This is a genomic window from Bacillus cereus group sp. MYBK220-1 (assembly GCF_051916445.1).
Taxonomy (GTDB): Bacteria; Bacillota; Bacilli; order Bacillales; family Bacillaceae_G; genus Bacillus_A; species Bacillus_A cereus.
The window spans coordinates 1-115343 of the sequence record NZ_JBQAGQ010000007.1; the positions used below are offsets into that span (position 1 = coordinate 1).

Consider the following 115343-nt stretch of genomic DNA (forward strand, 5'->3'; position numbering starts at 1 on the left):
CTCTCTAACTGCTGCAAATATTGATCCACAGAAATTTACTTATCCGGAAACATTGAATATTTCACGAGAAGAGAATAATCATTTAGCCTTTGGGGCTGGTATACATCACTGCTTGGGAGCTCCATTAGCACGTTTAGAAGGACAAATTGCATTAGGTACTTTGCTACAGCGGCTTCCTAACCTTCGCCTAGCAATCAAACCGAATCAATTAAATTATAATCATAGTAAAATTCGTTCTCTTGTTAATCTGCCAGTTGTTTTTTGACCTATAATTACAATGGACTTAAGTTGTTTTTGGTTTTTTGTTGAAAAAATTGTTATATTGAAATTTTTTAGTACCTTCAGAACGAACTTTTTGTTAATTTGTAGCAAAAAGTTCTTTTTTTCATTTTGGGGTAATTCTGAATTCTTAAGTTGATGGGTATGTGGTGTCACCCCATCGCCATCAAGCTAAGAAAGGTAAATGCCCCCAGAACGAAATTTTGTGCTAACTTGTAGCAAAAAGCTCATTTTTTTGTTTTGGGGTAATTCTGAACTCTTAAGTTGATGGGCACGTATGGTGATCCCTGATAGCCTTTTTATCCAGATGTATTCGTTTCATGAGCAAAATTACTTTACAAAAATCCTCTACAGTTAAAGTTTAGTCCCTGACATACATCAACTCTCATAATCATAAAAAGGCTGCAGTTGTTATACTGCAGCCTTTCAAATGTTTAATCCGTTTTTTAATCTATCCTTTAATTAACCTAGATATGCTTTTTGCAATGCCTCTAGACCATCTTTATAAATTCCATGGAACAGATTAATTGCCTCTTCATCACTTACTTCTACAGGAGTGAAACTACCAGACCATTCAACTAATGATGTGTTAGCATCTTTCCCTTCTTTAACACGGATTGTAGATAAATAGTTCGTCACAGGGAATGGCGCTTGCATAATTGAATATGTGTAGTAGCGCTCTTTCTCATTAAATGCTTCTAAACGTTCTACAATCGCATCACCATCAGGGTTTGCTAAATGACGTACACGTCCGCCTTCCGTTACTTTACTGCTAGGAATATACGGTAACCAATCTGGAAGTGCATCAAAACCTCCAATTAATTGCCATACTTGTTCAGGTGAAGCTGGAATTTCAATAGATGTAATAGTATTTGCCATTTTCATTACTCTCCTTTTTATTTAACGTTAATTGGTAGTGGTGCATTAGCTGCAACTAATTTTTGTTCACGCATTTCTTCCCAGAATGCTGCCGGAATTACTGTTTTCAATGCAGCTTGGTCTTCTGCAATTCGTTCCGGTTTACTTGCACCAGGAATAACAGCAGCAACTGCTGGATTAGCCAATGCAAATTGTAAAGCAGCAGCTTTAATGCTGATTCCATGACGATCTGCAAGGTTTTTCATTTTATTAACTTTTGCAATGATTTCTGATGACGCTTTTTGGTATTCGAAGTGAGTACCTCCAGCAAGAACACCTGAGCTATATGGTCCACCAACAACAATGTCCATATTGTTTTTTACAGCCGCAGGCATTACGCGTTCTAAAGCGCGCTCGTGGTCTAATAATGAATAACGACCAGCTAGTAAAGAAACATTTGGTTTTGCTTCTTCTAAATCCAGCATAAGTTCAATTGATTCTACTTTATTTACTCCAAGGCCCCAGCCCTTGATTACACCTTCATCACGCAACTGAGTAAGTGCACAAAATGCTCCTGTTCGAGCAATTTCAAATTGTGAAATCCACTCATCTCCATAAAAATCTTGTGCTACATCATGAATATAAACAAAATCTAAACGATCTGTTTTTAAACGTTTTAAACTATCTTCAATAGAACGAAGAGTTGCATCTGCACTGTAGTCGTTGATAATTTTATTTTTACGACCAAATTCGAAAAGTCCGCCTTTTTCACCTAAATCACGTGTAGATGGATCTTCCAATTCATCTGAAATAATTCGACCTACTTTTGTACTTAAGAAGTACTCATCACGATTTCTTTTCGATAATGCTTCACCAAGACGAATCTCTGCTAAACCAGATCCATAAAGTGGAGCTGTATCAAAGTAACGAACACCATTATCCCAAGCAGCATCTACTGTTGCCATTGCTTCTTCTTCCGGAATATTACGATACATATTACCTAGTGGTGCCGTACCAAAACCAAGTGTACCTTTTAATAAATCTTTCATTTAAAATCTCCTCCTAAAATATATTAAAAAATGATTAATGAATATAAATTAATGTGAAAAGGCATGACCGATCAAATGCACTATAAAAGGTTTGGACAGTCACAGAAGCATATACTTCAAAGTACGATAGTTATAAAAAATAGAATAGATACTATTTAATACTGTATTTCTCAATTGCTCCTTACACATGCTATTATGATGTGTATTTAACATAATGAAAAGTACGCACTTTAAAGTGTTATAGACACTAAAAAGTACCATAGTTACTTTTTAGTATCATACTACTCGTTTTCCTCTTACATATGTTATTATGGAACATGTTTAAAACAATAAAAAGTACGTACTTTAAAGTGATATAGATACTAATAAGTAACAATTGTATATTTCAACTAGTTTAGCTCAAAAATAAAATTATGTAAGGAGATTTTATATGAAAAAATACAATATTCCTGTGGAGGCAACTTTAGAAGTTATCGGTGGGAAATGGAAAGTTGTTATACTTTGTCATTTAAAAAAAGACAAAAAAAGAACGAGTGAATTAAAACGTTTAATGCCTGATATTACACAAAAAATGCTCACGCAACAGTTACGTGAGCTAGAAGAAGATGGTGTAATTCAAAGAAAAGTATATGACCAAGTACCTCCTAAAGTAGAATATTCTTTAACTGAGTATGGCTGTTCTCTAAATACTATACTAGACTCTTTATGTACTTGGGGAGAATGTCATCTTGAAAAGCATGGGAACACGTCTATGCTCAATGCAAAAGGAGAATAGTAAAAAAGAAACAACCTTTACTATAATGGACGTTGTATGAGCTTAGCTTGATAGCGATGGGGTACCCCCAGCATTTCGGAAAAAAACCACGCTAAGCAAAGAATTATGTAAATAATTAAGCATTAATATTCTTTAACTGAGTAACAATTCCAAAACTGATTTTTAATAGAAAAAAAGGGTTACAGATTCGATTGTAACCCTTTTTCCAAATGTTTTTAGTTTTATACGATTCCTATAATGATTACAGGACTGAAGTATGATTCGAAATAGCGTTGATTATATTATCCCAATCATCACAATGAATCTCGTGACCTGATCCTTCTAGGGTTAATAACAAAGCATGCGGAATTTCATTAACAAGAGCAAGACCATGCTCGTATGGAAGTACTGTATCTTCTGTACCATGGATAACCAAAGTAGGTATATTGATTCCTTTTAACTTCCCCTCATAAGAATCATCGCCTTTAAGAAGGGAGTGATTAAACATACTGAGTAGGTTATTTGCTCGTTTTATTTCTTTTTCTACCTGTTTATAAGCCCTTTTCTCATCGAATTTATGATTTGAACCACAGAGTAAAGCTGATCCTGCAGCCAAGTAATTGGCAACAGATTCTTCATCTGACCAATTTAGTTTAGCCGCATTAGCATGGTAAGCGAGTATCTTCTCATCGATCGGAGGCAAATTCCGGTTGTTGTCTTCAGAACCAAAAATACCTGATGCAATCAAAGTTATACTTAGAACTCTCTGAGGGTTTCTTAAGGCTACAATTTGAGCAATCATTCCACCCAATGACATTCCAACAATATGTGCTTCATCAATATGATATGCATTGAGTACCCCAATCGCATCATCAGCCATATCTACCACAGTATAGTGGGAACTTCCCGGTTCATAAGTAGTTGACCGTCCAACATCTCTATTATCATAACGAATAACATATCGGCCCGTATCAGCTAATTGTTGACAAAATTCCTCATCCCAATAAACCATTGAACACATGGCTCCCATAATCAGTAAGACTGCTGGATCTGCTGAATTGCCAAAGCTCTCTGTACATATATCAATTTCATTAATTTTAATAATCTTTTCAGTCATGATTAACTCCTCATTTCATTCGTATTTAGTTAATAAAAAAAGACACAATCAAATAAACCCACACATATTGAAAAAAATAATCGGGCATAACGAATTGTGTTTAAAATTAACGTAAACGAATGAACTTGATAATCATGTTAAACACTCTCCTATAAAAAGGGAATAAGGGTAAAACCCTTATTTTGATTATAACATAGCTCTATCAGTAGTAATATAGGTTCATTTTCTCTTGTTTTTTGAATCTGCACTCTTAGTGGAAGAAAAGATGATGTATATAATATTCAAACCTAATTAACATAACGTCTCATTATAGGGATTCAATGTTATTTAGAAGACTATTAAAAGTCCCCCAGTTCGTTTAACTGAGGGACTTTTGTTTTCATATAATTTTTTTACGAGAAGTTCTATTATAGCCTTATTTTCTCAAATACATGAAAGTAGTACTCATATGGATTTTTATCATTTTGAATTCCTTTTTCAGTATATATCTCTTTCCACAAAGAGAAATCAATTTCTGGGAAGTAACGATCTCCTTCAAATCTAGCATGAATCTTGGTTATGTATAGTTTTTGAGTGTAAGGAAGAAATTGTTGATAGATTTCTTCTCCTCCAAGGATAAATACTTCTTCTCCTTCACATTTAGAAAGGGCATCTTCAATCGAATAAGCTATATGACAGCTCTCGGCCTTATAGTTTTTATTTTTTGTTAAGATAATATTTTTACGTCCATCTAAAGGTTTTCCTATCGATTCATAATTCTTTCTTCCTAGAATGATAGAGTGTCCCATAGTAATTCGTCTTAAGTATGCCCAATCATTAGGAAGTCTCCAGGGAATATCGTTATTTTTACCAATTATATTATTTTCTCCTACGGCAACCATTGCAGATATTATCATGTTCTCATCTCCTTCACTTTAATTTTATCAAAAAAAGGAGTTTATTTTTAATGTATATCCTATACATGATCAGTTAACATAACGTCTCATGATCGGTAGCAAGGAAAAAGGGGAATCCTTACTCTCAGAAGGAATCCCCTTTTTTATTTTCTATAAATCTATTCGTCTTTTTATGCATTTCTATTATGGCGCGGTTTTCGGGTTCTCGTTTTGTTACTGTATTAGCCCAAAAACTGTATAAAATCTTGCATACTCTTAGCGTGGTTTTTTTCCGAAATGCTGGCGATACCCCATCGCCAGCAAGCTAAAATTTTAGAGCACCCCCCAAAACGAAAATTTTTTAATCCTACTAGTACACACAAGGCTAGAAAATTCTTTACAAGAATTTAAACCATTAAAATAGGAATTAGTTTATATTAAAATTAGTTACATAGATTGAATATTGGAGGTATAGAATTAAGTTGGAAAAAGAATTTATGGTAATCAATAGCTTTTCTGGTGAAAATTTGACTGGAAATCCTGCAGCTGTTTTTTTTGAACCCAGTGGTTTAGATAATAATGCTTTGCAAAACATCGCTAAACAGATAAACCTTGTGGAGACAGTATTTGTATATCCCTCTAATAATGCGGATTTTCTATTTCGTTATTTTACTCCTAATAAAGAAGTATCGCTTGCTGGACATCCAACAATTGCAGCATTTATGGCACTAGTAAATTCCAAGAAGATTGATCTCAGTAAAAAAAGTATATATCAAATTGAAACTCAAAATGGAATACGTGAAGTTGTTATTAAAAATGTTAGAAATCAAGTGCTTGTAAAAATGAAGCAAAGCTCTCCTAAGTTCATTTCACCAATAATAAACAAAAAGACAATAGCCAATACTTTAGGAATTAATGAAGCAGATATTGCTTTCAATCTTCCAATTCAAACGATTGATTTAGGCGTGAAATATTTAGTGATAGCAGTAAATTCTTTAAATGCATTAATGTCAGTTAAACGCGATATTCAATTGTTACAAGAGTTGTGTGAGAACTTGGGTGTTCGCGAAGTACAAATATTCACATTTGATACTTATGGAGAGGATTTTGATTTCCACACTAGAAATCTATGCCCTAGGGAAGGCATGGAAGATCCTGCTTGTGGAATGGGAAACGCTGCTGTTGGAGCATATCTTGCCAATAATTATTATAATAAGCAAAAGTGTATTCACCTTCGAGCTGAGCAAGGTACGATTGTAAAAATGCCTTGTTTAATAGAATTGTTTATATCCAAAAAAGAAAAAGATATAGAACTTTATATAGGTGGTACTGGTAAAAAAGTGGTTGAGGGTAAGTTCTTTATTTAATTTATAGTAGGGACATCAATCTAAGATGAATTTATATCTATAATTCCCAAAAAACGCTATTCTTTTTGTAGAAATATATATAGAAAGGATGGTGTTTTTGTATGTCTATTTCTGTATCTGATGAATTAAAATTATTTGCTCGAGAAATTCAAAGCTTTTTATCCCCAAATATCTTACGAACTCTTGCTAGAGATGTTGGTTTTGTGCAACGAGCCAGTAAGTACCAAGCAAAAGATTTAGTCGCTTTATGTGTATGGATGAACCAAAATGTCGCTACGGCGTCTTTAAATCAGTTATCTAGCTATTTAGAAGTATCAACAGAAGTACTCATTAGTCCTGAAGGACTGAATCAACGATTTAATCAAGCAGCCGTCCGATTTTTACAACACCTATTAGCGGAACTACTAAACCAAAAATTGGCCTCATCTATGCCGATTTCTTCTCCATATACTTCTGTTTTCAAGCGTATCCGTATTTTAGATTCAACTGCATTTCAGCTTCCAGATATATTTTCATCCATTTATCCTGGGGCGGGAGGATGTAGCCATACTGCTGGGATGAAAATACAACTTGAATATGATCTATTAAGCGGACAATTCCTACATATCCATACAGGTCCAGGTAAACAACATGATCGAACCTATGGCTCTCTGTGTGTCCCAACTGTAACAGCGAATGATTTGTGTATCCGAGATTTAGGGTATTTTCACTTAAAGGATCTTCAACATATACAAGATAATAATGCTTATTATATCTCTCGTATTAAATCCAACACACGTATTTATCAAAAAAATCCCAACCCTGATTATTTTCAAGATGGAAGAATCAAAAAAGGTACGGAGTATATACAGATAGATATGGAGGTCTTAATGAATTCTCTTCAGCCAGGTCAAACATATGAAATATCTGACGCTTATGTAGGAATGACTGATAAAATCTCAACTCGTGTGATCGTTCATCGGCTAACAAAAGAACAACAACAAAAACGATTACAAGATCAAACTGTAAGAGAAAAAAAGAAAGGAATGAAGTATTCTGCTCGTAGTAAACGACTTAGCGGTATCAATGTATACATGACCAATACTTCTACAGATATTGTCCCGATGGGACAAGTACATGATTGGTACTCTTTACGTTGGCAAATCGAAATTTTATTTAAAACATGGAAATCATTCTTTCATATTCATCATTGTAAAAAGATAAAAAAAGAACGATTGGAATGCCATTTGTATGGGCAACTGATTGCCATTCTACTCTGTTCGTCTACTATGTTTCAAATGCGACAATTACTTCTTATGAAAAAGAAACGAGAACTGAGTGAATATAAGGCCATATATATGATTAAAGATTATTTTCTTCTTATTCATCAAGCTACACAAAAAGACAACCAAGAACTATCAAAGATTTTCATTCGCCTGTTCAACCTCCTACAGCAAAACGGGCGAAAATCCCATAGGTATGAGAAAAAAACCGTCTTTGATATATTAGGTGTTGTTTACAATTGTACTATGTCTGATGATCAAGCGGCCTAATTCAAAAATTGAAACCCGATAGGGTTTATTTCGCATGCAAATCTTTAAATTCTCTACACCTAGCTTTTAGAAAAAAGTAACAACTTCTATTATACTTGATGTTGTATGGGCTTAGCTTGATGGCGATGGGGTAGCACCACATTGCTATCAAACTAAGAAAATGCAACTCCCCCCAGAACAAAATTTTGTGCTAACTTGTAAAAAGATAACGCTTTCGTTTTTAAATTATTAATTTCTTAAATGGAATTATATCGCTTTTTCCATAAAATTCAATTTACACTTAAGGCATAAATGTAAGATAAAAAACAAAAAGATAAAATCTGTTGTCTATAATGACAATAACGAACGGAGAGGTATAAAATGTTGAAAAAAGCGGATTTGCGGATTATACGAACCAAAAAATTTATATATGATGCTTTTATCAAACTGATAGCGGAAAAGGGATACGATGCTATTACCATACAAGACATCGCGGATGAGGCACTCATCAATCGGGCAACATTTTACTCGCATTACAGGGATAAACAAGATTTGTTAACAAAGCTTAGCGATGGTGTACTAGAAGAGTTGACAAGTAAAATGTTCCTATATGCCCATGTGCAGGGACATCAAATAGATTTTTCAAAACTCGAGGAAGTTTTGCAATCAATATTTGAGTGTATGGTAAAACATGCAGACTTTTATAAAACCATGTTTGGGCCTCATGGCATTCATGATTTTAATCTACAAATGCAGCAGACTATTATGGATAACCTTGAACGAAATTACATTGAGCTTAAGATTGGGGAACATGAATCAGATATTCCAAAGGATATGGTATTACGTTTCTTCACTTCCTGTGTTGTTGGGATGGCAATTTGGTGGCTTCAAAATGACATGAAATATTCACCGAAATATACTGCACAACAATTAGTGAAGCTTATGACTAAAGGACCCTTTGGTGCGGTAGGTTTTACTTTTTTTAATGAGCACTAGAAAAAGGAACTGTACTGGGCATTGTAGAATCCCACTAATTGTGTCCGCAAACTCTTCTAAACTGTTAAAGTTGATTTTAGAGAAATCATTTTTCATATATGTCAAAACTCATCCATCCTATTTAAAATATAGTTTTTATCTACTGTAAAATGTAAAAAAGTATTCATTGTGTAAATTAACAAACCTATAACACTTTTTATTAATAGTAAGGAATCGTTGTAACTCAATACACGTTGAAAAACCAAAGTTTAGTCGCAAACTTTGGTTTCGTTTATATAGAGCATGAAGCGATTCAATTCCTTTAATCACACGAGAAGTATGACGCAGATTTTAAAAGTCTGTGGATTTCAAAAAACTTCGCTTTTTTCGAAGTTAAATATCTAATGTACGTCCATATTTATTGATTGCACGATATACATAACACCATTTTTTTGAACTTTATATAGTTTTTTTCATCTAGCTTCTAGGATAGATAAAGGCTTTTCATTTTCTTCTTCCATAATGGTCATACCAATTATAACTTTATTAAAACATTAAATTCCCAATGCGTAAATAGTAGGTTTTTGTCGAATGTATTCAGTGATTTAATTATTTTTTCATTAAATATGAATTTTTGATGAAATAAGGGAATTATGGATACCTTTTTAGAAGATATTGCATATGTTTGGTTATATATAATATTTATCTTCTAATTGATTAAGATGGCTTCTTGCCATCACTTGTCCGAAGCCAATTCATCTCCCGCCTATTCTCTTCGCGTTCCTTGAGGAAAGAGCCTTCTTGGTTAAAATGATAAAAAACACCCGTTCTGATTAAGGACGAGTGTTTTTCTTTTTAGGTTATCTAACAGGCATAAACTTCCATGAGCTAGGTTTTTGTTTTTTTTCACCTAGTACAATCCAATTTTTCTTAGCATTTATATTCTCATAATTTAATGGATAGTCATCTGTAAAAATATTATATTCTGTAGGATTATCCAGGTTAATTTTAATTTTAAAATCAGCTAAACTATCAGATTTTTGAGCAAGGTGAATCCAACTAGAATAATTAGACCAATTTAAATATTGAAATTGATCGTAATTTGAGTGCTTCATGCGAAGATATATACCCTCCCCATGGTGTAGCTTTGCATCATTTTCTTTGTAGAATTCAAATTCCATAGGTGTACCAGATAAACCATTGTTTTCTTTATTTGCAAGTGTGACATAATCGTAACGATTTGCTAAATACCATTCAAATGTTAAACCTTGATAAGGAGATTCACTTGGTACGATATAATAATTTTTCCCTGCTTCTATGACGTTTCCTTCTATATCATAGATTAATGCAGTCTCTATACTTGGAGCTTTCACATTTTCAGTAAAAGTTTTAAACCACAGATTTAAGAAGCCTGCTGTATTGCGCTGAGCTTCTTCTAAGCTTCGCTGCACAGCTGGGGTAACCATTTCTTGCCACAATTGTGCCTTACCACTATTATAATACTTAAATGTTTTATCATTAGTAATATTTTGGATTTCAGGTTTAGCTACTCGAGCTGCATAATCAATCCATTCTTCAGGTGTGGATAGAGAATTATTATAGTTCCCTCCAGTATTGACTGCAAATTGCTTTTGAATGGTTGTAACATAATTTTCAAAGTAGCTATGATATTTTATAGCTCTCGTATCAATTGCAGTAAAATTTGCTGCATGCATAGGTTGAGTAGCATCTGTAAAGTAGTGGGTAGCTACTCCTAAGTAATAGAAAGCTTTTTCATAGTCCTTATTTCGTAAATGTTCTCCAGATTCATAAAAGTATTTCTTACCTTGTGTAAGAGCCGTTGGATTTGTTTCTCCTCTATAATTTTCTTTAGTATCAGGATCATAAAAGTGCGATTTCCATCCGCCTTTAAAAACGCCACCTATTCCTGTACCACCATCGTTAAACTCTGCATTATAATCTGCATCATATAATCCTTTAGAAAATAAATCTTTATATTGTGGATAATTTAAAAAGTCCACAGCCTGCTTATTTGCTTCAATATTAGATTCTGTTTTCATAATTTCAATAGCTTGTTTTGCAATCCATAAATGTGTACTTTTATCAGAATGATACGGAGCTTCTGCAGACCATCTTGCAGTAATAGGATCATTCTCATTTAAATCAATTTGATCGAGATGAGCATAACTACTTTGAGGACATACTCCTAAAATAGTTAAAGTCACTCCAGCTATACATAGTGTTGATACGATTTTTTTCATTTTTTATCCCTTTCTAAATATAAAGATTCTTATGCGGATATTCATCTTATTCACGAAAGTTTAATAGCTCTAATAAAAGAGCGATTAACAAAGGCTAATTGCTTAATTTCTCTCTTAATGGAATACCAACACACATCGATTAAATTAAAAATTTTAAATTAACCCTAAACAATAGTTTTTCTTCTCTACCTCTAGTTATATATAAAAGCGCGTCTTATTTAAACATGTTTTTTTATGTAATTTTACATATCCAAAAATAGGGGATTGAATAACCTTCCATTTATTATATTAATGAAAGACCGTTGTCTCTAGATAATTGAAATTATGTTGTTTTAAGTTAATAATCTATATCCATCAACTAAAGAATTTAGAATTACTCCAAAATGAACTTTTTGAAGTGTTGTTTTGTTTGCTTTTCTATATTCCCAAAAAGTAATCTAGGTATTAAGGGAAAAGGTTTTAGATTTGGAAACGTAAGTGACATCTCATTTGGTACTAGTTCCTCTAAAGAACCATATTCTCTAATACAAAAATTTCCTGATAAGTTGGACAAGTCTTTAGCAAAGTTTGGAGAAAGAAATACTGACATAACTTTCATATTTTTTACTGCTTCTGGAACAAAAGTTATTTGAGTTAAATTAAGTATCATGGTTGCATACATTTTGTCTTGATAGCGGTCGATTGGGTAAGTTTCATTTGGTAATGAATAGGGGATCTTTCCAATCCAACTTTTATTTATAGATAAATCGGGTCTTTTTCCGCCTAAATATGTATTCTGTTTTCTCCTAATTTTAATTAGTAATTATATTGTATCAATAATGAAAAAATACGCTATTCTTTTTGTAAAATCATAGAAAAAGATAACGTATTTTAATCATTTTGAGGACCACATTATGAGTATAGGGTATCAGGTATCAGAAAAAACTTGTTAAGGTTAGTAATTCTATACTATTTCATTTCATACAAAAGGAATTTGCTCATTATTAACGAAAGTGTATATTAACTAGATGAATTCATTCATATACCGTATTACAAAAAACATGAGAACAATTTTATCCTACGATACATAATTATGATCCGTTTTAAAAATTAGTAAAATTAAGGAGCAACATTGTATGGGGAAAAAAGTACTGTTTTTTGGGGATTTCGGAATTGACGATACGATAGCTATCATATACGCGCATTTGACAGACAAAATTGATGTTATAGGCATTGTTGCAGACTATGGGAACGTACCTAAAGCTGAAGTTGTTAGAAATGTTCGCTTTTTACTTAAAAGTGTAGGTAAAGAATATGTAAAAGTTTTTGGTGGGGCGGAGCATTCCATGTCTTCAGAAGCTGAAACTTTTTATCCAGAAGTTCACGGTAAATTTGGGATAGGACCCATTTACACAGGACTAGAGATTCAGACATTTGAGAATTTTTTCGAGGTGCTCACACTTATTAAACAGCATAAAAATGAACTTATTATCGTGAATACCAGGCGGCTAACTTCACTTGCAACTTTATTTCTCCTTTATGGTGATGTGATGGAATATGTACATTCTTATTATATTATGGGAGGAGCTTTTCTATATCCAGGAAATGTTACTCCCATTGCTGAAGCTAATTTTTATGGCGATCCTGGATCAGCCAATATTGTAATGAGATACGCAAAGAATCTATCAATTTATCCTTTGAATGTTACACAATCGGCTATTGTGACACCGGAAATGGTCAATTATATCCACTCTAAAGGGAAAACTAAATTTTTAAAGCCTCTTTTAGACTATTACTATTATCAATTTTATCAAAAAAAAGTTCCTGGAATACAAGGTAGCCCGGTTCATGATGCACTTACTTTAATTGCGATTAATCGTGATGATATTTTTACGTACCATCAATCAGCAGTGACAGTTAATGTACTTGATACTGTAAGAGGACAAAGTATAGGAGATTTTAGGTCTACTTTTGAACCAGAAACATTCGGTAATCGTCCAAAACATAGGATTGCAATACAAATGAATTATGAAAAGTTTTTTAACGAGTTTATGACTGTAATGACTGGAGAACTATTTTAGGTAACCCCCTTATATATAAGTATATGTTTTGCTATCAAGCTAAGATTTTAAAGTACCCTCTAAATGGAAATTTGTTGTTTTTATAGACCTGGAATTTAATTATGTTTGGGGGTAACTTATTCCCCTAAGTTGATGGTGATGTTGTTGAGACTCCTAAAACATTTTATGATTCTGATATTGCGCATAATTATGGTAGATTTGTAACACCAATTACATCAGTTTATGACCCTGGATCATATGTAGCTGTTATGAGACTTGGAGAAAATTATTATTATGGTGGCAGCTTTAAAATTAAAAAATAATAGAAGTTAATTTCACTAATGATAATATTTTTGATATGATCAATGTATAATAAAAACATAACTCATGTAATAGTCTAAGGCGGTATACTTGACCAACGGCCGCTTAGCTAATGAGTTATACCCCTTAGAAAAGGCACCTTGCAGCAGGGGTGCCTTTTCTTTTATTTTTTTTAGTGGTACATCATTCTAAATTGAAGCTATATAGTTAAAAAGTATAATGATTAAATTGTAATTTAACACTCCTCCCCTCAAGTGGCTTCTGTATATAATACATTTAAAATATATTTTTTTTATAAATCAAAGATATCCTGACATACTCTTAAAATTTTTTGTGCACGAATAAAATCTCTCCGTAAACGTCCAATAGCTTTAAAATATACCAAAATTGAGAAATATGAAAAAGACACTCTTATAAGTACCCTTCTTAGCAACTAAGTCGGCTGCAGCTACTACCATAACCCATATGAATTCCTCCTGTAAGAGGATATTTTAAGTTCATATTTAATTATTAAAATAAACCGCACCAAAGTTTTCATTAAATCTTTTACACCAAACAGAAACCGAACCATATTCATTTACATCTATCCCTTCAGGAATTTCGTAGTTTTGATCTCCTTTATTTCCCTTTAATTTTCCCAATTCAATATACTTATAGTTTTTCACGTCTTCATTATTTTTCAAACGATTTGTAGGAACTAATACAACTCGAACATCTGGCCCATTAGATGTTGCAAAATTAGAAAGTCGTAAAACACGTTTTCCATCCGCTAATTGGTGAATTTTTGCCGTTCCGGTTGTTTCATGGACACCGTTTTGAAACTGACCTTCCCTTATTACTCGATCACTTTGCATCTTTACTTCAGTTGATTGTATCTCTGCTTGTGGCAATGATTCATTTACGTGCTTATCAATAAATAATTTCTCTGGTCGGAACAATGACCATAAAATCCCCAATACAATTATCAAACCACCTATAAGCCATACATATTTTCTTTTCATAAAGTAAAAAACCTCCTGTAACATACTGTGTAGTAGTATGTTAACAAGAAGGTCTTTCATTTTTCTAACATAAATGTTACAAAAGTCTTTCAGCCATCTTATTTTTTTACTGATGTGATGGGAAGAGTGAACCAAAATTCACTTCCCTGCTTACCATCTGCGCGATTCCTTACACCAATTTCCCCTTTGTGCATTTCAATTAATGATTTTGCAATAGCTAATCCAAGTCCAGAACCTCCAGATTGTGAACTTCTTGATCGATCTGTTCTAAAAAAACGTTCAAATACACGTAATTGATCATTTGGAGAAATTCCTATTCCTTCATCCCGCAAAGTGAATTGGACCTGTTGAGCTAGTTTATTTTCCACTACAGTCAATTCAATTGTTCCAGAGATAGGAGAATATCGAATTGCATTATGTAATAAATTACCTATGACCCTTTCTATTTTACAAGGCATAATCAAAAGTCGAGGTAATGTATCAGGGACATCCAATTGCACATGGATTTGTTTGTCTCCTAATAATACAGAATGTGACTCTAATACATCTAATAGAACTTTATCTAAATGTGTGAAACTTGGGTGAAAATCTACTTGCTCAAACTCTAACTTTGAAAGATCAAATAAGTCGTTAATTAATCCATTTAATCTTTCTATTTCTTTTAAAACCGTTGCTAAGTATTGCTTTTTCGTTTCAGGATCTTCAATCAGGTTATCTTGTAATGCTTCTATCATCATTTGCATGCTAGCCATAGGTGTTCGTAAGTCGTGTGAGATATTGGTAATTAGCTCCTTACGAGAGTTTTCCTGTTCCTCTAACTTAGTAAACCCTTCTTCTAATTTTTTTGCCATCTGTTGAAAGGCTGTTGCTAATTCTTTAAACTCACGTGGTTCTTGACCAATTATATACATTGTTTCAAAGTGTCTATCACTAAATTGTTTCGTCAATTTTATTAAATTTTGTATAGATCTCATGATAGGACGTGTCATTAACCAATAAATAAATGTTGAAATAATGAATGCTACAAATGCAATTACTGTTAATAACCGCGTTTGTTCCGGCTCAAGTAACATTTTGGTCTCACTATACCATATAGCAATTACCATAATACTGGTACTTAATAGATTCATGAGTAACAATTGAATACGTAATCTCATGTTTCATTTCCTCCATTTGGCTCAAAGCGATATCCTATACCCCAAACCGTATGAATCCAACGATTCTTTATCGTATGCTTCTCGAGCTTTTCACGTAAACGACTCACTAATACGGTAACTGTGTTTGATGCCCCTTCATGTCCAAAATCCCAAATTAATTCAAGAAGCTGCGAGCGAGAAAATACTTGTTTTGGATGCTTTGCCATGAGATAAAGTACCTCAAACTCTTTCACCGTTAACTCCACTTCCTTATCACAAACAAGTACATATCTTGTCTTTGGATATATTTTTAAATCTGGAAATTCTATCACTTCCAACAGGGATTCTTTCGCTTGTATTGGTACATGACTTCCTCTTCTTAGTATAATTTGAACCCTTAATACTAATTCACGAGGGGAAAATGGTTTTGTTAAATAATCATCTGCCCCCATTGTTAAGCCTAAAATTCGATCCCTTTCCTCTCCCTTAGCAGTTAACATAATAATAGGGACATTTGACTGTTGACGAATTTCCTCACATAATTCCCATCCATCTTTTTTTGGCATCATCAAATCTAATATAATTAAATCTGGTTGATGTGTAAGAAATAAATCCCAACCCTCTTTACCATTTACAGCTGTATAAACTTCATATTCTTCTCTTTCTAAATACCGTTTGCATACTTCTCTAATATTTTCTTCATCTTCTACAATTAAAATTCTTTTCTTCATATACTATCCTCACTTCTTTTTCACCAATAACACAATTTTTTTCTATTATTCACTAAAAATATCTTTATAGGTAAAGATATAGAAACTAATCATATAAATAAATTAGAATTCCACATTTCAGCCTTGAAACAAATGAAAATTCAGAAAATAAATTATGTAATATAGATAGTAATCTTAACATTTGATTACTTATATGACTAGATAAGTATTTAAAATAGTAGTTACTAAATCATATAAATTAAAAGAAATGAGTCCGATTCAACATCGAACTCATTCCTTATTAGTAGCCTAAATTATTGTATCTAACTTTTCGGATTCAATTCATTTCCGTTTCTCTTTCCAAACTTAGCAACAGAACTATTACCTATTACTGAACTCTTGATAGATTCCATGCTATAGTATCAGTCCCATTCTCTCCATTACCATATTTCATATAATCGATTAAATATCCTACCTTTAACTTGTTACCATTAGATAGTATGTTCCATTGCTTATGGTGTCCGGTGAAATTCTTTGGATATGCATGATTAAATTTAAAAGTACTTGCGTTCTGTTTTTGATCTAAGTGGATATAACTATCTTGAAGTTTTAAATATGCGTAATCTGAATAAATAGGATTTTGAAATTTAATTAATACCTCTTCATCTTTTTTAATTGGTTTTCCAGGTTTAGGTTGACCTACTCTTTCAATAATTATATTTACTTTTTCATCGCTAGATTTTTCAGACCAAAGATACTCCCATTTATTCCCGGCATGATGACTTCCCCAATAAGCTGTATTTCCATATGAAGCCACGGTATAAGGAACTCCTTCTGTAACAAATTCACCTGAATTATCTACTACATAATCTTCAAATTCTTTATTAGCTTTAATTTCAGTATCAATCTTTTGTGTAGGCGTTAAATTGTGTGCGTCATTGATTTCAAATGTAACTTTTCTGTGCGCAGCAATTTCAGATTTAATAGGGTGTATATTTTCTCTAGACTCATATGTAAATCCATTCTCACGTTTAACTAGTGTTACTGTTTGTGACGGAGCATTCCATTTCTTGTTATACGTAGTAGGAATCTCTTTACTCACTCCAAATAAGCCAGGTAAAATTGTTGCCCTAATCTTTTGCGTCACAGAATCATAACTACCTTCTACTAATGTTGGTTGCTGTAGTTTTGCAAAAGCACCGTGTACAGAGTTTTTATGTAAATAACCGCGATCTCCCTGTCCCGCTTTTAAATCGTTTAATGCATCAGTTCCATTATTAGCTGAAACCACTGATACGTTATTAGTACTTTTAGCCTTGTTTACAATATGATTTACTTTTTTCGTATCTATATTTACATGTTGAAAAACTTCGTTATAGGATAACACTGGCTTATCAGCAAGGGATTTGTCTTTAGGAGTATATACCCTAAACTTTGGTATATTTCCTATATCTGTTTCTAATTGCTCAGTAGCTGCATTCACTCTAGACTCATATCTCCCTGAATCCCCCAAATGCATAATTTCTTCACCTTTTTCAATAGATAAATCCATTGTACTTGTAGGTAAAACTTCAATCGAGAGAAGTTCCCCTTGTTCAACAGCTTTTAATTCATCCAAAGATAAGACAATATTTGCATCTGCTTGTCCTTCTAAACTGTCAATTACTACTTCTGTTTTATTCCGTCCACCTTTTTCTGTACTTAAATAGTTTGCTTTATAACGATCTTGTGTCGCCTTTACAGTATTAATAATTTTGTTTCCTAAACGAATATTAAAATGTGGCGAAACATTTTCAGCTGATGCAGTTCCTACATTCTTATATTCCAAATGTACCCGTAATTTTGCTGCGTTCGCTGTATCCACAGTTGTTGCAGTAGACCAATCAAAATTATTTGTATAACTCTCCGTTTCCGTAGTTGTTTTTGAATATCCATATCCCACATTTGCTGAAACACTTCCGGAAGGAACAGGGCCGGCTGCTGAGCCTTCAACACCACCTGAACCACTTAAACCTACATTAAATGAATGTTGTGTAGATACACTTTTTTCCCATCCTCTGCTAACTGATCCGCCATTATTATCCGTAATGGTTGCAATAGGAATTACTTCAATTCGTTTGACACCAATTTGCAAATTAGGTATATTGGCAACTATCGGATTGAAATTAGTATCAGAATCGTTGTTATAATTCTCAACCTCATACATATCAGTAAAAGGATCACCATCCGTATTTGCATTCATAGGATTCGATATAAATTTTGGTTTCCCTTTATCCTTCTCAGGATCCCATGCTTTTGCTTCATTTTTTCCGGTTTGTGAATTGAATTCAATTTTATATCCATTAATCTCTAAGTCGTTAGAAATACCATCTTTGTCCCAATCATTGTTTGCCATTTCAATGTTTTGTGTAATGAGCGAACCTATCTCCCCATCAGATCCAAGCGTGAAATTCTTATCTTCTTTTTTTGCATTTGTATTCTCTTTGAATATTTCAACTGTACCTCCTGGATTCGGTTGTTTTACATCTGCTAAAGCAGGAGATGCTAGAGTCAGTGCCATCGATACACTACCTAATACACTAATTGCTGGCTTTAATTGTTTCATTGTTATTTTCCTCCTTGGTTTCTAGGTCGATTAGAACACCTACTTGTAAGATTAATTTCATCATATATAACGAATCTTTCTTTTCTCTCTCATAACTGTTAAAAAAGTCTCTCGTAAATGTTACAAAACACTTACAAAGTTTTTAAAATCTATATATGAAACATCAAAAAGCCGTAATATGAAGAATCGATTACAATATATACAAAAAAGCAGCTAGCCAAAGCTAACTGCTTACTAACTTATAAAATTTCAGTAAAAGAATGTAATAATTTTGAAGTGTGCAAATTGGGAGAGTGACTTCAACTATAGTTCCCTTATTCACTTCACTCTCAATAAATACCTTCCCCTGGTGTGCTTCAATAATTTTATAACAGACCATTAATCCTAAGCTGATTCCCTCTTCCTTAATACTGTAAAAGGTTCCCCTAAATATGACGATTAAAACCGCTTTTATTTCGAAATATTCAGAAGTATTTCGGGTTTGTAAGACAAATGAAAGATAATTCAATATGAGAAATATTGTAGTTTGGATACACTCATTAACATAAACTACAAGAAAAGAGGTATACTCGTATGGGCATACTACAGGTTCGCGACTTAAGTAAACTCTACACAGGAAAAGTATCCTATAAAGCACTTTCAAATATTGATTTGACGATAAATAAGGGGGAATTTGTAGGGATTATGGGACCATCTGGAAGTGGGAAAACCACTTTCCTCAATATGATTTCTACTATTGATGCGCCAACATCAGGCGAAGTATTGATTAATGGCAAGAACCCTTTTCGTTTATCCTCTCATGACTTGGCACTATTTCGACGTCGTGAATTGGGATTTATCTTTCAATCATTTAACCTTTTGAATACTTTAACAGTAAAAGAAAATATTCTTCTTCCACTTACATTAGACAATGTAAATCTGAAAGAAATGCACAAACGAGTAGAATTCATTTCAAACCAATTAGGTATTGGGGAAATTTTAAATAAACGAACCTATGAAATTTCAGGTGGACAAGCTCAACGAACAGCGATTGCTCGTGCACTCATTCATTCTCCTCGATTAATTCTTGCAGATGAACCGACAGGGAACTTAGATTCAAAAGCTGCTGGTGATGTAATGGAACTATTAACGAAATTAAACAAGGAACAACAAGCAACCATGATGTTAGTGACACATGATCCAATGGCTGCGAGTTACTGCGACCGAGTGGTCTTTATTAAAGATGGTACATTTTATAATGAAATTTATTGTAGTGATAATCGTTCAATGTTTTATCAAAACATTATAGATGTATTATCCTTACTAGGAGGAAATCAACATGAATTTTCGTCAATTCGCATGTAATAACGTTATTCGCAATAAACGATTATATATCGGTCATTTTTTAAGTAGTACATTTGCTGTTATGATTTTTTTTGCTTTCGAGTTACTCGCATTTCACCCTTATTTCACTGGGAAACTTGCATCGACAAGTGCAACCATGAGTGCTTTGGGCACACAAGGATTTAAAATTGCTCAATATTTGATTGTATTTTTTTCCTTTTTCTTCATTTTATATTCTGTCACTGCATTTTTAAAAACAAGAAAGCGAGAATTTGGAATTTTAATGCTCCATGGTATGGCTAACTCCCAATTACACAAACTGATCTTTATTGAAAATATGTTCATTGGGTGTTGCTCTATTCTTGTTGGTATTGGACTTGGACTTGTCTTTGGAAAATTAGTTTTGTTACTGAGCGCTTCTCTTTTGACATTAAAAGGTGGTCTTCCATTTTATTTTCCATCCAAAGCAATTCTAATAACAGGTCTCTCGTTCCTCATCCTATTTATAGTTGTTTCTTTGTACACTACGCGAATGATGAAATTATCTCAGCTTATCGAACTCATGAAATCAGAAGAAAAACCAAAACCAGAACCAAAGTCATCTAAATGGTTAGGTTTACTCTCTATTCTTTTTATTGGTATAGGATATGCATCAGCATTTTATTTATATACTGCGTTATGGAAAGGAGATAGTTTTGTATATGTTATGTTAGCTTGCGTCTTTTTCACTGTAGTAGGAACATACTTTTTATTTACCCAACTCAGCTTTTATCTCATCCAAACATTGAAGAAGCGTCAACATACGTTCTTTAAAAAGACCAATCTGTTAACTCTTTCAGAGTTAGCGTATCGAATGACAGATAATGCGAAAACCCTATTTCTAGTGTGTATTCTTTCTACTGTTGCTTTTACTTCTATTGGTGTTTGTCTTGCAGTGGGAAGCAGTACATTCGTACAATCTCAGACTCCTTATGCATTTAGTTATACATCCTATAAGGAAAATGTGGAGGAAGCATCTCATATTGCTCAGATACAAAAACAATTGAATGATGCTGACTTTTCCTATAAATTGGTCTCTCCTACTGTTTTTACAACAGAAAATACGGCAGATATCATGAAGCTTACTGATTATAATGCATCCGCTAAAATACTAGGGTATCCTGTTGAGACTTTGCAGAATGAACATGACAGCCTTATTCTTCCATCAAAAAGTAGGCTTAGAAGAGAATCTCAAGATGAACTAAAAAAAGAAGTTTCATCTTATACACTGCAGCAAGGGAATATACGTATCAATGTTTCTGGTAAAAAATTATTAATGGATAATATATTGAGTCCTTCCTATGGTTATATTTCTGTTGTCTCAGATTCAGTTTACGAAAAAATAATCAATACGCCACCATTGCAAAAACAAGAGCATAATGAATATACACAATATGGTTTTTTAATTGAAAATTGGACAGAAACAGAAGATATCTCTAAACAATTCATAAAGATGTTCCCTTATGATAGCGAAAAAATGAATCCATCTTATAAATTTGAATCCTTATTTTTACAATGGTTAGAAGGAAAACAAGCGAATGGACTTCTTTCTATTATAAGTGTATTAGTAGGAATTGTATTTTTTGTGTTTGCGATCAGCTTTTTGTACTTCCGTCTATTTACAGATCTAGATCGAGACAAACAACAGTATGAAATGCTTTCTAAAGTAGGATTAACCCAAAAAGAGTTAAAAAAAATTGTAACTCAACAAATTAGTATATTATTTTTTGTACCAATTGTAATTGCGATAATTCATAGTAGCGTGGCGTTTGTAGCATTACAATATTTAGCGCAGCGTAAGTATATAGATTTATCTGTTACAGGAAATTCAATTCTTATCTTTACAAGTTTTATATGTGTGCAAATTATTTATTTCTTAATCATACGAAGAAATTATTTACGTCAGATACTTCAATTAATACGCTAATGTTTCAGGTAGTTTAAGCATATTTACAAACTAACTACATTAAATGGAACATTGTTTTTCAGCTCAATGTTACTCAGGAAAGTTACGCATTTTATTTCGTTATATTTGGGAATTTATTATCATTTTTTCTTTTAACTTATGCTGTTATTTTAGAATTTGTAGATAAATTCTTACAAATTACACCTTAAAACAATAAAAAATAAAGATTTTAGGCGAAACAACGTTTAATAGACTCCAGGTTGATTTTAAAGGGTTTAATGAGTTTCTATACTATGTGTATTGTCACAACAAATAAAAGCTCTTATAAATGAATCTGAGTGCCGTTTTTAAGTTTTAAAAACCTATTTTTAGATTTTATGTAAATAAAAGGTAGAAAATTCATCTTAGGGGATCCTTCTTCCTTTTATTTTTTATTCTTAGTGTAACCTGTATTGTCCTGTTAATTGCTCTTCAGCCATTCGAACTAAGCGCTTTGTAATTTCTCCACCAACAGAGCCATTTGCACGCGATGATGTATCAGGTCCTAGTGTGACTCCCAATTCACGGGAAATTTCATACTTCATTTGCTCAATAGCACTTGCTTGCAGTAGAAATAAGAATTTTATTTGTATTGCAAAGCTAAAGGAGCTATAACTACTGGGGATATTAATTGGGATTAGGAAAAAGCTAAGGAAGACTTTCTCATTTTGAAAGTCTTCCTTTTTATATAAGTTTCATCTAGCTTCCAAGATAATATTCTCTTTGAACTGTTTCTCTTTACTCCTTTTTTCAAGAATGTAAATTCATTTACACAACTTCGCAACAGAACCTAAGAAACCACGGATTTTTTAGAAAAAGCTTGGCAGTTTTCACAGCTCATTTACTACTCATATAAAAATCCATTTTGTACCAGATCCTTTTTAAGTATCTTTTAAAATAATTGAAGGTTAATTTTATTTAGAAGTGCTAACTTATTAGTTGTAAATAATAAGTAATCTAATTTCTTTGTTCTAATAAAGATATGTTCTGAATGCTGAATGCATTTTCCGATATTCACCACTTTGGTAGTGTCTGTAATATTATTATTATTTTTATAAACTTTAAGTATGTCCTCTAAGGGAATACTTATCATTGCACCTTGCCATATAATAGTCATTGTTTCTTTTGATTTTATAATTTCAATTTCTTTCATATTACTATTAACTCCCCAACATATTTAAGTTTGTCTATATAATATAAAATAAATATTAAGAGCATAAACCCTCCAATTTCATTTATATTTTCACAGCCATTTTGTAAATACAAGTATTTATGATAAAAGAGGATTAATTAATTTTGTACTCATTTATTTTGAGATAGGACGCTATAGGAATACGGCAACGATTCCTTCTTTTTGGGGCCATTCAAAAAGACAGATAGGATTCAAAAAATCTATTGGATCCCATCTGTTTCTAATCTTTGTTAATATATATATAATTTCGAAAGCTCTTCTTCTAACAAGCTTGAATTATAATTAGGTGCTAGTACAATGTTTGTGTATGTTCCTATACCTGAAAGGTACTTGTATTTATGTTTGAAACCGGATGGAATAAAAACAGATGCAGGGCTTTCAATGATTTGCACGTCTCCTTCGATTTCCACTTCACATATAAGCCCTGTACCATCTATGTTATTACCCCAAAAAATAAAAGCACTATCACAATGATGTGCATGATAATCCACATGACCTTCCAAGTTTTCGTCCATATGTTGATTACAGAATATACGTTGTATTACATAAAATGAAGCACGCTCATCTGTTCTATGATCGATTTGTACCCATCGTTCCCCTGGTCCATCCCTATGATACAAAAGTTCAGATGCCCCTTTTACAAATGGTTTACTAACACGTAAATTCTTTGAAAGACGAGGGCCTTTTCGTTCTACCTGTTTTTGTTGTATCTTCCTCACTCTTCCTATCATTTCAGGTTGAATTCCTTCATATGCTAAAACATTATGATTCACAGCTTTTACGTGATAAGGTGCTGTATGTGTAAAAACATTTTTTCCAATGATAGGTCTCCAATGATCAACTTTACAACCTGTAGCCAATTGAAGAGATTGTGTTAATTCAGGAATCATTTTTAATTGAAAGTATTGATTATATTTTTGTGATAACAGAACAGATAAATTTAGTAAATCAACAATCCCAGCCCGTTCACCTATCCCACATAAAGTTGCATCAATAACACAAGCCCCAGCATCAATAGCAGCAAGAGCGTTGGCTATTGCTAGTCCTAAATCATTATGAAGATGAACTTCAATTTCACAAGGAAATGTTTCTACCGCTTTCTTGACTATATTTGCACACTCATTAGGTTCCCAAATCCCCACAGTGTCTGCCAAACTAATCCGATTTGCTCCAGCTTCGTATGCAATTTGTCCAAGGTAAGCAATATCTTCCCAGGTAGTTCTGGACGCATCTTCAATTGTAAATCTTGTTTTCATTCCTAAAGTCCTAGCTTCTTCAATCGCTTGTTTCACTTGGTTTACCACATAATCTTTTGATCGATTGGTATACTTTGTTTGCAAAGAAATTGGATTAATAGACGCCCAAATTCCTACCCAATCGGCACCAGCTCGATAAGCAGCATGAACTTCTTCTTTTTTTGCTCGAGCATGCATTAAAATATCAGCATGTTCTGCAGAGGCAGCAACCTCTTGGCAGATCTCCTCTTCTTCACGAGAAACCCCAGGATGTCCAACCTCAATTAAGGTGATTCCAAAATCCTCCAACATATGAAGTAGGTTAATTTTATCTTCTTTTGAAAAACGGACTCCACATTGTTGTTCGCCTTCGCGTAAAGTGGCATCTAATATTGTTATATTCTGGCTCATTACTCTTTTCCTTCTTTCATTTCTATAAAGTTCAATACTTGTTCAAATAGTATAGGGTGATTTTTTTCATAAACAGCCCAGTGCGTGGCATCAGGAATCACAACTTCCTTTTTGTGTTTGGCACCTGTTAATTTTGACAACATATCTCTATCGGCAAATAAATCATCTTCTCCATAAATAACCAGCACAGGAGAAGTAATCTGAGATGCATCATATAAAGGACGGTTATTCCAAATAGAATATAAATCTTCAAGAGGACCCATCGGTCGACGAATTATGCCATTATTTTTCTCGCTAATTGGATCTGAGCGAAGAAATACTTCTTTTACAGAATCCAGAGCTTCATTTGTTACATTTTTTTTCTCGCCCATCATCATATGCCAGTGATGCATTCCTTTATCAAAGTCTACAGCTTGATAAGAGGGTGCATGTGGATTGAATTCCCCTCGCTTTAACGGATTGTCAAAGGGCTCTGTCATCATTGGAAGCGTAAATCCATGCATGTATCCATATAAAACAAGTGTATTAACATCATTAGAATGTGATATTGCATAATTTCCAGCTACCACTCCCCCATATGACCAGCCAACAAGATGAATTTTTTTTACATTTCTTTTACTTTTAATCCAATTTACAACCGTTTCTAAATCTTTTGTTGCATCGTCCAAATGAATGATTGGTTTATTTTGATTAGGCGGTTCTGACATTTCTTTCGGTCTTGAAGATTGCCCAAATCCTCTAAAATCCATTGCCCACGTGTCATATCCTTTTTTAGCATACGCATCCATCCATGAGTATTTTGATACATCAAAAGCTTCTGCAGTAGGAACACTAAACGGTTCTAAAAACAAAATGATTTCGTCAGATGTATACTGTTTTTTGGTATTTATACTTTTATGAAGTAAAAATAATGTTTCGTCTTCTTGTGAGATTTTATATTCTTCTTTTGCTATTTTAGATTCTTTGCTCTTCTTTGGAACCTCTTGGTGATTAGAACAGCTAGACAGTAAAAGAATAAAGAATACTCCTATTAAACTTATATATTTCCAATTTTTCTTCATTTTTAAATTCCCTTTCATTTCATAGAAATGATGGCTATAATTCCAGCTGCAATAATTAATCCAGCTGGTAACCCCTTTGTAAACAATACGGCAATCAAAGTACCAATTAAAACGCCTAATAATATGGTAGGATTCATAGGTAGAACCCCTACCCCTTTTCCTCCTATAAACGACACCATAAAACCCGCTAAAATTGACCCCAAACCAATAGGAGAGGTAATACATTTTATTATGTTTTCAATGGTAATCTTCCCAGATGTGATAGGCACTAAAAGAAATAACATGAGAAAGAAAATTCCAATCGGAAAGGCATATTGTTGAATATAATGCAATATCGCTTTTTGCCCAATAGCAAGCAACACACCTAGTAAACTTGCTGCACTAGCTAATGCATAATCTTTAACAACCAAAGCGAGTATAAAAATAATTCCTAGCAGTATAAAAGAAACCATATATTTTCCCTCTTCTATAAAGTTGTATAATTCCAACTGCCGTTTTCAGGTTCACATACCTGTACCATATTTGGATCTGAAAGGTTAATTTGTATAATATTTGGACTGGTTATAGGTTGTAAATCTTCTCGATTTACAATAAACTTGAATGCTTCAAAGCTTGCTAGAATCCCAACAATATTTGCAACAGGAGATAGTACAGCCCATGGGCGATCTTTTTTCACATAGCTATTCGCCCACTGTTTATCTGCACCATGTTTGATAGAATACAGAGCACGTCCATCTTTTAAACTATGAATTCTATTTTGCATTTCAGGCGTCAGTTCTTGTTGATAAGACGGATATCCTAATGCAATTTCATAAGGGACAGATTCAGGAGTTAATGACATTACTCCACCTCTAAAAGGAGGAGTAACAGCAATCCAGATAGAAGGAATTCCTAAAGCTTGAGCCGTACGGTGAATAATAACTCTTGCGACCAAATTATCAGTAGCATCTATAATGATATCTGTATTTGCTAGCAGATCTTTCGCGTTATTTTCTGTAACAAACTCTTGTGTGATCTTTACTTGTAGTAAAGGATTAATGTCTTTTAAGGTTTCTAGAGCCACAAGTGCCTTTGACTTCCCTAAATTACTTATAGAGCTAAGCATTTGTCGATTAATATTACTCGCTTCAAAAACATCCTGATCAATCACATGAAGATTTCCTATCCCCATTCGTGCCAACTGGATAAGTGTAATCCCCCCTACTCCTCCAGCACCCACTACAGTAACACGAGCATTCTTTAATTTCTTCTGTTCTTCTATAGAAATTACACCAATATTTCGTGTAAAGCTCTCTTCATATATATTTTGTGTATTTAAATTTTCAGTGAACAAATTTGCTTCCCCCTTATAATGTTGCATAATCCCAACCGTTTTCTGGTGCTTCTTTTACCTGGACAGGAGTAAGACTATCTAAATCTATAACTATGCCCTTTGGTGCTCTAGCTAAAGGTTCACGACCTGTTAGCACTTGAATTGCTTCATGAAAACTAAAAAGTGATAAAAGATGAGCACGCATAGGGGTAATAATCCACCCTACTTTTCCGTCACAAAAATCTTGTGCCCAATCTTCTGGTGCTCCTTTTTCGACTGAATACCATGCTCTTTTTTTCTTGACATCAGCAATTTGTTGCCTTAGTTTAGGATCTGTTAATTTTGAACCTACAATCGACACATTCAATGCCTCCTCATAAGGAATTCCAGTTGGATAGAATGTAGAAACAAATCCTCTTGTAGGTGGACTACCTGACATCCCTACACTCGGTATACCTAATTCCCTAGCTGTTCTATGTATAATTACCCTGGAAGGCATATCATCGACAGCTTCTACCACAATATCGTGTCCTTTTATCAGTTCCATTACATTGTCTTCATCTACTTTTGCCTGTAAGAAGTTTGTTGAAATATAGGGATGTATATCTTTTACTACCTGTTCTGCAACTTTTGCTTTTGGTGTTCCCACCACACTAGAAAGGGCTAACATTTGTCTGTTTATATTAGATATTTCAAATTCATCTGGATCGACCCCTGTAATATGCCCAATCCCCATCCTAGAAAAGAGGATTGCTTCGTAACCTCCTACTCCCCCTAACCCAAAGATAATTACTCTTTTATTCCTAAGACATTCTTGTTCCGCTTTTGAATAAACACCAATATTCTTTTTTACCATTTCCCAGTAATAGGAATCCATATCCATTTCAAAACCTCCTGTATATGTAATAATTATTTTGAAAAAAACTAGCTATATAAAATAATCATTACATATAACAATAAGATTGAAATATGTTATTTTTGTGAGTTATCTGTAAAAAGAAATAAAATTTTCAAGTTATTTATCTTTTGGGTTCTAATGCTGGAGATAAAAGACTTTTAATCTCTTGAGCAAATAGTTGTAATTCATCAGATACAGAAATAGACATACAAAAACGCCATCCTTTCCTATTGCCATTGCACCGTTAGATTGTAAATAGTACCAACTTCTATTTTTTGTAACCAATTTGTTTTCATTGATCCATTTGCATTTAAGTAGTACCAATTTTTATTTTCTTTCAACCATCCAGTAGACATAGCGCCGTTATTATCAAAGTAATACGTTTTTCCATTCATAGTATTAAATTTTTTAGCCATGGGAAATTTTTCATAAAAGTAATACCATTTTCCATTGATATTTTTCCAACCTTTAACCATCGTTCCATCTTCGTTACATTGTAGATATCCTTATACATCAAGCAGATTAAGAGATTAATTGTCCCAAAAACGAAAAATATGAGTCAAATTCTCATTATAAACTGTAAAAAGATGGGGGTTTTCGTTATTAAAACTTTTTAGCAGAACCTGTTAACCTTCGAAAATCATCAATGCCACCTTTTATTTTTTGATAATTCTGATATATTGTGGACAAATTTCGACAATATATGCTATATTTTACCCAAGCATCAAATGGTTAGAATCTTTAAATTAATTTGGTAGTAACTATAATATTTGTTTGAAATTTATCTCATCTTGATGCTGTTTGTGAAGTAGCTCTATATTCAACTAGAGAGGAGGAAATGTAAAAAGGTATAAGAATGATTAACTATTATGAATATGCATTACATCAACTGTTTCGAATGATTCAGAAGGATTTTAGACAGTGGCTTCTAATTAAATTCAGTGATTAGAGTAGATTGATTGTTTTTACTTTATTACTAGTAAATGATGTTAGCGCTTTTACCGGAAAAGAAGATGTTGGAAATGATGCAATTGTTTATGTATCGTATATTCGGAAAAATTTATCATGATGATTTTTTAAAGAGGACTTATATAGAAAGGAGAGATTGATATATAAGTAATATCAATTCTGGATAAACTCAGCTAAGTTCTGTTGTAACTATCGATTAAATTCATTTCATTTAGGAGGGGTAATATGAAATTAATATCAAAGATAGTAATGACTGCGTTAATTGTATTAAGTACATTTGCATTCAACTTAGGTGGACAATTTGATAAGGATTATCTTTCTAGCTCAAAAGCATATGCGGATGTAATCAAGGCACTCCCACAAAATGCGTCAAATATAGAGTTAGAGTATGCTCCTGTGTATGACTACGACACAGACGGGTGTTATGCGACTGCAGCAATTTCTCCAGATGGCACGACTAACCCTGGTCTAAGTTTGGGCGGTTCGCTGAGCAGTAACTGTAGAGATCTTCCCCAACTGGAAAATTCAAACACTTATTCTCGGGCCATATCAAATAATGGTTGGACTGCAATTATGTATGCGAGTTACTTTGAGAAAGATCAAATGACTCCCAACGCTGCTGTGGGTGGACATCGACATGACTGGGAACACACAATAGTTTGGGTTAAAGATAGTCAGGTTCAATATGTAACTTATTCAGCACATGGTAACTGGTACACTAATCCTCGCTCAAGCGTCAGATTCGATGGAAAACACCCGAAAATTGTATACCATAAGGACGGCTGGGGGACACATGCTTTTCGCCTGGCTAATAGCAATGACGAACCGCCAGAAAACCATTATCACCAGTGGCTCCATCTACCAATGGTTGGTTGGAATGGCTATCCAAGCCTAGCTATTCGAGAAAAATTAATGACTACGAACTTTGGATCTGCAACAATTGAAATCAAAGATGGAAATTTTGAAAAATCCCTTGAGGAAGCAAAGCCACCTATTAGCTTTGACCCTTACGCACCGGAACTGGAAGATGGTGGTGCTTATCAAATAGTTTCTACTTTAAATAATAGTAGTGTCGTTGACTTAAATCAAGCAGATGGAAATGTTCTGTTGTGGCAAAATGGCAACGCTAATAATCAAAAATGGAAGCTAGTATATGATTCAAATAAAAATGCATATCAATTTAAAAGTGCCACAAATGAAAATTTAATATTAGCCTGGAATGATTCTAATGGTTCCAATAATGTAGTTGCTACATCTAATCAAAATAAGGAAGAGCAATATTGGATACCAACAGAAGCAGGAAATGGATATTATTATGTAAGGAATAAGAAGGATCCAAACAAAGTGTTAGATGTAAGTGGTTCTGGTACTGCAAATGGAACAAATGTTACAGTATATAATTTCCATGGTGGTAATAATCAAAAATTCAAATTGTCTAATGTAACAGGAAATTTAACAAGAGAGATAGATTCACTTTATCGTGCGCAGCCTGGTCAAAGCAGCAGATCAAGTGATAATTTTTCACTTGATGATCTTGCGGCAGGTACCAAAGTACGAGTTGTTTTGGAAGGAGAAGGTGCTACCTCTTTGTCATTTAGTGTTGCAAAAGATATACGTAATGGTTCAGACCGTGGGATTTGGTCAAATGTTAGAGATGGTTCTATTCTAACGATTCCTTCAGGAGATGATAGAAAGAATTTGTATATCGCAGGCCCTCCTAGTGGATATACTTCTAACGGTACATTTAAAGTGAAATTCTACGCTCTTCCAAACTAAAAAATATTATAACGTTTCTATTCCTTTTATATTAATCTAATTAGAAAAGGAGTATGCATATTTCAAAAGTTTTTTTCGGCTTGCTCGATTGGATTAACTATATTAATAGGAAATATAGTATTCTGTTGCAGAAGTTTTCTCCACTTAAAAATATAGGATAAACATAAATTCCTCGCTATAATATTAAAAAAGTAAATTACCAATCCAAAACTTTACTTTTGGGAATATCAATTGATATTCCCACCTCCTATAAAGAGAGAAGAAGTTATATCCTTCTTCTCTCTTTATTTTCAAGAATTTCATATTTGATAAAACACCCTAAATATTATAAATATCTTTCAATAGTCTTATTTTTTTCTAATGTTATGGGAAGAGTAAACCAAAATTCACTTCCTTGTTTACCATCTAAACGATTTCGCATGCCGATTTTTCCATTATGTAGTTCAATCAATGATTTTGCAATAGCTAGCCCGAGGCCCGAACCTCCTGACTGTGAACTTCTCGATTGATCTGTTCTATAGAAACGTTCAAATATACGTAATTGGTCACTTGAAGAAATACCTTTCCCCTCATCACGTATAATAAATTCTACTTGTTGAGTTTGCTTATCTTCTTCTACAATTAATACGATTTCTCCCGACACTGGGGAATATCGAATAGCATTATGTAATAGATTACTCATAACACGTACGATTTTACATGGCATAATCCAAAGTTGAGGTAGTGTATCAGAGACGTGTATTTTTAATTCAATCTGTTTTTCTGACAATAAAACCGAATGAGACTCCAGTACCTCTAATAGAACGTTGTCCACATGAGATAAACTTGGGTGAAAATCATCTTGTCCACTCTCTAACTTGGAAAGATCGAATAGGTTGTTAATTAGCCCACTTAATCGTTGAATTTCTTTTAGAATTGTGGCTAAGTACTTCTTTTTCATTGCAGGATCTTCAATTAGATTATCTTGCAAAGCCTCAATCATTAATTGCATGCTAGACATAGGTGTTCGTAAATCATGTGAAATATTCGTAACTAGCTCATTACGTGCTTTTTCTGCTTCTTCTAATTTGGTAAATCCCTCTTCTAAATTTTGAGCCATCTGCTGAAAAGCAGTTGCCAATTCTTTAAACTCTCGTGGTTCTTTTCCAATTATGTAAGTTGTCTTGAACTGCCTATCACCAAATTGTTTTGTTAATTCCATTAAGTTTTGGATAGACCTCATAATTGGGCGTGTCATTAGCCAAAAAATAATTGTTGAACCAATTGTTGCTAAAATAGCAATTCCTGTTAATAATTTTGTTTGTTCAGGTGCAAGTAACATTCTCTTATCACTATACCAAATAGCAATCAACATGATACTGGTGCTAAATAGATTCATGAGTAATAATTGATATCGTAATTTCATGTTTCATTTCCTCCATTTGGCTCAAAACGATAACCAATGCCCCAAACCGTATGAATCCAACGTGTTTGTTTTGCATGCTTCTCCAATTTTTCTCGTAAACGCCCTATTAATACAGTAACTGTATTGGTATTTCCTTCATATTCAAAATCCCAAATGAGATCCAAAAGTTGTGATCGAGAAAAAACCTGCTTTGGCTGCTTAGCCATGATACATAGCACTTCAAACTCTTTAACTGTTAACTCCACTTTATTTCCGTAAACAAATACGCATCGTGTATTTGGATAAATTTCTAAACCTAGAAATTCTATCACTTGTGATACAGGCTCTTTCTCTGGGAGTGCTATCTGATTACCTCTTCTCAATATAATTTGAACCCTTAATACTAATTCACGGGGTGAAAAAGGTTTTGTCACGTAATCATCTGCCCCCATTGTTAAGCCTAAAATTCTATCCCTTTCTTCTCCCCTAGCAGTCAACATTATAATAGGGACATTGGATTGTTGACGAATTTTCTCACATAATTCCCAACCATCCATTTTTGGTATCATCAAATCTAAAATAATTAAGTCAGGTTGATATTGATTGAATCTATTCCATCCCTCTTCTCCATTTATAGCTGTATAGACTTCATACCCTTCCCTATCTAAGTACCTCTTACATACTTCCAGGATATTTGCTTCATCCTCTATAATTAAAATTCTGTTTTTCACCCGTACAACTCCTTTGCTTTTTCACTACTAATGAAAAAGATAATTCTCTGATAAAATTGCCTCTCATAAATTTTTAAAAGTTATATACAATGATGATAACTAACAAATGTATTCAATCTGAATCATATCTCCCTTGAAATCAGCATAAAACATTATACAAGTCTGACGATTGTTTGCCCAAGACTAAAAAAACGTGATCTCCCTTTTTTAGTCTTGGGCATCACGTTTTTTTAGTTTAATGGCGAGATTACCTTATCCCTTATTACCCTTTGTTTCATACGTTCTAACAGCCATGTATAGTTGATATTAGATGGCGTTGTCTGTTCTTATCCAAAGCTTTTCTTTATTTGCAACAATTGGAGCTAGTCCTTTATCTGCAAAAGAATGGCTCTCTTTTACTGAACTCTAGTTAGATTCCATATATTATTCCCATTACCAGTACCGTATTTCATATAATTATTGTCATATTCCCGCTGTATATAGTTACCATTAGATTGTATTTTGAACAGTTTATAGAATGTTGGACTATCGGATACAGAATTAAATTTAAAAGTACTTGCATTTCGTTTTTGGTCTAAATGAATATAACCATCCTGAAGTTTTAAATAGGCATAATCTGAATAAATAGGATTTGCGAATTTAATTAATACCTCTTCATCTTTTTTGATCGGTTGTCCAGGTTTAGGTTGACCTACTCTTTCGATAACTAGATTCACTTTTTCAGAGCTAGAAAGTTCACTCTGAAGGTATTCCCATTTATTGCTAGCATGATGACTTCCCCAATATCTTTTATATGTGTCTGGATTATTATCTGCTATAGTATAAGAAGCTCCCTCTTCAACAAATTCACCTGAATTATCTACTACATAATTATCAAATTCGGCATTATATTTAACAACGGTAGAAATCTTGTTTGTAGGTAATTTATTTTGTGAATCCTGGACTTCAAATGTAACCTTATTTGACGGTAAAAATTCACCAAATGGTACATTTTCTCTAGACTCATATATGTGTCCATTCCCACTTCTAACTAATGTTACTTTTTTGGTAGAACCTTGTCTAGTTTCATAGGAAGCGGAGATTTCATTTTTTGCTCCAAATAAACCAGGTGAGATTGTTGCACGAATCTTTTTTGTAATAGGATCATAACTACTTTCTTCTAATTTTGGTGGCTGTAAGTTTTCGAAAGCCCCGTGTTTAGCGTTAGTATATAAACCCACATTCTCATTATTTTTATAATTTTCCAATGTAGTACCATAACTAGCTGCGTTGGAAGATGAAACAACTTCTATAGGATTATTTCTTGTAGACTTGCTCACAATATTATTTACTTTATTTGTATCTATATTTACATGTTTAAACACTTCGTTATATGATAAAGCTGGATACTCACCGCGAGATCCCTTTGGACTATATACTCTAAACTTAGGCTTATTTCCAATGTCTGTTTCTAATTCCTCTGTAGTTGCATTTACTCTAGATTCATATTTTCCTGAATCTCCTAAATTCATGAATTCTCCATCTTTTTCGATAGATACATCCATTGTACTTGTAGGTAACACTTCAATCGCAAGAAGCTCCCCTTGTTCAACGGCTTTTAATTCATCTAACGATAAGAAAATATTCACATCTGCTTGTCCCTCTAAACTGTCGATGACTATTTCTGTTTTATTTCGTCCACCTTTTTCAGTACTCAGGTAGTTTTCCTTATAACGATCTTGTGTTGCTTTTACAGTATTAATAATTTTATTTCCTAAACGAATATTAAAATGCGGTGATACATTTTCAGCAGATGAGGTACCTACATTTTTATATTCCAGGTGTACGCGTACTTTTGCTGCTTTCGCTGTATCCACAGTTGTTGCGGTAGACCAATCAAAATTATTTGTATAACTCTCCGTTTCAGTAGTTGTTTTTGAATATCCGTATCCCACGTTTACTGAAACACTTCCGGAAGGAACAGGACCGGCTGCTGAGCCTTCTACACCACCGGTACCAGTTAGGCCTACATTAAATGAATGTTGTGTGGCTACACTTTTTTCCCATCCTCTGCTGATCGATCCACCGTTATTATCCGTAATGGTTGCAATAGGGATTACTTCGATTCGTTTCAAACCAATTTGTAGATTGGGTATATTAGCAACTATAGGGTTAAAGTCCGTATCAGAATTACTGTTATAATTCTCAACTTCATACATGTCTGTAAAAGGATCTCCATCTGAATTTGCACTCATAGGATTTGAAATAAATTTGAGCTTTCCTTTATCCTTCTCAGGATCCCATGCTATTGCTTCATTTTTTCCGGTTTTTCGATTAAACTCAATTTTATAACCATTCTTCTCCAAATCGTTTGAGATACCATCGTTATCCCAATCATTATTTTGAACATCAATGTTTTCTGTCATCAACTTTCCTATTTTATCATTAGTATCATAAACAGGATTTTTTCCTTCTTTTGCATTTGCATCTTCTTTAAATACTTCAACTTTGCTTCCTTCCGTTGGAAGACTTGTTTCTGCTAATGCAGGCGAAGTTAGTGTTAAGGCCATTGTTAAACTCCCTACTACACTAAGCGCAGGTTTTAATTTCTTCATCTTCGTTCCCTCCAAATTGCCTTTATATAATTTGAATACCCCTTAGAAATAAAATGTTTTTAAAAGAGTATTTTTTAACTTGCCTTCATCATATCTGTTAAGTCTTACAAAACGCTAACGTAAATATAACAAAAGTCTTGCAAAGCTATAAAAAATTAAATTAGTGTTTTTTTTGCAAAATTTTTAAATACCCCAAAATAGTAAATGAAGTACATATTACCCTACTTATAAATTTTATTGCAAAACTATTAAATTTGCTTATAGGGGTCACCATACATCACTATCAAGCTAAGCTCATACAACATCAATCATAGTAGAGGTTGCTTCTTTTTTCTAAAGGCTACTGTGTAGGAAATGGTGCCCCCTATTTATCGATCAATATCAATGGTTGATTAAAGCGATGACTTCACTACTTATAGGTTTTTAATAAATTAGTATAAAAATAATAAAATATAAAAAGAATATGTTAAACAGCTCTTAATCTACTTGTAATGGATTATTTTTAATTCAGCCCTTATCGTATTATCTTATTGAATAAAACCTCTTATAAAAGAATCTGAAAGGTCGTTTTTAAGTTATAAAAACTAATTTTCAGATTCTTTGTAAATAAAAAGAAAAAGGGTCCGTTTTATGGGCCCTTTTTTCTTTTATTATTTTAACTTAATGTAATCTGTGTTGTCCTGATAATTGCTCTTCAGCCATTCGAACTAAGCGTTTTGTAATTTCTCCACCGACAGAGCCGTTTGCACGTGATGATGTATCTGGTCCAAGTGTGACTCCTAATTCACGGGCAATTTCATACTTCATTTGCTCAATAGCACTTGCTGCAGCAGAAATAAGAATTTCATTTGTATTACTTTCGTGTCTTTGAATATTCATAATTGCACCTCCACTATATTTGTATATAACATGTGCTTAATTATGATATTTATACGTAAGTAAACTATTTTCTTCTATTATTTTTAGGAAAATTCTTTTTCGTTCTCTCTTTACCATATTCCACTAACTGAATTTGAAACACATCTGAATCCTGAATTCCTAACACATTCATTTCTTCTCTAAATGAACGCCAGGACTCTACCTTTATTGATTTTTCTTAGCCATTTCTTAATGTGTAGATTCTTGAGTTCTATATAATAAAACCTTCTCACATGTTAAATAATGTGCATTTAATTATGTAAAAAATACACAATTAAACAATTTTTCATATTAAAATTTCAAACCAACATATCCGCAAATGAAGTCCCCACATTATTCTTCCGTTTCATATGTTTTTCTAAATAAATCTTTGTTGTTTGGATATTTTCATGACCAAGTGTTTGCATTAAATGATATAAATCTGCATTTCCTTGTTCAACTGCCATGATTGCAAAAGCATGACGGAATGTATGTGCCGTTACAGGATTTTCACGATACTTTAGAAAATCTAAATTTGTCTTTTTTATCATGTCTGTTACCTGATTTGATAACGTTTTTGGATTATAAAAATTCCCTCTTTGATTTACGAATAAAGGACATTCATCTCCCCGATCCAATATAGTCTGGAATCCTCTTCTCCGTCTCATTTCGCTAATACATTGGAATAAATGCTCAGGAATGAAAAGTTCACGTGCTTTATCTCCTTTTCCTGTGACTTTTAACCAATACATTCCGTCATAATGTAAGTCTTTCACTCTCGCGGTGCACAATTCTTGAATTCTTGCACCGGTACTTGCTAGAGCTAGTAAGATTGTATAGTTTACTAAATGCCCTTGTTCTTTATAAAACCTTAAAATTTTCATCACTTCATCATAAGATAAGTCCCGATTTGGCCGATCCTGTTCATTTACATTAGCGCGCTGCAGTTCTTCATGAACAGGTCTTTCAATATAAGCAAATACATGAAGATGTTTTAGAAAAGAACGTATAAGTACTGATTTTTTTGCAAGTGTTGCGACTGCGTACGTATCTCCATTTCTCCCGTTCTCTACCTGCTTCAACCAAGCATTATATTTACGAATATGCCAAGGCTTTAATGTTTTTAATAACGAATCATTTTGCTGTACCTCTTCCCCATTCAATTCGAATTCTTCTGCATGCTGCACCATGCACTGACAAAATGACAAGATTTCAGATATATAACTCTTTTTCGTATCCTCTTTTCTATTCTTCTTCTCATCCATATCTTTTTGTAAATGTACGAAATGATAAATGACTTCCAGATCACTTAAATACGTATATTTACTCTTTCCCTCTTTTTCTGCAACCTCCATCTTTTCTTCCACCTTATCTACATAACGACTATCATGCAAGAATGGAACCATATCTCTTATGTTTTCTACATATGTATCTATATTTTCACTTTTATTCTTTATTATAGGTAAGTTCTCTTTTTCATTTTGTTTATCCATAATTCGAATTCACCACTCCTATTGAAGATTATGAATATAATTCTCTTTATTATCCTTAATTATCATTTTATTTTACTTCTATACATTATACAAATGATAATTCATATTCTTTCTATAAGAATCCTAAATTCTTCTCTATTATCCTATACTTATGTTTTTTTATAATTTTTTAGTGAATAGATGTTGTTTAATAATTAACTAATTCCCTTTAAAAACTTATATACTGTTAAATTAACTATAAAACTTTATTAAACTATAAAATCTTATAAGAACTTTAATAAATTCTATTTCTTATTTTAAATGTAAGTCATATTCTGTTATGATATATACATATCTAAATTACTAGCAAACAATAGTTATGGAGGTGTCCTTGCATGACACAAGATTTATTGTTCATTACCAAACCTACTGTAACGACAAAAGAGGCAGCCGACTTATTGGGAGTAACGGTACAAACAATTTTAAAAAAAGAAAAAGATGGATTTATAGAATGTGTATATAAAGATAACTGGAAGCAATTTGGTAGTAAGATTTTCTATTTAGAGGACATTGAACGTTTAAAAAATAAAAATGAGGTTAAAGGCCTTAGCACGAAAGAAGTAGCTGAAATTCTTAATGTTGCACCATCTACTATCTTTACATACATCAAATCTGGAAAATTACCCGCGACAATGGTAGAAAAACGTGGAAAACAAGTATATCTTATCGATGAAGAAGAGCTAGAGATTTTTATGCTTGATTATGAAAAAACTAAAACAAAAGAGCGAAAAACATTCATTACTAAGATTCAACAAGAAGAGATATATTTATATCAATTATTAACACATCAACATACCGGAAAAATAGCTAGGGTAATAGAAATCAATGGAGCAGACGGCAAGATTCTTACAGAAGACGAAGAAATTTTCCCTCTATCCACTTATAAGGAACATAATTACTCCTTTGAACCTTTCCATAAACAAGCTGTAATTACCAAACGAGGGTATTTATCTTTTTCATTTAAAAAACCTCAGCTATTTAATTCCATTACTTATAATCTAATAAATTTATTTTACAAAGAGCTAGGTGTCACAAATATGCGATTGAGTATTTCATCTGATACTATTAAATTAGAAATTAAACCTTTCGTATTACAAGTTGATCCATTACAGTTTCAAGAAGAGATTAAATACTTATATTCTCATATGAAATCAGGTACTATCCTTCCACATGTAGAGGGAGTTTACTTTAAAAGTAATGTAGAGCCATTAACTTTTCATGCAGATTATGAATTCAAGCAAAAAGTAGTGCAAATGGCAGAGGATGCAGGTATGGGACAGGAAGAATTTCTATTGCTAGCTGTAAAATCTTATATAAAAAATTTAGAATAGCAATAAATTTGATATCAAATAAAAAAAGCGTAGAAATAAAACCTTTCTACACTTTTTTTATTACTTAACTAAATCTAATTTCTCTTATTGAAAACTAAAAAAGAAACAATATATTACACATTTTATTATGAACAAAACTACCTTTTAATTTACCATAATTTTATTATGGATAATAATTTAACTGTATATTCTATATACTATTAATTCTTTATGATAAATCATTTTCTTATTTTAGATTTTCTTGTTTTGGCACAATTTTAATAGATCTTTTACTAATCCGTATAAGCATGCCAAAAGAGAGAAAGATAAAAAACCCACCAAATAGAGCAAATACAACTGTAGGTGTGAAATGTGCTAATAATACCCCCGAAACAATAGGTCCTACAGCCATTCCCATATATCTAATAAAGTTAAACATTCCCATTGCACTTCCTCTATTATGTTCAAATTCATTTGCAATCATAGTAGCAAATAAAGGAGTAAGGATACCAATTGATATTCCGTGAAGAATTAAAGCAACTGTTACGCCAATTAAAGTTTTCGAGTGTGTCACAGCAAATAATATAACGCTCAAAGCTAATACTACATTTCCAGTTATAAAAAGCTTTTTTTGTGAAATTTTTGATTGAATTGTTTTAAAAGTCATGCTGCCAATTATTAAACTAATAGCCATTGGTAAGTAAAGTACACCCACTACCTGTAAACTTAATTGATAATGATCAGTTAATAAAATTGGTAAGTAAACAAGGAAGGAGAAATAAAGAAAAAATGCAAAGAAACTTAATATTAATATGGAACTGCCCACTTTGCTTTTAAATATAGAAGCATAGTGAGATATAAGTGTTTTCCCACTCAATTCTTTTTTACTTCCTACACGATCATTAGGGAAATATATCCAATTAGTTATAAATAGAATTACAGATACTGCTACAAGTAGCCAGAAAACACCTGGGTAATTATATTTTTGCCCAATAAAACCTCCTAGCACAGGTGCAACAGCAGGTGCAATGGATAACATGGTCTGATATGTACCCATTGCACTTCCTCGTTGTTCTCCTTGAAATACAGTACCAATTGTAGTTGCAGCAATAAGTGGTATTGCAGCAGTCCCTACAGCCTGTAAAATTCTACATATTAAAAATACTGTAAAGTTACTTGTAATTGCACAACCAATACTCGCTATAATTGTTAAAATAATACTCGGAATAAGAATAGTCCTAGCACCTTTAAAATCAATTATAGAACCAAAAACAATTTGCATAATTGCCGTAATAAAAATAAATATAGAAACGGAAAGGTTAACCATTGTTATAGATACTTGGAATGAATCCCGAATTATGGGGATTATTGGAGAATATATATTTTGATTTAAAGAAGCGAAAAAAGCACTAATACACAACAAATATAAAAGAAAAGAAGCACTTGATTTAACACGGTTCATGCTATCCCTCCTAAAAGATTATTAATAATTAGCTAATTTATTTAAGTTATAATAAATTTATTTCTCCAACATTTTATCGTTTATATTTTGTAAAAACTTCAATATTGCGTTTTGTTCAATTTCAGAAAATGAATCAACGAACTGATAAAATTCATCTTCTTTCTGGTCATGAATTTTCTGATGTAATTCACAAAGTGATTGTCCTGCCGGAGTAAGTTGATAATATACCTCCTTTTTGTTATCAACTGACTGAAAACGAGTGATTAAATTTTCTTTTATTAATTTGGTGTTAATTTTTGTAATATTCGCTTTAGATAAATTCATTTTCCTTGCAATTGTAATATTATTTATTGGCTGATTTTCACCAATACAGGCAATTACGTGTATACTTGTCATATTTGTCGGTACATGTTCTATTTCTTCCATTTTTGCTTGCTTAAAAAAAGTCTCAATATCCTTATCTGCCTTTTGTTCATTGAGATGTAACAAATGTAGATAATTATCGTAAATTTTCTGTTTTATGCCCTTATTCATTTAAATGTTTCTACCCTTCTTTTTCTTTTTTGTTTACCAGTAAACTATTTTGATTTTATATCCTCATTTAGCAATTGTCAATTGCTAAATTGAAATTTAACTAATTATGTAAGAACCTTTAATGTATCTATTTTTCACAATTTACCCTAATAAAGTCCTATTATATTAAAGAGTTAGTTTCAATGCATAAAAGTCGTTTTTTTAAATTGTTGACCTAATTATTGTTTACTGGTAAACTTTATATTGTTAACCGGTAAACAATAATTCTAGATAGGGGAGATTATTATGACAAATTTTGTCCATGAACAAACCTTAAAAGCTATTGAAGACTTTGTCATAACAAGAGAAAAGAAAAAATATGCATCTCAAGAGATGATAAAAAAATTAGTTAGTGAATATGAAAATATAAATAAAAATTGGACTCTAACGCAACTACATATTGTTTCGGTTATTCATGAGAGTAAACAACAAATGAATAACTCTCTACTATCTATGGAACTTAATATTTCTAAAGCAACCATCTCTAAAGCTATTCGCGTTCTTATTGATAATAAAATTTTATTGACGCATCAAAATACAGATAATAAGAAGGAAATCTTTTATACTTTAACTGATAAGGGAATACAATTAGCCATTGTTCATAAAAAATTACATAAAATTGCACATGAGCGTTACAGTGAGTTATTCCAACAATTTAATGATTCCGAGTTACAAGTTGTAACAAAATTTTTAGAAGCATGGAAACAATGTATTTAATTTTTTGTTATATCAGCTTAGAAGGTATATGTGTTGACCTTCTCATAAAAATAGAAAAACTAAGGGGTTTTAGCCCCTTAGTAAAAATTGAATTATATTAATAACTAAAATAGCCATGTTTTTTTAAACTAACTTATCAAAAAGAATAGGCATGGAAATAGGTCCACGTGTATAAAGTCCTTTTTCAACATATTGAAAATCTTCTTCTAATTTAATATTTTTCATATTATCTAAGACTACATTTACAACTATTTCAATTTCTGATTTCGCAAACGCTGCCCCTACGCAATTATGAATACCTGATCCGAATGCAAGATGTCTTGCAGCACCACTAAATGCCTTTTTAATATCAAGATCCGGACGATAAATGTTGAATTCATCAGGTCTTTCAAATGCATTAGGGTCACGGTTCGCTGCACCAATCATACAAAATACCGTAGTTCCTTTGGATAGTTGGATACCACTTATTTCCGTATCTTTTGACAATTGACGTGGGATCAATTGCACTGGTGGATTGTAACGTAAAGTTTCTGCAATAGCTAATGGTACTAATGAACGATCACTTAATACATCTTGCAGTTGTTTCGGTTGGTTAATTAAATTATAAATTAATAAAGCAAGAGTCTTATCACCAGGTTCTGTTGCAGCTAATAATATATTTAAAATCAATGCTAGAATATCAGTATCAGTCATAGCTATTCCTTCATATTTTGCACTGCATAATTTAGAAATTAAGTCTTCCTGTGGGTTTAATCTTCGCTCTTTAATAATTGGTTCTAAATAATTAGCTAACTGTTCACTGCACCAAAGAGAATGTTTTTTTGCCTCTGGTGGTTGATTTATACTGGTAATAAAGTCAGCTACACTGCTATGCCATTCTCCTATCTTCTTATGATCTTTCTTATCTAATCCAATCATATCCATTGTTACATAAACAGCAAATGTTCTGCCAAAATCATTAATTAAATCTATCTTTCCATTTGGAAGGTGTGGAAATAGTAAATCTTCTGCATTCTTTTTAATTAAAGGCATTAATTTTTGTAAAGCATCTCCCATAAAACTTCTTAAAACAATTTTTCTTTTCGCAACATGCTCTTTTCCACGCATTTGTGCTAATACTGGTCCACGCATTACTGGCTCAGCACGTTCAGCTAATGATTTTGTTGTAAATGTTTCAGTATCATTCAATATATTACGGACATCTTGATATCTGCTAATAAAATAACTATCAATCTCACCTTCGTAATGTACTGGGTCATTCTGACGTAGGTATGAAAAATACTTATATGGATTTTCTTGAAATTCCTCTGTTAATATATTTACCGTTTGTATAGTATTTGACATATTTCTTCCCCCTTGTATTGGATACTTACTATTTGCTAAGATAAATCTTCCAATTCTTGAACCATTAAATATCCTTGATTTGGTTTCATCTTGATAGAAAAATCATTTCGAACTATCTGTTCACCAAGCTCCCATGGTTTGTGATAAATAAGTACAGCTTCTTGAGCTCCTAAAATTTCAGCTCCGCCAATGAAAAATGGGAGTTCTGCAATTACATATTCTACTGCAATATTTAGCATGTCATTTGATATTTGATCAATATCTATATTAGTACCCCTTGCCCTACCTAAGATGGCTGCATGTGACATTTCTAAGCAAGCATTTCGAAAATCAGTTTCGCTTAAAAAAATATGTTCTGCTTCTGCCCTCATGCAGCTATATGCATTGTTGTCATTAAAATCAGAAAAAGTATGAATAGCGTTTACATTACCACCATGCTCTTTAAGTGCCTTTTCAGCTGATCTTCTATTACGAGATACTTCTTTCCTAACCTTTCTTTCCGCTTTACCTTTTGGTGTTCCTAAAGCCTCAAGTAAATTTGCAGCTTCTTTTCCAGCTAATAAAACACTAACATCATCAAAAGTATGTAATGCCCATTCAATAAGTCTATTAATATATTCATCAGAAAATCTACTATTAAACGGACTAATACCTATTATTGCATGCTTACTACGTTTTAATATTTCAGCACAATTAGTAGATAAGGGTTGAGAACTAAACTTTCGTACATTTCTTACCGCTATAGCATTCGTCATACAATCATCCCTTTAAATAATTTTATCAATATAAACCGTTTTATTGATTTTAAGTAACCAATAATACTTCAAACTACATAAAATAAGAGATAGAATATCTTGATGTTAGAAATGGTGAATAAAAATAATACTAAACAAAAAAACACATAATGTTCACCGGTGAACAAAACCAATTCTATATCGCTACCATTATTTTGTCAATATATATTATTCAGAAAAAATAAACAAAACAAAAAATTAAAATTCTGTTCACAATTGTTTACAAAATAGAAATTTATTTCACAACTTACAGTTATTCATAATAAAAAAGTACAAGTCTTTAATTAAGGACCTGTACTTTTTTATATAATATATTTTATTTCTCGTTTTTTTACTCTTCAATAATAAATTTAGAAAGCAATTCTGTTAATGCATTCACCTTTTCTTTCATCTTGTTGGATTGATTTGCAATTTTTTGAATTGAAACTGCTTGTGATTGAATTGATTGTACTGTTTGAATTGTTTCTCTTTCTACTTGTGTTGCAGTATCAGCTACTAGTGAAAGAGACGCATTTACTTCTTCTGTGCCGGCAGACATCTCTTCTGTTGCTGCAGAGACTTCTTGAATTTGACTTGTGATTTTGTCAATATCTCTCATAATAGATGAGAATGTTTGATCTGCTTGGTGAGCCGCTTCCTTTCCTTCTGCTGCCTTTTGTTCTCCTTTTTGCATGACATGAACTGTGTCTTGAGTATCTTGTTGAATAGATTTGACTAAATGGTTAATTTCATTCGCGGATTCTTTAGACTTTTCAGCCAAATCCCTCACTTCTGCTGCAACCACTGCAAACCCTTTCCCATTCTCTCCAGCACGTGCTGCTTCAATAGCAGCGTTTAAGGCTAGAAGGTTAGTTTGCTCGGCAATATTAGTGATTGCATTCAGAGCTGTATCAATCTGTTGTGTACGTGTAACAAGTCTATCTATTACTTTTGATGTTTCCTCCACGACATCATGAACACTGTTCATTTGAAGAATTGAGTGCTTTATCACTTCACTACCAATATGTATTTGTTCTGTGGTAGTTACTGCTACCTCAGCAACTACAGCTGAAGATTCAGCTACAGTTTGCACACCAATTGTTATTTCATCCATTGAAGATGAACTCTCTTGAATGCTAGTTACCTGTCCTGCTATTTTTACTTTTACTTCAGAAATAGTCTGAACAACCTCATTCGAAATATTAGATGCTCGCATTGTGTCTTGTAAAACACCCTCCGTAGAAGAAATAACTTCTTGTGTTGTCGATTTAACACTTGCAATTAATTGTTGTAGATTATTTAACATACTATTAAAAGACTGTACTATATTTCCTAGCTCATTATTTGCTTTATAAGAAGTACGTATTGTTAAATCACCAGCAGCTACTTTCTTCATATCATTTTGCAATAATAATAGTGGTTGTCGTATAGTTAACTTAATAAGATATCCAATCAATATAACTATGATAATTGCTAAAATTGAAAGGCCTACAAACATTATCATTGTATTTTGAGCACTGTTATTGTTAACTTGTTGTAACTGCTCTGCATTATTACTGTTATATACAATTAGTTCACGAATGGACTGGATTGTTTTTTGCATATTGGGTTCGATTTCTTTTAGATAATAAGCGTAGGCTTCTTCATTATTAGATTTCCCTAATTCTTGTGCCTTTTTCATCTGTGTTCTTAATTCATTAAACTCTTCCTGAAATTTGCTAAATAGCTCTTTTTCTTTATTTGAACTAACTTTAGTTTCGAACAGCTTTAATAACTGATCATTTTCTTTACGAATTACATCCATCTCTTTTATCAAATCGTTCATTCTTTTTTCATCTTTGGATACCATTATTTCCATAAAATTCATATTAACATGATAAAAGTTAGATTCTATCGTCCCTATCCAATCAACTGATTTTAAATTATCTTCATACATATTAGAAGAAGCACTCTTTCCTCTTTCTAATCCCCAAAATCCTATTAGGGATAATACTATACAGGCAATACTTGATATACCTATTAGTATGTTTAGTTTTGTACCAATCTTACTGTTTCTCAATAATTCCAACTAAAAACTCTCCATTCCCATATATAGTTCAATTGATATATTGTATAATAATAATCTGGAATATACGATATTTATTTTTTAAATATATAAATATACATAATTTAAAAAAGTAATAATAATAAAATTTTTTCAGTAAAAGATTTCGCCACTTGAGCATTAAGGGGTAGCACCACATTGCCATCAAGTTAAAAAATAATTTTCACCCAAAACAAAAAACGAGCTGAATTCACATAAATAACTGTAGAGAGATAACAATTTTATTTTGGGAGTACTTTAAAATATTAGCTTGATGGTGATGTGGCGAGAACCCTGTTATTCGTCAATATAACGCTAATGAGGTAATCACATTTTTACATTGTAATTCATTCTATTTGGGTTACAACCGAGATACGTGTAAAAACAGGTCATATACTTACTTTTATTTCCAACGTTATTTAAAATGAGTTTTTTGCCTATTATCTCTTTGTAAAAATCCTTGGTATATCTAATAAATATTTCATTGTTTTTGATTTAAAATAAAGTCGGATATTTTATAATAAAGTTTGATTAAAAGTCCTGTATGATATGCAGGATTTTTTTGTTCCGCAAACGAGCCATATTATAGAATAACACTTATTAAGCCAACTGGGATTGAAGAAAGAATGTTATAATAAATTTTATTATTTTACTGTTTTACATTGGAGGCACTTAACTTGGAAATTAGGAAAGCAAATAAAGAAGAAGTAAAGGGCGTTTCAAAGGTTTATGTTAATAGTTGGAGGACTACTTATCGTGGTCTAGTACCTGACGATTATCTGGATAAATTATCGTACGAAGATGCAGCAAAAAGATGGATTGATTTTTTAAATAACGAAAATGAACCTTTTATTTATGTTGCGATTAATGATACAGGGAATATTATAGGTTTTGCATCAGGTAAACGTATTAATGAGAAGAATTTTGATGGAGAACTATATTCGCTTTATCTCTTACAGGAATGTAGAGGATTAGGTGTTGGTAGGCAGCTTATTTCAGCTATCGCTAAGCATTTTAAAGAAAAAGGTATTTATTCTATGATGGTTTGGGTAATGAAACAAAATAAATCTGGACTTGGTTTTTATGAACGTATGGGAGGAAAAGAATATATTCAAAGGACTAGTACGTTTGGAGGAACAGTAGTAGAGGATGTTGCGTATGCCTGGAAGGAAATTTCAAACTTATGTGTTGAGTAAGAGTAACAACACATATATGAATAGGATGAAAAAGTTTATATACAAGGTTTTGTTCTTTATGGGAAGACAAGTTACTATGTAAAGTGAGAATACTAGAATAGAAGAAAAAGCTTTGCATATTATGCAAAGCTTTTTCTTTATTTACCCACAAAATAGCCAACTGTATAGATAATCCATAAATGAACCGGATAGAAAATATAAAACATATATTTTGTAAGTCTATTATTTAAACCACGTTCTCCATTGTATAAAAAGAAGAATGGTAAAGCGAATACCATCATCCATTGGTTATTATAACCAAATAAACCCATATCCGTGAAAATTTCTCCCGCCATAAGTAACGTTGGAACTTCCGGTAATGAAAGTAATACATATGTGATAATTAACCATATTTTCTTTTCTTTAAAGAAATAGAAGATTAATGTCATGATGACGCCCATAAAACTTGCTTCTGTAAACATTCCTAATGTAGCCACAATAATCGTAGCGGGAATTCCTAATAAATAGTTTTTTGTACGTTTCGTATAATCAATCATACAAAGTAAAACAATACTCATTCCAAGTGACAAGAAAATATTATTGTGAAGTCCACTTTCCCTTGGGAATATGTACTGAATTAGAGCTGAACCCGCAAACATAATCGCTGCCCATATAAATATACGTGTAGCATACTTTTTACGATTTCTTGTATAAAAGAACCCTTCCACTACAAAGTAGAAGAAAATAGGTGCTACAATACGTCCTGGATGATGCATCCACATTGGCATACCAGGAATATAAGCATACACGTGATCAATGACCATAAGGATCATTGCAAAAATCTTTAATTGAAAAGCATTTAACCTCATAAAATCTAAAACCTCCACTTTACATGATACCATTAACCTTTTGCAAACACTCTTTTGTTTTCTTACATAACTAATATACTTTCATAAAAAGTAATAATTGTATTTACAGGAGGTTTTTGTAAAAAGAGAACCTCCTGAATATTAAAAACTCATATAAACTTAATTTATTATACTTAGACTATATAGCTTAACAATTAAAAGCACATATTTTTAATTCATTAGTTTTTTCAAATAACTTTGTCGAATAACGAAAAAGCTTATCACAAATAACATTAAAAATACTCCAACCCCTATTGCTGTAACCCCGTAAATAGCTGGTGAAAAATGTTTACTTAGCCCAATTGTGGTCCCACATAAAAGAACAGCTGCAAGTGCAAATGGGATAAAGATTAATGTTGTTAACTCCTTAGTCACAACAGAAGCTAATTCTTTTACAGAAAAACCGATTTTTCGAATTCCTGCATATTTTTCTTTTTCTCTTTCAATTGACGTTTGCAGATAGAAATACAGAATACTCATTGCTGCGCTCAAAAATATAAGGCTCATCATAAAGCCAATAAAAAAGAACAAGCTTGCTGTAGCTTTTTCAGTCTTATTTATATCAATTTTAGAAAAAATTTGGTGTTTATTCGGTGTTGGTGAAACCTTAGAGAAAATCGTTTCTGATAAGGCGAACTTTTCTGACCAATCCCTAAGTTCATATGCAAATACTTTTAATACAGGATAATCGATTTTTTCATAAATCGTATCAGGGACAATATAGTATACCCTTTGGTGACCTGTCATTAAAATGTTTCGTTTCTCAAAACCCGCATATTTAAGCTTTTCAACTGGAAACGGGTATTCATGAATTAGGTCAGTGTTTGGAAGTTCGTAGTAATTTCCAGCTGCAACATAGTATTCATTATCCTTTAGTGAAATTGTTTTATGAAAGCCCAATGCATTATAATTCGAAACTGACATAAAACCGATATTTCTTTGTTGATCTGTTTTAAAAGCTGAATAATATGCATCATAACTTCCGTCTTTTGATAATGTAGCTTCAATAAATGAAATGTCTTCCTTTTCCGTTGTATTTTCTGGTAATGATATATATTGGAAGCTATAAGGAGATTTAGACTCTGCTACCTTATCTGTATTGTAATAAGAACTGTACAGTAAAATTGCACATAAAAACACTCCTAACAATAGGATAGTTAATAAGTAAATAAGCTGTGCATGAGAGCGTCCTTTTGCTTTTAAGTTTGAAATGTAAAGCATATTTGTTTTTTTTAAGTATGATGGTCGTTTTTGTAAGACACGAATTGAAAACAGAATTCCCTGCGTTATAATAAAATATATGGCCAATAGGGAACTTATAAAGAATAAAATATAAAATACCATTCCGTACGATTCAATCCAATTCATTTCTGACATAAGTGAAAATACTAAAAATCCACTCGTTATCATAGAAAGTAATAACTTCCATGGTGCAGGTTCTATTAACTTTTCTTGTGTTACATCTGCTTTTAAAAGATGAACAGCTTCTTCTTTGTTAATAAAACGTGTAATAAATTTAGAGACTAACAAGAATAGAATTGTAAATAGAACAATCGTTAATCCTACGGCTTGTACCGGTATATACATACCAAAGCTATTTGCATCTAAAACCGTTTTAGTAACCATTAAAAACAAAGGAGCAATTACAAGCCCCAACACAATCGCTGTGAAAATTGCTGCACCAGCAATAATCATATTTTCTCTGAACATCATTTTTCGTACTTGTTTCATAGATGCTCCAGTAATCATAAAAATACCAAGGTTTTTTGTTTTCTTTTTCAAGAACGAAAACATCGAATAGAAAATAAACAGAAACGAAAAAATGTAAACAATAAAACTCATAAGAATCATTCCGAGACTAAGTGTACTTCCTATCTGGATAACCTTAGCCATCGGATGAAATGCTATTATTGAAAATAAGAAAAATATTAAAATAGAAAATACACTGCTTAAAAAGTAAGAAATATATGTCCACTTGTCACGTAAAATGTTTTGAAAGACAATATGATTAAAACTCATACTGGCCACCACCTAAAAATGTAAGAGTGTCCATGATTTCCTGATAAAACTTCTTTTTATTATTTCCACGATACACTTCATTATAAAGAATCCCATCTTTTATAAAGATAACTCGATGTGCAAAACTTGCCACATAAGGATCATGTGTCACCATTAAAATTGCTGTGTTAAACGTCTTATTAATTGACTCAAACAAATTCATTACATCATTTACTGCTTTAGAATCCAAGTTACCTGTTGGCTCATCAGCCAACAATAATCCTGGTTCGTGAATAACAGCTCGAGCGATTGCCACACGCTGTTTTTGTCCACCTGAAATTTCAAATGTACGCTTTTTTAAAATTTCTTTAATCCCCAAAAACATTGCAACTTTCTCTAAACGTTTGTTCATCTCAACAGCTTCTACAGAATCAAGTACTAAAGGTAATAAAATATTTTCCTCTACTGTTAAGGTATGAACAAGATTAAAGTCTTGAAAGACAAAACCTAATTCTTTGCGTCGAAACTTTGCTAGTCCATCATCACTTAATTCATAAGGGTTTTTTGAATTGATTTTAACGGATCCAGTTGTGGGTTGATCAATTGTTGAAATACAATTAAGAAATGTTGTTTTGCCACTTCCCGAAGGTCCCATGACTGCAACAAATTCATTACTTTCTAATTTAAAATCAATACCCTTCAATGCTTTATAGACAATTTCTCCATTGTATTCTTTTTGAAGGTCTTTTACATCTAAAATAGTTTTTGACATTATGTTTCACTCCCTTGTATCTTACAGTATTGAATTATAAGTGGCTTTTTTATTTCTTAACATCTCTCAAAGTGACAGCAATATGACAAAATTGTCACATTTAAAACGGCTACCTTATTTAGCAGCCGTCTCAATATTGCCTGTAAATTCAATTGTAAATATTGTTTCATTATTGTTAGAGTATAAAAAGTATGGATGATTTAATGTAGTTAATATGCTTTTCACTATATAAAGACCGATACCAGTTGCTTCACCTTTTATACGCCCCTTTGTTCCTGTATAAAACAACTCAAATACACGCTTTATTTCACTTTCAGGTATTGTTTCTCCTTCATTTTTAATAAGTAATTTCTCATTTTCGTAAGAAATTATAATTGAAGAGTTTTTATCTCCATATTTGACAGCATTACTTAATAGCTGATATATAACCACCTTAATCCATTTCCGGTCTGAGTATAACAGTATGTGTTCTGGTATATTACTTTTAGGAAAAATTTCTTCCTCTATAAAATAGTCTCTTAAATCATTAATAACTTCCTGTACTACATGTTTTAAAAAAATACCTTCTATCTTTATATCAGCTAATAATTTGGTTGAACGGCTATATGTTAATAATTGATTTAATGAGAAATTGAGTTTATCGCATTCAATTTTTACCTTTTGCCATTCGACCATGGTACTTGGTTCTTTCCATTGATTTGATTGTATAAGTAATTGGATAACAGAAAGAGGGGTTTTCATTTGATGAACAGCATGAGAAATCATTAATTGCTGATCTTTTAAAGAATTCTTATAATCATCTTCTTTTGAAAGAAATAAAGATTGAACGTTTCTCATTTTCTTTGCATATGCTCGTTCAATCGGAGAAATCGGTTGGTAAATAGAGATATTATCAAAACTTATATCCGTTCTTTCAAGATGTTGGTACATTTTCTTGCGACATAAATAACGAAAAATAAGTAAAGTGACTAATAAAGAAAGAGCTAAAAAGATAAAATAAGCGTAATGATTTTCGAATCCATCTAATTGATGAATAATAATTGGCAGACTAATAAATGTAATAATATAAAGAATAATAAAGCTAATATGATCTTTTAAAAATAATTTCATATTAATCTCTCCGTTAACTGATATCCAATTCCTCGTATAGTATTTATTTCTAAATCAGAATTAATGCCTTCTAATTTCTTACGTAGTCTTGCAATATTTACTGTTAATGTATTTTCCTCAACAAATTCTTCCTCATCCCAAATAGCCGTGAGTAGTTGCTGCCTTGTTACAACATTAGGGTACGCTTCAAAAAACATTACAAAAAGTTGAAGTTCTTTTACCGTTAATGGTTCTTCTTTTTTTAAGGTATGCAGTCGCACGGTATCCATATTTAAAATGGTATTCCCTTGTTTTAAAATTCGAATGTGTTCATTCTTTGCATACTCTCCATAAACACGACGAATTTGTCCGTTTATTTTTGCAAGTACAACTCCTAATAAAAAAGGCTTTGTAATGAAATCATCAGCGCCATTTTCTATCCCATAAACTTGATCTGATTCATTCATACGAGCAGAAAGAATCACAATTGGACATTTTGATATTTGTCTTATTTTACGACACCAATAATAACCATCAAATGCAGGAAGAGTAACATCCATTATAACTAAATGGGGTTGAAATTCATGGAAATACTCAAGTACCTTTTGGAAATTTTCTACAACAAGACAGTGATAACCGTATTTTTCAAGATGATCTTTAAGTGTGCTTGCAATATTCATTTCATCTTCTACAATCAATAATTTATACATTTAATCCTCCTATATCATTAATGACACTGTTTTTAATCAATAAATAGTTATGTACTGCTATTTGATAATCCTATTATGTCATTGATATCATTACTATACTACATTTAAAAATTATCTAGTTTTACTCCCAAACATAAAAACACGATCTGCTACCTATGAATAAATACTTATTTAGTAATATAGAATAACCAACTTTTGAATTGGTAATGTTCAGTACATTCTTTTGCATGAATTGCGTTTAATCCATGAGGACATCCTGTATTAGAGCAAGTTTACTATCAGGAATGGAATCATATGTGCGTTTTCCACTTAACTCAAAAGATACAGTTGCATCAGAGTCACCGTGAATTATAAGATTTAATATAAATATAAAATTTACCAATATATATATAAACCAGTATTATAGTTTGATACTAATTTATTTGATTCTTTTATTTATGTGCTTGTTAATTTAGCATAGATGATAAAAAATAAGGTTAATTGTCCTATTATCACAATATTCGGCACTACTATAATTAAATTAATAACAAAAAAGACTGCTAAAATTCCTAAAAACAAGCATAAATGATAAATGTTCAAGCGGTGTTGTTCAAACCTGTATTGATGAAAAACAATTGTAGTTGACAGAAAATAGAGCAATACAGAACCAAAAACAAAATATAAGATAAAAGAATAATAGACCTCATGTAAAAATAATAATCTAATGGATGCTGCAACCATACTCAAAGACATTAAAATAAATAGATGACCGTAAATAATAATTTGACCAGAAGTTTGTCTTGACTTGTCGAGTTTCTTCTCCATGTTATCGAAATATTGCCACCACATCGAAATAATGAGGATAAATGAAATGATCGCAAAGCTTATTGAATCCCAATTTCCTTGTTTAGGTTGAATGACCACAAGAGTGCTTACAAGAGCTTCCCCAAAGAGAATGATGGAGAATAGACCAAATCTCTCTAACAAGTGGGCTGTATTTGTAGGAACCTTTTCTAAACACTTCCTTCCAAGCAGTGGGACAATAATATCGATAAGAATCCCAAAATATAACACAGCATATCGAATCCAAGAATCAAAAAAGACGGATAATAATGAAATAACGATTCCAATCCAAAAATATCTTCCTAAAAAGAGTGCAGCTTTTTTTCGATCCCCCTCTTCTATACGCTGGACAACAAGATATTGAATTGCAGTCACGACCCTTAAGCCAATATAGCCAATTAAAAAAGAAAGATAATAAGGATCAAAATCAGCTGATAAGCTTGATGTCATTATTAGGACAAAAAACATTTGCAGGATCAAAAAAATTCTTTGATGAAATAAATCTTTTCCAAACCGGTTAACAAAGATGGTTTGCCCTACCCAAGCCCACCAGATTGGAATAAAAATTAAGACAAATTTTACTAAATACTCTGCATGGATTTGACCATCTTCAACATGAAGTAAAACATGAGTCGCAGCCGTCACTGCCGCCACAAATAACAAATCATAAAAGAGTTCTAACCACGTCACTTTCTTTTCTTCCATTTCTGCACTCCCTCCTTATAGTTAATAGTATGCTAAAAATATATAGTAATTGGAAGAGAAAATAATATAGACATAAACCATCTCTCCTCATTATTTTATTCAACATAATCCCCTGGAACGTCAGTGTTACATTTTATATAGTTGACTACCCTTGAAATTTTAATATTAAAATACAATACTTTTAGGCCATTTAGTTTTTCTCCTATTTTATCCGCTACGATTCTATCTCCACCATATAGGGGGCACCCTACATGCCCATCAACTTAAGAAATTTTAATACCTTTAAGTACAAAAAAGCGTTTTCATTTCTAAACAGGATAGATTAAAAATGATAACGTTTTTTATTGTATGGATACTAGCTTATATTAGTCTTTCTGGTGCTGTGATGGTATATCATACTAATTAATAAAATGAAATAGAGGCCTTAACAATACAAGGATCCCTTTAAATTAGAGATTCTGTAACTCAATTAGACCTAATTCTAGATCTAAATCTTTTTGTCTCTTTTTTTAAAACGTTTTCTGCCTGAAGCCCATTGCCATCAAGCTAACAAAACAAAATCCCCCCAGAACGAAATTTTTGCCTTTTATAGCAACGAAGCTGTTTAATGGAAATAAAGTTCTTTTTTATATTATAAAGTTACATAAAAATGAAAGTTGATATTCTCAAATACGAGGGTATCAACTTTTTCCATATAAAGGTATAACATTTGAGATAGAGTTATTCAACAAACGGGGAGAATTAATAGGCGGACATTATGGGGTTATTTGAAGAACGATTTAAAAAACAAGTAAAATGCTATGAATTATCTGAAGAACAGTTACAATTTACAGGTACACCAAAGAAATGTACACTCATTATAAAATATTTATAGACTAAAAAGAGGCTTTTTATGTTACATGATGATCCAAAAAGTATACATTTGCAGCCGGCATCCATCTTTGGATAATTGGCTCTTGATTTCCTGTTCCCTGACGTCCCATCACTTCTATTTCATACTTCTCTAACTAGAATTTAGAAGTCTTTAAAAACTTGAAATCTGCAACAAAAGCTTAATACAATTCCTAAATAATTTTTAAATCTCAGATAATTAAATTTTAGCAGTCAGTATCCTGACTGCTAAAATTTTACTATAGAACTATTTTTCTGTGGCAAAATAAAGTAAGGCTATGGTCGGAAAAGCGATTCCTATCCATAATGTTAGATTCCATCCTCCTAAGGCATATGCCCATCCTCCAATAAAGGATCCAACAGCACCTCCTAAAAAGAAAATAGCCATAAATAGCCCATTTAATCGACTACGAATTTCTGGACTCAACGAGAAAATTAAACGTTGGCTAAGCACAAGGTTTGCAGATACTCCCATATCCAACAGAATTGCAGCAATTACTAAAACAGCTATTCCGATGGGCGAACTACTTTGAATAATAAGTGGTAGTAATAAAGAAATAATAGCAACAGTGAGAGCTATCCCAGTGGCAGGTCGTGTCCAGCCAAGATCAGCTAGACGACCACCTATTGGAGCGGCTATTGCACCTGTAATTCCGACAAGTGCATATAATGCTATGGCAGTCTGAGAAAAATGAAAAGCAGGACTAGATAATAATAATGGAACAGTGGTCCAGAATAAGCTGAAAGCCCCAAATACACAAGCATGATAAATGGCACGACGGCGTAAAATTGGAGTAGTTCGTAGTAGTTTCCACATTGAACTAAGTAAGGCGGTATAATTTGTTTTTTCCGTTGGTTTCCTAGTAGGGAGTACCTTCGATAATACAAACGACAAGACAATGATTATAGTAGCAGATAAAGCAAATATTGAATTCCATCCCCAGATATCAGCTACTAAACTAGATATCGGACGCGCAAGCATAATACCTAATAACAGGCCACTCATAACATTACCAACTACACGACCGCGTGCATCTTCCGATGAAAGGTATGATACAAAAGGTACGAGCACTTGCGCTGCGACCGACCCCAGTCCGATAAAGAATGAAGCTACTAATAACATGATTGCGCTCTTTACAAAAACTGTGGCAGTTAGAGCAACTGCACTTAGTAATAACAATATAATTATCAATTTTTTATTCTCAACAATATCCCCCAATGGTACAAGAAATAGTAAGCCAACAACATATCCAATCTGGGTTAGCGTTACAATTAATCCAGCACTACTATTAGAAAGACCAATTACATTACTAATTAATCCAATTAAAGGCTGCGCATAATAAAGATTAGCTACGATGATACCACATGCGGTTGCCAGAAGAATGATTAAACCCGATGAAATTTCCTTATCACTTGCTTTATTTTTAACATTAGACATAACTATTTCCCCCCATACTTTTATTTCAGAATTACCTTGGTGTATTTTGTAACTTAGATAAAGACATGGCCATTACAAGATTCCTTAACAATTAATAAACTAAACGTTCAGTTTATTAATTAACTAAAATATATACTAAACGTTCAGTTTTGTAAATAGGCTATTTTATTTTTTGTTCATATTAAGTATACTAAACGTATAGTTTATGATTCTTGGAAGGAATGATTAATGTGCAAGGTAAAAGAGGTAGACCACGTAATGTCGAAACCCAAAAAGCTATCCTTTCTGCATCTTATGAGTTATTACTGGAAAGTGGCTTTAAAGCAGTCACAGTCGATAAAATTGCAGACCGTGCTAAAGTTAGTAAAGCTACGATTTATAAATGGTGGCCTAATAAGGCTGCTGTAGTAATGGATGGTTTTCTTTTTGCTGCCGCAGCTAGATTGCCTATACCTGACACAGGTTCAGCATTGAATGATATTTTAATTCATGCTACAAGTTTAACCAAATTTTTGATAAGTCGGGAAGGGACTATTATTACTGAGTTAGTTGGCGAAGGACAATTTGATTCAAAGCTGGCAGAGGAATATCGTACTCGATATTTCCAGCCACGTCGCCTGCAAGCAAGGCAACTCCTGGAGAAGGGAATTAAAAGAGGCGAATTAAAAGAAAATCTCGATGTTGACTTAAGTATCGATCTCATTTATGGACCAATTTTTTATCGGTTGCTAGTAACCGGTGAAAAGTTGGATGATTCCTATGTGCATGACTTGGTAATAAATGCATTTGAAGGAATACGCTTGAATTGATTAATATTAAAATAAAGATTTAGAATTTCTACTGTCTCTTATGCGAAGGCATTTTATATTAACTTGGTAAATAAAGTATTTAATTTTTAAAAACTGATGTATATGGAGTGGTCTCCCAATACATCAGTTTAAGAATTAAGGGGATGTTAAAAATAATCAAGATAATTACTCTAAATATAACGTCATGCAAATAATTTTCGTTATGGGGTAATTCTGAATTCTTAAGTTGATGGGCATGGGGTAGCACCACATTACCATCAAGCTAAGAAATGCAATTACCTCAAAACGAAAAAAAATGAGCATTTTGTTACAAGTGACTACAAAATTTCGTTCTAGGGGTACTATAAAATTTTAGCTTGATAGTGCTGTGGTGATACCCCTTATTACAGAAGCGTTATAAAGAGGTTTAATCGGATGGCAATGAAGCGATAAAGAATAATTGTATTGGGAATTGTGCCGTCAGTTTTACTGATAGCCTTTTTAAATAGTTTCATTACCTGTTCTGCTTTGCTATCTACGTGTTCCAGCATACATTATTTTGTTCTTCTAATGCTTCTGAGAGTAATTGCAGAGCATCCCAGTAATTATCCATTGCCTGTTTTATCTTTTCTTGCTCGAAGCCAATTCAGCTTCCACCTACTCACTGGGCTGTGACCCTTCACGCTCCTTGAGGAAAGAGTCTTCTTGGCTAAAATGATAAAGTAGTAAACATTCATCCAAAATGGGCTATAGAAAGAAGGGTTTCTTCACTACATAGAAGGAGCCTTTTTATCTTTCAGAATATTGATATTGTTAAAAATTCTCATATATATTATTATAAATAATGGTATATTAGTAAATTTTAGTATTACTTCTTTTCAGCTTGTAAACTATGATACTTGGAGGCGTTGTTGTGCGTAGAAAATGGAAGCTTGGACTAATGAGTACTCTTCTTGCATGTACCACCTTTACATCTGTAGCATTCGCGGCAGAAAAACCAGTCGATCAACCCAAATGGGAGGAATGGTTAAACGGTCATGCAAAAAAATTAAATGAACCAACTTCCCAAACAACAGAGGATTTATCATTTCTTAAAGGGGCCGTACAGGACAAGCGTATAGTTGTACTTGGAGAAAGTACGCATGGTGCAAAGGAAATGAATCAATCCAAAATTCGTATAATTAAGTACTTACATGAGCAAATGGGCTATGATGTGATTGCATTTGAAACAGGGCTTGGGGAAGCAGCAGCTGTTCAGCAAAATATTGATCACTTAACTGCTACAGAAGCGATGAAACAATCTTTATACCCTGTATGGCAAACTGAGGAACTTGAACAATTATTTATCTATATGAAAGAACAAAAAGAAAAAGGAAATCCACTCACATTAGCTGGTTTTGATATGAATTTGTTTTATAATTCTTCATTCCGCTCCTATGCAAAAGAATGGTTGCAAAAAGTAAGTCCTGAAGTCGCGAGTGAATTTGATGCAGTAGTGTCAGAGTTGATTGGACTGGATAGGTATTACAGTAAATATGAAGGTACGTATCCTTATAATCAATTTAAAATGGAAATACAGCCCGTAATTAACAAGTTTGAAAAGGTTAGAACATTTATTCAGCATCATAAATCTGAATTGAATCAAGTTGCACCACATCCTACGTATGATGTGAATTTCTTAGAGAAATCAATCAGTATACGCATTGATGCGATTAAAACGCATTTAGATGCTGATATGAAAGTCAGAGGTGGCATCTCCTCACCTAACCTGACAGACTATTCTTTTTATATCCGAGATCAAAAAATGGCACAAAACTTAGCGTGGCTCACTGAAATGAAATATAAAAACAAAAAAATCATTGTATGGGGACATAATTATCATATTCGAAAACAAAATTCGAAAATGATATTAGACTTCATGAAGGTGCAAAAATACAATTATGTAGCCCCTAATATGATGGATTATCTTCCGCAACGCATTAAAGACCAAATGTACACGATTGGCGTATTTTCGTATAGTGGAAGCAGTTGGGATGATGGCAATAAAGATGTTATTCTTGTACATAACGAACATGAAGAACAAAGCGTTGAAAAAATCATCAGCACGGTGGGAAGTCCCCATGTTTTCGTTAACTTAAAAGGAGAAAGTAACCGACCAGAAACTTCATGGATGTTTACTCCTACTGCAGCAAGTTATTGGGGAAATAAAAAAAATGAAGAAATCATGATTCCGACAGAACAATATGATGGCATTCTCTGGTTAGAAAAAACATCACCTTCTGTATTAAAGTAAAAAATAAGAGCCTCCCATAAAGAATGGAGGCTCTTTTCTATTCATATTCCTTTGTTCAAATACTCGAGAAATAATTAAACAAAAATCATGCATATGGTTAAACATCCAAAATTAAGGGATTAGGCTCTCTTTCATAGTGGCTTGTACATCTCTTATCATCTTTTGGAATGAAAAAACCTTTCCCCACTCCATCAATCGCAAATCACATGCTGCTTGCGTCAACGCTTCACATTCCAATGAAGAAACCTCTATGATTCCCCTTTTATAAAAAGGGATTAAAAAGTAAAAAGAAGCATAGGTAATAGAAAATAACAGGTGCTTGGTATCAACCACGCTAACAGAAAGCCTTGTAAAGATTTTAAACATATGGCTAGAATTAATAAAGTAATATGGCCAAAAGAATAGTCTTTTCAAAAGAAAGATGTAGATTAAATAGATGGAATTTAGACATATAGGTCATAAAAAAACAGATCATTCCGATAGAGAAAATTACCCCTACTATGATTTGTACCCCCACCCAATACTCCTCTCTTATTTTTTCATTTTCATTACCTAACTTCCTAAAAAAACAGTTCTTTCTTCTTTATACAAAACACCGCAAGAAACACTTTTTACAAAGTGTCCTGCGGTGTTCATCATGATACACAGTTGACAAGAATACGCGAAGCAGCGACCTTGGAAATATGAAAACTCGCAAGGACATGGAAACAAACAGGCACCCACTTTAACTAGTAGTAATTTGTGCGGCACCCATGTTAATAATTCTTCTGGTAATCGGTATGTAATGGAGCCGTGTTGCCCTTTTATAATGACGTAGAAATTGCGAAATTTTTCTTGCATGCCAATCCCAATTACTTGATACAATTTGCCGCGCTGACTTGGAAACAATATATTTGGAATGTCTAATAGTTCAATTTCATGAAAAGAATGACATAATCTCGCATCAATTGCAAATATCACTACACCCACCCCCAGCTATACATAAAACATAATTAGTATACCAATAGGGTCTATGTTACGCATAGAAATCCTTTTTTCTCCCTAGACTTAACTATAAAAATAAAAAAAGAAAACACAAGTTGTGTTCCCTCTTCACTATCTGTTTTCTAAAATTTCAATTTCAAAGATTCTAACTGCTGAATGGAGCCGATTCCTGGTAAATAGGCACCTTCATCTTTCAGCAGAGATAAGAATACTTCCGTTTCTACAAGTGAAGGCTGGTTACGCATACCAAATAATAGTACTTTTCCCCTATTGCTCAAGTGTCGCGGAGTATGCATGGAAATCGTAAGGTTGTTTATGCAAGTACTCGCTCCTGTTCTTAGACATTTTCGGTAATGATAGTAACGGATGTTTTCACCTTTATTCGCATGCCCGCTGGCCTTTCTTTGCATCACAGTAAAATAATGATAGTTCCCTATTCTTCCCTCGTTTATAAATGAATACTTCATTTTGCCATTTCCTTTACGTCATGTAGTTTGTCTAACAATGATTGTAGGTAGAGAGATTACAAATATAGATTTCCATTATTATAGCCAAGTAAAGATGATAGGGAGACAATTACAAGAAATTTCAGGTCCTGATTGGTCCCTACCTGCCTTTTGGCATTTCATATAGACCTCGAGTAAAGATATATTATTTTTCTTGCCGCAACCTTGCATTAATTCATCATTCTTTACTATTGCGCATGATAGTCATGTCGGGGTTTACCGTACCCATCAAATTAATTAAAATAGGTACACTAAAATGATTAGAGACCTTAATTTATTTATACAGGTTAGAAATATCAGGCTATTTTTAAAGACTTTAGAATTATTGAATAAACAGTAAGAAATGGATTAATCCAGTATTTTATTCTTCACTAATAAAAGGAGCAATTATTTTTTTTTCATAAGAAGATAGCACGATATTCGTTGAAGGCGTACCATATTGCATTGTATCATCAATAAATTGCTCTAAACTTTCTACAGAATATGTTGCTATTTTGACAATATAGCTAATTTCCCCTGCTACTCTGTAACATTCAAGTACATCTGGATGGTTATAGCAAAAGTTAGCTAATGATTTACAATCCTTTGTCTTAAACAAAATAAGTGCAGAAATTGGGCGATTCAATTTTTTTAGAGAAACATGTGCATGATATCCTTCAATAATTTGCTGTTCCTCTAACTTCCGTACGCGCTCAGTTACTGATGGAGAAGATAAGTGAACGGATTCTGCTAAATCCTTCATTGAAATTTTTGCATTTGACTGTAATAATTCCAAGATTTTTTTATCAATCTGATCCATAAATTATCCAACCTTTTTTTATAAACTAGAATAAATGAAATTCTTTATATAATAAAGCTAAACAATCAAATTTCCTTATTCAACTTATATATCAGCCTACTATCTTTATATAAAATTAGGATAGAAGGAGGCGATTTTCAATATGAAAAAGATTTGTTTATTATTAGCGGACGGATTTGAAGCAGTGGAAGCGAGTGTATTTACTGACGTACTAGGTTGGAATAAATGGGAGGGTGATGGGTCCACCGAGGTCGTAACAGTTGGTCTTCGAAATAAATTGACCTGTACCTGGAATTTTACTGTCATACCAGAAAAAACGATTGATGAAATTCAATTAGACGAGTTTGATGCATTAGCTATTCCAGGAGGATTTGAAGAAGCTGGTTTTTATCGGGATGCATACAGTAATGAATTCTTACATGTAATTCAACATTTTCATGCCAAACAGAAGCCAATTGCCAGTATATGTGTAGCATCCTTAGTACTCGGTAAAAGCGGAATCCTTATAAATAAAAAAGCAACCACATACAGTCATCCAACGAGTAAACGAAAAGAGCAATTAAAGAATTTTGGTGCGATCGTACAAAATGATTTAATTGTTCATGATGGAAATATTATTACATCTTCAAATCCAGGTACAGCTTTTGATGTTGCCTTTTTATTACTTGAAATACTAACATCTAAACAGAACGCTACACATGTAAAGGATCTTATGGGATTTTAGGAATAGCTCATCAATAAATGGGTAATTTGTAAATTTTTGAAGTTTATCATTAGTTATGTGGTAAACATCTATGCTCTAGTTCTATGTGTCGAACCAATGGGAAGTCTATCTTCAAATTCACTACATAAGCAATTATAATAGTATATAGTTTACATATTAGAATATCTAGTAGCAAAAGGAGACATACAATTCATGTTAGACACGATTTATACACCACTTATTTTAGGTATAGTCTTTCTACTTTTATATTTTACAGGAAAAAGAGATGATAGAATGATACTCTTCTTATCTTTCATTTTCCTGATCGATTTCGTGAGCCGTGCCATTGAAGAATCTAGTTTTAGAGGTACAAATGTAGATGCATTTTGGAAATTACTGCATATTATACTGACATTTATCTTATGTGTACTTGTATTCCGTGATTTCCAAAAATCGTGGAAGAAGCGGAAAGAAGCGAAGAAGAAGATATAAAGCGTTGATGTATCTAAAAAGAGAAAGGTATTCCATCCAAAAATATGGAATACCTTTTTTCTGTTACGAATGTGTTTCTATTTTTTGGAACCATACACCGTAAGAAACCCCAGAAAATGCATAATATCTGCATGTATAATATTTTTAAACACTGTCAGCTGCTCCCCCGTAAAGGGGTACAGTTCCCTAAATGCAATTAATTTCGGGTATTTGTCTTTTTAAATTACCTCATGTAATTGCTGTATTTGTTTTTGTGAATAACGTTGTTTTACTCCTCTATTCCCTTCTGTTCTAGCGTTCTCCCAAGTCGCATCATCCATGACAATAATAAAGTTATCAGGATCATCGTATAGTGCAACTTCGCAGACTTCTAAAATAAGAGCAAAGCCTAGCTTTTCTTGAAATAAGAACTCTAGGTACATTTTTATTTCCACCGCATTGCCTGTATGAATGATTTTATTGTTTTTCACAATATCAACTATCATTTACATCTTGTATCCCCCTATCTAAGATGAGTTCCATTACAGGATTTCCTGAAAATCAGAAGCATGTACATACTGTTCTAGTTCTTCTACATACACATTTCCAAATCCATACGGTGCTTTGTCAACAAATGTAAAGACAACGCCATCACACTTTCTTTTTAATTTATCTCCTGGTTGTAAAATCAGTTTTTCTCTATAGGTATCTATCTTCTTTAAATAGGACAAAAAGGTTTCATACTCTTCTTTTGTTAATACCTCTAGTGCATATGTTTTAATTTGCTCTAAATTCATACCTCCCACCTCTTTTTATTGGTTTCTATTAACTTGTAAAATACAGACCAATGTACTGACAGGCACGGTCAAACGAGGCGTCATCAAAAAATATAGCGATGCGTATAATACTGCCTGATTTGTGATAATAGATGACATATGGGTAGTGATGGGGATTGAATTCATCCACGTAACAACCATAAAATTCTTTTGTTGAAGAAAACGATTCACACTCTGTTAACCACATATTTTCCATCGGAACACCTTATTCAAATAGCTTCTCTACTTTTTTGCTTTCATAGTATGAAATACAGTCTTTTTGCATCCTGTCTCCTACTTTCTATTTTTTGTTATTATACGTAGAAGTTGCGTAGGATTAAAAAAAATACATACTTCGTACACCATACCGATTTTCCATTTCCAAAAGGATTCCTAACATAAAAAGGAAAAATAAGGATGTCAATGTACGTATAGGAGGACCATGTATGAACAAAACAGCTTCCAAGTCTGGGCTATTTGCAGGTGTGGGTTCTATTATTCTATGGATTTTCTTAGTTTACTATAATCCGTATGCCGAGATTACGAGACGTGCTTCGTTCTATATCTCGGTCATTACATTACTCCTCCCCGCTACTTTCGCGATTGCGGGAACGTTTTGGGGGAAGAAATCTCTTATGTTTCTTGCATTCCTTTGGTCTTTACCAGCTAGTTTATATTTCGTATTAACACCTAGTATATTCATTTTATTTGGACTGACATGTTTTACGTATTTCTTTAGTTACCTGCAATTGCGGGATCAATACGCTTATTCGTAAATAAGCTGTAGCACCGAGCTTTGTAATGAGAAAAGAAGCCACAGCGATTCACTGTGGCTTCTTCTTTATCCTTCTAAATATCCAGTAGCGCTTAATGCCTGTAAATATTCTTGAAAGAGCGGGTTATCTAGGTTACAATCTTCTTTTTCTAATCCCATAAGAACAGTAAGTTTTTGATACATTTTCTCAGAATGTCCTAAAAGGTTGAAGTAATTAACGAATGTTCCATCAGTACTTGCTAAAAAGATAACCACTAACTTACCTGTTTGAATTTGTTGATTGTAAAGATCTTGCTCATCATAATGTGTAGACTCGTCAGATTGATAGAGTCGCGTCATCTCGGCAAAATTACCCTTTTCCTCAACACTAAACAATTGCGATAAGATATCATGTTTGTCGATCTTGTAACACTTTACGATTTCATCAAAATTCGTATCTGGGTCATGTATCATAGAGCCGATTGTACTCTTATCTATTTCTGTAACCTTATACTCATCCTTCAAAATAGAGTCAATTTCATTAATTGAAAATTTGTTTGGGATGTTACGCATTGTATATTTTTCATACAGTTTATTTAACATAAGTTACTCCTTCTTAGTAGAATGAATGACCGCCAGTACGATTATGGATATGGAAGTGGAAATAGTAACCTTCCGCCGAAGTTTTTCCTTTATCACGTTCAGGTCCAATTGGTGTTCTACCATTACCAGCATCTTTTGCAACCGTTGCAGCTAATGCATACGTTTTTGACCAAACATTATTGTTCTTTTTATCACTTGATTTTAATCTTGAAACTGCAGTTGCTTTAGAAATCGGTCCCCCAATATATAAATCTCCCTTTGTTAAAACAGCAGCATAATGATTATGATTTTTCTTTCGTAATTGTGCAGCAACTTTTCCTACTGCTGTATATGTTGCACCTGCAATTACTACAGCAGCACCAATCGCGATTAAATGAGAAACAAGTCCTTGACCAATTACACCTGCAATCGGTAGTAAAAAGGCTACAGAAGCACGTGCTTCCGTGGAGTCCACTTCAAAAGATTCATTTGTTTTTACATCAGTAAACGTCGCTTTAAATACGTCCTCTGTCGCTTCTTCTACATCTACTCTATATTCTTTTTCTACTTCATTTCCGTTTGCATCTGTTTCCATCGACTTCACAGTAAATGCGTTATCCGATTTATCCCATGCAGCTGAAACGATAGCATCTCCTTCAACTGTTTCTACTTCCGTTTGTACTTCTACTTTTTCACTATTATTCTCAAGTACTTCAATATTTTCGTCTTGGATCAATTCTTCTGCAATTGCTTTACCGTTTGGCAGGATGCCAATACTTAATACAAAGATTAACATTAATGATACTATCTTTTTAAACATAATTCTCCACCTTATTATAATTTTATAAACCCTTTTCCAAATTGATTACTACTTCCAATTTCCACAGCATTTTTTTCTAAAATCTTATAAACTTCATTAGGAACATTCTTTTTGTTTGATGACAGTTTAAATGTTCCCTTATTTGCGAGAATTAAAGATACAATGCCCGTTACGTGGGCAGATGCTAGAGAGGTACCATTTTCAATGGAATACTCATTAGAAATGGTAGTCGTTATAACGTTTACACCTGGAGCTGCAAAATCAATTTTCCCATTTTCCGCAGCAAAGCTTGCGGCTTTGTAGGCATGATCGACTGCTGTTACGGATATGACCTCGTCATAATTTGCTGGATATTCAACTTTTCCGCCATAATTATTACCAGCAGATGCAACTACAACAATCCCTTTTTGAAGCGCTTTCTCAATTATCCTCTCCAGGTCTTGATGATTGGAAGACATACCGAAACTAATGTTTAAAACCTCAACGTTATTTTCAATGGCCCAATTAATACCTTGAACCAAATGTTCGATTTTCCCTATTCCGTTATCATCGAGTACCTTCACATCATACAGCTCTGCTACGGATGATGCGATACCAGTTATCCCAATACTATTATGATTGGCTGCTATAATACCTGCTACAGTTGTCCCATGACCTAAAGTATCGATAACTGGTTGGTGCGGCTCTATTGCATTGTATTCTTTTGTAACAAGATTTTTTAAATCGTCATGTTGTTTCTCTATTCCACTGTCTAATACTGCAATCTTTACTTTATGATCTGTCTTAAATTCATAATATTCAGGACATAAATTTGATAATGACCATGATTTTACTTGCTCCTTCTTACTTTTTTCCAATATAGCAAGGGTATCTGGCTCTTTTGTCTTTACCAATTCTGGACGGGAAAAGAAAAAGAAATAGATGAAACTGATCGCAATCACACAGACTATTAAAATCAAAGAATACATAAACTTATTCTTAATTTCTAACACCTCCTTCTCTAAAACGAATTCTAATATATAAATATATTACTAACAATACTATTTTTTACAGTATTTTCTTGTTATAATGATGCTAAGGTTACTGCAGTACTTCACTTAGTAACCTATTCATGAAATGAATTTGATTGGTATAAATGTTAAATATTGAATGATATTCCAATGAAAAATTGTCAATAATTGTTCTATAGTATTATGTTAAGGAGAAAGGTCCCCTCAAATAAAAAAGGACCGTTCCCCAATAGAGAATAATCCAAAATAAGTAAAATTATTATTGCTGTAGAAATGCATCAATTTCTTCTTTTTATACCCTCCAAACGCCAAATAAAAAAGATACCTACTGTAACAAGTGCAAGTTTCCAGTTAAAGTGATTTTCTTTCTCTTCATCTTTTAACTTATCTATCTTTTTTATAAGTGTTTATCAGCCTTCCGTTGTTGTAGTCACTGTTTCATTCGTAAAAATAATACATTAGTATTATTTTCCGTACCTTATTCGTATTCGTATTCATCATGCAAGCGACATTCACAATGTCGCTTACTGCTATGATTTTACGCTTCTTGTAATTTTTCAAATGTAGAAATATTAGTTCCATCATTGGTACAGATACGGAATGTTGTTACCTTCAGTGCCTGCTTCTCTTGATGGGGCATAAATAAGTAATCCTGTAATGATCCTTTAAAGACCTGAACCCCGTTCGAGTATGCGATAACAGTTTTGTCAAAATTTAACGATGTAAGTGTAGAAAGTAAGTTTTTCACTTTATTTGTTCACTCCTGTTTTCCATTCAGATTTTGTAATGGTCCCGTCAAAGTTGTATGTAATCTCTAATTGGTTATATCCACTCTTATAGATATGCTTCGTACTCGTTCCATTCGGCTCGGTAACATCTGTCCAAGGTAGGTTACTATCATCTATCTCACGAAAGTTTACACCTTCCTTAGCTACTTGTAACATATCCTTACTAGCCCATCTTGAAAGTTTCGGCTTAATTAGTTCTTTGTATGTCTCCTGCGCTTCTGAACTTCCTAAAGAATTGAGATTCGCATATGCTTTCTTTTCTCGCGCTGCATATTGCTCCTCTTTAAGTGTTTCTTCTTCAGATTTCTCTGGCTCCGTATCTTGAATCGGCGTCTCTTCCTCTTTCTCAACAGGATTTTCTTCAGCGTGATCAACTTCTACAGGTTCCTCCTCAGGTGGATTCTCTATCGCATACAGCTTAGCCTGCAGCTTGTCGTAATCCCTTGCTAGGTCATCATACTTTTCGGCTAATTTTACTGACTCCTCTTGATAAAGCTCTACTTGTGACGATAATCTATCTTTTTTTTCGTTATAACAAGATGTCAGACCGAAGAATAGGAAAACTACTGCCCCATACTTTGCAACAGTCTTTCCTTTAATAGATTGTACTTTCTTAGCAATTGTGGATTTCTCTGATTTCATAATTTGTAATCTCTCCCTCTAGTTACTTGATTATCTATTTATAATGATTTAGTTACATTTAAAATTTTACATGACTAGACATCAGATGTCCAGTTGACTATACTAGACAATTAGTCATTTTTTTTATTTAAGGGAGCTCCTGTTACGATCCTTGGCACTTCGAATCGTATCACTGATCTAATAAAGCTTTATTCCATTCGCGTTACTAATCCAAGGAACGGAAAACAGTTCGATTTAGAGGATGCAGTAATGGAATCAAACTTATATTCTGAAAACGAAAAAGAAGAACAACAAAGAAAAGATGATGAATTTCTAAAAATGTTAAAATATGTAGAAAAACGTAGAAAAGAATTATACCTTGGATAAATGTATGCCCCACTTCCTTATAAAGGAGTGGGGCATGTTTTCATGCTTCTTTATGATAGTCTTCTATAAGTTTATTGATACAAGATAAGCAAGCGGTAGATCCAGCAACGGGATGTTCTTCATGACAAATGGAGCACCACATCCATGCGTCACCTCCAGTTTCACCATTACAGTTTGTTGTGAGTCCCTCTTTACTTGTTCGTTCATGGTTTCTTGTTGTTCGTATAAGGCGGTGCACAACCCGCTCTGGTTTTATGTAATCTATTGGCTGTGAATCCCCTCTTAAGTATAAAGGATGTCTCGGAAACCCATCCCTAGTTTTCCCTAGGCAGTGTAAATGATAACCTCTGAATAACTCATAAATATCTTTATGCCGATTGTGATATTTACAATTTTCTCCCCAAGCTGCAATCACCATATCTGCTCGGTTTAAAGCACGAATCACATGATTTTCATTTTCAGGGCCAATTGCATCTTCTTTACTTACTTGAAGCAAATCCTTACGTTTTGTGGCAATATACGCGAACAAATTTACAATTTCCAAGGAACCATAACCAAGACGCTTCGCAATATTTAAACAACGTCTGGAAGTCGCATCTTCACTATCTTGATTCGCTGAACTCGGATTTAACATAATAAACAGTACACGTTCTTTATGTGGGTCCCAAATACGTTCTAACGAATAACGATACGTTTTAGAATCATCCAAAAAAGCCATGCTCTCCATTTGTTCTCCCCCTTTGAACCTATCATACTAAAATATGCTTTTCACTACAAAACATGAAAAAGTAGAATGAAAACATGTACTCTACTTCTAATTTCAATCGTCTGAACAGGATTCAAAACTGCGGCCCTCCCTACTATGGTTTTCGATAGCAGTAGGACATCATTCGAAAATTAATCGAAAAACCTATAAAAATGCTCATTCTACAATTATCCTTGAGAAGTTAGCTCGTTTTGGAGTGTTAGAAAATTCTTAGGTTGATAGCAATGTGGTGTTACCCCAAATAGATAAAATTCCATTCTATCCAAGATTAGGAGATTACTTGCAAGAGTCTTGGGAGTATTGCAATCGTGCTGTGTTATAATTCTAAAGTACTAGCATTTCAAGTAGGACTTATAGATGTCGGTTTGACATATGAAATGTAAAATCAATCTGTTATTTTGAGGGTTCAGGCTACCATTATTTAAACTAACATTCACACTAAAAGAAGTACAAGGAGGAAGGTATATCTATTAAAATAGTGAGGTATACCAAATTAGAAATGAACATTAAATTTAATAAAAAAGTAGCAGCATTCACGGCAGGATTAACGGTGTTATCTTCACCATTGGTATCGTTCGCAGAGGAACAACAATTAGTAAACAATAAGCAACCTACAAACGTTCAGGAACAAAGTAAAACAACATCAGATGAACAGGCTTTAAAAAGTATTGAAGCTAGTTTTGAAGAGGTAGACGGACGTGGTGGAGGTACTGTCGACAATAAGAAAGTAGATAGTCTTCAACGCTCAGAAGGTATTCATGAAGAAACAGGTACACTAACTGTTCCTAACAATTCAAACAGAACAAAACGTAGTCTGTCTCCTATATCACCTAGCACCTCTAGTACAATAAATGGTGTTCCATTCACTGAATGGATTGTTCCAGCAGGTAACGATAATATTCGTCCTCAAAACTACATGAGTCCAAAGTATATTACAATTCATGAGACTGATAATACAAGTGTAGGAGCAGGGGCTAGAAACCACGCTCAATACCTGTATAACCAAGCAGTAGGGAACACAGACCGAGCTGCATCGTGGCATTTTACAGTAGACGATAAAGAGATTTATCAACATCTACCATTAAACGAGAACGGATGGCACGCAGGAGACGGTGATGGTCCAGGTAATAGAGAATCTATTGCAATTGAAATCGCAGTTAACAGTGACGGTAACTATAGTAAAGCAGTAGATAATGCTAAGAAACTTGTAGCTTATTTAATGAAAGAAACTGGTGTACCGTTAAATAACATTGTAAAACACCAAAGATGGAGTGGTAAAATCTGTCCTGCTAATATGATTAATAATGGACAATGGGATGCATTCGTAAATGGCGTTAGTGGGTATTATAATAATCTTTATCAACCAAAAGATGACATTACTGGAGGTTGGTATGAAGAAGCTATTCGAGAGTTAAATAGAAGAGGTATTATGATAGGGGAAGGAAACGGAGTTTTCGCACCTAATAGAGCGATAACAAGAGCCGAATTTGCTCAATTAATCTCTAAATCTCTAAACCTGCCAGCTGGAGATGCTTCATTTAAAGACCTGAACGATGCAAATTCAACTTTACGGGATGGTATTAAACGTACTGCAAGTGCAGGTATCATTCAAGGTAGAGGAGATGGTTATTTTGACCCAAACACACCTATTACAAGAGAAGAATCAGCAATTATTGTAAACAAGGCTTTACAGTATAAAGATATATGGGGACCAGTTGTAAACCTACCATTCTCAGACAAAGACCAAATTATTTATAAAGAAGACGTACAAAGACTGTATGGCCTAGGTATTGTAAAAGGTAAGGGTGACAATCAATACGACCCTAAAGGAACAACAACTCGTGGTGAAACAGCAACATTCATTCTAAATATGCTACAAGTAATTGAAAATGGTAGTGTTGAAAAGGTAATTGGAACAGCTCAAATTAATGGTATTGGGGTAAATGTTCGAAGCGGATCAGGTACAAACTATTCTATTGTTAGAAAAACAAGTAAAGGCGAAAAAGTTACAGTATATGAAGAAAAGAATGGTTGGCTAAGAATTGGAACAGGTCAGTGGATTTATTATGACTCTAGTTATATCGACTATAACAGATTATAAAAGACTAAATAGTTAAAAGAACAGGTCTTATTTGATATATAACCTAATCTCAGGTTGTGAAGAAGAATTTCTCCACAACCTGTTTTTGTGTCTGGGCCCCTCTTTACCTACCAATACTGATAAAAAGAAGAAAAGGAGAGATTCATTATGATGGGTGCATCGAAAAATCACCGTGATCAGCGTGTATACAATTTAAAAACTAATGTTTTTCTAATAATTAAGTAGGGATTACCGTACATGGCTATCCAACTCATATTTTGAAATACCTCAAAACGAAAAAATGGGCTTTTTTATTTTGAGATATTTGCTTTTCTTAGCTTGATAGCAATGTGGCGCTACCCTTATATGGACTAAAAATCATTAAATGTTAATTTTATTTTGATTGCCGATATATTCAATCGCCATCCAGCCATTTTTGGGTATATTCGATAAAACGTTTTGTCGCTGGTAATGCGTGTTTAATTGAAGTAAGTGACAACCCAAGCGATCGTGTAGGTTTGTCTTCCAATTCCACAACCGTAACATTTTCGCATTGTCCTTGTAATGCGAGTTCAGACATGACACTGATTCCAAGCCCGTTCTCCACCATCGCGACAATCGCATAATCATCACCGGTTTCAAATTGGATATCGAGATGAACCCTAGCAGCTTCTAATACTTTCCTAACATCGTAACCACATGAAGAAGCAGGCATAATAAAAGGCTCATTCTCGAGCTGATCGTACTGAATTATAGATTGTTTACTTAATGAGTGATTTTTAGGAAGGACACATAGCATTCGATCTTTTCTTAGTGGAATAGATTCCAGATGGCCCGACGATGGTAGTGACATAAAACCTAAGTCAATCACCCCTTGTTGAATCCACGTTTCAATCATTCCATAATCACCTTCCATTAATTTGATTTCAATTCGAGGATATTCCAAGTGAAATCGATGAATGATTGCAGGCAACCAGTGGATAGAAACGCTTGTAAAGGTTCCAATGCGCAAGGTTCCTGCAACTATCCCATTAATCTCTGCAATAGTTTGCTTCAATCGCTCATTATGATTTACTACTTCACGAACATGCGTTAAAACACGCTCACCATTTTCCGTTAATCGAACTCCTGTTTTATTCCGGGATAACAGTTGAAAACCATACTCCAATTCAAGACTTCTAATCGCATGGCTGACACCTGACTGAGTCACATTCATTGCTTCGGCCGCTCTTGATAAGTTCCCCATTTCAACCGTCTTCAGAAAGATTTCTAACTTAGTCAGACTCATCGATTCTCCTACTTTCTCATGTATGAATTTTGTTCAAGTATATCATTACATATATTCGTTTTACTAATACTTGAATCACAATTAAACTAAGTACATAAAAATTTTAAAGGAGAACTAAAAATGAAACCAATAAAGGCTAATCTTATGATCTTACTTGTTACAATGACCTGGGGTACTTCCTACCTTTTTATGAAAATCGGATTGGAAACTGTCCCTTCATTTTCTCTTGTTGCATTACGCTTTGGTATTGCTTTTTTGGTTTGTGCTGCTGTTTTTTTTAAACAATTTCGTTCAATTCATTTTGTCACCTTAAAATACGGCTTTATTCTAGGATTTTTACTTTTCGTTGTATCTGCTTCAGTCATCTTAGGTTTAAAAACGACATCAGCTTCAAATGCTGGTTTTCTAGCCAGTTTGACCGTAATCTTTATCCCTTTATTATCTATCGTTCTGTTTAAGGATCGACTGAGCTACAGACTAATCATTAGTTCCCTTGTTGCAATGACTGGAATTGGTTTACTGACTTTGAATAATCAATTAACACTTAATTCTGGAGATTTACTCTGTATACTCGCTGCTCTCTTTTATGCTTTTCATATTATTGTCACCGGAAGGGCGGCTAAAGTTGCCAATACATTGCAGCTTGGAATTCTTCAGTTGGGATTTGCAGGAGGGTTTGGCGTACTCTCTGCCCTGATTTTCGAAGAGCCGCAACTTCCATCCACTAAAGAAAGTTGGATCGCTGTACTGGTATTAAGTATATTCTGCAGTGCTCTTGCCTACATCATTCAGGCGATGGCACAGAAATACACAACACCGACACATACAGGACTCATTTTTTCATTAGAACCTGTATTTTCTGCACTATTTGCATACCTATTCATGAACGAAGTATTGTCACTCAAAGGGTATATTGGAGCATTCCTTATTCTAAGCGGTGTTATACTTGCTGAGATAAAAGTAAAACGAAAATCTACATTTAAAGCAAAAAAGAGAGAGATGGAATGCACAGATTAGTAGTATTAATCTTAATTTCTATCTATTATAATTTTTTATTGAAAATAAAATTCTAGTACAAGTAAGCTTTTATAATTGATATGTTTATGAATTTTAATCAATCTTTTTTAAATTTACATTCAAATTTTTAACATGGGAATCCATTTTGATTAATCTTTTTTCAAATTGGATCCTTTTTAGTGCTCATTCAATAATGATTTTCAAAGCATGTATAATCAAACTTTATTCCAAGCCAACAATAACATGTTTTGTTTATGGTCCTTACTCCATTCCATCTGGCTTGCAACACGTTTACGTTATCCTTACCCCATTCACTCTAACTTGTAACATGTCTGCATTACCCTTGCTCAAATCATAGTAAATATGATATATCCAGCAGCTTAAGTCTTTTAATATATTATTAAAAAAGGATATGCTTAATTGCATATCCACTATTAGAATAGTATACATTTCACCTATTCCAAACTTTCTTCTTATTTATATACTTACCTTCGCTTTTCCAATATCCTGTTTTTTAATTAAATCTAAGTAAAAATGTGAGACAGTTGTGTTGTAATAAGGAGAAATAAAAATAAATGATAGATTAAATGTAAACATTCCGATAAATGCAGATAATAAAAACCAACCAATAAATGATAACCAAAGAACAAATAACTTTAGCTTTTGTCCTTTCATTATTCTTTTACTTTCTCTCAATGCTTCACTTGCTGTATAATCAGGATTCTCTACTAATATGTAATACGACATGGAATAAGAAAAAAATTTAATAATACCTGGAACAATTAATAAGAGACTCCATAAAAAAAGAAAAATAGCTTGCAGCAGCCCCAATTTCATTGATTTAAATACATTCTTCTTTTTAAATCCCGAAAATACATCGTCTACCTTAGCATCTTCTTTTTTCCCTAAGTGTAAAGTAAAAACAGAATATCCATAATTGAAGATACCTTGTATGACACTATAAATTAGGAAACAAACCCCACCTAAACCAATATAACTTAGAATAAGTACAGCAAGTGCTGTTGGATCTACTTGTGGTTCCCCACCAATTGAATAAATAAATAACACATCCGGGCCAATTATCCCGATAAACAGTGCAAATATTAAATACATAAAAGTGGCGATTGCTGATGCACTTAAGGTTGGTACAAAATAGAATAAAGCTGATACTCCTATACCTACTCCCCATTTCCCATCTAACGAATTAAGTGCTGCTTTCTTAAAATTTCTTGTCATGCTTGTATTCCCTCCTTTTTTCTTATTTTGCTTTACTAAAAACATAAAAGAACTTGTAGCAGGCCCCGCTACAAGTTCTTTTAGCAAAATACTTTAGCTCATCGAAAAATTATTTATTCTATACAATCGGGGATAATGCCTAAAATATGGTTTATTAACATCATTATATAACATAATTATGAAATTTTGTTAAAAATTCTATATATTTAGACAAATAATTCTTCACTTTTTTACTAATTTTTTATTTTCATGTAGTTTTATCTATTGAAAATAAGTATAAAACCTCTGCGCGGGGTAGCACTACATGCCCATCAAGCTAGAATTTTAAAGTATCCCCTACCATCTTCTACATGTAGTTATCCTATCATAAGAGTTGATGACATGAGATTCGAAAACGGAAGACAACTTAAACTAACCAAAGTTTACATACGTAAAAACGGTTGTTGTTGTCAAACAAGCGAACTGATTAATTACCATAATCCTTCTTATAAGAAGGACAAAAAATGAGGTCTCGCCACATTGCCATCAGCCTAAGAAAACAGGTCACCCCCAAAACGATAAATAAGCTTTTTCGTTACTAGAAAGCCTAAAAATTTTGTTCTGGGGGTGTAATAAAACTTTAGCTCGATGGGCATGTGGCTGTACCTAAATATTTCTTAATATGGTAAAATAATATTTTATTGGCGTCCAATACATATTATTAAAATTAAGATGGTTCAAGTCGGAGGAAGGCACCTTTGGCTGTCTTTTCTTTATGCATAAAAAAGCCTCATCTTCCTATAAAAAAGATAAGGCCTTTATATACTATTTATTATCCAATTCATCAGTTTTATTATAAACACATTTAGCTTCTCCAAAAAGACCACCTGTGTCCCATTCGCCACCATAATGAGCACACTTCAAAGGTGTACGATCGTTTCGCATACTTGGATTTGAAGGTGGTTCATAGCCATTATTTACAATACTACCAACAATAAGTATCCCTCCGATTACAAATACCACAGCAACGATTAAGAGTGTTTTCCCATTAGGACCGGTAACAATGTCGTCTACAACTTCTTTTGCTTCTTGCTGAGTTTCACCTTTTGAAAATAATGAAAGAATAATAGAGATTATAAATATGAAAAATAACACTATTATAAATACCATTACTTATGTACCTCCCTAATATATATGTACCTTTAATTATCCAGTAATTTTCTTGCACCTTCTATCAGCCTAAGTAACTGGAATGCTTAGTTCAATAAAAGCCAAATGATAAAAATTACTCCAGTAACTGCTGCAGATCAAAAAAAACCTACCAACATTTTTCCCTCTGGACCATTAATAAGCTCTTTTAAAACTTCTTTTGCTATTCGCTGACCTTTACCACTTAAAGATATCGAAAGAATAAAGAATATTACTACTAATACAAATGAAGAAATTATTAGCTCCATGACTTTTGTACCTCCCTATTATATGTGTGCTATTAATTAACCAATAATTGCCTTATACATTATATCAGCTAGGGTACACGGAAGTGTAACAAATTATTTTTATATTTTAATGTATTGATCGATATGTTAAAAAAAGACACCGCATGATTCCTTAGCGTACGAAATTCGCGTAATGTCGGCGGGACCCCATGCCCATCAAGCTTAACAAAACAGGTTGCCCCAAAAACGATAAAAATGAACTTCTTTGCGATAAAAAACACAAAATTTTCGTTAAAGGAGAAGCTCAAAATCTTAATTTGATGGGCTGAATCCCGTATTCCTCCTTTTCGAGGTGGGCAAAAACATCCGTATCAAAAATCTACAAAAAAAGAGAAGCTTAAAGAATACAATCTTATCTTTAACACAAGGAGAAAAAAGCAGAATCTGTTTGATTAAAAATATGTTTTAGACTATTGAAACAGTAGTTGTAGACTGACAATATGTTTTCTGTACCCGAAGGATAATGTGTTAGACGAGATGACTGGGATAAACGCATAAGAAAACCACCTGTGAGAGCGGTCAATTTTTTAGTAATTAAGTTCATGTTTCCATCGAAAAAATGCACCTTAACGAGGAGCATTAAGATATGTATTGTTCACTTTAATGCTTTTATTATGTTATCTACAAATATTTTATCGATTTCATGTCCATGGTTTATTTGTTCTGGGTCCATAAGCAATGCTTTTGATCTATCTTTGTCAATCCACAAATGATACGTCTGGGTAGTTCCGTTTAAATAATGAACATTGATTTTAAAATTTGGTTCTTTTATGTTAGATGGATTTGTTGGGGTATCGAAGTGAGTGAATTTGATAGCATTCAAGAAGTCTCCAATCTCTAAATCCTTAACAAATATGTATTTTTTATCACCCTCAACTTCAATAAATTCAACAGGTTTATTTTTTATGGAGTGTGATCCCTCACCATCCTTCGCTGTATATTGAAGTATAATACCATCTTCTGACTGGGTGCAATCTCTTAGCATATATGCAAGACCATGTGTTTCTTGAGGAGTAACGAACTTATTACATATATCCTTTCTATTGTCGTTTTTGTACTTGTGAATAAAAGTAAATTTCTCATTCTGATAAGTTACAGTGTCTACACTCGGTACTTTGGCCTCCTCGTCAATTAAATAATTTTTAATGTGTATCTCGTCATTTTTCTTATCTTTTACATTTTGAGAAAATGTTTCAAATCGTTCTAGATTTCTAGATTTTTCTTTAGGTATGTGTATTACAATCTCATTTTTACTCGCTTCAGAAGATGCTTCTTCATTACCACATGCAGTTAAAGAAGCGAGCGATAAGCATATTGCTCCAACAATTAATGTTTTCTTCAAATTGAGCTCCTCCTTTCAATATATTGTAAATTTAATTATATCAATGATTAACTATTTTCCCCTAAAAAATTTATCGATACGAATCTTTTCCGTATCCCATCATCATTAAGTTAAAGCAAAGATGTATCCATAAACGTGTAATTTTTTTAGCGTCTTTTGAGAAATCAGATGATGAGAATTCACTGGCTTGCTTTTCATTATAAAGATAAAATTTAAATTTCTTAGGTTCGTTTATTTTTTGTAACTCTTCATATAAATTAAATGCAATATTAATTTCCTGTTTACTAGCGTTGCTGTCTTCTTTTATATGAGTTAGTTTAAACGCTTTCTCTATTAAATCTGTTCTTAATTTTAAAATCGTAATCATATCACTTTTCAAATCAAAATATTTAATTAAGGTTTTACACTTTCTCAATATTACAGTATTAGATTTCTTATATAATAAAATTATTCTCTTTATTTATTTTATGTATCTGTTCCCTTTGAACCCTACTATTATAGGGTTCCTTTTTTTATAATCATATATTTATTAATTAAGTTATCAATTTCCTGACTTAAATAGAGGACTTTCGTATGACTAAAGCCATGTTTATTTACCAATTCTACTAATTCTAATTTTTTATTTTCTATTAAATCCTTTAACTTCGCTACTAACATAAACTTGTTTTTTTCACACTCCCTCTGAGCAAAATAAAAAGAGCTGCTCCCAGCTCTTATATACTAAAATCTTTATTATTGCAGTGTAAAATTTTCCATATTCTATTATAAATGAATATATATAACGCTAACAACAATAATTTCTAGTGTATAAATAAAAAGCAGCAATATTTAATTACTGCTACTCTTTTTAAATTCATTATTTATAAAAAGTATTCTTCCGGTCCATCAGCCTCACCATATCAAACTTCCAGCCTTATAATATGTGCTGCTACTTCCTTTAAAACCACATTCATAAATAATATGATAGGTGCCACGTTATGTTCTGGATCTCTGTAGTTCTTGAGATTGACTATAAATGACCATTCATTATCTTTTAAATTTGTATAATAATCATTCTCTTCTTCCCAGGTTCCTATGTGCCACCTCATATATAGAAAATCATCTTCTGCAAATGCTTCATTTATCTGTTTCTTTGTAAATGGAATATCTTTACTATGATTAACTTTTATATATTCTTTAACAAATGGAAACTTTAAAGCAGCTTCTTGTATTTATTAATTCCACCAATCCTTTATATCCATCTTTTATAATTACTTTATCTCGAAAGGCTGTATACATTTCAAAAGAAATTTTCTTCACCCTCTTAAATTCATTATGAATTTAATTAACATATATACTTAACTACACAATAGAAGGTTTTAGAAATCTTATTACGTTTCCCTTTTCATTAAATTCACTCTCATTGTTACAATTCTTTGAGGTAAGATCCACTATATAACTCTCTGAAATTTTAAAAGTTCTTTCCTCATTAAACATTGTCAAAGGGACTGATACTCCAACATTATTATCTAAATGACTTAGTACCATTACAGGGATAGTTTCTCCTTTTAACAAATCAACATATGAGGTCTTAACTTTATAATAATGTCCTTCTAAAAAATGCATTTTTCCGTTTATTAAATCCACTGCAACGCCATTATTACAATACGCTAAGCTTTGATTTGAAAAATGAATATCCTCCGATACTTTAATAAATTTCATTGTTTTATTATCAAATATATAGTAACCATCTCTTACTACAAAAAGATTATGTGGATTGATAAACTCTAGCAGATAATGCGTAATTTCAAAGCTAGTATCTCCCTCAATCATTTCTCTGTATTCTACATAAAGTTTTTCTAACTTTTTAAATGTACTTAGTTTGATCCCGTGATTTGGTCTTGATGCAAGTGTTAAGTCATCTAATACCCATTTACCCACATATGTTGACGTTGGAATCATTTACAATTTACCCCCTTCAAAATTCTATATATGAACATATAAACTATTTAAATTTAATAAGTTGGGCTCTACTTAAAGTATAGGCAGAATCTATTTAATAACTAAGATAATTCTCTAACTTTTTCATATTTACTTCTTATAAATTATAATTATCAAACTCCTACTATGAAATTTTTAATAATCAAAAAATTAATACAATTTGATGTAGCTATTTGGCTGTATAAAAATAAATCAACTATCAATTAACTGGATTTACACTTTAAAAAATGTACAAATCGTTCCTATTATTTCGAGACAATTCAAATATTTGAAAAGAAAACCCTACACAGAAAATCATATATGGATATTATGATTATATTTTATGTAATTACATGTGAGATTCTAAACGATATTTACGTCCTTTCAGAGACAGTATGCCCTTGATTATTTGGTGTATAAAAATATATTAAACATATAGTACGTGAAATTTTTAAAGAACACTTTAGGAGGTTTTTAGTACATGGAAAATGTTGTTCTAATTATACGGAATTCAGATTTATTAAAATCTATGGATAAGATATTAGCTAATTCTAAATCTGCAGAAAAAGTACATGAATTACTAAATACGTCAAAAACTAGAATTTATTGTTTTGTCTAATTCAATAAGCACGAATATCATCACATTCAGTATCTATATAGTTTAACTCTACAAATTGCACATCTTTTTGGCGATTTAACAATTCTATTTTATTCATATTGTTCCAATCAAATACTTCTGCATGAGAAACTAAGCATTTTGCTTTCACAGTAGTTGTAATTCTCAGAAGTTGTTCTCTATTCTGCCATGTTGATATAAGACATGGCATCTCTAGCTCAATTAAAACTTTTTCTCCTACGGTAAAAAAATTCATTACACTGGGTGCATCTGATTCAAAAATTTCACATTCTGTTGTTTTTGAAATGACTTCTGCCCAACCATTTAAATAGTCAATACCTTTTAGCATAATGGGCAGCTGCTCTATCATTTCAACTTTTTGTGTTATAACCTCCAATAATAAGGTTTCAGCTAAAATATCAATCTTTTCTTGTTCCAATATTAAATTCCCTCCTTAATCGACGAAACAAAGAAATATTTTCTATATTATATTATGAATTGATCTATAAAAGAAAAATAAATGAATGCTCTATACAATTCTATTTAACATAACGCATTATAATCGATAGCAAGAAAAAAACGGATCCCTCCTCTAAAAAGGAATCCACCCTTTCATCATGTACTTCTATACTTAATTTATTTTCTTTGCTCTTGCAACCTTCCACAAAGCCACAATTAGTATAAGGAGTGGTATTCCCTGAATGAAGAGAAATCCTCCCGAAAAATAAAGCACACGACTCACTAGAGGAGGCGCTGTTGCCGACTCACCCGCAAAATAAGCCCCATAATTAGCCGCCACACCTGCATAATCAGCTATCCCACCTATAAGAAAAGCCGCTGGACTTGTGATTAGATTTATCCCTAAACAGACCATTATCGATGATAGGTTTTTAGTCTTAATTTTTGGTGAAACAGACAAGAAAAATAAGAATAACGCAGTGCCGTTTATAAGAAGTAGTGGTATTACATAATAAATTCCCATAATTCCCCTCCATGGCTTTAATTGTACCATCAGCAAGGATTGATTTGAACAAATAGGGTATTTATGTAAGTCAGATATAGTGTCTCATTATCAGTAACAAGAAAAAAAGCCCTGATCAGGGCTTTTTTTAAGATTACTATCATGAAATTTTTAATTGAAGAAAGACATGATTAGATTGATGCATCTTTTTTTGATGTCTGTTTTGTGAAATCATACAAAGCGATTGCACCTAAAAGAACAAGTATACCTCGAGGAGCATCTATCAAAATAGTTTCCCACATTTCTGGCATTGTCCATTTAATATCTGCTGTTGATGCAAGATATGATTGAAAATAACCGATTGAAAAATCAATTATACATAAAAATACAAATATTGTTAGACCAATTCGAATTAATTTCTTATTTGTAAACATATAACACCTCTCAAAACCCATTGGATATTTTTGATTTAAGGTTTTATATATATAAAAATCTTTATATATAATTTTAACATACAAAAAACCCAAATAAATACAATATGCATATTTGCATATTGTAAACAGTATTCCATGATGGTTAAGAAATTCCTACAAGTAAAAAAAGAGCCCACTAGGACTCCTTTTTATTTTAAATTTTAATAGTTAATTATAGCTTGTCCAGCCGGATACCAGGTTCCGTTATTTGCTAGGGCGAAACCATAGACAGTCTGACCAGAGCCTATTTTTTGTTTAACATTATTTAATGATTCATATCCATATGCCTGATAACCATTCCCGCTTTGTGGATATGCTACTGCTAATGTATTATAATTATTTGGATTCGAATAGCTATTTGTCCAAGCTATTTTTTGATAATACGTTGAAGTGAATGGATTTTCTAAGCCTTTTACAGCAAACTCAACAGTGCTCCCATAGACATTAACAGTAGTATACGCCGTACTTAAAGTATTTAAGTCTGCAACCTTTTCCTTACTTAAAGTTGGTGTGTTTTCTGCCGCCATCACACCGCCAGCTCCAGATAACATGACCCCAGTCGCTAATGCTCCAATTGCTAGTTTCTTTAACATAAAAAATCCCCCTTTAATAGTTTTATAGCTTGCACCTTCATCATACTTTTGATTTTTGTTTATGTAAATATATTACAATTTTAGAAACATAAAACTATTTATTGCGAATGTTGAGTTAAGATATGTTGTCTGATAATAACGATAGATGGTTATTATCATATGAAAAAGTCCTACATTAAGTAGGACTAAATAGCCTTAGCAATCTCATAAATAACGGAATCATTTGCACCACTTTATAACCGATACCTGCCCTTGAAATTAGACTGAATCCTCGCTCCTGACTACCAACCATAATGAACAAACTACCACATAACGCTACAACGGATGCTATTGGGTATGACACCACTTTAATTAAGAATATAACCGGTTCAAACGCATTTACAATACGATTGTATAATTGGCCCTCTATATAATTCTTTATCTTTCCGTCGTTTGATTGGACATCTTTAAATACCTCATTCACATCCGGATTTTAACCATCAGCAAATACATGAGGAATATCTATAATATTGCTGAATATAATTACACTGCCAATCATAATTCTCATTCGCGCCGCCACGGGTGCGTATTTTTTGCATCCTTTTTGAACAAGCTCCACTTTTTCTTCGTGCCATAGTTACCATATGGATCATCTCCTTATTTTTAAATGTCCATTTTGTTCAATAAAAAAAGAACACTATAAAGTGCCCTAAGCTTCTGAGTATAAAATATACGACAATGCCTTGCCCGTTCTAATGGCGCAACCTAAAAGAGCTTTATAGCGGAATATATATAGCTCTCGGAAAAGGAATAAGTTGGTTGGCATTGACTCGATATTGTATGTTTGGGAATTCCTTATGTGCAATAAAAAAGCTCTATACCTATTTATAGAGCTCTTTAAGTGAGTAACGGTGTATTTATATTGACCTGATATTAGATGATAAAAGCCTCCTTATGTACAAACGAAAGAGAGCACTCCCCCAATAAGTGCTCTCCCTTGAAAAAATATAGGGGAACATGTTGGAAACCGTTCAGTGTCATTATATGATTATTCTCATTCCCAACTATGCCTAAGTCATGTATTAAAGGGGGTTAATGTGTAATTTCTATACAACAAAGAAAAAAGCACCCGAATGGATGCTTAAATTAAACTTATTCATTATCAATATCTCTACTTTCATCATTAACTGATTTAGGGTCTAACATGATTCCTATATCCGGCGGCAAAATTAACTCTATACCAGCTACTGGTTGATTGTCCTCATTAAAATAATACTTCTTTATCTTATTCAATTCTTCATTTTTCTTATTTTCACTCATATTATCCCGCCTTTTATGTATGATATTAAAAACTTTTCTTAATATGTACATTGAGAAAGATAATATACTATTTTTCAACTCTCACACAACTTATAAAATTTTCACATAATAAAAGAACACCCATAATTGATAGGTGCTCTGATATATAAAGTGGTATCCATCCACACATTCCAATATATGCTCGTCCATCTCGAAAGATGCAAACAAAAAAGCACCTAAATAGGTGCCTTTTCGAAACGTATAACGCGAGTAGCCCCCACCACTCTGTATGGTTCCGTTATCCATTAGACCTTTAATAATTTGTGTTTCTTATTAGCCATCTTCTCTTTTGCTGCTTCAATGCTATTTACTAATTTCTTATGGTCCTGATCAAATTGAATCATTCCATCAAACATAGCTGGTGCTACTGCTTCTTCAACATAAGGAAGAAACAAATTGCTCCCATCTTCTCCGCTTTCTCCAGGTAATCCAATTGATGCTGTGCAATGTTCTTCAAATCAAAACGTGTATCTTTCTCTGTAGACTTCGCTTCAAATGCGATAGCTCGCTTATACACACCGTCATAGTCTACTGTACTTTTAGCTTCATAAAATTCATTTAGTACACGGCCACCTTTATTTAATACCTTCACAGGAGCCGGGCGCTTGCTTATAAGCACCACTCCCCCTCTTTGATACATTTTTTTCATTCGCTAGATTGATAAGCATTCCAAATGCAATCCCACGGTTTCCTAGTCTCGTTGTTACTCCTCACTTTCTATTAAAAGGAGTATTTTGTTCAGTTGTCTCCATTACATACAATAAACGTGCTTCATGATATAATATTTTCATTTACATAAATTTACTATTTCATAAAAGGAGGTAACTATTATGAAAAAATGGATTATTGCTATCATATATTGTTCTCTTTTAACAACATTTTCTTATTTATCTATTAAAACTGTACTTTTATCCGCTACTACCTCTACTTCATTCCCAAATCTTCATTTCTTTGCTGGAATGTTCGGATTAACCTTTGGCATTTGGCTATTCGTATTTGGAATACGAAAATATATTTTGTTTGCCACGGAGGATGAAAAAGAACGCCGAAAACTTAAAACCATGTTTTCTATTATTTCAGTTTTATCTTGCTACGTTGCAACTCTGTTATTTTTTATTTAATTCAGCCTACAGTTTGTACATATACTATTTCTGCCCCTGAATAAAACTCAATATTCCGTCAATACTGTAAACAACCCATTTCGAACCATATTCCATTACCTGAGCAGTTAGCTTTTGCTAGCTGCTCTTTATTTGTACAAGGTACTCAATTGACTGGCGCACATATAATATTCTGAGTTCCTTTCTTTATAAAATAGTCGTTATAAAATGAGACTCGTCACGAGAGCACTTTACTAAGTGCTCTTTTTATATTCCAACTTAATACAAAATAAAATTTTTATTCTAATCTTCTCTAACATCTTCCTTAATGAAAAACGACTCACAGTTTGTATAAGCCAAGCATATATTTACTTAGACAAGACATAGTTTTTTACTGTACATGTACAATTTTTGTGCATGTTTTTTTGTTCAATACAATAACTATTTTATTAAAAATCCTTAATGAGCTACTCCTTAAAGTTTTGTAATATTAATGTCACTAAAATCAATTTTTCCACTATAAACTCCTTACTATAATTTTCTATATACACAAACAAGGAGAGTGTTATATGAAAAAATCATTAGTTATATCTGTATTACTCGCACTATTTTCTAGTTTTGCTATTGGATGCGAAAGATCACCTACTATAAATAGAATGGGAACCGAACAATATTATGTACAGATAACAAACAACGGTGAGATAAAAGGGAACCAACGATTCTATACTTTATCTACTTATAATAAGGATGGGATAGAAAAAACAGTTACATTTGGAAGTGTAAAACCTGGAAATAAACCTCTTAAAGAAAATGCCTTCATCCGCCTTTATGTCAACCAAAAATATGACAACAATATTGAGATAAATCATAGAGAGTTGAACTACCCCCACTTTCACTTTGTTTAGAAGTGAGGGATTCCTAAGTAAAGAGTTCTATCGAACTCTAATTGATTAGGCTAACCCCGCAGTCCTTGCGGTTAGAAGCCTTATCGCTTCATTCTTTATATTGATACTTGCGTTAATATCCCTATCATGGTGTGTACGACAAGAAGGACAGTCCCATTCACGTAGGTTTAGATTTTTAACGTCTTTATTTTGATATCCACAACAAGAACATAATTGGCTGGAAGGAAATGTTTTCGATACGACAATGACTTGTTTGCCATACCATTTTGCTTTATATTCCAACATTGTTCGAAATTGTGACCATGATACCTCACTAATTGCTTTTGCTAACTTATGATTCTTTAACATATTCGATACTTGCAAATCCTCTATACCGATCACATCGTGGTTTTTGATGATTTCAGTTGAGATTTTGTGCAAGTAATCTTTCCTAGCATTTGATATGTATTCATGAATTCTAGCTACCTTTACTCGTTGTTTATTACAGCGAGAAGATCCTTTCATTCTTCTAGAAAGAACACGCTGCGCTTTCGCCAACTTATCTTCTAATAATCGGAAAAACTTCGGATTTTTATAAGGTTTACCATCTGACAAAATAGCGAAATCTTTTAGTCCTACATCTATTCCAATGTAAGAATGTGTTTTCGGAAGTTCTTGTACTTCTGTTTCAACTAATAGTGACACAAAATATCTGCCAGAAGGGTTTCGTCTAACAGTCGCATTTACAATACGTCCCTTTACTTTGCAGCTTTTGGAAAATCGAACAAGGCCTAGTTTCGGCAACTTTATTTTGTTCCCTACAACGGCAATGTTTTCATTTGTTTGTTTTGTGGTGTAAGATTGTACGTTATTCTTCTTGGATTTGAAACGCGGGGCACTATTTTGTTTTTTGAAAAATCGTGTATATGCATCCGCAAGGTTGCGAACAGACGACTGAATCGCAATACTATCTACTTCTTTGAGCCAAACAAACTCTTTCTTCATGGCAGGAAGTTTGGCAGAGCATGTACCATATGTTAAACCTTTTCCAGTCTCTTTGTATACGTGATCCCATAGGGATAGGAAATGATTGAATACAAAGCGAGAACAACCTATCGTTTTGTTAATTAGAATTGCTTGTGCTTGATTTGGATAGATACGAAACTTAAAGGCTTTATTAATTATCATTTAATTCACCTCCATTTCAGTATATGACTATTATATACCAAACGTACATTCGATAGGTAGTGGAGTAAAACTTTCTGTAAGTCGAACAATTAAGATGGCTTCCTGCCATCCCTTGTTCGAAGCCAATTCATCTCCCACCTACTCACTCGGCTGTGACCCTTCACGCTCCTTGAGGAAGGAGTCTTCTTGGCTAAAATGATAAAAACATAATAAAAAAGAGTGCGATTAAGATATGCACTCTCTCAAAAGAATTTACCACTCTCGATGGTCACCATGATCATGATTACGATCGCGGTCATGATCACGTCTACGACGACACTCATCACAATCGCAGTCACGTCTACAATGGCAGTTGTTAAAATCGTTTCTTCTGCGTCTACGACCACATCCGCAAAATACTAAATCATCCCAAAATCTATTACAATCTCGAGAATGCCCAAAATTATTATCCCATCCCATAGATATGATTCCCTCCTCTAAAATTAGAATTCATCATATTCTATGATTAAAAGTTAGAAATTGTTTGTTTACTAGTCTATGTTTCAGACTAATAATATTTCGATTTGCAAGTCTATCTCACCCCTTATCTTTCCTTAACATCAAACAAGACGCTAACCAGAACACGGCAGCGCCTACGATACTTACCATACACTTAATCTAAATCCTTTATTCTCACTTTATTTATTCTTTTGTTTCCAAACCCCATTCTCTTTACGATAAGTATTCTTGCCATCCATGAAGTCAGCTGTATTACCCGGAATGCTATATTTCTTATTTTTTTTCTTAGCCTTCTTTTTCAGTCTCTTCTCTTCTTGAATAGCTTGCAAATCCGCCTTCCATTGTTTCAACAAATCCTTTTCACGTCGCATCGAATTTGTACCCCTTGGATTAAAGTGTGAACTAAATAATTAGATTCTACCTATTTATATAGAATCCTTTAATTTGAATTTCCATTTTATTCAACCCTTCGTTTAACATGTACCAATTTATGTTTTTCCTTCTATATAGACCAACGATATATTATAATCCTTTATATACCCAAGGAGGTTTATCATGCTTAATTTTCATAAAATATTCCCCGTATTAGGATTCTTTTGGTTTTTATACGGTTTTATTGGTCTCATCTTTTTATTACTATTCCTTAGCGTGTCGTAACAGCGCGTATAAATACATGCTTAATGTGTAATTTCTTTATAACAAAGAAAAAAGCACCCGTTATGGCTGCTTGTGATTTTATGTTTTTAATATTTCAGGAATCTCTTCTGCTGTTAAATCATATTGTTATTCCTCACTTTTTATAAAAATGATTATTTCGTTAAGTTTCAATATGTAATATTGCATATTCTTTCCTTTCAATTTCCATACATGCAATAATTTTTTTATAAAAATACAAGATATTAGTAAGGATGATTTATATGAACAAATTCCGGAAGAGGATAATTAAATCTTTACAAACTTTTTGGGGATGCTTAGCATTTGGTGTATTAATGTTTGCTATCTTCTTAATTATGGATCTAACAGATACACCTTTAAATGCATTAAGTTGGAGAGATTGGATAGGTTCTACAATAGGTGCAGCCATTGTATCTGTAGGGATGTTTACTTTAAGTAAATTGGATTTAAAATAATTTTTCAGTCAATACTATATGTAGGCTGTATGCAAAAAATCATTTGAAATAGTTTTCTTTGTATCTCCTTGTATAGAGCAGTTAACTTTTGCTAACTGCTCATTTACTCGTGAGCATTATTGACAAGCTATCATATAATGTAGTCATGCCTTTCTTAAAATTAAGTTCGTCACTTGAATTATAAAAATGGGATTAAACCCTATAACCTTTTCAAGAATCAGCCATATTTTATTCCTGAAAAAGTGCTTTATTTTACTGAAAGGTGGTTGCGGAAACAACTGCCTTTTTGTATATGATAAAAGGATTATTTTTTTCAAATATTTACTACTAATGATCGATAAATATCTTATAATTGTTATATACGAAATAATTTGTTTAGGAGCAGATAAAATGCCAGTTACACTAGAACTTATTCTTTTTATTCTTATAGCAATTAGTGCTGTTGGCTATTTGATAAAAGAATCTCAAAAAACTAAGAAAAGAACACTTGGAATTTCACTAGAACTTTTAGTTCTTTTCTGGTCAATATGGAGAATATCGACTATTATAATCCAAATTTCGGAATATAATCTCTCGTGAATAAAACCCAATATTCCGTCAATACTTTATATGACATTAGATTTTCTCCCTGTTCCCCCTTGGAGAACCGAGCAGTTAGCTTTTGCTGGCTGCTCTTTGTCTGTAAAAATACACTCAATTAACAAGAAACGCATATAATATTCTGTGTTCCTTTCTTTATAAAATAAAGTAGTCTTCACAAAATGGATCTCGTCACGAGAGCACTTAATAAAGTGCTCTTTTTTGGTTTTAAAATAAACAAAATGAAATTTTTATTTATTTTTCTTTCATATATAATATTTTAATATTTGTTTATGATATAGTTGTAACTTTTGTACAACATATAGCTGTATCCAGTGAAACTTCTAAAATTGTACAACCGAGCAATTAGCTACTTTAGCTAGCTGCCTTGTTATGTAAAATAAGGCATTTATAAAAAGCTTTCTCAACACCCAACTGATGGAATCCAATTACCTTTTATGGTAATCTATTGGTAATCACGTAAAAATCTATCGTTCCATTAACAGGACCCGTCCCCCTAATCGGGTCCTGTTAAATGTTCTCTATTAAAATGGTGTTTTGGTTCGACTATCGTCTTTACTTCCCCACGTCCTACAATTCAATATGCAATATTACATATTTGGTATATCAAATTTATAAACATGTAATAATTGCTTTATACAATGTTTATAATTATTATCGAAAGGAGAATACTACATGTCTTTCTTTTCGTGGTCTCCTCTTATTTTCTTAACAGTTGTTGCAATCATCATTTCTATTAAAAAGACTAAGAAACAATAGCTTTAAATAGTTACAATAAGTTATTTTTAGGAGGTGTAGTTATGTCATTTGCAGCATGGAGTGCAATTTTTATGACTTTAATCGGAGCAATGTCCGGAGCAATCTTTGGTACAATTTCTTCTAAGAAGAGTAAAAATACCAATTAAAAATCAATTAATAAAAATGAATTTTTATTTTTGTGGCAGCTGAAACAATCTTAATATTTCAGCTGTCATTTTCTATTCAAATAACTATTTTTTTCACTTTTTTGATACATTTATGAAACATTTATGTGTTATCTTCAGTAAGTTCTTTTCTTTTCATAAATTGTGTGAATTATACCCACACAAGAAGCTCTAGATCCCTAAATCTAGGGCTCCTTCGTTTAAATAAATATTTTTTCAATTCGATGTATAGACAACTATATATTAAAATGTTAAAATATCGTTGTGATTCCCGTGTGGTTTCACATACGACTTTTTTCTTCGGTTATGGGGTTCTTACGTAATAGTAAGAGCCATTTTTTTATTCCAATAAGTTTTTTGTTAAAAATTTACACACACGTACTTTTCGATATATAATTAAATTATCAATATATTAGGAGTGTTAAGTATGTCAGGAACAATAATGATTTTGTTATATATTTGTTTCGGAATGAGTGTCGTTTTTAGCTTAATAAGGGAATTTCGAAAACCACAGAAAAACCAGTTCTTAATTTTAGTTGATTCTTTAATTTTGCTAGGAGCTCTATTCCTAGTAGGTAGTATCTTCATCTAAATCAATAGCTACGTAACTCGGCACCATTAAGATTTCTTTACCGCATACACTACATTTAGGATTTCCATATGCAGAAATCCCTTTAATAATTTCAACTTCTAATAAATCCATGTCTGTGTTATCAAATACTTCAATCACATGTAAAAGTTACGTAAAGATTGCTATGATTTAAGCCTTCCACCCCAGAAACGTTATATAATGAAATTGCAAACATTAGGTTTTTACCTTTCTGTACGACATAATTCTTTGCTAGGAGCAAATCCTAGCCTTTTTTATTTCACCCTCGGTTGATTCGAAGACCAGATTCCCTCTTTCAATTACATTAGCTTGCATGCTAGCCTCTTTAGGGAATTCAATGTAATCAACAAGTACACTATCCTCAGTTCCAAGAATTACGCGTCTTACCACTACGCGGGCGTAGCTGCAATTCATATCCTGGTGGAATCTCCAAAGCTAATCCCATTTGTACAACCTTTGTATGGCCCGGCCATATAATCGTGTCCTCTGCTGCTACAAAATCAAAACCAGCACCATCAGACTTTGCATATCTTGGTAACTCCACATCTTTTATAGATTTTCCGAACGGGAAACCCCACTACGGTGCGATAGCACCCACTTTAGGAATGGGATGAGAGTGAGGTCAAATGCGATGTACAAATAAAACACCGAAGGTACGTTCTCTACATCAAGAATTTGAATTGGTATCATTTTCATAATAGGCAAATAAAAGTCTCTAAAACAATCTTGTTCTCTGAAAACAGAATACATAGGAGGTTGAAGTAACAAATTCTTCTACTCCGTAAAATGTATTGAGTCGTCAAGCACAAGACGCTAAAATACATTTGAGAACTCACAATCTGACTCGTTTGGTAATAGAGAATGAGTGCCGTATCTGCTATATGCACTGGATAGGGAGTGTTGATGGCACACCGCAATCTTGCACGTCAGCGATACTAGAAATAGACTTCGCCTTTGGTAGTAAAAATCCCACTGACATTAGTCAGCTTGTGGCTTTAGCCGTGGGAGTGTCAATTACCTCCCTTTGCTTTGATTAATAATTGAGTCACTTTGTAAACATCATGTTGTATTTCCATCATTCTTGATACACTCCTTTAATTAGATTCCACAACTCTTGTTCAGTCATCTCATAAAGTTGTCGACCAGTCTTTTCCTCTTTATAAATTCCTTTTTGTAGTAAAACATCGATATAGATTTGTTTCCTGTCCATGTTGCCTCCTAGCTACTTTTCTTCTTAGGTCTCCTTATAGGTGTAGTTGCTGCCCTTTGTGGACTCCATCCTCCTTTTAATACTCTTTTACTAAATGTGCTATATGAAATACCGTTCTCTTCAGCTAAATTGACCATATCTTCCATTGTTGCTCTTAATTTCTTTACAGGCTTTTTTGCTGCTTCCTCTGGTGACATCCCTTTATAAACACGAGTTAAAAATGTTTTCTTTTTAACCCCATTTTCTAATGCTATTCTTAACCACTTTTGTTCCCTAAATTGATATTTCCGAGGCGGTGTATTAATTGCCTTACCAACATCCCATCCCATTTGATACACCCTACGATATAACATGTTATAGCCAATGCCGTTCTTCTCGGCTGCTTGATAATCTTCCTTTTCTAGCCATCTATTTATCATCATAGCGCTATGCCTCCTAATCCAAATTCATAATCTCCTCTAAAGTTCTATCTGAAATATGGGTGGTAATGATTTGTATGTTCCCGTATTTCTTTTTAGCCATTTCTATAGCTGCGCCCTCGGACTTCGCATCAAACCAACGGAGCTTCCATTTCTCGTCTTTATCGTAAAACTCTACTGAATACGTCATAATGCTATTACGTTTCAAAAACTTATCCGCTGTACTTGTTGCAGTATAATCAAAACTTCCGACTACATCCTCTAGTGTTAGTTGTTTCATGCTCCTAACCCCATTGGGCGCGATTTGATTTTGTTCTTATCTGCCTGATCCATGATTAATGCGGCGATTTCTAGTTGATGCCTTCCTAGCTCTTTTGCTATTTCGAGAATACCTTTATCCTCATCCCACATTTTTCTTAATTGAATCACTTCACTTTCATCAAACACTAAGTCTAATTCTTCTAAAGCGATATATAAGTTACGACGCGATTTCTTCATGTACCTTTCCTGTTGCAACGCCATTATGTAATTCTCCTTTTCCAAATCCGTTCCAAGTCGTGGCATCCCATTTCCCCTCCAGTTGTAATTGATGAATTTCCCTTAGCTCCGCCATAACAGCATGACGTCTTCTATCCACTTCTTCAGGACTGCGATTCCCTGCTTCGCAAATACAAGGTACAAATTGAAAGCAGCCATTACCCATATCGTTCTTAATTATTCCCGTTCCGTTACATGCACACATTTTAATTCCCCCTTTAAAACTGATAATGTCTTTCTTCTGTAATACTTTGTTTCTTTGAAAGTAATCGTTCTGAAGTTATTGAGAATCCGCGATACAATCCGTTCATCATAAGCACCCTCTAAACACACTCCTGTAAGGTTTGTTGTAAATATAGTAGATTGAACCTTACTATTTTGTTTGATCTATTTTTAACTTGTTGTAATTCCTTTTTATAAGTAACCCTTGCTTCTCAAGTTTGTTTATTATCCTTCGTAATGTAGCAGAAGACCATAAAGGAAATTGCTTAAGCCATTCATTGTAACTGTTATAGCCTTCATTGAAATTCTTTAATTTATTTACCAATAATGAACTTGTTGTAAAATATCGCTTCATTTAATACAGTCGTTTTATTAATCCTAATAAAACGATTAACGGTTGTTAATGTATAAGTAATTTGCTCATTTAGTTCACTTTCTTCATCCAACACTCATAACTCACATTGTCCTCCATGCCAGTAAACCGAACCTTTTCTCTCCCTCTGAACTTACCTTCATGATAAAAGGTTCTTTCTGCCCTATATATTCGTTTAATTGGCGTTACATAGTCATAACCTCGTTTTTCTAAATCACGAACTGCTATTAACATCTCCTTCATAGACCCACGCCTTACAGGTATCTTAAACATCACGCATTCGCCCTTTCGCATACCGCTATGTTGCCTTTAACCCACTTTGTTGATTTCTTAAGTACTTCTTCTGCTTGTTTTAATGTCAATTCGACAATTTCTTTAATACTTAATTGTCCTTTAATCATGTCTTCATCTACTTTTCGACGAGTAGCTAATTTTTTTATGTTTAATTTAATTGCACTAACTTGTTGGGCATTAATTATTTCCTCTTGGATTTCTAGTAAATCTTCACTCGCATAGATTTATAAACCTAATCCGTGAATTGCAATTGCTTTTACTAAGCACCGCTGGATACTTGTGTTAATGTCAAAGCTGTTACGCTCTGCAATCGGCTTGTTTTGATTGTTTAATAGTGGATGACTTTGACTTAGTGATTTTCTTGTACAGTTAATTCCCCCCCTACAAAGTAACCACAATCTGTTTTGAGGTAAGGCCCTCCATTAAATCGTTTTACTTCCCATATTGCTGTTGGATCTACTTTTTAACTGCCCATGATAAGTAGTTAAAACGCCCCTTCTTTTCAACATGTTCCGTGCAATCTATTTAAGCTAATTTAGAAAAGTAATTTTCAGTTGTCATATGAATTTCCCCTTTTTAAAATGGTGCTATTTCCGTTTGTTTACTAGCTTCATACACTTGCATAAGTGCTTGTAATCCATATTCGTAAGCTACAACCATTGATGCAGCGTTAGGCTCTTTGCTTTGCTTATATCGTTCAACCAAATTCATTAAAATTTGAATTTCAGCTTCAATTTTGGTTTGTAGTCCCACCTTATTCACCTGCCACTTTCTCTGTAGAATGAGACATTACATATTGCGTAATGCACTCTGTTTCTGCGTGTAAGTAATCACCACCAAAATCTAAGTAACTTTCACCGAAGTATATTTCTCCATTGCAACCTTCACATTCTTCAATAAAGTCTCTTGCTGATGAGTCATGATGATTACCGTAAGTAATTGGATTTTCAATCATATTTCATTCCTCCTTATTTACTGAGAGAAAACGTATGTTATAATATATATAGCTAATTTTAGGGAATATTTTCTCTACAACGCTCGTTGCCATCGAGCGTTTTTTCATTTTTAATAGATAACTACCTAACAATCTGTTAAAATTTAGTTACCGATATGTGTAACAACTGGCCTGTGCTTCTGTACGGGCTTTTTTGATGCTTTCAGGCATCGTAATACTCAGGAACCAGTCTATTAGGTGGGGCCCCCTATTAGATTACCAAATATTACAAAAAGCAAGAACTTGTCTTATTCACTCTGTAAAAACGCTATTACAAACATAATCCCTTTTGGCTCCTATGGATTATCAACTTTTTTCATAATTTTTATCTTTGTTTTTTTATATTCATAATTTCGTAACATCTTTATATAATGTTTTAATAGATTTTATGTTAAACTTATAACATTCCAAGAAGTCCTTTACTTTTAGAATCGACAATTCTTCAATACCCTTAGTCTTGCCCTACATCCCCTGTAGGGCTTTTATCGTTAGCTAGAGTGATATACCTCAACCTTATCAGTGCTGTTATGCACAACTCTAGTTCTTAAATCCCTTATGATCCACAAGACTTTCTTTTGTTCATATTCATCATCTTGTTACCATCCCATTTTTGGTCTCAGACATCTATTTATTCGGTGTACCAGGTATTCCAATAAACATATTAATGATGATACGAATACCAGTGATAATGTGCTTTCCTCCATCATTTACATCGCCGCCCTATCCATTTCTGAAATAATTCCACCTTTCGTTAGTATTTTATGAATATTTTATTTCCAACGAGAATTCATTTTCAATGATCTTCTACCATCCGTATGCACTACATCAACCGTTTTCGATCTTGTATAACCTCTGTTTTGGTGTTTGGAGTACAGTAGCCATTGATTATTCACTTTATACTGCACTTTTTCTTCTTTCAGGATTTTATTAAGCTTCATCGCTGATAATCCGTAATCCGCTGCAACTTGTGAGACTGTTACAGTATCTTGTGATTGAAGAATTTGGTCTAGGTATGTAATCTTTGATGCGTTTTCTGCAATCTGTTGTGTTAACATGAGCCAATCTGAATTCATTAACGCACTAGGACTAAAAAGTAAATCTGCTGTATCTATGTGGGAGAACGAAGAAATATATAAATGTCCATCGAGAAAAACTTCTTTAGATATAGCTAAACTCACAAATGTATTCGTTTCTTATGTATTTTAAACCCGCCGGTCCATCTAAATTCCCACCATTAAACTCTCCTACACGTACTGGTACTGTAGGATTTGAAATATTATAAATTTCTACTGTGTTATCACCAGCATTGGATACATAAAGAGTCGTACCTATAATAATTAATCCCGCAGGCATATCTAAATTCCCACCATTGAACTCTCCTACGCGTACTGGAAATATCGGATTAAAAATATCATAAATTTCTACTGTGTTATCACCAACACCAGAATTTGCTATATAAAGAAATTGAAGTCTCATAGTAGGACTTGGTCCTGTTGGTCCTGTTGGTCCTGTTGGCAATGTAAATGGTGGAATAGATGGTAATGTAGGACCAATTAAACTTGGGTCTACTGCCGCACCATGTAAATCTTTTTCTTTTGACATACGTCACCTCCAAAAACATTAATCATACCTAATAAATGCAGTGTAGTGACAAAATGACATTAATAAGGGCTTCGGCTCTCTTTTTTATTTTCATTCGACAAAATATGACAAAATAGTTGTAACTGGATTTGTTATGCTTGGGTTAAATCTTACATTTTTAAAGGGGATATTATATGGCTACTCCAAAATACACTAAAATTGATGAACGTTTTGGCATTATTGAATACCCAGTTACACTTGCAGAAATGGTTGAAATATCAAAAGAACTGCCGAAAACAGAACGCACATATTATAAATATGCTTTCGATGCTTTAAAGAAGGTTATGAAAGCTAAAGAAGCGATCTACTGCTTTGAAGTTGCTAATCCTAAATTAACAAAAATGGGATTTATGGTTGTAGGGGAACATAATCTCTACCTCGTAATGATGAAAGGCGGATTTTTCGGAGGCGCTGAAGCTGAAGTAATTAAATACAAGGATATTAAAAACGTAGACTTCGATATTGCTCCAAATTTATTTGGCTTATCCAATGTGAATACAGGTGTTATTTACTTAGAAATAAAGAGAATGCTGGGTACAAAAAAGAGGACGATTAGCAATATTCCTGATTACAACGTCGATGGAGTATTAAAAGCTATTCGTAATAAATTGAAATAAGCATTAGCACTCTAATGAGTGCTTTTATTTGTGGAATGATACAAACGAGGAGAGGAACAATGAAACTGACTTTATTTACAATATCTAACGAACAAATTAAAGAGCAATTGAGCAAGTTACAAACGAAGATCGAATCACTAGAAAATACAAAAGAATTACAGGATAAAGTAATATCAATGCAAGATCACCAAATTTCATTTTTAAATGACTCAATTGCTAATATGTGGCAACCTATTGCGATTGTGGCTGGGATAGCAGCTTTGGTTATTACAGGGGCGTTTGCTTACGTATCAATTCTGCATCACCAAGCTAAAAGGAAGAGAGAGGAAGTCGAAAGACTTATTTAAGATTCTCATTCTATAGCAACTATTGCACAAGAAAGAATTGATGAATTAAATACTGAACAGCAAAATCTTCAAAACTTAGCAGACTCTATAGATCTTAAGCAAAAAATCGACATGAGATTAAATCGTGCTAAATTTACTTTAGATACAATTGAAAGTTCACAAAAAACATTACTAGAACAATATAGCTCAGAGGGTTACAAATTAAGCCAAGAAAATTCTGTAAAACTTCATGGGTATATTAAACAACGTTACAGATTAGCATCTAGATTTAACGTGCTACATATATATATTACCCAATTAATAGTAGAAGGAGCTACTATTGGTACCAAACAAGAAGATGATATTTCATCACTACAAGAAGATTGCGACAAACTCTTTAATAATTACTTCTCCTTCGAAGACACTTTAGAACCTAACGAAATGTTGAGTTGAAGCAGTTTTCTCAACAACCAATATTTCTTAATGTGGTAAAATATTATTTGGATGGAAGTCCAATACATATTATTAAAATTAAAGTGGTTCAAGTCGGAGGAAGGCACCTTGGGGTGTCTTTTTTTATGATTAGCAATAAGTTTTAAATTTTACAATGACATCCAACGGGCTTATGAGGAGCTAGACGGACGTCAGCAAGGTCGTTTTGCAAAACAAGTTTCATAGTACGTGAAAATGTTGCAAACCAACAAGGATATACTGTGATTTGATTTCATTGTAGAAGAAATCTTTTTCAAAAGAAATAGGTAAATTTTAACATGTTTTCACTAAACTTTCCATGGAGGCTAATGTAATGCCCACTTTTTCAACAAAAGACCAAGAGGAGATTAATTAATCTCCTCTTTACACTTACACATGTAAATTATAAATGCAAATTAGCATTTAACTATATCGCCACTCATACCATCTGAGTACATACCGTGACAACTACGTGCTTCTTGCTTTTCAGCCTTAGATTCAAATGAATACACCCCAAACACTCCTACTACTCCTAATAACCCTGCTAACAATAAATTACGAATCTTTTTCATCAATAATTCCTCCTTTAAAGATATTCAATTAATAAGATTCTCCATTTTTTTACTATTCCCTCTTTTAAAACATACTTTTTTGATAAATTTAATAAGATATATTTCGACTCTTTTTTATTTATGTTCGACAAAATATGACAATATACAAATAATTCGTTTGCTAACATGGGGTGAGAAATAATATGGCGAGCTAGGAAACTCATCGCCTATGCTATTCTCACATACATATGCTAAGGGGAATTTTCTTCTTCAAATGAATGGCGATATGAAAGATGAGGAGTTTAATAAATATAAAGAGGTTATGGATAAGGTAGCTAAGTAAACAATGGCACTCAAAAGGGTGCTTTTAGTTTGCTCTCAGACATAAATATAATTAGGGGTGATACACATGAAGAAGGGGTTTATGGGGATATTATTGGCTACTTCATGTCTTTTGTTCACAGGATGTTCAGCTAATATGAAAGTAGTGGAGACGGATACTAAAGATAAATTAGAAAACAGCATGTTAGCGCCATATATTGAAAAGGTTTCTTATAAAGCTGGTGAAAAGGACGATGATACCACACCAGTAAATATTGAAATAAATGTAGATGAAAGATTCTCTGACTTGTCAACTATGGAAAAATACAAAGTTATGAACAATACGTTTGAAAAGATAATGGGATCCTTTAATTCCGTTTCTTGTGGCGGAAATAATTCATGCCGTTACCAAAAACTCAAATTATTCTATGGCGACGATACATATGTTATGGATATTTTTGACGACATACTTATTATTAATGATTTTGAAAAATATACGAAAAGCGATTATAAGTCAGATGTGAATACAGAAAAAGAGAAGAAAGAAAGAGAATACGCTAATAAGGATAATACGCTTAAATCAAATAGTACATCAAAAAATAACGGGCAATATGCAAGTAACGGAATAAGTTATACGGTTATATTCGACTTTATGAAACAACAATATAACAGACTAACAAATAACGATGAAAACTACATCCCTGAAATACATGATCCACAAGTTGCTGAAATAGCTGCTAAACGTTTTGGGATTACCGCTAAAGAAGCTGGATATATTTATGAGAAAGTACAAATGGATGCTTTTAATTAAAATATAGATTTTGTTCTAATACTTATCATTAAATTTAAAGTGGTTCAAGTCGCAGGAAGGCACCTTAGGCTGCCTTTTTATTTATGGATTTTTTAGAAAATATTTGAAATATAATACAGTAGATTATATTATTATGTGTGTATGATTTCTGGTTTTAAAAATCACAAAAATTAATAGGGGGGAAACAATAATGAAGTTAGGCAAATTAGCATTAATTGGGGCGTTAACTTTTAGCGGTTTTACTGCAATAGAAATGAGTAAGCCTACCTCACAAGCAGCTGCAGCTTACTCAGATCCACTTAATGATGATTGGGGATTTAAAACCATTGTGGATTTACAAAATTCAGAGGAAAGTACATATCAACCAGATTGGAAGATTGGGAATTTAATAACTGGTGATACATTTTACTTAACACAGCACTTTGGTAGAGAACATTTTGGTGCGCAAATGAAAATTTTTAAAATCCACACAAATGGTACCCTAGAACGATTCCAAACAATAGAACCAGAATTTATTCCTGGAACAGAAATTTGGCAAACCCCTATCACAGATAGCTATACAAGTGGTACTTATGTGGCTGCAATTAAATATCGTGGTGAATTCACGTATTCAAATCCATTTACAATCAATTAGGGATGTAATAAATTGAAAAAAGGCTCACTTGGGTTTCTTTTCTTCTGTACATTATATCTATTACGTGCTCATTGATTTTTTATGTACGTTTGATATAATTACTGTAGTAGTATTACAGTAATAGCTTGTGTATATAATAAAAGAAGAGATGCGCTAACATCTCTTCTAATAACTGCTACCGTCAGGGTGGTGGTTAAATCATTTATTTTTTACGAAACCCACCCTTTTGCTTTGGACGGCGACGAGGAGTGGGTTTTTTGTTATCTTTTTCTAAAATTTGTTTCCTAAAAACATAAGCAGAAACTTCACGTACAATGGCTTTCACAAATTCTTTTAGAAGCTCAAACAAAAACTCCATAGGTATATCACCCCCTTTCCTCCCAAATGGAAAGAAGGGATAACCAATCTCCCTCACAATATACAGTTAATCCTATTCTATCATACTAGTACAATCTCACCAATATAAAAAAGGCCACCATTACTGGCAGTCCTTTTTGGGTAGTTTTAGAAATTAAATTATAACATATTAATATACAAATTATAAATATGTTTTTCCCAAAGATACTATGAGTTTTTATAATTCTTGATTTCTAAATTTTCCTATAAGGATTAACAAATAACATTAAAATTATCAATTGATTAGATTATTAGAAAAAAATGGTTATCCGTATAAGTATTTGGTAAAATATAGATATATTTTAAGAGGATAAAGTTAATATAGACCAACTAAGTAATGGTAAGAAAATGTTTTATTGCATAAAAAAAGGCTCCATTACTGGAGCACTCAAAATAAATAAACGAATTAAAACAAGAAACAGACAATTTAACTATATAGATAATACATAAATAAATCTATATATATGTAAAAATGCATATAAAAACTCTATTTATTGATGCTATAATATGTTTACTCGATGATTGTTATATTTTTTATGGTTTTCAAGCAATACAATACCTTCTTAACACCAAGTTTACCAGTAAAAGAAGACATCTTAATCGATGTCTTCTTTTCTTATATAATAAAATTAAGATGGTTCAAGTCGGAGTAAGGCGCCTTAGGGGGTCTTTTCTTTTGTACATAAAAAAACTCACCATCCTACAGAAATGGCGAGATCCTTGTATATTATTTACTATCTTGTTTTCTCTAATACTTTTCTTCTTAGTTAAAAATTTATTTGCGTCATCAACAAATAACCAAAAATTATTACAGCAAGTCCCATAGCAGCACCCAATAACACTTGCCCATCAGTATCAGTCCAAAATTCTTTTAAATCTGCTTTTGCCTTTTTCCTATTTTCGCCTGTTGAAAATAGATAACGAATAGAATATATAACTAGTAAAAAGAGTGACGTGATTATATCTATCATGACTTATGTACCTCCCTAATATATGTGTGCTATTAATTTCCTTATACGTTTTAGTTTTAAGCTAAGATATCTGAAATCATAATGTTAATAAATATATCCCCCCGATTAAAAGTGCCGCAGCAAAGACTAATATTATTAATCCATCAGGACTATTAAGAATTTCTTTTATATGTTTTTTTGCTATTTGCTTAGTTTCTCCACTTGAAAAGAGATAAACAATGGAATGGAGAATTAGTAAGAAAAACGCCGTAACTAACTCTATCATGACTTATGTACCTCCTAATATATATGTACCTTTAATTATCCAGTAATTTTCTTGCACCTTGTATCAGCCTGAGTAACTGGAATGCTTAGTTCAATAAAAACCAAATGATAAAAATTACTCCTATAACTGCTAAAGTTCCAAAAAAACCTACCAACATTTTTCCCTCTGGACCATTAATAAGCTCTTTTAAAACTTCTTTTGCTATTCGCTGACCTTTACCACTTAAAGTTATTGAAAGAATAAAGAATATTACCACTAATACAAATGAAAAAATTATTAGTTCCATGACTTGTATACCTCCCTAATATATGTTCGTTATTAATTAACCAATAATTGCCTTATACATTATACCAACTAGGGTACATGGAAGTATAACAAATTATTTTTATAATTTAATTTATTAATCGGAACAGCATTTATAAAGGATAGTTCAAGTCGGAGGAATGCGCCTTTGGGTGTTTTTTTTATTTCATTTCGACATAATATGACAAAATAGTTGTGATTATATTTGTTATGATAGTTCAGGTAAATCTTACATTTTAAACGCTGGGGGATACATACTATGAACAAAAAACTATTAACAACACTTACTTGTTTCGCTTTATTTATGGGATTAGCAGCATGTTCATCTAACGAGACAGCAAGTACTTCCAAAGAATTTAAAGCTGAGCAAGAAGCACAAAAGGAAGCTGAGAAAGCGAAGAAAGCTGAAGAAAAAGGGACTGTGAAAAAGGAGAAAGCCGAACAAGAGACGGCTGAAAAGCAACGCAAACAGCAAGAAGAGGCTACAAAAAAGGAACAACTAACAACTACTTCTGGTAACACTATTAAAGGCTTAAAAGACGAACTATCCATTGGTATGCCATTTAAAGATTATCTTGCTAAAAAGAAATCATTAAATGTAGAGAATCCCTTCAGTATTTCACTCGGAAAAGGTAATGTAGGTAGTGTTCTTCAAGCTCAAGATGGAGTATTAGTTGTATGTATTGATGGAGAAAAGATATTCGATTTAAAAACATTTAAAAATGTTGATGAGGCTAAAGAATACGAAAAGAGCTTAAAAGTAAAATAATAGATTCAATTCATATTTCTCAATCACCAATATAACTTAATATAGTAAAATATTATTTGGATGAAAGTCCAAATGCATATTATTAAAATTACAGTGGTTCAAGTCGCAGGAAGGCACCTTAGGGTGTCTTTTTTTATGAAGTTTATAATGCATTATAATGATTAATAGATTTACATTAGAAAGAAACATAATATGGATTTCCAAATACCTATAATAAACCCCTTCTCAGGAATTCCTGGGATTCAAAGTGTAATTCCTGAGAAGGGGTACTGCCAACATAACAAGAATTTCGTACGCCAAGGAATTATTAGGTATATTTTTTTAATATATATATTTTAAAAATAAGTTATAAAAATAATATGTTACATTCACATTTACCCTAGCTGATATAATTTATAAGACAATTATTGGCTAATTAAGTGTACATATTTGCAAATGACGCAATAGATGTTTAACCAAAAAGAAAAGCATTAGAGGAAACAAGAAATTGAATAATAAGATATCTTGCAATATATTTCTCTTTGTAAAAAGATAAGATCCTAATCTCCGATCTTATCTTTTTTATTTGTAAATTTACAATAGGGCTACTGCCATATGTCCCTTTTCATGATTAGTTAGTTTTACTTTTAATACTCTCAGTTGCTTTTTTAAATAGTTTCATTGCCTGTTCTGCTTTGTTTTCTGCCTGTTCCAACTTATTATCATTTTGTTCTTCTAATGCCTCTGAGAGTAATTGCAGAGCATTCCAGTAATTATCCATTGCTTGCTTTATCTTTTTTTGTTCAACTTCTAACCCTTTAGGTGCCTCAAGGTATTTGATGTCTCTTACGTGTATTTTTGCCATATCCAAACTCAATTGGATTTCACTTTTCTTTGACTCATAATCCTTTATATCTGAATGCCCTATATCTTGTATCAGTCTCATAACTTCATCCATCTTATTTGTATTTTCTACGATGGCTGCTTTGTATTTATCAACTTCTGAACCACTAATTTTGTCGTTTAAATCTTCCTCACGATGACCCTCTTTCGCATGTTTCTGGTTCTCTTCCTTTACCTTTTGCTCTACATCAGGGTATTTCTCGTTTATCCCATTAAATACTGTCTCCCATTTAGAAACACCATCATCTATCCCAAACATACCGTTTTGTATGTTTTCTTTTGCTTTATCCTTATCATATTCACCATCATACTTACGAGCATCATACTGTCTAACTGCATCTTCTACTTTTATTAGGTGTTTTCTAATCTCTTCTATCCCTTCTTGTATTAAAAATTGGTAGTCTTGATACTTTTTAGGTGGTTTGATTTTTTCAAAACGGTTTATGTCCAAACTAATGTGACTAATTAAGGAATCTACCTCACCTATGTAGACACCCTCTTCTGTAAATAATTCATCAGTTTTCTTTTCTAATTTTTTTAAATGATACTGGAATTCTAAGTGTAGTTCAGTCAAACGATAAGGGTAATCTTCTTCAGATACCTTTACCTTGTTTTCGCCTTCTGTGTCTGATACATTTGATTTACTTTCTTTACTACTTGATTCGTCTTCCTTACTTCCCTTTTCATAATCAATTCTAGACAATGCGTTTCTTAGTTGATTTTCAATCTGTTCATCACTATAGTGCAATTTCTTTAGGTCAGATACCATTTTATCTGCATCATAATACTTATCTACTTTTCTATACTCTGACTGTGTAAGTCCATATGTATTTAATGTACAACCTACTAGCATGAAACTAACACTTAACCCTGCTATTGCGATACCCTTAAATGATTTATTAATATTCATTTTAAACTTATCCCCTTTTTCTTTTAGTAATTCTTTTCTTCAACAATAGACAGACCTTCATGTGTTTTTGCATTGTCTGCTGCGTCAGTTTAGTTTTCCTAACTTATTATTTTAGTCTTAACTTGAATTTCTTCCTTATAATTACAAAAGGGATATACCTAAACATATAACTGCTAGTAAAATATATCCTTATATTATTTTATAATGATAATAATTAATGAGTCAAAGTAATTTGCGAAAACTATCAACTCAGATACATACTTTTATAGAAATACAGTAGGCTTTTTTACATTAAAAAACTCACCATCCAACAGAAATGGCGAGATCCTTATATATTATTTAATATCTTGTTTTCTCTAATGCTTTTCTTCTTAATTAACAAATAACTGCACTATACGTTATATAAGCTAAAATATCTGAAAAGTTTACTCTGATAAAAACCAAATGACCACAAATATCCCTGTAACTGCCGCACCTCCGAAAAATCCTACCAATATTTTCCCATGAGTACCATTAACAACTTCTTTTAAATCTGCTTTTGCCTTTTTCTTGTCTTCTCCTGTTGAAAAGAGATAACTAATAAAATGTACGACTAGTGAAACTAATGCCGCGATTATTTCTATCATTACTTATGTACCTCCCTAATATATGTGTACCTTTAATTATCCAGTAATTTTCTTGCACCTTGTATCAGCCTGAGTAACTGGAATGCTCAGTTCAATAAAAGCCAAATGACAAAAATTACTCCTATAACTGCTCCAGTTCCAAAAAAACCTACCAACATTTTTCCCTCTGGACCATTAATAAGCTCTTTTAAAACTTCTTTTGCTATTCGCTGACCTTTCACTTAAAGATATCGAAAGAATAAAGAATATTACCACTAATACAAATGAAAAAATTATTAGTTCCATGACTTGTGTACCTCCCTAATATATGTTCGCTATTAATTAACCAATAATTTCCTTATTCATTATATCAACTAGGGTACATGTAAGTATAACAAATTATTTTTATAATTTAATTTATTAATCGGAACAACATTAATACAGGATAGTTCAAGTCGGGGGAAGGCACCTTTGGGTGTCTTTTTTTCTACCTATAAATGTTTAATTGTTATATAATAATATTATTGTATTTTAGGAGGAACATAAATGAATAAAAAACTAATCATTGGAATTATCGCTGTACTAGTAGCTAGCATTGCTTCCGTAGCTATTTTTAAAGATTCCAAATCAGAAGATATGAAACCTAAGTATTCACAAAAAGATATGGATAAACTTATCGATCAACACTTTAATGAACAGCAAGAATTAAAAACACAAATCAAAGAGTTGAAATCTAAAGTAGACTCCTATGAAAAAGAGTCAACTAGGTCACTTCAAAAAACTACACAGCCGAGTCAAGAAACACCTAAACCGCAAGAACAAGAACAGCCTAAAAAAGAAGACGTAAAACCGGAGTCTCAACCGGAAAAGAAAGAAGTACCTAAATCGGAACAAACTACTGGCACATTAGCGAACCCAGTAAAGAACATCGACAAAACAGAAGCTATGAATAAGGTTAAAGAAAAAGCTAAGAAAGACTTTCCAGATGATTATTCTACTCAAAATTATGTTGCAAATAAGCAATCCAAAGCATTTGACTATTTAAATAACATTGAAATTAAGTCGCAAGAAGAATTAAATATTATAAATAAGGCACTACGTGATTTTCCTACTGATTTTTCAACAGCAAAATATGTATATGAAAAACAAATGAAAGCTAAAGGTGAGCAAGAGTCCCAGTAATAATTTAACAAAATAGATAATAAATATGGTGAAATTATATTCGTATGAGAGTCCAATACATATTATTAAAATTAAAATGGTTCAAGTCGGAGGAAGGCACCTTTGGGTGTCTTTTCTTTTGTATATTAAAAAACCTCAACATCCAATGGTGAGGTTCTTATGTATATTATTCAGTATCTTGTTTTCTCTAATACTTTCTTCTTGATTGAACATCTATTGATTCATAAGCAAATAACCAAAAATTATCACAGAAATTACAAGTCCCGTAGCAGCACCTAATTGCATTTGCCCCTCACTATCAGTCCAAAATTCTTTTAAATCGGCTTTTTGCCTGTTTCCTATTTTCACCTGTTGAAAATAGATAGCGAATAGAATATATAACTAGTAAAAAGAATGACAGGATTATATCTATCATAACTTATGTATTTCCCTAATATATGTGCGTTATTAATTAATCAATAATTTCCTTATATATTATATCAACTAGGGTACATAGAAATATAACGGATTATTTTTATAATTTAATGTATTAATTGGAACGGTATTAATACAGGATAGTCCAAGTCGGCGAAAGGCACCCCTTGGGTGTCTTTTCTTTTTAAAATATATAAGCGCACCATCCCTTTCCTAATAGAGGCCTCCCCTTCATGCCTCCTTACAGGGAGAATAATAAGACCTTTTATATTTACCCAATTACCGAGCTTTCAAATGTTTTAAATAGTTACAATACATGTATTACTTCAATAACATATGATTATTCTTAAGAATGTCATTGATATGTACCAATAGATGTTAGTGCAGCAAAATAAATTGTGTTATGATGTGAGCAAATATAAAGCTATCTAACGGAGGGATTCACATGCCGCATGTTGTGTTTCGTGGAATTACTATTGAACAATTAAAAAGCATAAGCAAGCCATTAATAGAAGAGCTTGCAGAGATTTGTGAGTGTGGTACGGATAATTTTACGTTGGAACTACCAAGTTCTACGTTTGTATTCAATGGAGAAGCAATAGAAGCGTTTCCTCTTATTGAAGTGAAATGGTTTGAGCGTGGACAGAAAATTCGTGATCGATTTGCCAAGGCCATTACTACATATATAATGGATTTAGGACTTCCAGAAGTAGAGGTTGTATTTACGGTTTTCACAGAATCAGCGTATTATATTAACGGGAAGCATTGTGCAAGTTAGAGCTATTTGAAAGATTTTTGTAACATTTATAAGGAGTAGAACCACATTGCCATCAAGCTAAGAAACGCAAATATCTAAAAACAAAAAAACGAACTCAATTCTCATAGAAAACTAACTGTGAAAAGATAAATTTTTTGTTTTGGGGGACATCAAAGTTTTAGCTTGATGGATATGTATGGTGATCCCTAATGGCTGCTATATCAATACCCCAATGATCAACCAGAGACATGAATTGTAATATGCCAACTCGCCCAAAGAATTGGAGTAATATTGCTGGCCATGTCCCTAATTAGATTTCCAAACTTTGTAAAAAGTTTTTTATCTACTTTTTAGCTTCATCACTCATTTCAGTGATATGAGTCCAATATTTCATTGTAATGGGATTGTATTCTACCCTAACTGTGACATTCTTTTGAGCATCAGTATTTACATATCCTTCAATCGTTAGGGCATGAATCGCATTTGATGGTCTATTTTCTTTTTTATAGGAACTCGTATGCTTGTCAAAGGCTTTTTCAACAATTGTTAAATCGAAGTTATACTCATTTTTCATATACTGAATCGCTTTCAATTCAGAAATATTACGGATATTCATTTCTTCCTCTGGTGTAAGAGCCAACTGCTTTTCTAATTCTACGGCATGTTGGTTATCTTTAGATAGATTTAGAGCTCTTGTATTTTCTTCCGAATTATAATCTACCAGCCACTTTTTATCTTTGTAGTACGCTTCGACAGAGGATTTGCATGAAAATCTGCTCTTTCCTTCATTTTGTGCATCACAGCTAGCTAACTCAAAATGAATATTTATTTTGGAATATTCCGGACTTCCTGTACCTTCATTCGCTTGCATCCTACTTTCCTTTGTCACATATGTAATCTTTATAGGACCATTAGTTTTTTCAACCTCATGTTTTACTTTTTCTTCAATACGTTGTTCCTGGACCTGTTTCGCGAAAATGTAGTTCTCCTCATAAAAATGATACATTGCTAAAGGAACAAATAAAGCAATCCCTAAAACGATACAAGAAAGTGCATAATAAGCCAACATTCGCTCTGTAGTATATATACGGAAACAGGCAAGCACAACACAAATATATACTAAAGGCAATGCGATATAAAAAATAGGTACTGAAAAGTAAAATGTAAAGGCTGTAATTAGAAAAATCCCCCCGAGTAACTCGATATATCGCGGAATACCTATACTGTATGCTGCTAAAATCAAAAACCAAATGTAACTTGTTGATACAAGAAAAGCAATTCTATAATACTTCTTACTTTTTATGTTTTTCTCTTCCATTTCCCCACCATCTTTGCAAAACTAAAACTCTACTATCGCTTACAACTTAAAATAAACGCTTACTTACATTAGGCTTCTTAAATGAGTGTAAGTAATACAAGAACCAAACTTGATTCGTACAATCCTTACGTTATTTGAATTACGAGTTAGATTTAGATCTCGACATGATTCCTCTTTTAGTAATAACATAATTCTCTGGTAAACAATTTATGCCTGGATGATTTTTGCAACGTGAAAAAAGCTCTTTTAAATCTCGTTGAAAATCACTACGTGGACGCTTTGGTTCTGCAATTCCCCATTTATCCATGCACTCTAGAATCAAAGATTGAGTCTCCGGGTATATCCTTGCAGTTTCAAGAAGACAGCCAACTGCCACTGAGCGGGTAGATTCCTCGTATGTTTTCTTAAGTTTACCTACACAGCCTGTAGTCATATGCCAAAGCCATACGTGGTAAGTTTGATTACTATCGGGGATAGGTGTATCAAAAAATCCCCTGCGAATGCATGCCCATAAAGCTAGTATACTATTATTAGTGAGAGTAGATGATTCGTGGTTATTAACATTTATGACAAGTGAACTTATATGATTGGATATATTAATGCCTCTTTCAGCCAATCTCCTCCATATACTACAAATGAACTCATTTGTCGGTATATCTTGTCTATAATAATTCGATAACATCAATTCTACTACTTCCGGTGGCAACGAAACGTTTAACGAAATTAATTCATCCAACATTACAGCTGCCCAGTACTGAACATATCGTTCAGAATTTAACTTATCTCGTTCCTTCTTGTCAATATACAATAATCGTGCGATTTTCGTAACGTATGGTTGTAGTTCAGCTTCCCTACTCAGACTTTCATAAGCCACTTCTAACAAATCAGCAATTAATTCAGGATTGTTCATTTGAGTGTAAACACCCTTATCATGCTTGTCATGACATAAGCTCTCAATATAGCTAACTATCCAATTTGTAGCTTTCGACGTTTCACCAGATGACAGTATAAAATCAGCAAGGCTACTCTTCATACTTTGGCGTTGTATAGATTCCCCAGAAACAAATTGCTGTAACTTATCCAAAATAATTTCATCTTTTAACATATCGAATACAGATCCCCCTTCACTAACCTTATCTCTAGCCTCTCCATCTCTACCCATTTTACCTTATTTTAGTAATTATTGATGGAACTTTTAAAACAATTTTAATAACCATCTATCTGATATACGATAGATGGTTATTATATTTTTAAACAGAAAATTAAAAATGTTTTTAACTTTATGCATTTATTATTTAACGAATTTCCCGAAAGAATTCTCCTTCCTCAAGCGTGTGAAGGGCGTAGCCCACCGGTAGGTGGGAGATGAATTTCGGTTTGGCGTAGCCAAAAGGTTTTCCTTTTTATTTTGCCTCTGATATAATCAGTCTTATAAATGATAAAGGCTGGTATATAAATGAAGTTAGATAGTAATAACCATTCAGTATTCTTGTTGTATTATCACCTTGTGTTGGTCGTGAAATACAGAAGAAATGTGTTTGATGATGATATGTCAGACTATGCAAAAGATATGTTTGTTCGACTATCTGAAAACTATAACATCACATTAGTTGAATGGAATCATGATGTAGACCATGTTCATATTTTGTTCAAGGCACACCCTAATACAGAAATGACAAAATTCATCAATGCTTATAAAAGTGCAAGTTCTCGACTTATTAAAAGAGACTTTCCACAAGTGAAAAAGAAACTTTGGAAAGAGATGTTTTGGTCAAGAAGTTTTTGTTTGCTAACTACTGGTGGTTCGCCAATAGACGTAGTAAAAACATATATTGAAAATCAAAGTGAAAAGTGAGGTGAAATGATATGACAAAGCAGAATAAAGCATATAAATTCCGTTTGTATCCAACAGAAGACCAAGCACATCTTATGCGTAAAACCTTCGGTTGTGTACGTTTCGTGTATAATAGAATGTTGGCTGAACGGAAAGAAGCGTATGAAAAACATAAAGATGATAAGGATCAACTAAAGAAACAAAAGCTTCCCACTCCTGCGAAATACAAAGCAGAATTTGAGTGGTTAAAAGAAGTTGATTCATTAGCTTTGGCAAATGCTCAACTAAACTTGCAAACTGCCTATAAAAATTTCTTTCGTGGTCAAAATGACTTCCCAACATTCAAAAGCAAAAAAGACAGAAAGTCTTATACAACGAATGTAGTGAACGGAAATATTATGTTGCTTAACGGTCATATCAAATTGCCAAAACTGAAAATGGTACGTATCAAACAGCATAGAGACATACCACAAGACCATATAATCAAGTCATGTACGATTTCTATGACACCTACTGGTAAATACTATGTGTCCATTTTGACTGAATACGAAAAAGAGATCGTACAAAAAGAGGTAGAAACAGTTGTTGGATTAGACTTTGCGATGGATCAATTATACGTCAGTTCTGAGGATGAGAGAGCCAATTATCCTAAGTTCTATCGTGAAATGTTAGACCGATTAGCAAAGGCGCAACGAGTATTATCAAGACGTACAAAAGGTTCAGGGCGTTGGAATAAACAACGTATCCATGTAGCTAAGTTACATGAAAAAGTAACGAATCAACGTAAGAACTTCCTTCATCATAAGTCTAAAGAGTTAGCTACTCATTTTGATGTTGTAGCTATTGAAGATCTAAATATGAAAGGAATGTCGCAAGCGCTTCATTTTGGAAAAAGTGTCGCTGACAATGGGTGGGGTATGTTCACTTCTTTTTTAGCTTATAAACTACACGAACAAGGCAAACAACTTGTGAAAATAGACAAATGGTTTCCTTCCACAAAAACATGTAGCAGTTGTGGAAATGTGAAAAATATGTCATTGTCTGAGCGAGTCTATTCTTGTATATGCGGTGTAAATCTCGATAGAGATTATAACGCAGCTATCAATATCAAAAATGAAGCAATACGCCTATTAGCGTTAGCATAGATAGTAATAAAATAACCCTTGGAACAAGGGAGTTAGCTCGGATGTCTTAGGACGAATTCGTTAGCTACCAAAAGTAACGACTAACCGAGAAGCCCCCACTTCAAACAGTCCGTTAGGACGTTAAGTGGCGGGTAGTTCACCTATTAACAATCCTTTTTATATCTTCTACACTTACTGAAGTTGCTTCCTCTATGATTTCAACTGAAACACCTAAATTGAAAAAGTTTTGTATTAAATGAATACTTTCTTGTTCTCTTGCTTTTTGATCAACCTCTAATAATTCTTGTAATAAATCTGTACTCATTGTAAACACTCCTCATATTTTTTTTAATAACAAAGCAAATCAACCATCTTCTCTGTTTTCTTAGAAATTTTTTTTATAATAAAGAAAAGCTGATGGATAAAACCTCCATCAGCTTTTCTATTTCTTGCTATTCAATTAGAAGCTAACTGTCGCTGCTTCCTCTCCTGAACTAATCATTCGTTGTTCAATCTTTCCTAGCAGTTCCTTTATCTTACTTGAATAAAGTTTAACTGCTTTCGTAGATTGAGCATTCATAAGCTCTTCTGTCCATTCTGCTAAATCTTCCTTTTCTTGATCATCTAGATAATCAAAAACTTCCTTTCGAGACATGGGGCTCACCTCAACTCAACTCTTTGTATTTGGCCGTTACATAACCAAATCTCCTCATCTCTCTATTTCTATTTATACCAGATTACTCCTCTTTCATTCCTTATTCTTTTTTTCGAGTTCGGTCAATTTCTTTGAAATCGACTGAATCTCGTTGCTTTTGACTTGTTCCGTTGCCAAGCGATTGTGCAGCAAGAAGGCTTGCCCTGAAACCCCAGCAAGAATACTCACCTTAAGAATTTCCATCATTGTTTCAGGGTTAAACATTGCGACACCAACGAGTGAAGCAATACTGCCTACAAACATCTCTCCCAAGAAACCCGGGTGAAATGCAAGCTTGCTCTTACGAGGCAACAAAAACTTTTTGTTTGTGATGTAATGACTAGCCAACCCTGAGACCATACCAGCCACAACTGACACAATTACTGTAACCAACATAATATGCACCCCTTTTCGAAAAACTTTTGACATTGCAGCAGCAGTTTCTATTTAATAATTAGTTCCTATGACATAGCATCACCCCTTTCAGGCAAAAACAAATAACCTTCCAGGAAAATGAATTGTTTACACAATGAAATAAGGTAACATAAAGTTCCTTTTTGTGTAATTTCATTAACCCGAAAGGTTATAAGTAGTTATTGATATAAAAAAGAAAAAGAAAAAAATGCAACTAAATTATATCACAATGAGGTTTGTTTTATCTTTAAATTCAGAAAGTTTTTCTATTATTTAACTTTCTCAAGTTAACAAATCAAATTCTTTGATACCTTTATACTTTCTAATAATTCGAAAACCTGATTATTATTTACTTTTTTCAATCTCCTATCAATTATGCTGTAAAGTACAATACAATTTTAATGAATATAGAATGCCAGTATCTCAAATGCTACCTATTTTTCCTCAACGTTTTCATAATTGTATAAATTTATTATTCTAGTTCCTGTCTCATGTATTAACCACAATACCTTACGCTTAAATAAGAAATAATACTATATATCAAAAAAATAAAAATCTTCTTGATATCCTATTAGCTTATTTCGTATTATATTTTCCATCTTTATTAATTCTGTATATTTTCCCAAATCTATTTCTGTCGGTGCAATACAGGTATTCCCGTCTAAATTTTTTCAAGAATTTGCAATGTCTTCAGTACTTCGTTAAAACTGCTTTTTTTTGTTTCTTTTCTCTCTTTCCATTCTTTATTTTCGCGATTATAAATAGACACATTCATCAATATACACTCCTTTTTTATCTTTTTTATTAAAATAAGGTTCTATGACGAATATTACAAGTTACCATCTTATTGTTACTATCTTCAATTACATGTTGTTCTTTTTGATACTGATCCCATTCAGCGGCTGTGATATATGAGATAACATCTCCTACATGAATATAAACCGTATCACCTACTCTAACACCTTCGAGTTCTGTATCGATTCTTAAATCGATATTTTCAATTCTAATTAATCGTTTGGTAATAAGTTTCCCTTTAGTAATTTTCCATCGATAAGCATTTAAAGTAACAGGATGTATTGTTTCTGAAAGTCTCAATAAATGATTCAAATTATCACTCCTTTTTTAAGCAAAATAAAAAAGCAACTTAAAAGGAGAAGACATAACACATTAAAAATGCGTACTCTTCAACCCGATAGGTTGCTTTAATTACAGAAAGAAAGAAAAAAGAAAAAAATTATATACTTATTATACCATATCAATAACCAAAAACAGCCAATTCATATATAAAATCAGTGTAGCCACTCTATAATTTTTATGAACATATAATTCTTAATCCCCAAAATAAAAAACCAATATTTTTATCTTTTCACTACAATACATGTAAATTTCATCTCCATTTTTTTGCTGAGAATCCAATGCTAATTAACCAATGATTTCAAAGCATTACCCACCAGACGCATTCCCTCTCTTCAGTTATTAAATTTAAGAAGTTTACTCATTATTCCAGAAAGAAAACATTAAGATTTTATGGTACAATAATTATTTGTTTCGTATATTAGAAAGGAGAAATTTATGAATTTAATTAAAATTAAGGTGACTGCATTATGCTTTGTATTATTTTTATCGGCATGTTCGCCAGCTCAGAATGACTATGATTTTAAGAACGATAAGGATGGCTATTTAGAAGCTGTCGCAGAAAAGGAATATTTAATTAATAAAGAGTTAGAGGAAGTTGAAGATACATCAATTTCTGTTGATG

116 protein-coding genes and 20 pseudogenes (1 of these 136 running past the window's edge) are annotated in these 115343 nt (G+C 32.8%); 38 read left to right on the forward strand and 98 right to left on the reverse strand.

Going from position 1 to position 115343, the window contains the following annotated elements; translation table 11 throughout:
- A partial coding sequence (locus ACTFRU_RS22895) for a cytochrome P450 (RefSeq protein WP_440037885.1) occupies positions 1 to 265 on the forward strand: 265 nt, incomplete at its 5' end.
- A gap of 476 nt (positions 266 to 741) precedes the next feature.
- Here the strand turns inward: ACTFRU_RS22895 and ACTFRU_RS22900 are convergent.
- Complete coding sequence (locus tag ACTFRU_RS22900; RefSeq protein ID WP_033699997.1) at positions 742 to 1158, reverse strand: SRPBCC family protein; 417 nt, start codon at positions 1156 to 1158, stop codon at positions 742 to 744.
- A gap of 17 nt (positions 1159 to 1175) precedes the next feature.
- Positions 1176 to 2186 carry an aldo/keto reductase gene (locus ACTFRU_RS22905; protein WP_440037886.1) on the reverse strand — a complete coding sequence of 337 codons (1011 nt, stop codon included), beginning with the start codon at positions 2184 to 2186 and terminating at the stop codon, positions 1176 to 1178.
- Between the two features lie 430 nt (positions 2187 to 2616).
- Here ACTFRU_RS22905 and ACTFRU_RS22910 point away from each other — a divergent pair, with 430 nt between their 5' ends.
- Positions 2617 to 2961, forward strand: a complete 345-nt coding sequence (locus ACTFRU_RS22910) for a winged helix-turn-helix transcriptional regulator (protein ID WP_048538629.1) — start codon at positions 2617 to 2619, stop codon at positions 2959 to 2961.
- Between the two features lie 241 nt (positions 2962 to 3202).
- On the opposite strand, the gene ACTFRU_RS22915 is transcribed toward ACTFRU_RS22910, so the two are convergent.
- Together ACTFRU_RS22915 and ACTFRU_RS22920 are read right to left on the reverse strand one after the other, a co-directional pair.
- Complete coding sequence (locus ACTFRU_RS22915; protein WP_033700010.1) at positions 3203 to 4057, reverse strand: alpha/beta fold hydrolase; 855 nt, start codon at positions 4055 to 4057, stop codon at positions 3203 to 3205.
- 407 nt (positions 4058 to 4464) lie between these two features.
- Positions 4465 to 4953 (reverse strand): dihydrofolate reductase, encoded by a 489-nt coding sequence (locus tag ACTFRU_RS22920; protein ID WP_048538628.1) that lies wholly within the window; start codon positions 4951 to 4953, stop codon positions 4465 to 4467.
- A 461-nt stretch (positions 4954 to 5414) separates the two neighbouring features.
- On the opposite strand from ACTFRU_RS22920, the gene ACTFRU_RS22925 reads away from it, so the two are divergent.
- The 3 genes from ACTFRU_RS22925 to ACTFRU_RS22935 all read left to right on the forward strand — a co-directional run bounded on the left by ACTFRU_RS22925 (position 5415) and on the right by ACTFRU_RS22935 (position 8806).
- Positions 5415 to 6299: a PhzF family phenazine biosynthesis protein gene (locus ACTFRU_RS22925; protein ID WP_048538627.1), complete on the forward strand. Its 885-nt coding sequence runs from the start codon at positions 5415 to 5417 to the stop codon at positions 6297 to 6299.
- A 101-nt stretch (positions 6300 to 6400) separates the two neighbouring features.
- Positions 6401 to 7831 (forward strand): IS4 family transposase, encoded by a 1431-nt coding sequence (locus ACTFRU_RS22930; protein WP_440037887.1) that lies wholly within the window; start codon positions 6401 to 6403, stop codon positions 7829 to 7831.
- 360 nt (positions 7832 to 8191) lie between these two features.
- Entirely contained in the window at positions 8192 to 8806 is a 615-nt protein-coding gene (locus tag ACTFRU_RS22935) for a TetR/AcrR family transcriptional regulator (protein WP_440037888.1), read from the forward strand.
- 201 nt (positions 8807 to 9007) lie between these two features.
- Here ACTFRU_RS22935 and ACTFRU_RS22940 read toward each other — a convergent pair.
- The 3 genes and pseudogenes from ACTFRU_RS22940 to ACTFRU_RS22950 form a co-directional block, all read right to left on the reverse strand.
- Positions 9008 to 9308, reverse strand: a pseudogene (locus ACTFRU_RS22940) (DDE-type integrase/transposase/recombinase); the annotation flags it as partial.
- Between the two features lie 337 nt (positions 9309 to 9645).
- Positions 9646 to 11046 (reverse strand): zinc dependent phospholipase C family protein, encoded by a 1401-nt coding sequence (locus ACTFRU_RS22945; RefSeq protein ID WP_440037889.1) that lies wholly within the window; start codon positions 11044 to 11046, stop codon positions 9646 to 9648.
- 430 nt (positions 11047 to 11476) lie between these two features.
- A pseudogene (locus tag ACTFRU_RS22950) lies at positions 11477 to 11842 on the reverse strand (DUF1963 domain-containing protein); the annotation flags it as partial.
- Between the two features lie 319 nt (positions 11843 to 12161).
- Here ACTFRU_RS22950 and ACTFRU_RS22955 point away from each other — a divergent pair.
- Both ACTFRU_RS22955 and ACTFRU_RS22960 read left to right on the forward strand, forming a co-directional pair.
- Positions 12162 to 13106: a nucleoside hydrolase gene (locus ACTFRU_RS22955; RefSeq protein WP_440037890.1), complete on the forward strand. Its 945-nt coding sequence runs from the start codon at positions 12162 to 12164 to the stop codon at positions 13104 to 13106.
- A gap of 155 nt (positions 13107 to 13261) precedes the next feature.
- Positions 13262 to 13408: pseudogene (locus tag ACTFRU_RS22960) on the forward strand (DUF5065 family protein); the annotation flags it as partial.
- Between the two features lie 501 nt (positions 13409 to 13909).
- Here the strand turns inward: ACTFRU_RS22960 and ACTFRU_RS22965 are convergent.
- From ACTFRU_RS22965 to ACTFRU_RS22985, 5 genes are all read right to left on the reverse strand, one after another.
- Positions 13910 to 14407 (reverse strand): DM13 domain-containing protein, encoded by a 498-nt coding sequence (locus tag ACTFRU_RS22965; RefSeq protein WP_017658083.1) that lies wholly within the window; start codon positions 14405 to 14407, stop codon positions 13910 to 13912.
- A 98-nt stretch (positions 14408 to 14505) separates the two neighbouring features.
- Complete coding sequence (locus ACTFRU_RS22970; protein WP_042514325.1) at positions 14506 to 15564, reverse strand: sensor histidine kinase; 1059 nt, start codon at positions 15562 to 15564, stop codon at positions 14506 to 14508.
- A complete protein-coding gene (locus ACTFRU_RS22975) occupies positions 15561 to 16274 on the reverse strand; it encodes a response regulator transcription factor (protein ID WP_000746049.1) in 714 nt (237 codons plus the stop codon). Before ACTFRU_RS22975 ends, ACTFRU_RS22970 begins: the two co-directional genes overlap by 4 nt.
- 367 nt (positions 16275 to 16641) lie before the next feature.
- A complete protein-coding gene (locus tag ACTFRU_RS22980) occupies positions 16642 to 18858 on the reverse strand; it encodes a binary toxin-like calcium binding domain-containing protein (RefSeq protein ID WP_098593103.1) in 2217 nt (738 codons plus the stop codon).
- 223 nt (positions 18859 to 19081) lie between these two features.
- On the reverse strand, positions 19082 to 19495 hold the full coding sequence (locus ACTFRU_RS22985) for an ATP-binding protein (RefSeq protein WP_256861350.1): 414 nt from the start codon (positions 19493 to 19495) through the stop codon (positions 19082 to 19084).
- Here ACTFRU_RS22985 and ACTFRU_RS22990 point away from each other — a divergent pair.
- Complete coding sequence (locus ACTFRU_RS22990) at positions 19432 to 20202, forward strand: ABC transporter ATP-binding protein (RefSeq protein ID WP_078386463.1); 771 nt, start codon at positions 19432 to 19434, stop codon at positions 20200 to 20202. The two genes, ACTFRU_RS22985 and ACTFRU_RS22990, sit on opposite strands and share 64 nt — an antisense overlap.
- Entirely contained in the window at positions 20177 to 22147 is a 1971-nt protein-coding gene (locus ACTFRU_RS22995) for an ABC transporter permease (RefSeq protein WP_078386464.1), read from the forward strand. The genes ACTFRU_RS22990 and ACTFRU_RS22995 overlap by 26 nt, the downstream gene beginning before the upstream one ends.
- A 416-nt stretch (positions 22148 to 22563) precedes the next feature.
- Here the strand turns inward: ACTFRU_RS22995 and ACTFRU_RS23000 are convergent.
- From ACTFRU_RS23000 to ACTFRU_RS23040, 9 genes and pseudogenes are all read right to left on the reverse strand, one after another.
- A pseudogene (locus ACTFRU_RS23000) lies at positions 22564 to 22747 on the reverse strand (small, acid-soluble spore protein, alpha/beta type).
- Positions 22748 to 23057: 310 nt separating this feature from the next.
- Positions 23058 to 23318, reverse strand: coding sequence for a SunI/YnzG family protein (locus ACTFRU_RS23005; RefSeq protein ID WP_017658116.1), 261 nt, complete (start codon positions 23316 to 23318; stop codon positions 23058 to 23060).
- Between the two features lie 269 nt (positions 23319 to 23587).
- On the reverse strand, positions 23588 to 25003 hold the full coding sequence (locus ACTFRU_RS23010; protein ID WP_017658117.1) for a homocitrate synthase/isopropylmalate synthase family protein: 1416 nt from the start codon (positions 25001 to 25003) through the stop codon (positions 23588 to 23590).
- Complete coding sequence (locus ACTFRU_RS23015; RefSeq protein ID WP_440037891.1) at positions 25003 to 26064, reverse strand: alpha/beta hydrolase; 1062 nt, start codon at positions 26062 to 26064, stop codon at positions 25003 to 25005. Before ACTFRU_RS23015 ends, ACTFRU_RS23010 begins: the two co-directional genes overlap by 1 nt.
- 14 nt (positions 26065 to 26078) lie before the next feature.
- Complete coding sequence (locus ACTFRU_RS23020; RefSeq protein WP_065705829.1) at positions 26079 to 26516, reverse strand: DUF441 family protein; 438 nt, start codon at positions 26514 to 26516, stop codon at positions 26079 to 26081.
- Positions 26517 to 26530: 14 nt separating this feature from the next.
- Positions 26531 to 27397 (reverse strand): HesA/MoeB/ThiF family protein, encoded by an 867-nt coding sequence (locus ACTFRU_RS23025; RefSeq protein ID WP_440037892.1) that lies wholly within the window; start codon positions 27395 to 27397, stop codon positions 26531 to 26533.
- A gap of 13 nt (positions 27398 to 27410) precedes the next feature.
- Positions 27411 to 28259 carry a HesA/MoeB/ThiF family protein gene (locus ACTFRU_RS23030; RefSeq protein WP_440037893.1) on the reverse strand — a complete coding sequence of 283 codons (849 nt, stop codon included), beginning with the start codon at positions 28257 to 28259 and terminating at the stop codon, positions 27411 to 27413.
- 242 nt (positions 28260 to 28501) lie between these two features.
- Positions 28502 to 28690: a hypothetical protein gene (locus ACTFRU_RS23035; RefSeq protein ID WP_440037933.1), complete on the reverse strand. Its 189-nt coding sequence runs from the start codon at positions 28688 to 28690 to the stop codon at positions 28502 to 28504.
- A 12-nt stretch (positions 28691 to 28702) separates the two neighbouring features.
- Positions 28703 to 28750, reverse strand: a pseudogene (locus ACTFRU_RS23040) (hypothetical protein); the annotation flags it as partial.
- Positions 28751 to 29468: 718 nt separating this feature from the next.
- Between ACTFRU_RS23040 and ACTFRU_RS23045 the strand changes: the two are divergent.
- Positions 29469 to 31019 (forward strand): NPP1 family protein, encoded by a 1551-nt coding sequence (locus ACTFRU_RS23045; protein WP_440037894.1) that lies wholly within the window; start codon positions 29469 to 29471, stop codon positions 31017 to 31019.
- 325 nt (positions 31020 to 31344) lie between these two features.
- Here ACTFRU_RS23045 and ACTFRU_RS23050 read toward each other — a convergent pair whose 3' ends face one another.
- The 5 genes from ACTFRU_RS23050 to ACTFRU_RS23070 form a co-directional block, all read right to left on the reverse strand.
- Positions 31345 to 32424, reverse strand: coding sequence for a sensor histidine kinase (locus ACTFRU_RS23050; RefSeq protein WP_246963684.1), 1080 nt, complete (start codon positions 32422 to 32424; stop codon positions 31345 to 31347).
- Positions 32421 to 33134, reverse strand: a complete 714-nt coding sequence (locus ACTFRU_RS23055; RefSeq protein ID WP_440037895.1) for a response regulator transcription factor — start codon at positions 33132 to 33134, stop codon at positions 32421 to 32423. The genes ACTFRU_RS23050 and ACTFRU_RS23055 overlap by 4 nt, the downstream gene beginning before the upstream one ends.
- A 395-nt stretch (positions 33135 to 33529) precedes the next feature.
- On the reverse strand, positions 33530 to 35728 hold the full coding sequence (locus ACTFRU_RS23060) for a binary toxin-like calcium binding domain-containing protein (RefSeq protein ID WP_440037896.1): 2199 nt from the start codon (positions 35726 to 35728) through the stop codon (positions 33530 to 33532).
- 660 nt (positions 35729 to 36388) lie between these two features.
- Positions 36389 to 36607, reverse strand: coding sequence for an alpha/beta-type small acid-soluble spore protein (locus tag ACTFRU_RS23065; RefSeq protein WP_001025757.1), 219 nt, complete (start codon positions 36605 to 36607; stop codon positions 36389 to 36391).
- 338 nt (positions 36608 to 36945) lie between these two features.
- Complete coding sequence (locus tag ACTFRU_RS23070) at positions 36946 to 38118, reverse strand: tyrosine-type recombinase/integrase (RefSeq protein ID WP_242245307.1); 1173 nt, start codon at positions 38116 to 38118, stop codon at positions 36946 to 36948.
- Between the two features lie 374 nt (positions 38119 to 38492).
- Between ACTFRU_RS23070 and ACTFRU_RS23075 the strand changes: the two genes are divergently transcribed.
- Complete coding sequence (locus ACTFRU_RS23075; RefSeq protein WP_440037897.1) at positions 38493 to 39488, forward strand: helix-turn-helix domain-containing protein; 996 nt, start codon at positions 38493 to 38495, stop codon at positions 39486 to 39488.
- Between the two features lie 226 nt (positions 39489 to 39714).
- Here ACTFRU_RS23075 and ACTFRU_RS23080 read toward each other — a convergent pair whose 3' ends face one another.
- A complete protein-coding gene (locus tag ACTFRU_RS23080) occupies positions 39715 to 40929 on the reverse strand; it encodes an MFS transporter (protein ID WP_440037898.1) in 1215 nt (404 codons plus the stop codon).
- 57 nt (positions 40930 to 40986) lie between these two features.
- Positions 40987 to 41463, reverse strand: coding sequence for a MarR family transcriptional regulator (locus tag ACTFRU_RS23085; RefSeq protein WP_069604036.1), 477 nt, complete (start codon positions 41461 to 41463; stop codon positions 40987 to 40989).
- Positions 41464 to 41748: 285 nt separating this feature from the next.
- Between ACTFRU_RS23085 and ACTFRU_RS23090 the strand changes: the two genes are divergently transcribed.
- Positions 41749 to 42219, forward strand: coding sequence for a MarR family transcriptional regulator (locus ACTFRU_RS23090; RefSeq protein ID WP_017658172.1), 471 nt, complete (start codon positions 41749 to 41751; stop codon positions 42217 to 42219).
- A gap of 123 nt (positions 42220 to 42342) precedes the next feature.
- Here the strand turns inward: ACTFRU_RS23090 and ACTFRU_RS23095 are convergent, their stop codons facing one another.
- From ACTFRU_RS23095 to ACTFRU_RS23105, 3 genes are all read right to left on the reverse strand, one after another.
- On the reverse strand, positions 42343 to 43563 hold the full coding sequence (locus ACTFRU_RS23095) for a cytochrome P450, cyclodipeptide synthase-associated (protein WP_440037899.1): 1221 nt from the start codon (positions 43561 to 43563) through the stop codon (positions 42343 to 42345).
- A gap of 35 nt (positions 43564 to 43598) precedes the next feature.
- Positions 43599 to 44318, reverse strand: a complete 720-nt coding sequence (locus ACTFRU_RS23100) for a tRNA-dependent cyclodipeptide synthase (protein ID WP_069604038.1) — start codon at positions 44316 to 44318, stop codon at positions 43599 to 43601.
- Positions 44319 to 44688: 370 nt separating this feature from the next.
- Positions 44689 to 46404 carry a methyl-accepting chemotaxis protein gene (locus ACTFRU_RS23105; protein ID WP_440037900.1) on the reverse strand — a complete coding sequence of 572 codons (1716 nt, stop codon included), beginning with the start codon at positions 46402 to 46404 and terminating at the stop codon, positions 44689 to 44691.
- A 692-nt stretch (positions 46405 to 47096) separates the two neighbouring features.
- On the opposite strand from ACTFRU_RS23105, the gene ACTFRU_RS23110 reads away from it, so the two are divergent.
- Positions 47097 to 47615, forward strand: a complete 519-nt coding sequence (locus ACTFRU_RS23110) for an N-acetyltransferase family protein (protein WP_440037901.1) — start codon at positions 47097 to 47099, stop codon at positions 47613 to 47615.
- A gap of 137 nt (positions 47616 to 47752) precedes the next feature.
- Here ACTFRU_RS23110 and ACTFRU_RS23115 read toward each other — a convergent pair whose 3' ends face one another.
- The 9 genes and pseudogenes from ACTFRU_RS23115 to ACTFRU_RS23155 form a co-directional block, all read right to left on the reverse strand.
- A complete protein-coding gene (locus ACTFRU_RS23115) occupies positions 47753 to 48463 on the reverse strand; it encodes a TraX family protein (RefSeq protein WP_071729441.1) in 711 nt (236 codons plus the stop codon).
- A 210-nt stretch (positions 48464 to 48673) separates the two neighbouring features.
- Positions 48674 to 50521, reverse strand: a complete 1848-nt coding sequence (locus ACTFRU_RS23120; RefSeq protein WP_326038731.1) for an ABC transporter permease — start codon at positions 50519 to 50521, stop codon at positions 48674 to 48676.
- Positions 50511 to 51272, reverse strand: coding sequence for an ABC transporter ATP-binding protein (locus ACTFRU_RS23125; RefSeq protein ID WP_042514298.1), 762 nt, complete (start codon positions 51270 to 51272; stop codon positions 50511 to 50513). The genes ACTFRU_RS23120 and ACTFRU_RS23125 overlap by 11 nt, the downstream gene beginning before the upstream one ends.
- Before the next feature lie 114 nt (positions 51273 to 51386).
- On the reverse strand, positions 51387 to 52382 hold the full coding sequence (locus ACTFRU_RS23130) for a sensor histidine kinase (RefSeq protein WP_440037902.1): 996 nt from the start codon (positions 52380 to 52382) through the stop codon (positions 51387 to 51389).
- A complete protein-coding gene (locus tag ACTFRU_RS23135) occupies positions 52379 to 53071 on the reverse strand; it encodes a response regulator transcription factor (RefSeq protein WP_071680125.1) in 693 nt (230 codons plus the stop codon). The genes ACTFRU_RS23130 and ACTFRU_RS23135 overlap by 4 nt, the downstream gene beginning before the upstream one ends.
- A gap of 167 nt (positions 53072 to 53238) precedes the next feature.
- Positions 53239 to 53435 (reverse strand): annotated as a pseudogene (locus tag ACTFRU_RS23140) (hypothetical protein); the annotation flags it as partial.
- Positions 53436 to 53506: 71 nt separating this feature from the next.
- Positions 53507 to 54598, reverse strand: coding sequence for a low temperature requirement protein A (locus ACTFRU_RS23145; protein ID WP_048538616.1), 1092 nt, complete (start codon positions 54596 to 54598; stop codon positions 53507 to 53509).
- Between the two features lie 905 nt (positions 54599 to 55503).
- Positions 55504 to 55629 (reverse strand): annotated as a pseudogene (locus ACTFRU_RS23150) (VOC family protein); the annotation flags it as partial.
- 107 nt (positions 55630 to 55736) lie between these two features.
- Entirely contained in the window at positions 55737 to 56927 is a 1191-nt protein-coding gene (locus ACTFRU_RS23155; protein ID WP_440037903.1) for an MFS transporter, read from the reverse strand.
- A 221-nt stretch (positions 56928 to 57148) separates the two neighbouring features.
- Here ACTFRU_RS23155 and ACTFRU_RS23160 point away from each other — a divergent pair, with 221 nt between their 5' ends.
- Positions 57149 to 57736, forward strand: coding sequence for a TetR/AcrR family transcriptional regulator (locus tag ACTFRU_RS23160; protein WP_259593304.1), 588 nt, complete (start codon positions 57149 to 57151; stop codon positions 57734 to 57736).
- 892 nt (positions 57737 to 58628) lie between these two features.
- Positions 58629 to 60008: an erythromycin esterase family protein gene (locus tag ACTFRU_RS23165; RefSeq protein WP_259593303.1), complete on the forward strand. Its 1380-nt coding sequence runs from the start codon at positions 58629 to 58631 to the stop codon at positions 60006 to 60008.
- A gap of 552 nt (positions 60009 to 60560) precedes the next feature.
- Here ACTFRU_RS23165 and ACTFRU_RS23170 read toward each other — a convergent pair.
- The 3 genes from ACTFRU_RS23170 to ACTFRU_RS23180 all read right to left on the reverse strand — a co-directional run bounded on the left by ACTFRU_RS23170 (position 60561) and on the right by ACTFRU_RS23180 (position 62297).
- A complete protein-coding gene (locus ACTFRU_RS23170) occupies positions 60561 to 60968 on the reverse strand; it encodes a hypothetical protein (protein WP_227754026.1) in 408 nt (135 codons plus the stop codon).
- A 146-nt stretch (positions 60969 to 61114) separates the two neighbouring features.
- Positions 61115 to 61459 (reverse strand): hypothetical protein, encoded by a 345-nt coding sequence (locus ACTFRU_RS23175; RefSeq protein ID WP_048538604.1) that lies wholly within the window; start codon positions 61457 to 61459, stop codon positions 61115 to 61117.
- Positions 61460 to 61859: 400 nt separating this feature from the next.
- Positions 61860 to 62297 (reverse strand): Lrp/AsnC family transcriptional regulator, encoded by a 438-nt coding sequence (locus ACTFRU_RS23180; protein WP_048538603.1) that lies wholly within the window; start codon positions 62295 to 62297, stop codon positions 61860 to 61862.
- Positions 62298 to 62439: 142 nt separating this feature from the next.
- On the opposite strand from ACTFRU_RS23180, the gene ACTFRU_RS23185 reads away from it, so the two are divergent.
- Together ACTFRU_RS23185 and ACTFRU_RS23190 are read left to right on the forward strand one after the other, a co-directional pair.
- Positions 62440 to 63021 carry a DJ-1/PfpI family protein gene (locus ACTFRU_RS23185; RefSeq protein ID WP_048538598.1) on the forward strand — a complete coding sequence of 194 codons (582 nt, stop codon included), beginning with the start codon at positions 62440 to 62442 and terminating at the stop codon, positions 63019 to 63021.
- A gap of 192 nt (positions 63022 to 63213) precedes the next feature.
- Positions 63214 to 63492: a hypothetical protein gene (locus ACTFRU_RS23190; protein ID WP_048538597.1), complete on the forward strand. Its 279-nt coding sequence runs from the start codon at positions 63214 to 63216 to the stop codon at positions 63490 to 63492.
- Positions 63493 to 63710: 218 nt separating this feature from the next.
- On the opposite strand, the gene ACTFRU_RS23195 is transcribed toward ACTFRU_RS23190, so the two are convergent.
- Entirely contained in the window at positions 63711 to 63977 is a 267-nt protein-coding gene (locus tag ACTFRU_RS23195) for a hypothetical protein (RefSeq protein ID WP_048538596.1), read from the reverse strand.
- Positions 63978 to 64013: 36 nt separating this feature from the next.
- Positions 64014 to 64268 (reverse strand): hypothetical protein, encoded by a 255-nt coding sequence (locus tag ACTFRU_RS23200; protein WP_440037904.1) that lies wholly within the window; start codon positions 64266 to 64268, stop codon positions 64014 to 64016.
- 464 nt (positions 64269 to 64732) lie between these two features.
- Here ACTFRU_RS23200 and ACTFRU_RS23205 point away from each other — a divergent pair, with 464 nt between their 5' ends.
- On the forward strand, positions 64733 to 65062 hold the full coding sequence (locus tag ACTFRU_RS23205; RefSeq protein ID WP_078386250.1) for a hypothetical protein: 330 nt from the start codon (positions 64733 to 64735) through the stop codon (positions 65060 to 65062).
- Between the two features lie 65 nt (positions 65063 to 65127).
- On the opposite strand, the gene ACTFRU_RS23210 is transcribed toward ACTFRU_RS23205, so the two are convergent.
- From ACTFRU_RS23210 to ACTFRU_RS23230, 5 genes are all read right to left on the reverse strand, one after another.
- Positions 65128 to 65643 carry a hypothetical protein gene (locus ACTFRU_RS23210; protein ID WP_048538479.1) on the reverse strand — a complete coding sequence of 172 codons (516 nt, stop codon included), beginning with the start codon at positions 65641 to 65643 and terminating at the stop codon, positions 65128 to 65130.
- Positions 65644 to 65656: 13 nt separating this feature from the next.
- On the reverse strand, positions 65657 to 66442 hold the full coding sequence (locus ACTFRU_RS23215; RefSeq protein WP_048538480.1) for an SAR2788 family putative toxin: 786 nt from the start codon (positions 66440 to 66442) through the stop codon (positions 65657 to 65659).
- Between the two features lie 14 nt (positions 66443 to 66456).
- Entirely contained in the window at positions 66457 to 67410 is a 954-nt protein-coding gene (locus ACTFRU_RS23220) for a S8 family peptidase (protein WP_078386249.1), read from the reverse strand.
- Positions 67411 to 68201: 791 nt separating this feature from the next.
- Positions 68202 to 68882, reverse strand: coding sequence for a hypothetical protein (locus tag ACTFRU_RS23225; RefSeq protein ID WP_048538483.1), 681 nt, complete (start codon positions 68880 to 68882; stop codon positions 68202 to 68204).
- A 406-nt stretch (positions 68883 to 69288) separates the two neighbouring features.
- Positions 69289 to 69975 (reverse strand): DUF1643 domain-containing protein, encoded by a 687-nt coding sequence (locus tag ACTFRU_RS23230; RefSeq protein WP_098529543.1) that lies wholly within the window; start codon positions 69973 to 69975, stop codon positions 69289 to 69291.
- Positions 69976 to 70513: 538 nt separating this feature from the next.
- Between ACTFRU_RS23230 and ACTFRU_RS23235 the strand changes: the two genes are divergently transcribed.
- On the forward strand, positions 70514 to 72115 hold the full coding sequence (locus tag ACTFRU_RS23235; protein ID WP_440037905.1) for an S-layer homology domain-containing protein: 1602 nt from the start codon (positions 70514 to 70516) through the stop codon (positions 72113 to 72115).
- A 394-nt stretch (positions 72116 to 72509) separates the two neighbouring features.
- Here the strand turns inward: ACTFRU_RS23235 and ACTFRU_RS23240 are convergent, their stop codons facing one another.
- Positions 72510 to 73382 (reverse strand): LysR family transcriptional regulator, encoded by an 873-nt coding sequence (locus ACTFRU_RS23240; protein WP_313755498.1) that lies wholly within the window; start codon positions 73380 to 73382, stop codon positions 72510 to 72512.
- A gap of 120 nt (positions 73383 to 73502) precedes the next feature.
- Here ACTFRU_RS23240 and ACTFRU_RS23245 point away from each other — a divergent pair, with 120 nt between their 5' ends.
- Positions 73503 to 74399, forward strand: a complete 897-nt coding sequence (locus ACTFRU_RS23245; protein ID WP_078385675.1) for a DMT family transporter — start codon at positions 73503 to 73505, stop codon at positions 74397 to 74399.
- A 477-nt stretch (positions 74400 to 74876) separates the two neighbouring features.
- Here ACTFRU_RS23245 and ACTFRU_RS23250 read toward each other — a convergent pair whose 3' ends face one another.
- From ACTFRU_RS23250 to ACTFRU_RS23320, 15 genes and pseudogenes are all read right to left on the reverse strand, one after another.
- Complete coding sequence (locus ACTFRU_RS23250) at positions 74877 to 75635, reverse strand: DUF975 family protein (RefSeq protein ID WP_078385678.1); 759 nt, start codon at positions 75633 to 75635, stop codon at positions 74877 to 74879.
- Positions 75636 to 76439: 804 nt separating this feature from the next.
- A complete protein-coding gene (locus tag ACTFRU_RS23255; protein WP_017656435.1) occupies positions 76440 to 76784 on the reverse strand; it encodes a hypothetical protein in 345 nt (114 codons plus the stop codon).
- 137 nt (positions 76785 to 76921) lie between these two features.
- Positions 76922 to 77071, reverse strand: a complete 150-nt coding sequence (locus ACTFRU_RS23260; RefSeq protein ID WP_173602496.1) for a hypothetical protein — start codon at positions 77069 to 77071, stop codon at positions 76922 to 76924.
- 634 nt (positions 77072 to 77705) lie between these two features.
- Positions 77706 to 78452: a DUF4362 domain-containing protein gene (locus ACTFRU_RS23265; protein WP_098593052.1), complete on the reverse strand. Its 747-nt coding sequence runs from the start codon at positions 78450 to 78452 to the stop codon at positions 77706 to 77708.
- A gap of 70 nt (positions 78453 to 78522) precedes the next feature.
- Positions 78523 to 78819 carry a hypothetical protein gene (locus tag ACTFRU_RS23270; protein ID WP_239502861.1) on the reverse strand — a complete coding sequence of 99 codons (297 nt, stop codon included), beginning with the start codon at positions 78817 to 78819 and terminating at the stop codon, positions 78523 to 78525.
- 128 nt (positions 78820 to 78947) lie between these two features.
- On the reverse strand, positions 78948 to 79109 hold the full coding sequence (locus ACTFRU_RS23275) for an aspartyl-phosphate phosphatase Spo0E family protein (protein WP_048538488.1): 162 nt from the start codon (positions 79107 to 79109) through the stop codon (positions 78948 to 78950).
- A gap of 242 nt (positions 79110 to 79351) precedes the next feature.
- Positions 79352 to 79730: pseudogene (locus tag ACTFRU_RS23280) on the reverse strand (hypothetical protein).
- Positions 79731 to 79793: 63 nt separating this feature from the next.
- A complete protein-coding gene (locus ACTFRU_RS23285) occupies positions 79794 to 80393 on the reverse strand; it encodes a hypothetical protein (RefSeq protein ID WP_087967516.1) in 600 nt (199 codons plus the stop codon).
- 638 nt (positions 80394 to 81031) lie between these two features.
- Positions 81032 to 81466, reverse strand: a complete 435-nt coding sequence (locus ACTFRU_RS23290) for a hypothetical protein (protein ID WP_000434467.1) — start codon at positions 81464 to 81466, stop codon at positions 81032 to 81034.
- A 192-nt stretch (positions 81467 to 81658) separates the two neighbouring features.
- On the reverse strand, positions 81659 to 82009 hold the full coding sequence (locus ACTFRU_RS23295; RefSeq protein WP_029948484.1) for a hypothetical protein: 351 nt from the start codon (positions 82007 to 82009) through the stop codon (positions 81659 to 81661).
- 170 nt (positions 82010 to 82179) lie between these two features.
- On the reverse strand, positions 82180 to 82443 hold the full coding sequence (locus ACTFRU_RS23300) for a DUF3937 family protein (RefSeq protein ID WP_025118347.1): 264 nt from the start codon (positions 82441 to 82443) through the stop codon (positions 82180 to 82182).
- A gap of 179 nt (positions 82444 to 82622) precedes the next feature.
- Entirely contained in the window at positions 82623 to 83054 is a 432-nt protein-coding gene (locus ACTFRU_RS23305) for a hypothetical protein (protein ID WP_000914195.1), read from the reverse strand.
- A 175-nt stretch (positions 83055 to 83229) separates the two neighbouring features.
- Positions 83230 to 83675, reverse strand: a pseudogene (locus ACTFRU_RS23310) (hypothetical protein); the annotation flags it as partial.
- Between the two features lie 510 nt (positions 83676 to 84185).
- Positions 84186 to 84353 carry a hypothetical protein gene (locus tag ACTFRU_RS23315; protein ID WP_001293569.1) on the reverse strand — a complete coding sequence of 56 codons (168 nt, stop codon included), beginning with the start codon at positions 84351 to 84353 and terminating at the stop codon, positions 84186 to 84188.
- A gap of 284 nt (positions 84354 to 84637) precedes the next feature.
- Positions 84638 to 85060 (reverse strand): annotated as a pseudogene (locus ACTFRU_RS23320) (Holliday junction resolvase RecU).
- A gap of 162 nt (positions 85061 to 85222) precedes the next feature.
- On the opposite strand from ACTFRU_RS23320, the gene ACTFRU_RS23325 reads away from it, so the two are divergent.
- Together ACTFRU_RS23325 and ACTFRU_RS23330 are read left to right on the forward strand one after the other, a co-directional pair.
- Positions 85223 to 85513 carry a hypothetical protein gene (locus ACTFRU_RS23325; protein WP_440037906.1) on the forward strand — a complete coding sequence of 97 codons (291 nt, stop codon included), beginning with the start codon at positions 85223 to 85225 and terminating at the stop codon, positions 85511 to 85513.
- Positions 85514 to 86061: 548 nt separating this feature from the next.
- On the forward strand, positions 86062 to 86397 hold the full coding sequence (locus ACTFRU_RS23330; RefSeq protein WP_078386049.1) for a DUF1093 domain-containing protein: 336 nt from the start codon (positions 86062 to 86064) through the stop codon (positions 86395 to 86397).
- A gap of 45 nt (positions 86398 to 86442) precedes the next feature.
- Here ACTFRU_RS23330 and tnpB read toward each other — a convergent pair whose 3' ends face one another.
- The 3 genes from tnpB to ACTFRU_RS23345 form a co-directional block, all read right to left on the reverse strand.
- Entirely contained in the window at positions 86443 to 87564 is a 1122-nt protein-coding gene (gene tnpB, locus ACTFRU_RS23335) for an IS200/IS605 family element RNA-guided endonuclease TnpB (RefSeq protein WP_078386048.1), read from the reverse strand.
- Between the two features lie 252 nt (positions 87565 to 87816).
- Positions 87817 to 88023, reverse strand: a complete 207-nt coding sequence (locus tag ACTFRU_RS23340; RefSeq protein ID WP_078386047.1) for a hypothetical protein — start codon at positions 88021 to 88023, stop codon at positions 87817 to 87819.
- A 218-nt stretch (positions 88024 to 88241) separates the two neighbouring features.
- Complete coding sequence (locus tag ACTFRU_RS23345) at positions 88242 to 88433, reverse strand: hypothetical protein (protein WP_071732262.1); 192 nt, start codon at positions 88431 to 88433, stop codon at positions 88242 to 88244.
- A gap of 546 nt (positions 88434 to 88979) precedes the next feature.
- Here ACTFRU_RS23345 and ACTFRU_RS23350 point away from each other — a divergent pair.
- Together ACTFRU_RS23350 and ACTFRU_RS23355 are read left to right on the forward strand one after the other, a co-directional pair.
- Entirely contained in the window at positions 88980 to 89192 is a 213-nt protein-coding gene (locus ACTFRU_RS23350; RefSeq protein ID WP_078386046.1) for a hypothetical protein, read from the forward strand.
- Positions 89193 to 89582: 390 nt separating this feature from the next.
- Positions 89583 to 89771, forward strand: a complete 189-nt coding sequence (locus ACTFRU_RS23355) for a hypothetical protein (RefSeq protein WP_001145518.1) — start codon at positions 89583 to 89585, stop codon at positions 89769 to 89771.
- Positions 89772 to 91283: 1512 nt separating this feature from the next.
- Here ACTFRU_RS23355 and ACTFRU_RS23360 read toward each other — a convergent pair.
- The 13 genes and pseudogenes from ACTFRU_RS23360 to ACTFRU_RS23420 form a co-directional block, all read right to left on the reverse strand.
- The gene (locus ACTFRU_RS23360; protein ID WP_440037907.1) at positions 91284 to 91445 is read right to left on the reverse strand and encodes a hypothetical protein; all 162 of its coding nucleotides are present in this window, start codon (positions 91443 to 91445) and stop codon (positions 91284 to 91286) included.
- A 159-nt stretch (positions 91446 to 91604) separates the two neighbouring features.
- Positions 91605 to 91878 (reverse strand): annotated as a pseudogene (locus ACTFRU_RS23365) (dUTP diphosphatase); the annotation flags it as partial.
- 522 nt (positions 91879 to 92400) lie between these two features.
- Entirely contained in the window at positions 92401 to 92535 is a 135-nt protein-coding gene (locus ACTFRU_RS23370) for a Fur-regulated basic protein FbpA (protein ID WP_000375383.1), read from the reverse strand.
- Between the two features lie 8 nt (positions 92536 to 92543).
- The gene (locus ACTFRU_RS23375) at positions 92544 to 92957 is read right to left on the reverse strand and encodes a hypothetical protein (RefSeq protein WP_000973344.1); all 414 of its coding nucleotides are present in this window, start codon (positions 92955 to 92957) and stop codon (positions 92544 to 92546) included.
- A 13-nt stretch (positions 92958 to 92970) separates the two neighbouring features.
- Positions 92971 to 93234: a hypothetical protein gene (locus tag ACTFRU_RS23380; RefSeq protein WP_000811968.1), complete on the reverse strand. Its 264-nt coding sequence runs from the start codon at positions 93232 to 93234 to the stop codon at positions 92971 to 92973.
- Positions 93231 to 93518 carry a hypothetical protein gene (locus ACTFRU_RS23385; RefSeq protein ID WP_031313036.1) on the reverse strand — a complete coding sequence of 96 codons (288 nt, stop codon included), beginning with the start codon at positions 93516 to 93518 and terminating at the stop codon, positions 93231 to 93233. Before ACTFRU_RS23385 ends, ACTFRU_RS23380 begins: the two co-directional genes overlap by 4 nt.
- Positions 93433 to 93696: a hypothetical protein gene (locus ACTFRU_RS23390; protein WP_000332347.1), complete on the reverse strand. Its 264-nt coding sequence runs from the start codon at positions 93694 to 93696 to the stop codon at positions 93433 to 93435. Before ACTFRU_RS23390 ends, ACTFRU_RS23385 begins: the two co-directional genes overlap by 86 nt.
- Positions 93669 to 93857, reverse strand: a pseudogene (locus ACTFRU_RS23395) (hypothetical protein); the annotation flags it as partial. The gene ACTFRU_RS23390 and the pseudogene ACTFRU_RS23395, both read right to left, overlap by 28 nt.
- 280 nt (positions 93858 to 94137) lie before the next feature.
- A complete protein-coding gene (locus tag ACTFRU_RS23400; protein WP_000472844.1) occupies positions 94138 to 94359 on the reverse strand; it encodes a hypothetical protein in 222 nt (73 codons plus the stop codon).
- A pseudogene (locus ACTFRU_RS23405) lies at positions 94359 to 94905 on the reverse strand (Sak single strand annealing protein). The gene ACTFRU_RS23400 and the pseudogene ACTFRU_RS23405 overlap by 1 nt, the downstream one beginning before the upstream one ends.
- Positions 94906 to 94956: 51 nt before the next feature.
- Positions 94957 to 95133: a hypothetical protein gene (locus tag ACTFRU_RS23410; RefSeq protein ID WP_000524193.1), complete on the reverse strand. Its 177-nt coding sequence runs from the start codon at positions 95131 to 95133 to the stop codon at positions 94957 to 94959.
- Position 95134: 1 nt separating this feature from the next.
- Positions 95135 to 95335, reverse strand: a complete 201-nt coding sequence (locus tag ACTFRU_RS23415) for a hypothetical protein (protein WP_000572097.1) — start codon at positions 95333 to 95335, stop codon at positions 95135 to 95137.
- 746 nt (positions 95336 to 96081) lie between these two features.
- Positions 96082 to 96432: pseudogene (locus tag ACTFRU_RS23420) on the reverse strand (phage antirepressor KilAC domain-containing protein); the annotation flags it as partial.
- Here ACTFRU_RS23420 and ACTFRU_RS23425 point away from each other — a divergent pair.
- Positions 96428 to 96574, forward strand: a pseudogene (locus ACTFRU_RS23425) (XRE family transcriptional regulator); the annotation flags it as partial. The pseudogenes ACTFRU_RS23420 and ACTFRU_RS23425 sit on opposite strands and share 5 nt — an antisense overlap.
- Here ACTFRU_RS23425 and ACTFRU_RS23430 read toward each other — a convergent pair.
- A pseudogene (locus ACTFRU_RS23430) lies at positions 96533 to 96919 on the reverse strand (hypothetical protein); the annotation flags it as partial. The pseudogenes ACTFRU_RS23425 and ACTFRU_RS23430 overlap by 42 nt on opposite strands.
- 230 nt (positions 96920 to 97149) lie before the next feature.
- Between ACTFRU_RS23430 and ACTFRU_RS23435 the strand changes: the two are divergent.
- The 4 genes and pseudogenes from ACTFRU_RS23435 to ACTFRU_RS23450 form a co-directional block, all read left to right on the forward strand.
- On the forward strand, positions 97150 to 97632 hold the full coding sequence (locus ACTFRU_RS23435) for a PH domain-containing protein (RefSeq protein WP_048538495.1): 483 nt from the start codon (positions 97150 to 97152) through the stop codon (positions 97630 to 97632).
- Between the two features lie 59 nt (positions 97633 to 97691).
- Positions 97692 to 97979 (forward strand): hypothetical protein, encoded by a 288-nt coding sequence (locus ACTFRU_RS23440; protein WP_017657901.1) that lies wholly within the window; start codon positions 97692 to 97694, stop codon positions 97977 to 97979.
- Between the two features lie 111 nt (positions 97980 to 98090).
- Positions 98091 to 98411 carry a hypothetical protein gene (locus ACTFRU_RS23445; protein ID WP_017657900.1) on the forward strand — a complete coding sequence of 107 codons (321 nt, stop codon included), beginning with the start codon at positions 98091 to 98093 and terminating at the stop codon, positions 98409 to 98411.
- Positions 98412 to 98561: 150 nt separating this feature from the next.
- Positions 98562 to 98636, forward strand: a pseudogene (locus tag ACTFRU_RS23450) (XRE family transcriptional regulator); the annotation flags it as partial.
- Positions 98637 to 98845: 209 nt separating this feature from the next.
- Here ACTFRU_RS23450 and ACTFRU_RS23455 read toward each other — a convergent pair.
- Positions 98846 to 99001 (reverse strand): hypothetical protein, encoded by a 156-nt coding sequence (locus ACTFRU_RS23455; protein ID WP_017657899.1) that lies wholly within the window; start codon positions 98999 to 99001, stop codon positions 98846 to 98848.
- Between the two features lie 181 nt (positions 99002 to 99182).
- Here ACTFRU_RS23455 and ACTFRU_RS23460 point away from each other — a divergent pair.
- The 3 genes and pseudogenes from ACTFRU_RS23460 to ACTFRU_RS23470 form a co-directional block, all read left to right on the forward strand.
- Positions 99183 to 99323: pseudogene (locus tag ACTFRU_RS23460) on the forward strand (stress protein); the annotation flags it as partial.
- 66 nt (positions 99324 to 99389) lie between these two features.
- Positions 99390 to 100112, forward strand: a complete 723-nt coding sequence (locus ACTFRU_RS23465) for a hypothetical protein (protein WP_017657897.1) — start codon at positions 99390 to 99392, stop codon at positions 100110 to 100112.
- A 190-nt stretch (positions 100113 to 100302) separates the two neighbouring features.
- The gene (locus tag ACTFRU_RS23470) at positions 100303 to 100746 is read left to right on the forward strand and encodes a DUF5065 family protein (protein ID WP_048538496.1); all 444 of its coding nucleotides are present in this window, start codon (positions 100303 to 100305) and stop codon (positions 100744 to 100746) included.
- A 202-nt stretch (positions 100747 to 100948) separates the two neighbouring features.
- Here the strand turns inward: ACTFRU_RS23470 and ACTFRU_RS23475 are convergent, their stop codons facing one another.
- The 4 genes from ACTFRU_RS23475 to ACTFRU_RS23490 all read right to left on the reverse strand — a co-directional run bounded on the left by ACTFRU_RS23475 (position 100949) and on the right by ACTFRU_RS23490 (position 102664).
- Positions 100949 to 101104, reverse strand: a complete 156-nt coding sequence (locus ACTFRU_RS23475; protein WP_000394762.1) for a hypothetical protein — start codon at positions 101102 to 101104, stop codon at positions 100949 to 100951.
- Positions 101105 to 101909: 805 nt separating this feature from the next.
- Positions 101910 to 102113, reverse strand: coding sequence for a hypothetical protein (locus ACTFRU_RS23480; protein WP_048538497.1), 204 nt, complete (start codon positions 102111 to 102113; stop codon positions 101910 to 101912).
- A gap of 76 nt (positions 102114 to 102189) precedes the next feature.
- On the reverse strand, positions 102190 to 102378 hold the full coding sequence (locus tag ACTFRU_RS23485) for a hypothetical protein (RefSeq protein WP_440037908.1): 189 nt from the start codon (positions 102376 to 102378) through the stop codon (positions 102190 to 102192).
- A gap of 85 nt (positions 102379 to 102463) precedes the next feature.
- On the reverse strand, positions 102464 to 102664 hold the full coding sequence (locus ACTFRU_RS23490; RefSeq protein ID WP_000420155.1) for a hypothetical protein: 201 nt from the start codon (positions 102662 to 102664) through the stop codon (positions 102464 to 102466).
- Between the two features lie 276 nt (positions 102665 to 102940).
- On the opposite strand from ACTFRU_RS23490, the gene ACTFRU_RS23495 reads away from it, so the two are divergent.
- Positions 102941 to 103450, forward strand: coding sequence for a hypothetical protein (locus tag ACTFRU_RS23495; RefSeq protein WP_048538498.1), 510 nt, complete (start codon positions 102941 to 102943; stop codon positions 103448 to 103450).
- A 610-nt stretch (positions 103451 to 104060) separates the two neighbouring features.
- Here ACTFRU_RS23495 and ACTFRU_RS23500 read toward each other — a convergent pair.
- From ACTFRU_RS23500 to ACTFRU_RS23510, 3 genes and pseudogenes are all read right to left on the reverse strand, one after another.
- A complete protein-coding gene (locus ACTFRU_RS23500; RefSeq protein ID WP_048538499.1) occupies positions 104061 to 105242 on the reverse strand; it encodes a DUF7018 domain-containing (lipo)protein in 1182 nt (393 codons plus the stop codon).
- A gap of 425 nt (positions 105243 to 105667) precedes the next feature.
- The gene (locus ACTFRU_RS23505; RefSeq protein WP_017657890.1) at positions 105668 to 105868 is read right to left on the reverse strand and encodes a hypothetical protein; all 201 of its coding nucleotides are present in this window, start codon (positions 105866 to 105868) and stop codon (positions 105668 to 105670) included.
- 86 nt (positions 105869 to 105954) lie between these two features.
- A pseudogene (locus ACTFRU_RS23510) lies at positions 105955 to 106153 on the reverse strand (hypothetical protein).
- Positions 106154 to 106393: 240 nt separating this feature from the next.
- Here ACTFRU_RS23510 and ACTFRU_RS23515 point away from each other — a divergent pair.
- Positions 106394 to 107029 carry a hypothetical protein gene (locus tag ACTFRU_RS23515; protein ID WP_048538500.1) on the forward strand — a complete coding sequence of 212 codons (636 nt, stop codon included), beginning with the start codon at positions 106394 to 106396 and terminating at the stop codon, positions 107027 to 107029.
- 213 nt (positions 107030 to 107242) lie between these two features.
- Here ACTFRU_RS23515 and ACTFRU_RS23520 read toward each other — a convergent pair.
- Positions 107243 to 107444 (reverse strand): annotated as a pseudogene (locus ACTFRU_RS23520) (hypothetical protein).
- 444 nt (positions 107445 to 107888) lie between these two features.
- Between ACTFRU_RS23520 and ACTFRU_RS23525 the strand changes: the two are divergent.
- A complete protein-coding gene (locus ACTFRU_RS23525; protein ID WP_048538501.1) occupies positions 107889 to 108221 on the forward strand; it encodes a DUF1904 family protein in 333 nt (110 codons plus the stop codon).
- A gap of 322 nt (positions 108222 to 108543) precedes the next feature.
- On the opposite strand, the gene ACTFRU_RS23530 is transcribed toward ACTFRU_RS23525, so the two are convergent.
- Together ACTFRU_RS23530 and ACTFRU_RS23535 are read right to left on the reverse strand one after the other, a co-directional pair.
- Complete coding sequence (locus ACTFRU_RS23530) at positions 108544 to 109518, reverse strand: hypothetical protein (RefSeq protein ID WP_048538502.1); 975 nt, start codon at positions 109516 to 109518, stop codon at positions 108544 to 108546.
- 139 nt (positions 109519 to 109657) lie between these two features.
- Complete coding sequence (locus tag ACTFRU_RS23535) at positions 109658 to 110623, reverse strand: hypothetical protein (RefSeq protein ID WP_031313033.1); 966 nt, start codon at positions 110621 to 110623, stop codon at positions 109658 to 109660.
- Between the two features lie 351 nt (positions 110624 to 110974).
- On the opposite strand from ACTFRU_RS23535, the gene tnpA reads away from it, so the two are divergent.
- Together tnpA and ACTFRU_RS23545 are read left to right on the forward strand one after the other, a co-directional pair.
- Positions 110975 to 111373, forward strand: coding sequence for an IS200/IS605-like element ISBth16 family transposase (gene tnpA / locus ACTFRU_RS23540; protein WP_000762752.1), 399 nt, complete (start codon positions 110975 to 110977; stop codon positions 111371 to 111373).
- A gap of 11 nt (positions 111374 to 111384) precedes the next feature.
- On the forward strand, positions 111385 to 112497 hold the full coding sequence (locus ACTFRU_RS23545) for an RNA-guided endonuclease TnpB family protein (RefSeq protein WP_071732358.1): 1113 nt from the start codon (positions 111385 to 111387) through the stop codon (positions 112495 to 112497).
- A gap of 136 nt (positions 112498 to 112633) precedes the next feature.
- Here the strand turns inward: ACTFRU_RS23545 and ACTFRU_RS23550 are convergent, their stop codons facing one another.
- From ACTFRU_RS23550 to ACTFRU_RS23565, 4 genes are all read right to left on the reverse strand, one after another.
- The gene (locus ACTFRU_RS23550; RefSeq protein ID WP_017657947.1) at positions 112634 to 112801 is read right to left on the reverse strand and encodes a hypothetical protein; all 168 of its coding nucleotides are present in this window, start codon (positions 112799 to 112801) and stop codon (positions 112634 to 112636) included.
- Between the two features lie 135 nt (positions 112802 to 112936).
- Positions 112937 to 113131: a hypothetical protein gene (locus tag ACTFRU_RS23555; protein ID WP_017657948.1), complete on the reverse strand. Its 195-nt coding sequence runs from the start codon at positions 113129 to 113131 to the stop codon at positions 112937 to 112939.
- Between the two features lie 93 nt (positions 113132 to 113224).
- Complete coding sequence (locus tag ACTFRU_RS23560; protein WP_017657949.1) at positions 113225 to 113566, reverse strand: DUF4257 domain-containing protein; 342 nt, start codon at positions 113564 to 113566, stop codon at positions 113225 to 113227.
- A gap of 822 nt (positions 113567 to 114388) precedes the next feature.
- On the reverse strand, positions 114389 to 114691 hold the full coding sequence (locus tag ACTFRU_RS23565; protein ID WP_017657951.1) for a hypothetical protein: 303 nt from the start codon (positions 114689 to 114691) through the stop codon (positions 114389 to 114391).
- A gap of 465 nt (positions 114692 to 115156) precedes the next feature.
- On the opposite strand from ACTFRU_RS23565, the gene ACTFRU_RS23570 reads away from it, so the two are divergent.
- On the forward strand, positions 115157 to 115343 hold the beginning of the coding sequence (locus ACTFRU_RS23570) for a hypothetical protein (RefSeq protein WP_048538505.1). 635 nt of this gene lie beyond the right edge of the window; only the first 187 of its 822 coding nucleotides appear in the window; its start codon is at positions 115157 to 115159; its stop codon lies off the right edge, out of view.

Excerpts from the sequence above, each read along its gene's own strand:
- ACTFRU_RS22900 (WP_033699997.1), bottom strand. The coding sequence starts at position 1,158 with ATGGCAAATACTATTACATCTATTGAAATTCCAGCTTCACCTGAACAA.
- ACTFRU_RS22905 (WP_440037886.1), bottom strand. The coding sequence starts at position 2,186 with ATGAAAGATTTATTAAAAGGTACACTTGGTTTTGGTACGGCACCACTA.
- ACTFRU_RS22910 (WP_048538629.1), top strand. The coding sequence starts at position 2,617 with ATGAAAAAATACAATATTCCTGTGGAGGCAACTTTAGAAGTTATCGGT.
- ACTFRU_RS22915 (WP_033700010.1), bottom strand. The coding sequence starts at position 4,057 with ATGACTGAAAAGATTATTAAAATTAATGAAATTGATATATGTACAGAG.
- ACTFRU_RS22920 (WP_048538628.1), bottom strand. The coding sequence starts at position 4,953 with ATGATAATATCTGCAATGGTTGCCGTAGGAGAAAATAATATAATTGGT.
- ACTFRU_RS22930 (WP_440037887.1), top strand. The coding sequence starts at position 6,401 with ATGTCTATTTCTGTATCTGATGAATTAAAATTATTTGCTCGAGAAATT.
- ACTFRU_RS22935 (WP_440037888.1), top strand. The coding sequence starts at position 8,192 with ATGTTGAAAAAAGCGGATTTGCGGATTATACGAACCAAAAAATTTATA.
- ACTFRU_RS22945 (WP_440037889.1), bottom strand. The coding sequence starts at position 11,046 with ATGAAAAAAATCGTATCAACACTATGTATAGCTGGAGTGACTTTAACT.
- ACTFRU_RS22955 (WP_440037890.1), top strand. The coding sequence starts at position 12,162 with ATGGGGAAAAAAGTACTGTTTTTTGGGGATTTCGGAATTGACGATACG.
- ACTFRU_RS22965 (WP_017658083.1), bottom strand. The coding sequence starts at position 14,407 with ATGAAAAGAAAATATGTATGGCTTATAGGTGGTTTGATAATTGTATTG.
- ACTFRU_RS22970 (WP_042514325.1), bottom strand. The coding sequence starts at position 15,564 with ATGAGATTACGTATTCAATTGTTACTCATGAATCTATTAAGTACCAGT.
- ACTFRU_RS22975 (WP_000746049.1), bottom strand. The coding sequence starts at position 16,274 with ATGAAGAAAAGAATTTTAATTGTAGAAGATGAAGAAAATATTAGAGAA.
- ACTFRU_RS22980 (WP_098593103.1), bottom strand. The coding sequence starts at position 18,858 with ATGAAACAATTAAAGCCAGCAATTAGTGTATTAGGTAGTGTATCGATG.
- ACTFRU_RS22990 (WP_078386463.1), top strand. The coding sequence starts at position 19,432 with ATGGGCATACTACAGGTTCGCGACTTAAGTAAACTCTACACAGGAAAA.
- ACTFRU_RS22995 (WP_078386464.1), top strand. The coding sequence starts at position 20,177 with ATGAATTTTCGTCAATTCGCATGTAATAACGTTATTCGCAATAAACGA.
- ACTFRU_RS23005 (WP_017658116.1), bottom strand. The coding sequence starts at position 23,318 with ATGAAAGAAATTGAAATTATAAAATCAAAAGAAACAATGACTATTATA.
- ACTFRU_RS23010 (WP_017658117.1), bottom strand. The coding sequence starts at position 25,003 with ATGAGCCAGAATATAACAATATTAGATGCCACTTTACGCGAAGGCGAA.
- ACTFRU_RS23015 (WP_440037891.1), bottom strand. The coding sequence starts at position 26,064 with ATGAAGAAAAATTGGAAATATATAAGTTTAATAGGAGTATTCTTTATT.
- ACTFRU_RS23020 (WP_065705829.1), bottom strand. The coding sequence starts at position 26,516 with ATGGTTTCTTTTATACTGCTAGGAATTATTTTTATACTCGCTTTGGTT.
- ACTFRU_RS23030 (WP_440037893.1), bottom strand. The coding sequence starts at position 28,259 with ATGGATATGGATTCCTATTACTGGGAAATGGTAAAAAAGAATATTGGT.
- ACTFRU_RS23035 (WP_440037933.1), bottom strand. The coding sequence starts at position 28,690 with ATGGCTAAAAAATTTAATACTATGAATGGAAAAACGTATTACTTTGAT.
- ACTFRU_RS23045 (WP_440037894.1), top strand. The coding sequence starts at position 29,469 with ATGAAATTAATATCAAAGATAGTAATGACTGCGTTAATTGTATTAAGT.
- ACTFRU_RS23050 (WP_246963684.1), bottom strand. The coding sequence starts at position 32,424 with ATGAAATTACGATATCAATTATTACTCATGAATCTATTTAGCACCAGT.
- ACTFRU_RS23060 (WP_440037896.1), bottom strand. The coding sequence starts at position 35,728 with ATGAAGAAATTAAAACCTGCGCTTAGTGTAGTAGGGAGTTTAACAATG.
- ACTFRU_RS23065 (WP_001025757.1), bottom strand. The coding sequence starts at position 36,607 with ATGAATATTCAAAGACACGAAAGTAATACAAATGAAATTCTTATTTCT.
- ACTFRU_RS23070 (WP_242245307.1), bottom strand. The coding sequence starts at position 38,118 with ATGGATAAACAAAATGAAAAAGAGAACTTACCTATAATAAAGAATAAA.
- ACTFRU_RS23075 (WP_440037897.1), top strand. The coding sequence starts at position 38,493 with ATGACACAAGATTTATTGTTCATTACCAAACCTACTGTAACGACAAAA.
- ACTFRU_RS23080 (WP_440037898.1), bottom strand. The coding sequence starts at position 40,929 with ATGAACCGTGTTAAATCAAGTGCTTCTTTTCTTTTATATTTGTTGTGT.
- ACTFRU_RS23085 (WP_069604036.1), bottom strand. The coding sequence starts at position 41,463 with ATGAATAAGGGCATAAAACAGAAAATTTACGATAATTATCTACATTTG.
- ACTFRU_RS23090 (WP_017658172.1), top strand. The coding sequence starts at position 41,749 with ATGACAAATTTTGTCCATGAACAAACCTTAAAAGCTATTGAAGACTTT.
- ACTFRU_RS23095 (WP_440037899.1), bottom strand. The coding sequence starts at position 43,563 with ATGTCAAATACTATACAAACGGTAAATATATTAACAGAGGAATTTCAA.
- ACTFRU_RS23100 (WP_069604038.1), bottom strand. The coding sequence starts at position 44,318 with ATGACGAATGCTATAGCGGTAAGAAATGTACGAAAGTTTAGTTCTCAA.
- ACTFRU_RS23115 (WP_071729441.1), bottom strand. The coding sequence starts at position 48,463 with ATGAGGTTAAATGCTTTTCAATTAAAGATTTTTGCAATGATCCTTATG.
- ACTFRU_RS23120 (WP_326038731.1), bottom strand. The coding sequence starts at position 50,521 with ATGAGTTTTAATCATATTGTCTTTCAAAACATTTTACGTGACAAGTGG.
- ACTFRU_RS23125 (WP_042514298.1), bottom strand. The coding sequence starts at position 51,272 with ATGTCAAAAACTATTTTAGATGTAAAAGACCTTCAAAAAGAATACAAT.
- ACTFRU_RS23130 (WP_440037902.1), bottom strand. The coding sequence starts at position 52,382 with ATGAAATTATTTTTAAAAGATCATATTAGCTTTATTATTCTTTATATT.
- ACTFRU_RS23135 (WP_071680125.1), bottom strand. The coding sequence starts at position 53,071 with ATGTATAAATTATTGATTGTAGAAGATGAAATGAATATTGCAAGCACA.
- ACTFRU_RS23145 (WP_048538616.1), bottom strand. The coding sequence starts at position 54,598 with ATGGAAGAAAAGAAAGTGACGTGGTTAGAACTCTTTTATGATTTGTTA.
- ACTFRU_RS23155 (WP_440037903.1), bottom strand. The coding sequence starts at position 56,927 with ATGTCTAATGTTAAAAATAAAGCAAGTGATAAGGAAATTTCATCGGGT.
- ACTFRU_RS23160 (WP_259593304.1), top strand. The coding sequence starts at position 57,149 with ATGATTAATGTGCAAGGTAAAAGAGGTAGACCACGTAATGTCGAAACC.
- ACTFRU_RS23175 (WP_048538604.1), bottom strand. The coding sequence starts at position 61,459 with ATGAAGTATTCATTTATAAACGAGGGAAGAATAGGGAACTATCATTAT.
- ACTFRU_RS23180 (WP_048538603.1), bottom strand. The coding sequence starts at position 62,297 with ATGGATCAGATTGATAAAAAAATCTTGGAATTATTACAGTCAAATGCA.
- ACTFRU_RS23185 (WP_048538598.1), top strand. The coding sequence starts at position 62,440 with ATGAAAAAGATTTGTTTATTATTAGCGGACGGATTTGAAGCAGTGGAA.
- ACTFRU_RS23190 (WP_048538597.1), top strand. The coding sequence starts at position 63,214 with ATGTTAGACACGATTTATACACCACTTATTTTAGGTATAGTCTTTCTA.
- ACTFRU_RS23195 (WP_048538596.1), bottom strand. The coding sequence starts at position 63,977 with ATGATAGTTGATATTGTGAAAAACAATAAAATCATTCATACAGGCAAT.
- ACTFRU_RS23200 (WP_440037904.1), bottom strand. The coding sequence starts at position 64,268 with ATGAATTTAGAGCAAATTAAAACATATGCACTAGAGGTATTAACAAAA.
- ACTFRU_RS23205 (WP_078386250.1), top strand. The coding sequence starts at position 64,733 with ATGAACAAAACAGCTTCCAAGTCTGGGCTATTTGCAGGTGTGGGTTCT.
- ACTFRU_RS23210 (WP_048538479.1), bottom strand. The coding sequence starts at position 65,643 with ATGTTAAATAAACTGTATGAAAAATATACAATGCGTAACATCCCAAAC.
- ACTFRU_RS23215 (WP_048538480.1), bottom strand. The coding sequence starts at position 66,442 with ATGTTTAAAAAGATAGTATCATTAATGTTAATCTTTGTATTAAGTATT.
- ACTFRU_RS23220 (WP_078386249.1), bottom strand. The coding sequence starts at position 67,410 with ATGTATTCTTTGATTTTAATAGTCTGTGTGATTGCGATCAGTTTCATC.
- ACTFRU_RS23225 (WP_048538483.1), bottom strand. The coding sequence starts at position 68,882 with ATGAAATCAGAGAAATCCACAATTGCTAAGAAAGTACAATCTATTAAA.
- ACTFRU_RS23230 (WP_098529543.1), bottom strand. The coding sequence starts at position 69,975 with ATGGAGAGCATGGCTTTTTTGGATGATTCTAAAACGTATCGTTATTCG.
- ACTFRU_RS23235 (WP_440037905.1), top strand. The coding sequence starts at position 70,514 with ATGAACATTAAATTTAATAAAAAAGTAGCAGCATTCACGGCAGGATTA.
- ACTFRU_RS23240 (WP_313755498.1), bottom strand. The coding sequence starts at position 73,382 with ATGAGTCTGACTAAGTTAGAAATCTTTCTGAAGACGGTTGAAATGGGG.
- ACTFRU_RS23245 (WP_078385675.1), top strand. The coding sequence starts at position 73,503 with ATGAAACCAATAAAGGCTAATCTTATGATCTTACTTGTTACAATGACC.
- ACTFRU_RS23250 (WP_078385678.1), bottom strand. The coding sequence starts at position 75,635 with ATGACAAGAAATTTTAAGAAAGCAGCACTTAATTCGTTAGATGGGAAA.
- ACTFRU_RS23255 (WP_017656435.1), bottom strand. The coding sequence starts at position 76,784 with ATGGTATTTATAATAGTGTTATTTTTCATATTTATAATCTCTATTATT.
- ACTFRU_RS23260 (WP_173602496.1), bottom strand. The coding sequence starts at position 77,071 with ATGGAGCTAATAATTTCTTCATTTGTATTAGTAGTAATATTCTTTATT.
- ACTFRU_RS23270 (WP_239502861.1), bottom strand. The coding sequence starts at position 78,819 with ATGATTACGATTTTAAAATTAAGAACAGATTTAATAGAGAAAGCGTTT.
- ACTFRU_RS23275 (WP_048538488.1), bottom strand. The coding sequence starts at position 79,109 with ATGTTAGTAGCGAAGTTAAAGGATTTAATAGAAAATAAAAAATTAGAA.
- ACTFRU_RS23285 (WP_087967516.1), bottom strand. The coding sequence starts at position 80,393 with ATGATTCCAACGTCAACATATGTGGGTAAATGGGTATTAGATGACTTA.
- ACTFRU_RS23295 (WP_029948484.1), bottom strand. The coding sequence starts at position 82,009 with ATGGGAATTTATTATGTAATACCACTACTTCTTATAAACGGCACTGCG.
- ACTFRU_RS23300 (WP_025118347.1), bottom strand. The coding sequence starts at position 82,443 with ATGGGTTTTGAGAGGTGTTATATGTTTACAAATAAGAAATTAATTCGA.
- ACTFRU_RS23305 (WP_000914195.1), bottom strand. The coding sequence starts at position 83,054 with ATGTTAAAGAAACTAGCAATTGGAGCATTAGCGACTGGGGTCATGTTA.
- ACTFRU_RS23315 (WP_001293569.1), bottom strand. The coding sequence starts at position 84,353 with ATGAGTGAAAATAAGAAAAATGAAGAATTGAATAAGATAAAGAAGTAT.
- ACTFRU_RS23325 (WP_440037906.1), top strand. The coding sequence starts at position 85,223 with ATGAAAAAATGGATTATTGCTATCATATATTGTTCTCTTTTAACAACA.
- ACTFRU_RS23330 (WP_078386049.1), top strand. The coding sequence starts at position 86,062 with ATGAAAAAATCATTAGTTATATCTGTATTACTCGCACTATTTTCTAGT.
- tnpB (WP_078386048.1), bottom strand. The coding sequence starts at position 87,564 with ATGATAATTAATAAAGCCTTTAAGTTTCGTATCTATCCAAATCAAGCA.
- ACTFRU_RS23340 (WP_078386047.1), bottom strand. The coding sequence starts at position 88,023 with ATGGGATGGGATAATAATTTTGGGCATTCTCGAGATTGTAATAGATTT.
- ACTFRU_RS23345 (WP_071732262.1), bottom strand. The coding sequence starts at position 88,433 with ATGCGACGTGAAAAGGATTTGTTGAAACAATGGAAGGCGGATTTGCAA.
- ACTFRU_RS23350 (WP_078386046.1), top strand. The coding sequence starts at position 88,980 with ATGAACAAATTCCGGAAGAGGATAATTAAATCTTTACAAACTTTTTGG.
- ACTFRU_RS23355 (WP_001145518.1), top strand. The coding sequence starts at position 89,583 with ATGCCAGTTACACTAGAACTTATTCTTTTTATTCTTATAGCAATTAGT.
- ACTFRU_RS23370 (WP_000375383.1), bottom strand. The coding sequence starts at position 92,535 with ATGGACAGGAAACAAATCTATATCGATGTTTTACTACAAAAAGGAATT.
- ACTFRU_RS23375 (WP_000973344.1), bottom strand. The coding sequence starts at position 92,957 with ATGATGATAAATAGATGGCTAGAAAAGGAAGATTATCAAGCAGCCGAG.
- ACTFRU_RS23380 (WP_000811968.1), bottom strand. The coding sequence starts at position 93,234 with ATGAAACAACTAACACTAGAGGATGTAGTCGGAAGTTTTGATTATACT.
- ACTFRU_RS23385 (WP_031313036.1), bottom strand. The coding sequence starts at position 93,518 with ATGCCACGACTTGGAACGGATTTGGAAAAGGAGAATTACATAATGGCG.
- ACTFRU_RS23390 (WP_000332347.1), bottom strand. The coding sequence starts at position 93,696 with ATGTGTGCATGTAACGGAACGGGAATAATTAAGAACGATATGGGTAAT.
- ACTFRU_RS23400 (WP_000472844.1), bottom strand. The coding sequence starts at position 94,359 with ATGTTTAAGATACCTGTAAGGCGTGGGTCTATGAAGGAGATGTTAATA.
- ACTFRU_RS23415 (WP_000572097.1), bottom strand. The coding sequence starts at position 95,335 with ATGATTGAAAATCCAATTACTTACGGTAATCATCATGACTCATCAGCA.
- ACTFRU_RS23435 (WP_048538495.1), top strand. The coding sequence starts at position 97,150 with ATGGCTACTCCAAAATACACTAAAATTGATGAACGTTTTGGCATTATT.
- ACTFRU_RS23440 (WP_017657901.1), top strand. The coding sequence starts at position 97,692 with ATGAAACTGACTTTATTTACAATATCTAACGAACAAATTAAAGAGCAA.
- ACTFRU_RS23445 (WP_017657900.1), top strand. The coding sequence starts at position 98,091 with ATGAGATTAAATCGTGCTAAATTTACTTTAGATACAATTGAAAGTTCA.
- ACTFRU_RS23455 (WP_017657899.1), bottom strand. The coding sequence starts at position 99,001 with ATGAAAAAGATTCGTAATTTATTGTTAGCAGGGTTATTAGGAGTAGTA.
- ACTFRU_RS23465 (WP_017657897.1), top strand. The coding sequence starts at position 99,390 with ATGAAGAAGGGGTTTATGGGGATATTATTGGCTACTTCATGTCTTTTG.
- ACTFRU_RS23470 (WP_048538496.1), top strand. The coding sequence starts at position 100,303 with ATGAAGTTAGGCAAATTAGCATTAATTGGGGCGTTAACTTTTAGCGGT.
- ACTFRU_RS23475 (WP_000394762.1), bottom strand. The coding sequence starts at position 101,104 with ATGGAGTTTTTGTTTGAGCTTCTAAAAGAATTTGTGAAAGCCATTGTA.
- ACTFRU_RS23480 (WP_048538497.1), bottom strand. The coding sequence starts at position 102,113 with ATGATAGATATAATCACGTCACTCTTTTTACTAGTTATATATTCTATT.
- ACTFRU_RS23485 (WP_440037908.1), bottom strand. The coding sequence starts at position 102,378 with ATGATAGAGTTAGTTACGGCGTTTTTCTTACTAATTCTCCATTCCATT.
- ACTFRU_RS23490 (WP_000420155.1), bottom strand. The coding sequence starts at position 102,664 with ATGGAACTAATAATTTTTTCATTTGTATTAGTGGTAATATTCTTTATT.
- ACTFRU_RS23495 (WP_048538498.1), top strand. The coding sequence starts at position 102,941 with ATGAACAAAAAACTATTAACAACACTTACTTGTTTCGCTTTATTTATG.
- ACTFRU_RS23500 (WP_048538499.1), bottom strand. The coding sequence starts at position 105,242 with ATGAATATTAATAAATCATTTAAGGGTATCGCAATAGCAGGGTTAAGT.
- ACTFRU_RS23505 (WP_017657890.1), bottom strand. The coding sequence starts at position 105,868 with ATGATAGAAATAATCGCGGCATTAGTTTCACTAGTCGTACATTTTATT.
- ACTFRU_RS23515 (WP_048538500.1), top strand. The coding sequence starts at position 106,394 with ATGAATAAAAAACTAATCATTGGAATTATCGCTGTACTAGTAGCTAGC.
- ACTFRU_RS23525 (WP_048538501.1), top strand. The coding sequence starts at position 107,889 with ATGCCGCATGTTGTGTTTCGTGGAATTACTATTGAACAATTAAAAAGC.
- ACTFRU_RS23530 (WP_048538502.1), bottom strand. The coding sequence starts at position 109,518 with ATGGAAGAGAAAAACATAAAAAGTAAGAAGTATTATAGAATTGCTTTT.
- ACTFRU_RS23535 (WP_031313033.1), bottom strand. The coding sequence starts at position 110,623 with ATGTTAAAAGATGAAATTATTTTGGATAAGTTACAGCAATTTGTTTCT.
- tnpA (WP_000762752.1), top strand. The coding sequence starts at position 110,975 with ATGAAGTTAGATAGTAATAACCATTCAGTATTCTTGTTGTATTATCAC.
- ACTFRU_RS23545 (WP_071732358.1), top strand. The coding sequence starts at position 111,385 with ATGACAAAGCAGAATAAAGCATATAAATTCCGTTTGTATCCAACAGAA.
- ACTFRU_RS23550 (WP_017657947.1), bottom strand. The coding sequence starts at position 112,801 with ATGAGTACAGATTTATTACAAGAATTATTAGAGGTTGATCAAAAAGCA.
- ACTFRU_RS23555 (WP_017657948.1), bottom strand. The coding sequence starts at position 113,131 with ATGTCTCGAAAGGAAGTTTTTGATTATCTAGATGATCAAGAAAAGGAA.
- ACTFRU_RS23560 (WP_017657949.1), bottom strand. The coding sequence starts at position 113,566 with ATGTTGGTTACAGTAATTGTGTCAGTTGTGGCTGGTATGGTCTCAGGG.